This is a genomic window from Mycobacterium sp. (genome assembly GCF_035506235.1).
In the GTDB taxonomy this organism is placed as follows: domain Bacteria; phylum Actinomycetota; class Actinomycetes; order Mycobacteriales; family Mycobacteriaceae; genus Mycobacterium.
In genome coordinates, this window is sequence record NZ_DATJPU010000214.1 from 1 (window position 1) to 93,814 (window position 93,814).

General features: G+C 69.0%; 87 protein-coding genes and 6 pseudogenes. 54 read left to right on the forward strand and 39 right to left on the reverse strand.

Annotation, left to right across the window (positions count from 1 at the left end; all coding sequences use genetic code 11):
- Positions 1-74, forward strand: a pseudogene (locus VMD50_RS30020) (DUF2834 domain-containing protein); the annotation flags it as partial.
- Here VMD50_RS30020 and VMD50_RS19350 read toward each other — a convergent pair.
- The gene (locus VMD50_RS19350) at positions 71-646 is read right to left on the reverse strand and encodes a class I SAM-dependent methyltransferase (protein WP_325429710.1); all 576 of its coding nucleotides are present in this window, start codon (positions 644-646) and stop codon (positions 71-73) included. The pseudogene VMD50_RS30020 and the gene VMD50_RS19350 sit on opposite strands and share 4 nt — an antisense overlap.
- A 55-nt stretch (positions 647-701) precedes the next feature.
- On the opposite strand from VMD50_RS19350, the pseudogene VMD50_RS19355 reads away from it, so the two are divergent.
- Positions 702-938 (forward strand): annotated as a pseudogene (locus VMD50_RS19355) (cupin domain-containing protein); the annotation flags it as partial.
- A gap of 65 nt (positions 939-1,003) precedes the next feature.
- On the opposite strand, the gene serS reads toward VMD50_RS19355, so the two are convergent.
- Positions 1,004-2,263 (reverse strand): serine--tRNA ligase, encoded by a 1,260-nt coding sequence (serS, locus tag VMD50_RS19360; RefSeq protein WP_325429712.1) that lies wholly within the window; start codon positions 2,261-2,263, stop codon positions 1,004-1,006.
- 112 nt (positions 2,264-2,375) lie between these two features.
- Here serS and VMD50_RS19365 point away from each other — a divergent pair, with 112 nt between their 5' ends.
- The 3 genes and pseudogenes from VMD50_RS19365 (at position 2,376) to VMD50_RS19375 (ending at position 4,338) form a co-directional block, all read left to right on the forward strand.
- On the forward strand, positions 2,376-3,734 hold the full coding sequence (locus VMD50_RS19365) for a septum formation family protein (protein ID WP_325429714.1): 1,359 nt from the start codon (positions 2,376-2,378) through the stop codon (positions 3,732-3,734).
- Positions 3,735-3,738: 4 nt separating this feature from the next.
- Positions 3,739-4,141, forward strand: a pseudogene (locus tag VMD50_RS19370) (metallopeptidase family protein).
- Positions 4,138-4,338, forward strand: coding sequence for a hypothetical protein (locus VMD50_RS19375; protein WP_325429716.1), 201 nt, complete (start codon positions 4,138-4,140; stop codon positions 4,336-4,338). The pseudogene VMD50_RS19370 and the gene VMD50_RS19375 overlap by 4 nt, the downstream one beginning before the upstream one ends.
- Here VMD50_RS19375 and VMD50_RS19380 read toward each other — a convergent pair.
- Both VMD50_RS19380 and pheA read right to left on the reverse strand, forming a co-directional pair.
- Positions 4,315-5,001 (reverse strand): histidine phosphatase family protein, encoded by a 687-nt coding sequence (locus tag VMD50_RS19380; protein ID WP_325429717.1) that lies wholly within the window; start codon positions 4,999-5,001, stop codon positions 4,315-4,317. The genes VMD50_RS19375 and VMD50_RS19380 overlap by 24 nt on opposite strands.
- The gene (gene pheA / locus VMD50_RS19385) at positions 5,001-5,966 is read right to left on the reverse strand and encodes a prephenate dehydratase (RefSeq protein ID WP_325429718.1); all 966 of its coding nucleotides are present in this window, start codon (positions 5,964-5,966) and stop codon (positions 5,001-5,003) included. Before pheA ends, VMD50_RS19380 begins: the two co-directional genes overlap by 1 nt.
- A 93-nt stretch (positions 5,967-6,059) precedes the next feature.
- On the opposite strand from pheA, the gene VMD50_RS19390 reads away from it, so the two are divergent.
- Positions 6,060-6,836: a DUF2470 domain-containing protein gene (locus VMD50_RS19390; protein WP_325429720.1), complete on the forward strand. Its 777-nt coding sequence runs from the start codon at positions 6,060-6,062 to the stop codon at positions 6,834-6,836.
- A gap of 43 nt (positions 6,837-6,879) precedes the next feature.
- Entirely contained in the window at positions 6,880-7,995 is a 1,116-nt protein-coding gene (locus VMD50_RS19395) for an LCP family protein (RefSeq protein WP_325429722.1), read from the forward strand.
- A 5-nt stretch (positions 7,996-8,000) separates the two neighbouring features.
- Here VMD50_RS19395 and VMD50_RS19400 read toward each other — a convergent pair whose 3' ends face one another.
- Both VMD50_RS19400 and VMD50_RS19405 read right to left on the reverse strand, forming a co-directional pair.
- Positions 8,001-8,825, reverse strand: a complete 825-nt coding sequence (locus VMD50_RS19400; RefSeq protein WP_325429724.1) for a glycerophosphodiester phosphodiesterase — start codon at positions 8,823-8,825, stop codon at positions 8,001-8,003.
- 4 nt (positions 8,826-8,829) lie between these two features.
- Complete coding sequence (locus tag VMD50_RS19405; protein WP_325429726.1) at positions 8,830-9,882, reverse strand: DUF4328 domain-containing protein; 1,053 nt, start codon at positions 9,880-9,882, stop codon at positions 8,830-8,832.
- A 475-nt stretch (positions 9,883-10,357) separates the two neighbouring features.
- On the opposite strand from VMD50_RS19405, the gene VMD50_RS19410 reads away from it, so the two are divergent.
- The 10 genes from VMD50_RS19410 to rraA all read left to right on the forward strand — a co-directional run bounded on the left by VMD50_RS19410 (position 10,358) and on the right by rraA (position 16,775).
- Positions 10,358-10,513 carry a hypothetical protein gene (locus VMD50_RS19410; RefSeq protein ID WP_325429728.1) on the forward strand — a complete coding sequence of 52 codons (156 nt, stop codon included), beginning with the start codon at positions 10,358-10,360 and terminating at the stop codon, positions 10,511-10,513.
- Positions 10,514-10,664: 151 nt separating this feature from the next.
- The gene (locus VMD50_RS19415) at positions 10,665-11,288 is read left to right on the forward strand and encodes a superoxide dismutase (RefSeq protein WP_325429730.1); all 624 of its coding nucleotides are present in this window, start codon (positions 10,665-10,667) and stop codon (positions 11,286-11,288) included.
- 195 nt (positions 11,289-11,483) lie between these two features.
- On the forward strand, positions 11,484-12,017 hold the full coding sequence (locus VMD50_RS19420) for a peptidase (RefSeq protein WP_325429732.1): 534 nt from the start codon (positions 11,484-11,486) through the stop codon (positions 12,015-12,017).
- 267 nt (positions 12,018-12,284) lie between these two features.
- A complete protein-coding gene (locus VMD50_RS19425) occupies positions 12,285-12,980 on the forward strand; it encodes a TMEM165/GDT1 family protein (protein WP_325429734.1) in 696 nt (231 codons plus the stop codon).
- A gap of 454 nt (positions 12,981-13,434) precedes the next feature.
- The gene (locus VMD50_RS19430; RefSeq protein WP_325429736.1) at positions 13,435-13,833 is read left to right on the forward strand and encodes a transcriptional regulator; all 399 of its coding nucleotides are present in this window, start codon (positions 13,435-13,437) and stop codon (positions 13,831-13,833) included.
- Positions 13,834-13,956: 123 nt separating this feature from the next.
- A complete protein-coding gene (locus tag VMD50_RS19435) occupies positions 13,957-14,613 on the forward strand; it encodes a DUF6474 family protein (RefSeq protein WP_325429738.1) in 657 nt (218 codons plus the stop codon).
- Positions 14,604-15,242: a YcnI family copper-binding membrane protein gene (locus tag VMD50_RS19440; protein ID WP_414686127.1), complete on the forward strand. Its 639-nt coding sequence runs from the start codon at positions 14,604-14,606 to the stop codon at positions 15,240-15,242. The genes VMD50_RS19435 and VMD50_RS19440 overlap by 10 nt, the downstream gene beginning before the upstream one ends.
- A complete protein-coding gene (locus VMD50_RS19445) occupies positions 15,239-15,751 on the forward strand; it encodes a copper resistance CopC family protein (protein WP_325429742.1) in 513 nt (170 codons plus the stop codon). The genes VMD50_RS19440 and VMD50_RS19445 overlap by 4 nt, the downstream gene beginning before the upstream one ends.
- A gap of 102 nt (positions 15,752-15,853) precedes the next feature.
- On the forward strand, positions 15,854-16,300 hold the full coding sequence (locus VMD50_RS19450) for an Rv3852 family protein (protein ID WP_325429744.1): 447 nt from the start codon (positions 15,854-15,856) through the stop codon (positions 16,298-16,300).
- Position 16,301: 1 nt separating this feature from the next.
- Complete coding sequence (gene rraA, locus VMD50_RS19455) at positions 16,302-16,775, forward strand: ribonuclease E activity regulator RraA (protein ID WP_325429746.1); 474 nt, start codon at positions 16,302-16,304, stop codon at positions 16,773-16,775.
- Between the two features lie 17 nt (positions 16,776-16,792).
- Here the strand turns inward: rraA and VMD50_RS19460 are convergent, their stop codons facing one another.
- On the reverse strand, positions 16,793-18,262 hold the full coding sequence (locus VMD50_RS19460; protein ID WP_325429748.1) for a flavin-containing monooxygenase: 1,470 nt from the start codon (positions 18,260-18,262) through the stop codon (positions 16,793-16,795).
- Positions 18,263-18,339: 77 nt separating this feature from the next.
- Between VMD50_RS19460 and VMD50_RS19465 the strand changes: the two genes are divergently transcribed.
- Both VMD50_RS19465 and dinB read left to right on the forward strand, forming a co-directional pair.
- On the forward strand, positions 18,340-18,990 hold the full coding sequence (locus VMD50_RS19465; RefSeq protein ID WP_325429750.1) for a TetR/AcrR family transcriptional regulator: 651 nt from the start codon (positions 18,340-18,342) through the stop codon (positions 18,988-18,990).
- Between the two features lie 14 nt (positions 18,991-19,004).
- The gene (dinB, locus tag VMD50_RS19470) at positions 19,005-20,213 is read left to right on the forward strand and encodes a DNA polymerase IV (protein ID WP_325429752.1); all 1,209 of its coding nucleotides are present in this window, start codon (positions 19,005-19,007) and stop codon (positions 20,211-20,213) included.
- 36 nt (positions 20,214-20,249) lie between these two features.
- On the opposite strand, the gene VMD50_RS19475 is transcribed toward dinB, so the two are convergent.
- Both VMD50_RS19475 and VMD50_RS19480 read right to left on the reverse strand, forming a co-directional pair.
- Positions 20,250-22,103, reverse strand: coding sequence for a putative bifunctional diguanylate cyclase/phosphodiesterase (locus VMD50_RS19475; RefSeq protein ID WP_325429864.1), 1,854 nt, complete (start codon positions 22,101-22,103; stop codon positions 20,250-20,252).
- Positions 22,104-22,737: 634 nt separating this feature from the next.
- On the reverse strand, positions 22,738-23,748 hold the full coding sequence (locus VMD50_RS19480) for a PHP domain-containing protein (protein WP_325429754.1): 1,011 nt from the start codon (positions 23,746-23,748) through the stop codon (positions 22,738-22,740).
- 358 nt (positions 23,749-24,106) lie between these two features.
- Between VMD50_RS19480 and VMD50_RS19485 the strand changes: the two genes are divergently transcribed.
- Positions 24,107-26,119 carry a serine/threonine-protein kinase PknD gene (locus tag VMD50_RS19485; RefSeq protein WP_325429756.1) on the forward strand — a complete coding sequence of 671 codons (2,013 nt, stop codon included), beginning with the start codon at positions 24,107-24,109 and terminating at the stop codon, positions 26,117-26,119.
- A gap of 86 nt (positions 26,120-26,205) precedes the next feature.
- Here VMD50_RS19485 and VMD50_RS19490 read toward each other — a convergent pair.
- Positions 26,206-26,358, reverse strand: a pseudogene (locus VMD50_RS19490) (PHP domain-containing protein); the annotation flags it as partial.
- Positions 26,359-26,388: 30 nt separating this feature from the next.
- Positions 26,389-26,820 carry a hypothetical protein gene (locus tag VMD50_RS19495; protein WP_325429758.1) on the reverse strand — a complete coding sequence of 144 codons (432 nt, stop codon included), beginning with the start codon at positions 26,818-26,820 and terminating at the stop codon, positions 26,389-26,391.
- A gap of 50 nt (positions 26,821-26,870) precedes the next feature.
- On the opposite strand from VMD50_RS19495, the gene VMD50_RS19500 reads away from it, so the two are divergent.
- A complete protein-coding gene (locus VMD50_RS19500; RefSeq protein WP_325429760.1) occupies positions 26,871-27,722 on the forward strand; it encodes an LLM class F420-dependent oxidoreductase in 852 nt (283 codons plus the stop codon).
- A gap of 341 nt (positions 27,723-28,063) precedes the next feature.
- Here the strand turns inward: VMD50_RS19500 and VMD50_RS19505 are convergent, their stop codons facing one another.
- A complete protein-coding gene (locus VMD50_RS19505; RefSeq protein WP_325429762.1) occupies positions 28,064-29,530 on the reverse strand; it encodes a glutamate synthase subunit beta in 1,467 nt (488 codons plus the stop codon).
- Complete coding sequence (gene gltB, locus VMD50_RS19510; protein ID WP_325429763.1) at positions 29,523-34,100, reverse strand: glutamate synthase large subunit; 4,578 nt, start codon at positions 34,098-34,100, stop codon at positions 29,523-29,525. The genes VMD50_RS19505 and gltB overlap by 8 nt, the downstream gene beginning before the upstream one ends.
- A 561-nt stretch (positions 34,101-34,661) precedes the next feature.
- Here gltB and VMD50_RS19515 point away from each other — a divergent pair.
- Positions 34,662-35,861 carry a MinD/ParA family ATP-binding protein gene (locus tag VMD50_RS19515; protein WP_325429765.1) on the forward strand — a complete coding sequence of 400 codons (1,200 nt, stop codon included), beginning with the start codon at positions 34,662-34,664 and terminating at the stop codon, positions 35,859-35,861.
- Here VMD50_RS19515 and sigI read toward each other — a convergent pair.
- A complete protein-coding gene (sigI, locus tag VMD50_RS19520; protein ID WP_325429767.1) occupies positions 35,849-36,724 on the reverse strand; it encodes an RNA polymerase sigma factor SigI in 876 nt (291 codons plus the stop codon). The genes VMD50_RS19515 and sigI overlap by 13 nt on opposite strands.
- Before the next feature lie 111 nt (positions 36,725-36,835).
- Between sigI and VMD50_RS19525 the strand changes: the two genes are divergently transcribed.
- Together VMD50_RS19525 and VMD50_RS19530 are read left to right on the forward strand one after the other, a co-directional pair.
- Positions 36,836-37,672, forward strand: coding sequence for an NAD(P)H-binding protein (locus tag VMD50_RS19525; RefSeq protein ID WP_325429769.1), 837 nt, complete (start codon positions 36,836-36,838; stop codon positions 37,670-37,672).
- 15 nt (positions 37,673-37,687) lie between these two features.
- The gene (locus tag VMD50_RS19530) at positions 37,688-38,137 is read left to right on the forward strand and encodes a nitroreductase family deazaflavin-dependent oxidoreductase (RefSeq protein ID WP_325429771.1); all 450 of its coding nucleotides are present in this window, start codon (positions 37,688-37,690) and stop codon (positions 38,135-38,137) included.
- Between the two features lie 917 nt (positions 38,138-39,054).
- Here the strand turns inward: VMD50_RS19530 and VMD50_RS19535 are convergent.
- From VMD50_RS19535 to mhuD, 4 genes are all read right to left on the reverse strand, one after another.
- A complete protein-coding gene (locus VMD50_RS19535) occupies positions 39,055-39,402 on the reverse strand; it encodes a hypothetical protein (protein WP_325429773.1) in 348 nt (115 codons plus the stop codon).
- A gap of 442 nt (positions 39,403-39,844) precedes the next feature.
- Positions 39,845-40,249 (reverse strand): YkvA family protein, encoded by a 405-nt coding sequence (locus tag VMD50_RS19540; RefSeq protein WP_325429775.1) that lies wholly within the window; start codon positions 40,247-40,249, stop codon positions 39,845-39,847.
- A 660-nt stretch (positions 40,250-40,909) separates the two neighbouring features.
- Complete coding sequence (locus VMD50_RS19545; RefSeq protein ID WP_325429777.1) at positions 40,910-42,274, reverse strand: serine hydrolase; 1,365 nt, start codon at positions 42,272-42,274, stop codon at positions 40,910-40,912.
- On the reverse strand, positions 42,249-42,569 hold the full coding sequence (gene mhuD, locus VMD50_RS19550; RefSeq protein ID WP_325429779.1) for a mycobilin-forming heme oxygenase MhuD: 321 nt from the start codon (positions 42,567-42,569) through the stop codon (positions 42,249-42,251). Before mhuD ends, VMD50_RS19545 begins: the two co-directional genes overlap by 26 nt.
- Before the next feature lie 63 nt (positions 42,570-42,632).
- Here mhuD and VMD50_RS19555 point away from each other — a divergent pair, with 63 nt between their 5' ends.
- Complete coding sequence (locus tag VMD50_RS19555; RefSeq protein ID WP_325429781.1) at positions 42,633-43,400, forward strand: alpha/beta fold hydrolase; 768 nt, start codon at positions 42,633-42,635, stop codon at positions 43,398-43,400.
- Here VMD50_RS19555 and VMD50_RS19560 read toward each other — a convergent pair.
- Entirely contained in the window at positions 43,384-45,087 is a 1,704-nt protein-coding gene (locus tag VMD50_RS19560; RefSeq protein WP_325429783.1) for a GMC family oxidoreductase, read from the reverse strand. The genes VMD50_RS19555 and VMD50_RS19560 overlap by 17 nt on opposite strands.
- On the reverse strand, positions 45,074-45,868 hold the full coding sequence (locus VMD50_RS19565) for a gluconate 2-dehydrogenase subunit 3 family protein (protein WP_325429785.1): 795 nt from the start codon (positions 45,866-45,868) through the stop codon (positions 45,074-45,076). The genes VMD50_RS19560 and VMD50_RS19565 overlap by 14 nt, the downstream gene beginning before the upstream one ends.
- Positions 45,869-46,042: 174 nt before the next feature.
- On the opposite strand from VMD50_RS19565, the gene VMD50_RS19570 reads away from it, so the two are divergent.
- The 7 genes from VMD50_RS19570 to VMD50_RS19600 all read left to right on the forward strand — a co-directional run bounded on the left by VMD50_RS19570 (position 46,043) and on the right by VMD50_RS19600 (position 53,401).
- Positions 46,043-46,378, forward strand: coding sequence for a lsr2/espR transcriptional regulator (locus VMD50_RS19570; RefSeq protein ID WP_325429787.1), 336 nt, complete (start codon positions 46,043-46,045; stop codon positions 46,376-46,378).
- Positions 46,379-46,383: 5 nt separating this feature from the next.
- Positions 46,384-46,863, forward strand: coding sequence for an NADH-quinone oxidoreductase subunit B family protein (locus VMD50_RS19575; RefSeq protein WP_325429789.1), 480 nt, complete (start codon positions 46,384-46,386; stop codon positions 46,861-46,863).
- A gap of 80 nt (positions 46,864-46,943) precedes the next feature.
- Positions 46,944-48,845, forward strand: a complete 1,902-nt coding sequence (locus VMD50_RS19580) for a proton-conducting transporter transmembrane domain-containing protein (protein ID WP_325429866.1) — start codon at positions 46,944-46,946, stop codon at positions 48,843-48,845.
- A 5-nt stretch (positions 48,846-48,850) separates the two neighbouring features.
- On the forward strand, positions 48,851-49,801 hold the full coding sequence (locus VMD50_RS19585; protein ID WP_325429868.1) for a respiratory chain complex I subunit 1 family protein: 951 nt from the start codon (positions 48,851-48,853) through the stop codon (positions 49,799-49,801).
- A complete protein-coding gene (locus VMD50_RS19590; RefSeq protein ID WP_325429791.1) occupies positions 49,798-50,460 on the forward strand; it encodes a hypothetical protein in 663 nt (220 codons plus the stop codon). Before VMD50_RS19585 ends, VMD50_RS19590 begins: the two co-directional genes overlap by 4 nt.
- Positions 50,460-51,926, forward strand: coding sequence for a proton-conducting transporter transmembrane domain-containing protein (locus VMD50_RS19595; protein ID WP_325429793.1), 1,467 nt, complete (start codon positions 50,460-50,462; stop codon positions 51,924-51,926). The genes VMD50_RS19590 and VMD50_RS19595 overlap by 1 nt, the downstream gene beginning before the upstream one ends.
- Positions 51,923-53,401 (forward strand): hydrogenase large subunit, encoded by a 1,479-nt coding sequence (locus VMD50_RS19600; RefSeq protein WP_325429795.1) that lies wholly within the window; start codon positions 51,923-51,925, stop codon positions 53,399-53,401. Before VMD50_RS19595 ends, VMD50_RS19600 begins: the two co-directional genes overlap by 4 nt.
- A gap of 21 nt (positions 53,402-53,422) precedes the next feature.
- Here the strand turns inward: VMD50_RS19600 and VMD50_RS19605 are convergent, their stop codons facing one another.
- Entirely contained in the window at positions 53,423-54,322 is a 900-nt protein-coding gene (locus tag VMD50_RS19605; protein ID WP_325429797.1) for an HhH-GPD family protein, read from the reverse strand.
- Here VMD50_RS19605 and VMD50_RS19610 point away from each other — a divergent pair.
- Both VMD50_RS19610 and VMD50_RS19615 read left to right on the forward strand, forming a co-directional pair.
- Entirely contained in the window at positions 54,321-54,938 is a 618-nt protein-coding gene (locus VMD50_RS19610; RefSeq protein ID WP_325429799.1) for a carbonic anhydrase, read from the forward strand. The two genes, VMD50_RS19605 and VMD50_RS19610, sit on opposite strands and share 2 nt — an antisense overlap.
- Positions 54,939-55,064: 126 nt before the next feature.
- Entirely contained in the window at positions 55,065-55,874 is an 810-nt protein-coding gene (locus VMD50_RS19615; protein WP_325429801.1) for a hypothetical protein, read from the forward strand.
- A 6-nt stretch (positions 55,875-55,880) separates the two neighbouring features.
- Here VMD50_RS19615 and disA read toward each other — a convergent pair whose 3' ends face one another.
- The 3 genes from disA to VMD50_RS19630 are packed head-to-tail and all read right to left on the reverse strand — an operon-like array spanning position 55,881 to position 58,966.
- The gene (gene disA / locus VMD50_RS19620; RefSeq protein WP_325429803.1) at positions 55,881-56,954 is read right to left on the reverse strand and encodes a DNA integrity scanning diadenylate cyclase DisA; all 1,074 of its coding nucleotides are present in this window, start codon (positions 56,952-56,954) and stop codon (positions 55,881-55,883) included.
- Positions 56,951-58,387 (reverse strand): DNA repair protein RadA, encoded by a 1,437-nt coding sequence (radA, locus tag VMD50_RS19625; protein ID WP_325429805.1) that lies wholly within the window; start codon positions 58,385-58,387, stop codon positions 56,951-56,953. The genes disA and radA overlap by 4 nt, the downstream gene beginning before the upstream one ends.
- A 60-nt stretch (positions 58,388-58,447) precedes the next feature.
- A complete protein-coding gene (locus tag VMD50_RS19630; protein WP_325429807.1) occupies positions 58,448-58,966 on the reverse strand; it encodes a copper chaperone PCu(A)C domain-containing protein in 519 nt (172 codons plus the stop codon).
- A 301-nt stretch (positions 58,967-59,267) separates the two neighbouring features.
- Between VMD50_RS19630 and carD the strand changes: the two genes are divergently transcribed.
- From carD to VMD50_RS19675, 9 genes and pseudogenes are all read left to right on the forward strand, one after another.
- Positions 59,268-59,756: an RNA polymerase-binding transcription factor CarD gene (gene carD / locus VMD50_RS19635; protein WP_007166539.1), complete on the forward strand. Its 489-nt coding sequence runs from the start codon at positions 59,268-59,270 to the stop codon at positions 59,754-59,756.
- 16 nt (positions 59,757-59,772) lie between these two features.
- Positions 59,773-60,468: a 2-C-methyl-D-erythritol 4-phosphate cytidylyltransferase gene (ispD, locus tag VMD50_RS19640; protein WP_325429809.1), complete on the forward strand. Its 696-nt coding sequence runs from the start codon at positions 59,773-59,775 to the stop codon at positions 60,466-60,468.
- Positions 60,465-60,947, forward strand: a complete 483-nt coding sequence (ispF, locus tag VMD50_RS19645) for a 2-C-methyl-D-erythritol 2,4-cyclodiphosphate synthase (protein WP_325429811.1) — start codon at positions 60,465-60,467, stop codon at positions 60,945-60,947. The genes ispD and ispF overlap by 4 nt, the downstream gene beginning before the upstream one ends.
- Positions 60,948-61,056: 109 nt before the next feature.
- Complete coding sequence (gene cysS / locus VMD50_RS19650) at positions 61,057-62,463, forward strand: cysteine--tRNA ligase (protein ID WP_325429813.1); 1,407 nt, start codon at positions 61,057-61,059, stop codon at positions 62,461-62,463.
- Positions 62,464-63,393 (forward strand): 23S rRNA (guanosine(2251)-2'-O)-methyltransferase RlmB, encoded by a 930-nt coding sequence (gene rlmB / locus VMD50_RS19655; protein WP_325429815.1) that lies wholly within the window; start codon positions 62,464-62,466, stop codon positions 63,391-63,393. It abuts the gene before it with no gap.
- Between the two features lie 98 nt (positions 63,394-63,491).
- Positions 63,492-64,421, forward strand: coding sequence for a glycerophosphodiester phosphodiesterase (locus VMD50_RS19660; protein WP_325429870.1), 930 nt, complete (start codon positions 63,492-63,494; stop codon positions 64,419-64,421).
- A 285-nt stretch (positions 64,422-64,706) separates the two neighbouring features.
- Positions 64,707-65,027: pseudogene (locus VMD50_RS30025) on the forward strand (adenylate/guanylate cyclase domain-containing protein); the annotation flags it as partial.
- Between the two features lie 322 nt (positions 65,028-65,349).
- Positions 65,350-67,971, forward strand: coding sequence for a LuxR C-terminal-related transcriptional regulator (locus VMD50_RS19670; protein ID WP_325429817.1), 2,622 nt, complete (start codon positions 65,350-65,352; stop codon positions 67,969-67,971).
- 88 nt (positions 67,972-68,059) lie between these two features.
- Entirely contained in the window at positions 68,060-69,433 is a 1,374-nt protein-coding gene (locus VMD50_RS19675) for a cytochrome P450 (RefSeq protein ID WP_325429819.1), read from the forward strand.
- Here the strand turns inward: VMD50_RS19675 and VMD50_RS19680 are convergent.
- From VMD50_RS19680 to VMD50_RS19710, 7 genes are read right to left on the reverse strand one after another with little or no spacing between them, the layout of a single operon-like run.
- A complete protein-coding gene (locus tag VMD50_RS19680; protein WP_325429821.1) occupies positions 69,430-70,671 on the reverse strand; it encodes an SLC13 family permease in 1,242 nt (413 codons plus the stop codon). The two genes, VMD50_RS19675 and VMD50_RS19680, sit on opposite strands and share 4 nt — an antisense overlap.
- A 5-nt stretch (positions 70,672-70,676) precedes the next feature.
- Positions 70,677-71,597, reverse strand: coding sequence for an MBL fold metallo-hydrolase (locus VMD50_RS19685; RefSeq protein WP_325429823.1), 921 nt, complete (start codon positions 71,595-71,597; stop codon positions 70,677-70,679).
- A complete protein-coding gene (locus VMD50_RS19690; protein ID WP_325429825.1) occupies positions 71,597-72,355 on the reverse strand; it encodes a LamB/YcsF family protein in 759 nt (252 codons plus the stop codon). The genes VMD50_RS19685 and VMD50_RS19690 overlap by 1 nt, the downstream gene beginning before the upstream one ends.
- Before the next feature lie 52 nt (positions 72,356-72,407).
- The gene (locus tag VMD50_RS19695) at positions 72,408-73,118 is read right to left on the reverse strand and encodes a sensor domain-containing protein (protein WP_325429827.1); all 711 of its coding nucleotides are present in this window, start codon (positions 73,116-73,118) and stop codon (positions 72,408-72,410) included.
- 32 nt (positions 73,119-73,150) lie between these two features.
- The gene (locus VMD50_RS19700) at positions 73,151-74,011 is read right to left on the reverse strand and encodes a metal ABC transporter permease (RefSeq protein ID WP_325429829.1); all 861 of its coding nucleotides are present in this window, start codon (positions 74,009-74,011) and stop codon (positions 73,151-73,153) included.
- The gene (locus tag VMD50_RS19705; protein ID WP_325429831.1) at positions 74,008-74,832 is read right to left on the reverse strand and encodes a metal ABC transporter ATP-binding protein; all 825 of its coding nucleotides are present in this window, start codon (positions 74,830-74,832) and stop codon (positions 74,008-74,010) included. Before VMD50_RS19705 ends, VMD50_RS19700 begins: the two co-directional genes overlap by 4 nt.
- Entirely contained in the window at positions 74,829-75,677 is an 849-nt protein-coding gene (locus tag VMD50_RS19710) for a metal ABC transporter solute-binding protein, Zn/Mn family (RefSeq protein WP_325429874.1), read from the reverse strand. Before VMD50_RS19710 ends, VMD50_RS19705 begins: the two co-directional genes overlap by 4 nt.
- A 189-nt stretch (positions 75,678-75,866) precedes the next feature.
- Here VMD50_RS19710 and VMD50_RS19715 point away from each other — a divergent pair, with 189 nt between their 5' ends.
- Complete coding sequence (locus tag VMD50_RS19715; protein WP_325429832.1) at positions 75,867-76,946, forward strand: Rv3575c family transcriptional regulator; 1,080 nt, start codon at positions 75,867-75,869, stop codon at positions 76,944-76,946.
- A 19-nt stretch (positions 76,947-76,965) separates the two neighbouring features.
- Here the strand turns inward: VMD50_RS19715 and kstR are convergent, their stop codons facing one another.
- Positions 76,966-77,571 (reverse strand): cholesterol catabolism transcriptional regulator KstR, encoded by a 606-nt coding sequence (gene kstR, locus VMD50_RS19720; RefSeq protein ID WP_325429876.1) that lies wholly within the window; start codon positions 77,569-77,571, stop codon positions 76,966-76,968.
- Between the two features lie 280 nt (positions 77,572-77,851).
- Here kstR and VMD50_RS19725 point away from each other — a divergent pair, with 280 nt between their 5' ends.
- Entirely contained in the window at positions 77,852-79,984 is a 2,133-nt protein-coding gene (locus tag VMD50_RS19725; protein WP_325429834.1) for an acyl-CoA dehydrogenase family protein, read from the forward strand.
- Between the two features lie 113 nt (positions 79,985-80,097).
- Complete coding sequence (locus VMD50_RS19730) at positions 80,098-80,919, forward strand: slipin family protein (RefSeq protein ID WP_325429836.1); 822 nt, start codon at positions 80,098-80,100, stop codon at positions 80,917-80,919.
- A 60-nt stretch (positions 80,920-80,979) separates the two neighbouring features.
- Here the strand turns inward: VMD50_RS19730 and VMD50_RS19735 are convergent, their stop codons facing one another.
- A complete protein-coding gene (locus VMD50_RS19735; RefSeq protein WP_325429838.1) occupies positions 80,980-81,660 on the reverse strand; it encodes a DNA-3-methyladenine glycosylase family protein in 681 nt (226 codons plus the stop codon).
- Between the two features lie 51 nt (positions 81,661-81,711).
- On the opposite strand from VMD50_RS19735, the gene VMD50_RS19740 reads away from it, so the two are divergent.
- The gene (locus tag VMD50_RS19740) at positions 81,712-82,305 is read left to right on the forward strand and encodes a CPBP family intramembrane glutamic endopeptidase (RefSeq protein ID WP_325429840.1); all 594 of its coding nucleotides are present in this window, start codon (positions 81,712-81,714) and stop codon (positions 82,303-82,305) included.
- Between the two features lie 3 nt (positions 82,306-82,308).
- Here VMD50_RS19740 and VMD50_RS19745 read toward each other — a convergent pair whose 3' ends face one another.
- Both VMD50_RS19745 and VMD50_RS19750 read right to left on the reverse strand, forming a co-directional pair.
- Positions 82,309-82,842 (reverse strand): hypothetical protein, encoded by a 534-nt coding sequence (locus VMD50_RS19745; RefSeq protein WP_325429842.1) that lies wholly within the window; start codon positions 82,840-82,842, stop codon positions 82,309-82,311.
- A gap of 27 nt (positions 82,843-82,869) precedes the next feature.
- The gene (locus VMD50_RS19750; RefSeq protein ID WP_325429844.1) at positions 82,870-83,952 is read right to left on the reverse strand and encodes a ferredoxin--NADP reductase; all 1,083 of its coding nucleotides are present in this window, start codon (positions 83,950-83,952) and stop codon (positions 82,870-82,872) included.
- Positions 83,953-84,100: 148 nt separating this feature from the next.
- Here VMD50_RS19750 and hsaA point away from each other — a divergent pair, with 148 nt between their 5' ends.
- The 5 genes from hsaA (at position 84,101) to VMD50_RS19775 (ending at position 88,530) form a co-directional block, all read left to right on the forward strand.
- Positions 84,101-85,285 (forward strand): 3-hydroxy-9,10-secoandrosta-1,3,5(10)-triene-9,17-dione monooxygenase oxygenase subunit, encoded by a 1,185-nt coding sequence (gene hsaA, locus VMD50_RS19755; protein WP_325429846.1) that lies wholly within the window; start codon positions 84,101-84,103, stop codon positions 85,283-85,285.
- Positions 85,285-86,160 (forward strand): 4,5:9,10-diseco-3-hydroxy-5,9,17-trioxoandrosta-1(10),2-diene-4-oate hydrolase, encoded by an 876-nt coding sequence (hsaD, locus tag VMD50_RS19760; protein ID WP_325429848.1) that lies wholly within the window; start codon positions 85,285-85,287, stop codon positions 86,158-86,160. The genes hsaA and hsaD overlap by 1 nt, the downstream gene beginning before the upstream one ends.
- A complete protein-coding gene (hsaC, locus tag VMD50_RS19765; RefSeq protein WP_325429850.1) occupies positions 86,157-87,056 on the forward strand; it encodes an iron-dependent extradiol dioxygenase HsaC in 900 nt (299 codons plus the stop codon). The genes hsaD and hsaC overlap by 4 nt, the downstream gene beginning before the upstream one ends.
- Before the next feature lie 9 nt (positions 87,057-87,065).
- Positions 87,066-87,629 (forward strand): 3-hydroxy-9,10-secoandrosta-1,3,5(10)-triene-9,17-dione monooxygenase reductase subunit, encoded by a 564-nt coding sequence (hsaB, locus tag VMD50_RS19770; protein WP_325429852.1) that lies wholly within the window; start codon positions 87,066-87,068, stop codon positions 87,627-87,629.
- 61 nt (positions 87,630-87,690) lie between these two features.
- Positions 87,691-88,530, forward strand: a complete 840-nt coding sequence (locus VMD50_RS19775; protein ID WP_325429854.1) for a CHAD domain-containing protein — start codon at positions 87,691-87,693, stop codon at positions 88,528-88,530.
- A gap of 57 nt (positions 88,531-88,587) precedes the next feature.
- Here the strand turns inward: VMD50_RS19775 and VMD50_RS19780 are convergent, their stop codons facing one another.
- The gene (locus VMD50_RS19780; RefSeq protein ID WP_325429856.1) at positions 88,588-89,043 is read right to left on the reverse strand and encodes a hypothetical protein; all 456 of its coding nucleotides are present in this window, start codon (positions 89,041-89,043) and stop codon (positions 88,588-88,590) included.
- 103 nt (positions 89,044-89,146) lie between these two features.
- Entirely contained in the window at positions 89,147-89,308 is a 162-nt protein-coding gene (locus tag VMD50_RS19785) for a hypothetical protein (protein ID WP_325429858.1), read from the reverse strand.
- Between VMD50_RS19785 and VMD50_RS19790 the strand changes: the two are divergent.
- Positions 89,309-90,141: pseudogene (locus VMD50_RS19790) on the forward strand (arylamine N-acetyltransferase family protein).
- A 144-nt stretch (positions 90,142-90,285) separates the two neighbouring features.
- Positions 90,286-92,115, forward strand: coding sequence for a fatty acyl-AMP ligase (locus VMD50_RS19795; RefSeq protein ID WP_325429878.1), 1,830 nt, complete (start codon positions 90,286-90,288; stop codon positions 92,113-92,115).
- Here the strand turns inward: VMD50_RS19795 and VMD50_RS19800 are convergent.
- On the reverse strand, positions 92,102-93,274 hold the full coding sequence (locus VMD50_RS19800; protein ID WP_325429860.1) for a pyridoxal phosphate-dependent aminotransferase: 1,173 nt from the start codon (positions 93,272-93,274) through the stop codon (positions 92,102-92,104). The two genes, VMD50_RS19795 and VMD50_RS19800, sit on opposite strands and share 14 nt — an antisense overlap.
- Positions 93,271-93,814 (reverse strand): acyl-CoA dehydrogenase family protein (locus VMD50_RS19805; protein ID WP_325429862.1); only part of this gene is annotated, 544 nt, incomplete at its 5' end. The genes VMD50_RS19800 and VMD50_RS19805, both read right to left, overlap by 4 nt.

Consider the following 93,814-nt stretch of genomic DNA (forward strand, 5'->3'; position numbering starts at 1 on the left):
CGTTCGCCTTCTACTTCGCCACCATGGAGCGGCAGCGCCGGCACGAAAAGGCCCGTGATACTGTAAACGCCTAAGCGTCAATCGGTTTGGTGGCACGCCACCTCTGTCGGCCGCCCGTGACGTCGGTGCGGATGTCGGTGAATCCCGCGGCTAGCAGCCGCCCGGGGAGGTCCTTCGGTGCGATCGGGTTGTAGGTGTCGGCGATGTGGAGGAGCCGGAAGGACAGCGACGGCACGCCGTCGCTGCCGGCGAAGACGCCGCCGGGCCGCAGCACCCGGAAGGCCTCGCTGAACAGCCGATCCTGCAGCCGCCCGTCGGGGACGTGATGCAGCATCGTGAAGCACACCACCGAGCTGAAGTGGTCATCGGGCAAGCCGGTGTTGGTGCCATCGCCGTGAATGATGCGGGCGCGATCGCCGTAGTGACGATCCAGGCGATCGGCCATCGCGCGATCGACCTCGACGGCGGTGAGCGACTCGGCCCTGTCGAGCAAGGCGCGCGTCGTCGCCCCGTAGCCGGGGCCGATTTCCAGTGTCCGAGAACCTAATTCGACGTCGGCGAGCACCCAGGGCAGTAGCCGGTGCGCCACCGTCTCTTGCCAGCCCGTCGAACTGCACCGCCACCGGTGCAGCAGATTCATCGCCATCTCGCCAACATTAAGCGGCGCCCACGCTTGCGGGCTTCCGATAATCTGCCTTGATATGTCGGAAACAGGCCATCGCGGGCTGGTGACTTCAGCCCAGTCGCTGCCGCCGGGCGCGCGGATCCGGCGGCACCGGCATCTCTTGGACCAGATCGTCTACCCGTCCTCGGGTGCGGTCTCGGTGACCACCCCCGCGGGCACCTGGATCACCCCGGCAAACCGAGCCATCTGGATACCGGCGGGCGTTTGGCACGAGCACAGATTCCACGGCCACACCCAGTTCCACGGCTGGGCCACGCCCAGCGCCTTCATCGACACCTACCGGCGCGCCTTCGGCCGCACCCCGGGCGCCCGGCGTCCTTAACCGACCGGCTCCAGCAGCTCGGTACCCACGAACGGCACCAGCGCGGCGGGCACCCGCACGCTGCCGTCGGGTTGCTGGTGGTTCTCCAGGATCGCCACCAGCCACCGGGTCGTGCCCAACGTGCCGTTGAGCGTGGCGGCGACCTGGGGCTTGCCTGCCGTGTCCCGGTAGCGCGTGGCCAGCCGGCGCGCCTGAAAGGTGGTGCAGTTCGACGTCGACGTCAGCTCGCGGTAGGTGCCCTGCGTGGGAACCCATGCCTCGCAGTCGAATTTGCGCGCGGCCGACGAGCCGAGATCGCCCGCGGCCACGTCGATCACCCGATACGGCACCTCGATGCGGGCCAGCATCTCACGCTGCCAGCCCAGCAGCCGTTGGTGTTCGGCCTCGGCGTCGGCGGGCGCGCAGTAGACGAACCCCTCCACCTTGTCGAACTGGTGCACCCGGATGATGCCGCGCGTGTCCTTGCCGTAGCTGCCGGCCTCACGCCGGAAACACGACGACCAGCCCGCGTAGCGCAGCGGGCCGCCGGACAGGTCGAGGATCTCGTCGGCGTGGTAGCCGGCCAGCGGCACCTCGGACGTCCCCACCAGGTAGAGGTCGTCGGCCTCCACCCGGTACACCTCGTCGGCGTGGGCGCCCAGAAATCCGGTGCCGGCCATCACCTCCGGGCGCACCAGCACGGGCGGGATCATCGGGACGAAGCCGTTGTCGACGGCCAGCCGCAGCGCCAGCTGCAGCAGGCCCAGCTGCAACAGCGCGCCCCGGCCGGTCAAAAAGTAGAACCGCGAGCCCGACACCTTGGCGCCGCGCTGCATGTCGATGAGCCCCAGCGATTCGCCCAGTTCCAGGTGGTCCCTGGGGTTTTCGATCGCCGCGGGCTCGCCGACCACGTCGAGGACCCGGTAGTCGTCCTCCCCGCCGGCGGGCACCCCGTCGATGACGATGTTCGAGATCGCCATGTGCGCCGCGGTGAACGCCGCCTCGGCCTCCGACTGAGCGGCTTCCGCCGCCTTCACCTGCTCGGCGAGCTCCTTGGCGCGCGCCAGCCTTGCCGGGCGTTCCTCGGCCGACGCCGCGCCGACGCTCTTGCTGGCGGCCTTCTGTTCGGCGCGCAGATCGTCGGCGGTCGAAATTGCCGAGCGACGGTTGGCGTCGGCGGTCAACAACGCGTCCACCAGCCCCGGGTCTTCCCCACGGCTGACTTGGGAGCGGCGTACGGCGTCGGGGTCTTCCCGGAGCAGCTTCAGGTCGATCACGCGCCTGAGACTACTTTTGCGGCCGCGCCCGGCCGTCGGAGCACCCCTCCGGGTCGATCCCAAAAGTTCACATCCGCAACTTTTGTCACGCCACTTAGCCGGCCCTGTCAGAATGGAGCCGATGTCGCAAGCGCCCGAGAAGGAAGTTCCGGAAGCCGGTAACCCCGCCGGCTCCGCCGACGAGCCCGCGGAACGGCCGTCGGGCGGCTTCCAGTGGCCGCGCGGGTTGCAGGCGACGGCGACCAGGCGCGCGCTGTTGCTCACCGCGCTGGGCGGGCTGCTGATCGCGGGGCTGGTCACGGCGATCCCGGTCGGCAGCGGGCCGGGGCGGCTGGCGGGCTACATCAACAGTGAGCCGGTGCCCAGCACCGGTGCCAAGAGCGACGCCGCCTTCAACCGCGCCAAGAGCGGCGATTGCCTGACCTGGCCGGACGCCACCCCGGAGTCGGCCAGCATCGTCAACTGCGCCGACGATCACAAGTTCGAAGTCGCCGAGTCCGTCGACATGCGGACTTTCCCGGGCTCCGAGTACGGGCCCGGCGCGGCCCCCCCGTCGCCGGCGCGGATCCAGCAGATGACGCAGGAGCAGTGCGAGCCCGCGGTTCACAATTACCTGGGCCCCAAGTTCGACCCGGCCAGCAGGTTCATGGTCAGCCTGCTGTGGGCCGGTGACCGGGCCTGGCGCCAGTCGGGCGACCGCCGCATGCTGTGCGGCCTGCAGTTGCCCGGGGCCAACAATCAGCAGGAGGTCTTCAAGGGCAAGGTCGCCGACGTCGACCAGTCCAAGGTCTGGCCGGCCGGCACCTGCCTGGGCATCGACTCGGCGACCAACCAGCCGACCGACGTCCCCGTCGACTGCGCGGCACCGCACGCGATGGAGGTCACCGGCACGGTGAACCTGGGCGAGAAGTTTCCGGGTGCCGTGCCCGCCGAGCCCGACCAGGACGGGTTCATCAAGGACTCGTGCACGAAGATGACCGACGCCTACCTCGCGCCGACCAAGTTGCGCACCACCACCCTGACGCTGATCTACCCGACCGTGTCGTTGCCGAGCTGGTCGGCGGGCAGCCGCCAGGTCGCGTGCAGCATCGGCGCCACGCTGGGCAACGGTGGCTGGGCCACGCTGGTCAACAGCGCCAAGGGCCAGCTGCTCATCAACGGTCAGCCGCCGGTCGCCCCGCCCGACATTCCCGAGGAGCGGCTGACGATGCCGCCGATACCGGTCCAGGCGCCGAGCCAGCCGAGCCAGGCCAGCACCCCGCCGGACGCCATACCGCCGAACAATCAGCACCTGCCCGGGCAGCAGCCGGTCGCGACGCAACCGCAGGCGCCGGCCCCGCAGCAGGCTCCCGCGCCGCAAGCGCCCCAGGACGTCCCGCCACCGGCGGACGCCGGGGCGCCGCCGGCACCCCCGGCACCGGAAGCGCCGCCTCCGCCGCCCCCGCCGGCCGAGCCGGCCCCGGGAGGCTAGCCGGGTGGCCGTGCGGATGGACCCGCAGCGGTTCGACGAGCTGGTCTCCGATGCGCTCGACCTGATCCCGCCCGGGCTGGCGGCCGCGATGGACAACGTCGTCGTCCTCGTGGAGGACCGCCACCCGGAAGACGCCGAACTGCTCGGGCTCTACGAAGGGGTGGCGCTCACCGAACGCGACTCCGACTACGCCGGCTCGCTACCCGACGCGATCACCATCTATCGCGACGCGGTGCTCGACGCCTGCGACTGCGACGACGAGGTTGTCGAGGAGGTGGCGATCACGGTCATCCACGAAATCGCCCACCACTTCGGCATCGACGACGACCGGCTGGAACAACTGGGCTGGGCCTGACGGGCGCGGCATCCCGACATTGTCCGGACCGGGTGCTATGAACGGCTTATGAGCGCTGAATGCCGCGAGTGCCGGGCGGGCCTGGATCACTGCCACGGGACCATCATTCGCCATTCGTTGCGCCGGTGGGAATGCACCGAGCCGGACTGCGACAGCCCCGAGCTGTTGGTGCACACGTTCGTCGTCGACTGCGATGCGGTCGGCTGCGGGTGCGCCGACGAGTCGTCAGCCCATCGGATCGGTGCCTGAGCGCACCGCGTCGGCGACCGGCGTCGCGTCGGTCCGGGGATAGAACGGCGGCGTCAGGTTTCCCCAACGCAAGCAGCTCCACCTCCCGTCGGTGATCGGGGCCAACACCACCGATTCGGCATTGTCGAGATGGTTGTCGAGTGCGAAGTCGCCGTCGACCCCGGCCAGCACCGCCGAGGCCAGGCGGATCGCCGCGCCATGGCTGACGACGACGATGTCACCGTTCCACTCGTCGTCGTCCAGATAGCGCATCCGCAGTTCGGTCAGCGCCGGCACGTAGCGGTCCAAGACGTCGCTGCCGGTCTCCCCGCCGGGTAACGGCAGGTCGAGCTCACCGCGGTGCCAGCGCTCGTAGATGGCGTTGAATTCCGCGACCGCGTCGTCGTCGCTGCGGTTTTCCAGCCGCCCGACCTGCACCTCGTGGATGCCGGCAACTTCCAGCGCGCCCAGTTCGACTTCCACGCCGATCACCTCGGCCGTCTGCGATGCCCGGGTGGCCACCGAGTGCGCCAACATCGCCGGCCGTCCCGAACCGCGGGCGAACGCCCGGGCCTGGTCGCGGCCCAGCGGCGTCAACTCCGCGCCGGGCGGCCGGGTGTCCAGCCTGCGCTCGACGTTGCCGTAGGACTGCCCGTGCCGCAACAGCACCAAACGACCACCCATCACTCCCCACCCCCGGCCCCGAACGCCTGTTCCGGTTTGCCGTCCCGCAATCGCGCCAACCAGCGCGAGGCCTCGTCCGCCGGCGGGGGCGCCACCCCGAGGGTCGACCCCGTCGGCCAAGAACCCAGATACCTCACATCGGCACAACGACGGTGCAACGCCTTGAGTGCCTCGGCGACGGCGCCGTCGTCGATGTGGCCGACACAATCGGCGAAGAACAGGTAGGTTCCGAGTTCGGTTCGGGTCGGCCGGGATTCGATCCGGGTCAGGTCGATGCCGCGGATGCCGAATTCGGCCAGCGCCGACAACAGCGCACCCGGCTCGTTGTCGATGCGCAACACCACCGCCGTGCGGTCGGCTCCAGTGCGCGCCGGCGGCGGACCCGGCAGGCCGATCAGGACGAAGCGGGTGCGGGCGTTGGGCTCGTCGACGACGCCTTCGGCCAGGGCGGCCAGCCCCCAGTGGGCGGCCGCCAGCGGCGAGGTCACCGCGGCGTCGGCCTGGCCCTCGGCCACCTGCCGCGCCGCGTCGGCATTGGAATAGGCCGGTCGCAGCTCGACGCCCGGCAGCTCGGCGGCCAGCCACTGGCGCACCTGCGCCACCGCCACCGGGAAGGCCGCCAACGTGCGCACCTCGCCGGCGCTTGGGCCGGTTGCCGGGCCCGGTTTTACGACGATGCTGAACGCCACGTCCAGCGTGGTCTCGGCGAACACCTGCAGGGGCGAACCGATGGCCAGGCTGTCCAGCGTGGGGATCACCGAGCCGTCGATCGAGTTCTCGACCGGCACGCACGCGTAATCGGCGTCGCCGTCGCGAACCGCGTTGAGCGCCGCCGGCGTGCTTTCCAGTGGCATCCGCCGTACGGGCCCGGGCGCCTGCTCCGGAACCAGACCGGCGGCGATGATTTGTAGCAGCGCCGCCTCGGTGAAGGTCCCTTCGGGACCGAGGTAAGCGATGCGGACCACGCCCCAACCCTAACGGCGCTCCACGTCGAACGCGTCCTTGCGGCGCGCCTCGGTGGCGGGTTAAGTTAGGCTTGCCTAAGAAATCATGGGAGGGTGAGCGCATTGCTGAGCGGCCAGGCACCGACGACTCCCGAACGCATTCGCAGCGCCTGTGCGCAGGCCGGCGGCGCGCTGCTGGCCATCGAGCGACAGGACCCGGTCGCTTCGCCGGTACACCGCTTGCTGCCCGAGGGTTCCTTCGCGATAGCGATACCCGCCGGTGCCGCTGACCCGTCCGGGTCGCAGGCGCTGTTGGAGCTGACGGACTACGCACCACTGCCGGTGCGGGAACCGGTGCGTTCGCTGGTGTGGGTGCGCGGCCGCCTGCAGCGGGTCTTGCCCGACGATGTGGCCGACACGCTTGACCTGATCGCCGCCGAGCACCCGAACCCGGCGTTGCTTCAGGTCGAGACGCCGCGATCGGCGCCCCCGGACGGGGAGCCGCGGTACGCGCTGTGCCGGCTGGAGATCGCGTCCGTGGTCGTCACCGATGCCACCGGCGCCGAGCCCGTCGGCGTCGCGGACCTACTGGCCGCTCGGCCCGACCCGTTCTGCGAGGTCGAGGCCGGCCTGCTGTGGCACCTGGACACCGTCCACAACGACGTCGTGGCGCGGCTGGTGTCGAGGCTGCCGGCGCCGCTGCGACGGGGGCAGGTGCGCCCGCTCGGGCTCGACCGGTACGGCATGCGGTTCCGCGTCGAAGGCAACGGCGGCGACCACGACGTCCGGCTGCCGTTTCACCGACCAGTGGACGACATGGCCGGGCTGAGCCAGGCCATCCGGCTGCTGATGGGTTGCCCTTTCATCAACGGGCTGCGCGCCCGCCGGTAACCGCTGGCAACCCCGACCCCGAGCCGGCACGTACGTTATCCGGGTGAACGGCGACCGAGCACCGGAACGGCACGGGCCCCGGTGGCCGCGAAGGCCGGAGCCGCCACAGGCGATCCCCCGGGCCCGCGGCCCGGCGCCACCGCCCGGCCCTCCGCCGCGACCCGTCGGCCCGAGGGCGCGGCGCACCCGCGGCAAGCGCCGCTGGGTCCGGGCCGTTGCACTCACGGCGCTGATCGGCGCGCTGCTCGTGGGCGGCGGCATCGTGGGCGGGGCCGCGTGGTTCGACGCCCGGCTGCACCGCGCGCAGGCGCTGACCGACTATCCCGACCGGCCCGCGCCCGGCCGCGGCGCGAACTGGCTGATCGTCGGCTCCGACAGCCGCCAAGGCCTCACCCCCGAGCAGCAACAGGACCTGGCGACCGGCGGCGACGTCGGCAGCAGCCGCACCGACACCATGTTGCTGGTGCACGTGCCCGCGTTCGGCTCGAGCACCCCGCCGACGATGGTGTCGATCCCGCGCGACTCGTACGTACCGATCCCCGGTCACGGCAAGGACAAGATCAACGCCGCGTTCGCGATGGGCGGTGCGCCGCTGCTGACCCGGACGGCTGAGCAGGCCACCGGGCTGCGCCTCGACCACTACGTCGAGATCGGATTCGGCGGCTTCGCGGGTCTGGTCGACGCGCTGGGAGGGATCACCGTGTGCCCGACCGCGCCGATCAATGACCCGCTGGCCGGCATCGACCTGCCTGCCGGCTGCCAGAAAATCGCGGGCCGCGACGCCCTGGGATACGTCCGGACGCGCGACACACCGCGCGCGGACCTGGATCGGATGGCCAACCAGCGCCAGTTCCTGGCGGCGCTGCTGCACCGCGTCACCAGCCCGGCGGTCTGGCTCGACCCGCTGCGCTGGTATTCGGTGCCGCGCGCGGCCGCCGACGCCATCACCGTCGGCCGGGGCGACCACGTGTGGGACCTGGCCCGACTCGGCTGGGCGCTGCACGGGTCCCCGACCGCGATGACTGTCCCGATCGGTGAGTTCACCGACAGCGACGTCGGGTCGGTGGTGGTGTGGAATCACGAGGTCGCCGGCAAGCTGTTCGACGCGCTCGCCGCCGACGCGCCTGTGCCCGCCGCCGCCCTCGAGGGACAGCAATAGCGGGTCTAACCGCTGCCGTCGCCGGCGCGCGCTTTCTGCAACCACGCCTTGGTGCGACCCGGGTGGTGAGTGGCAAGCCAGGCCACGCCGACGTCCCGGCAGAAGTCGATGTCGTCGTACTCGTCGACGTTCCAGCAATAGACCGCCCTGCCCTGCGCGACGGCGCGGTCCACCAGCTGGGGATAGTCCTTCAACGTCGCCAGCGAGGGTCCGACGGCGGTGGCGCCGACGGCGGTGGCCGCGCTGCTGGCCAGATAGCGAGCGGTCTTGCCGAGCAGCACCGTCGGCAGCAGCGGCGCCGCTCGCCGGATCCGCCAGACCGCGGCCGCCGAGAATGACATCACCACAGCGCGGGACCGGTCGGCCGAGGCGGGCGCGGCGATCCCGAAGCGGTGCAACAGCGCCAGCAGCTTGCTTTCCACCAGCGAGCCGTACCGGACCGGGTGCTTGGTCTCGATGAAGAGCTTGACCGGGCGCTGCCAGTCCAGAACCAGCGACACAAGGGCGTCCAGCGTCAGCAGGCTGGTATCGCCGTGGGTGCCGTCGGCACGCCAGCTGTCGTGCCACGCACCGTATTCGAGCTCGCGCAATTCAGCGAGCGTCATGGTGCTGACCAACCCGGCGCCCGTCGAGGTCCGATCCAGACGGCGGTCGTGCACGCAGACCAGGTGGCCGTCGCGGGTCAGCCGCACGTCGCACTCCACGCCGTCGGCACCCTGTTTAAGCGCGAGATCGTAGGCAGCCAGCGTGTGTTCGGGCCGAGCTGCCGACGCCCCCCGATGGGCAACGACAAAGGGATGCCCGGCGAGCACCTCGTCGGCCCACGTCATATCCCTATGCTGCCGGTTCCTGCCCCGCCAGCTCAACCGGACCGCCGCGGGCGCGCCCGGCGCCACGGGTGGGGGGCTCCCGGTCGACCACGACCCATCTGTGCGCGGGCCGCTCCACGGGTTTGCGCTCGAAGCCCTCGAAGACCCGGGCGACCGCGGCCACCGTGACGGCCGCAAGCAGATAGGCGAAAATCATCAACACGGTGTTGTTGGCGATGCCCTGGGCGTCCGTGGCGAAGCTGGTGAAAATGGCGAAGCCGCAGACCAGGTAGCTGAGAACCCACGCGATCCACCATTCGAGGATCGGTCGCCGCAGCCGGGCATAGTGCTCCTCGACGGTCGCCAGCTCGATGACGTACACGGGGGCCCACAGCAGGTTCGCCAGCGGCACCACGCACCCGGCCCACAACGCGCGAACGGAACGCGACTCCGGCAGGCCGTGATGGGCGAACACGGCGGCCCTGCGCGCGATCAACCACCGGATCAACAGCACGCCCGAGGTGATCATCGCCGCGACCGCCGCGACGCTGGCCAGCATCCCGATCCAGTCCGCTGCGATGGCCACGATCGAATTCAGGAGTGTATTGCGGTTGACCACCAACAGCACGTAGCGCGCGACATACACCAGCGCGGCCATGCTGAGGACCAGGACGCTCAGGAACAGTGCGGTGCGCACGACCGGCGTGGAAGGCCCTGTCCGGGAAGGCTTTTCGGTCGCGGCCGGGGCCTGGTCAACGTGGTCCGCCAAACCCCAGCGCGGTATCACTGCGTAGCGCGGGGTGGGGCCGAGAGAACGTCGGCCATGTCGCGGAGGCGGCGCGGCGCCGGGGCGCACCGCGATCCACCGGAAGCCCGGCGGCAGCCGCGGCGGGGTGCGCTGCCATCCCGCGGCCGCGGGTCTGGCCGACGACGGGCCGGCCGGCGCGCTCCACCGCGGATCGGCCACCGGCACGTCGGCCAGAGGTGCCATCAGCGCCCCGCGGCAGCGGGGACACCAGTCGCGTCGCCGCTCGCGCACGTTCCACCGAGTGCCGCACCGGGAGCACACCTGGATCACCGGACCAGCGTAGCCCCGGCGACGAGGGGGCCGCCGTATGCGACGACGCGGGTCCGCGGAAGCCGCGGTTCGGCAACCCAACAGTTTCCTATAGGGCTATCCACAGTTTCCACAGGTTTATCCACAGTTGCTGAGCGGGTATTAACCGCACCATCACAGCCTTTTCGAGCTATCCGGGTCACAGCTGTGGATAACTGCCCGGTGGTACGGCTGTACCATAAACAGCCCGACTAGGTAATCCGAGCGAAATGCATTGCCTCGCTAAACACCCGCAGATGAGGCCACCGCGCCCGCTGACGCCCGCGAATCGGACATCGCCGGTGCGACTTGGGCGACATCTGGAAGTCGCCGTCCCGGCGCGCCCTTACCCTGTGCATTTCCCAACCTCGGTGCGAAGGGTTATGATCACCGTCACGAAAAATCGTTGTGACTCACCTCACTCAGGCGGGGTGGACTTGCAGGTGAAAGGCGCTTGATGGCCACGCATTCGTTCGGTCCGGGGTCACCGGCCGCGTCGAACTCGTATTCCGGCTCGCCCGCCTGTAACCACAGCTATAGCGTCGCCGCCCTGCGCGCCGCATTGGTTGCGCTGGCGTTGCTGGCGGTGCTCGCGATCATCATCTTGTACTGACACCCACACCCCCGCGGGGTATCTGTTCGCAACGGTCGTCCTTGCGGCGCGCGCGCGCATGGAGCAGGGTTGATTATGGCTGGCGCCGCGTGGCCGCCCCGCGCGATGAGCGTCCGATCATCACCGACGATGCACCGAAGAAAGGAAAGCTGTGGCTGTATACACCCTGCCCGACTTGGACTGGGACTTTGGAGCGCTGGAACCGCACATCTCCGGCCAGATCAACGAGCTGCACCACGACAAGCACCACGCCACTTACGTCAAGGGCGCCAACGACGCCCTGGAGAAGCTGGAGGAGGCACGCGCCAAGGAGGACCACTCGGCGGTCCTGCTGAACGAGAAGAACCTGGCGTTCAACCTGGCCGGCCACGTCAACCACAGCATCTGGTGGAAGAACCTGTCCCCCAACGGCGGCGACAAGCCGACCGGTGAGCTCGCCGCGGCCATCGACGACGCCTTCGGATCGTTCGACAAGTTCCGCGCTCAGTTCCACGCCGCCGCCACCACCGTGCAGGGCTCGGGCTGGGCGGCGCTCGGCTGGGACACCCTCGCCCGGAAGCTGCTGATTTTCCAGGTGTACGACCACCAGTCCAATTTCCCGCTCGGGATCGTCCCGCTGCTGCTGCTCGACATGTGGGAGCACGCGTTCTACCTGCAGTACAAGAACGTCAAGGTCGACTTCGCCAAGGCGTTCTGGAATGTCGTCAACTGGGCTGACGTGCAGGACCGCTACGCGGCCGCCACGTCGAAAACGCAGGGGCTGATTTTCGGCTGAAACAGCTTTCTCAGGCCGGGGCGTCACGCGAATCGCGTGGCGCCCCTGCCGTTTGCGCTGCCCTGAATCGGGGCATCTTGAGAACATGTGCGTCTGTGGCCGTGTCGGGTTGCACGGCGCCTAACCCGCAGGCATGCTTAGTCATTCGAGCTACCAGTGTGGTTAGGCGGAGCCAGGCGTCACACGGAGGTCGAGATGGAAGCCGGGTCTGAGCGTCCTATCGGGGTGTCCCCCTTCCATGCCCGTGGTGCCCTGAAGGGATTTGTGATCTCCGGGCGTTGGCCGGATTCGACGAAAGAGTGGGCCCAGCTGCTGATGGTCGCGGTCAGGGTCGCGTCATTGCCCGGATTGCTTTCCACCACAACGGTATTCGGTGCCCGCGAGGAGTTACCCGATGAGCCCGAGCCGGGCACCGTCGGCCTGGTGCTGGCCGAGGGCACGGTCTTCGGTGAATCGGCCATCCAGCCAGGATATTTCGCCGATCATCAGCCCCCCGCGCTGCTGATGCTGCATCCGCCCTCGGAAACCATGCCCTCCTTGCCGGAGTGCACCGGGGCCGCGTCCGGGTGCGTCCTGCTGCCGGGGTTGCCGTATCTGGGATTGGAGCACCGGGCCGCGTGGGTCGAGGCGGAGGCCGACGGGACCATCACCTCGATGGTGAGCCGCGTAGGCGTCGACCCGATCAGCCACCCCGACACGGCGATACTGGCGATGCTGCTTGCCGCATAAAGCAATTCAAAGCCATTGATTCGCGCGCCGAATCAGGAATTACGGGTGCCCGAACTTGCCCGTCTTTCTGGCGCCCGGCGCCGTTGCCCGTTAGCGTTGGCACCGTTAGCGAAGGGGAGTAGCCCCAAATCGTCGAGTCGACATACTGGCGCACAGCCCGGCCGGCGAACCGGCCCCGCGGGGACGGTGGGCGAGACCTTCGACCGGTGTTCGGCAACCGACTGGGTCCCAGACGGTCACGGACGACGCGTCGAAAGGTCGCCCCCCATGCTCGCCGCCACGTTGCTCACACTCGGGGTGGTTTTCCTCGCCGAACTCGGCGACAGGTCCCAGCTCGTCACCATGACCTATGCGCTGCGCTACCGATGGTGGGTGGTGTTGACCGGGGTGGCGATCGCCGCGTGCCTGGTGCACGGGGTCACGGTGTCGATTGGCCACTTCCTGGGCGCCACGCTGCCGTCGCGTCCGATGGCCTTCGCGTCGGCGATCGCTTTCCTGATCTTCGCGGTGTGGGCCTGGCGCGAGGGGGCCGACGGCGACGGGACGGTGGCGACCGGCCGGCAACCCCGGTTCGCGCTGCTGACCGTCGTGTCCACCTTCGCCCTCGCCGAGATGAGCGACAAGACGTCGCTCGCGACGGTCACGCTGGCCAGCGATCACGATTGGACCGGCGTGTGGATCGGCTCCACCGTGGGCATGGTGCTGGCCGACGGATTGGCGATCGGGGCGGGCACGCTGCTGCACCGGCGCCTCCCGCAGAAGCTGCTGCACGCGATGGCCGGCCTGCTTTTCCTGATCTTCGGGCTCTGGATGCTGCTCGACAGCGCGCTGGGGTTGCGCTCGGTTGCCATCGCCGTGACCGTGGCGGTGGTCCTGATCGCCGCGATCATGGTGGCCGTGCAAACTCGCCGCCGGCGACGGCAAGAAGCTCCGCCAGCCCCGCGGTTAACCGACATCGACTAGAGTGCCGTCGGCACCCCATCTTTTCGCGCCGCCTCGACCCGTCGTCGCCCCCGGGGTATCTCCGGGGGCGATTAGGTGTACTCCGAACCCGTTTTCTGGGCGTGTCACCGACCTGACAGCAAATGTTGTCGCGGACAGCCGTAGGTTGCCTGCCGGTTGCGGTGCGAGTGCCCAGCATCGTCGGTCGAATCGCCTCACGCCCTGTGATCCCGGCGGTCCGCCACCCTCGCGGAGGCGCACAATTCTGCGGATAACCTGTGAAGTTGGCTGATTCAGTGGACACCTCAGCGAATTAGTTAGACGCTCGTCGTGTGGGTATTTGGCAACCGCCAGCAACGTTGGCGTCGAACCACCGCCGGTTTGCACCTGGTTGCGGACCCGATCCGTCGCTACCATTGTCAGCAAATACACCTCGGCAATAATTCACTTCTACAGCCAAGTGGAGGTCATATCGATGAGCACGACGTTCGCCGCCCGCCTCAACCGCTTGTTCGACACGGTGTATCCACCGGGACGCGGGCCGCACACCTCCGCGGAGGTGATTGCGGCGCTCAAGGCGGAGGGCATCACGATGTCGGCTCCCTACCTGTCCCAGCTACGTTCGGGCAACCGCACCAACCCGTCGTCGGCGACCATGGCCGCCCTGGCCAATTTCTTCCGCATCAAGCCGGCGTACTTCACCGACGACGAGTACTATGAGACGCTCGACAGGGAGTTGTCATGGCTGGCCACGATGCGCGATGACGGCGTGCGCCGCATTGCCCTGGCCGCCGTCGGATTGTCGCCTCAGGCGCAGCAGGACGTCGTGGAGCGGGTCAACCAGCTGCGCCGCGTCGAACGCCTCGACGCATAGGTTGCACACCCCGACCTGACCGGCTGCCGTCGGCGTATTCCGATTAGGGTTGGCTCTCGGATCGCGCACGCACGAGAGCGATAGCCGACGATAGCCAGCGAGAGCACCGGGAGGCGGCCGGGAATGGGCCTGTTCCGCAAGCGAAAGAGTCGCGCGACCCGTCGCGCCGAGGCCCGAGCGATCAAGGCCCGCGCCAAGCTGGAGGCCAAGCTGGCCGCCAAGAACGATGCTCGCCGGCTCAAGGCCGACCTGCGCACTGCCGAAAAGGCCCTCAACGCGCAGATCAGGTCGCAGCGGGACAGCGACCGGACGGCCCTGAAGGTCGCCGAGGCCGAGCTCAAGGCGGCGAAGGAGGGCAAGTTGCTGTCGCCGACACGGATTCGCCGGGTGCTGACGGTGTCTCGGCTGCTGGCCCCGGTCCTGACGCCGCTGATCTACCGGGGCGCCATGGCGGCCCGCGCGGCGTTCGACCAGCGGCGCGCGGATCAGCTCGGCGTCCCGTTGGCTCAGATCGGCCAGTTCTCCGGGCACGGTGCCCAGCTGTCGGCCCGCATCGCCGGGTCGGAGAAGTCAGTGCGAATGGTGCTGGAAAAGAAGCCCAAGGACGCCGAGACCAGGCAGTTCGTCGCCGCCATCATCGAACGGCTCACCGATCTGTCGGCAGCCGTCACCGCCGCCGAGAACATGCCGGCTGTGCGCCGCCGGGCGGCACACGCGGCGATCACCTCGCAGCTCGACGGAATCGAAGCGGACCTGATGGCCCGCCTCGGATTGACGTGACCGCCGCACGCGTCCTGACCGCGGCCGTCGTGCTCTATCTTGGTTCGGCGCTGGGCATCCCGGCGGCATGGGCGCACGTCCACGCCAGCAGCGACGACGCGGTGCGCGGCGCCACGGCGATCGTCACCCTCCGGGTGCCCAACGAATCCAACACGGGCGCGGCGACCACCGCGCTCAGCGTCGGCCTGCCCAACGTCGCCGCGGCGAGCACCGAAGCCATGCCCGGGTGGACGGCCAGGCTCGACCGCGACGCGGCTTCCGGCAGCGTTCGCTCGGTGACCTGGACGGCCGGGCCCAACGGCGGGATCGGAGTGGATCAATTCGGGCTGTTCCGGATAGCGGTGCAGCTGCCCGACACCGACACCGTCAGCTTTCCAACCACGCAGACCTATTCTGACGGGGCCGTCGTGAAGTGGGACCAGCCGCCGCTGCCCGGTGGCGGCGAGCCGGAACACCCGGCGCCCGCGCTGACCCTCGCCGCGGGCCGGGCGCCGCACGAGCACCATCCGACCGGCGCCGCGCCCTCGCCGCCGAAAACGGAGGACAACACCGCCCGCCTTCTGGGCGGGGCGGCCCTGGCGGTGGCCGCCCTCGGCCTTGCGCTCGTGCTGATGCGCCGACGCGCATGAGGCGCGTGGCAGCCGCCGCGTGGGTGGGCCTGCTGCTGGCCGCGCTGATGTCGACCGCAACCCTGAACGCGCAACCGGCATGCGCGCACGCCGCGCGCGTGTCCACCGACCCCGCCGACAACGCGGCCCTCACCAGCGGTCCCGACCGTGTCGCGGCGACCTTCAACGAGAGGTTGCAGACCTCGTTCGCCGCCATGACGGTCGTCGGCCCCGACGCCAATGTGTGGTCCACCGGGGAGGCGACGGTGCAGGGCGCGGTCGTCGGCATCGCCCTGCGACCCCTCGGGCCGGCCGGCAACTACACGGTGAACTACCGCGTCACGTCGGCGGACGGCCACGTGGTGTCGGGGTCCTGGTCGTTTCGGCTGACGGTCCCGGGCACCGGAACCCCCGGACCGCCCGCCGCCGGCTCCGATGGTGCCGGCGGCGTCCCGGTCTGGCCGTTTGCGGTGGTGGCGGTGGCCCTGGTCGCCGCCGGCGGCTGGTGGGCGCTGCGGCGCAGGACCTGAGCGGCCCCGGTCGCCGGGAGCCCGCCGCGCGTCCTGGCATGATGGGACGCGAGGACACCGGCGCGCGACACATACCCGAGACAGCTGCAAAGGAGCGGCCGCATGGCAGACCCGCAGGACCAACCCAACAGCGAGCCCGACGGCCCACCGACCCCGCCGGAGAAACAACCTCCCGCCGAGGCCGTCAAGAAGGCTGCGAAAGCGCCCGCTAAGAAGGCACCTGCGAAGAAGGCACCCGCAAAAAAGGCCGCTGCGAAGAAGGCACCCGCCAAAAAGGCGCCCGCCAAGAAGGCTCCGGCCAAGAGCCCGCCACCCGCGCCCCCCGGGCAACCGCTGGCCGTGCAGCAGCGGATCGAAACGAACGGTGAGCTCGCGGCTGCCGCCAAAGATGCTGCGGCACAAGCTAAATCGACCGTCGAAGCTGCGCCCAACCCGGTCTCGCGGGAGGTTGCGCCGACCGCATCGGGCCAGTCGCCGGTGCCGCTGATCGTCGCGGTGGCGCTCAGCCTGTTGGCGATCCTGCTGATCCGGCAGCTGCGGCGCCGCTGAAGTGGCCGTGCCGTTCCGGTCGACGGCCGACCTCGTCGACGACATCGGGGCCGACGTACGCAGCTGCGACCTGCAATTCCGCCAGTTCGGCGGCCGCTCGGACTTCGCCGGCCCGATCAGTACCGTGCGCTGCTTCCAGGACAACGCGCTGCTGAAATCGGTGCTCTCGGGCCCGGGTGACGGCGGGGTCCTGGTGATCGACGGCGCCGGCTCGCTGCATACCGCGCTGGTCGGAGACGTCATCGCCGAATTGGCCCGGTCCAACGGCTGGGCGGGGCTGGTCATCAACGGTGCGGTGCGTGACGCGGCCACGCTGCGCGGCATCGACGTCGGCATCAAGGCGCTGGGCACCAACCCGCGCAAGAGCACCAAGACCGGCGCCGGGGAGCGCGACGTCGAAATCAGCCTGGGTGGTGTGAGTTTCGTGCCGGGTGCGATCGCCTACAGCGACGACGACGGCATCGTCGTCGTGTAGGTCGTCCTAGACCGCCGTCAAGCCGCCACTGCCGTGCGCTTTTTCGCGAATCGCAGGCCCTCGTCGGCGATCTTGCCACGCCGGATCAGCCGGATGTCGCGCAGGTAGTTCTGGTTCAGCCGCCACGGCTTGCGCGAGCCCTGCTTGGGCAGCTCGTCGAGCGAGCGCAGCACGTAGCCCGGGGTGAACTCCATGAACGGGCGCTCCTCGACGTCCGAGCCGGGGTGCTCGACCACGACCGTCTCAAAGCCGTTGTCGTCCATGTAGTTCAGCAGCCGACAGGCGAACTCCGACACCAAGTCGGCCTTCAGTGTCCACGACGCGTTGGTGTACCCCACCGTGTAGACCATGTTCGGTAGCCCGGACAACATCATGCCCTTGTAGGCCATCGTCTTGGTCAGATCCACCGGGTGCCCGCCGACGGTGACCGTCGCGCCGCCGAACAGCTGCAGGTTCAATCCCGTTGCGGTGATGATGATGTCGGCCGGAATTTCCCGGCCCGAGGCGAGCCGGATGCCGGTGGGCGTGAACCGCTCGATCGTGTCGGTGACGACGTCGGCCTTACCGTGCCGGATGGCGCGGAACAGGTCGCCGCTGGGCACCAGGCACAGCCGTTGGTCCCACGGATTGTAGTGCGGGCCAAAGTCTTTCTCGACATCGTAGCCCTCGGGAAGCTGGCGCTGAACAAAGCCGAGCAGGATCTTGCGCATCCGCCGCGGCCACTTCTGGCAGGCACCGTACAGCGCGGCCTGCCGCAGCACGTTCTTCCAGCGAACGGCGAAGTAGGCCATGTTGTCGGGCAGCCAGCGGTTGAGCCGCTCGGCCATCTTGTCCCGCTTCGGCTGAGAGACAATGTAGGTCGGCGAGCGCTGCAGCATCGTCACGTGCCCGGCGCCCGATTCCGCCATCGCCGGGATCAAAGTGACCGCCGTTGCGCCACTGCCGATCACGACGACGTTCTTGCCGGCGTAATCCAGGTCCTCGGGCCAGTGCTGCGGGTGGATGATCGGGCCCGCGAAGTCCTCCGCACCGGCGAACGCCGGGGCGTAGCCCTGCTCGTAGTTGTAGTAGCCGCTGCACAAGAACAGGAACGTGCACGTGATTGTGGTTGGCGCGCCGTCATTTTCGATCTGCAGGGTCCACCGGTTGTCCGCGTTCGACCAGTCGGCGCCGACGACCCGCTGGTTGAGCCGGATGTGCTTGTCGATGCCGTACATGGCCGCGGTGCCCTTGACGTAGTCGAGGATCGGCTCGCCGTCGGCGATGGCCTGGCGCTCGGTCCACGGGCGGAACCGGAAGCCCAGCGTGTACATGTCCGAGTCGGAACGGATGCCCGGGTAGCGGAACAAGTCCCAGGTGCCGCCCATCGCCGCCCGCTTCTCCAGGATGGCGTAGCTCTTGGCCGGGCAGCGGTCCTGCAGGTGCCAGGCCGCGCTCACGCCGGAGATGCCGGCGCCCACGATGACGACGTCGAGGTGCTCAGTCATGGGCCCACGCTATCAACGCACTGTCGAAGGAGTCAACGCCCTGTCGAAACTTTCAACTCCGTGTAAAGTAACGTGCCGTGACTACCGTCGGCCCGACTCGCGCCCTGCGCGGCCGCCGCGCTCCGCGCCCCTCCGGCGACGACCGCGAGCAGGCGATCCTCGCCACCGCCGAGCGACTGCTCGAAGAACGCGGGTTCGCCGGCATCTCGGTCGACGAGCTGGCCAAGGGCGCCGGCCTGTCGCGGCCGACGTTCTACTTCTATTTCAAGTCGAAGGAGGCGGTGCTGCTGTCGCTCCTGGAGCCCGTCATCGCGCGCGCCGACTCCGAATTCGACGGCGCGGTGCAGCGCCTGCCGGTGGACCCGCGGCGGGTGTGGCGCAACGGCATCAAGGCGTTCTTCACCGCATTCGGCACACACCGCACGCTGGCGCGGGCAGCGACGGAGGCGCTTGCCACCAGCCCGGAGCTCCGCGCGGTCTGGCTGGGTTTCATGCAGAAGTGGATCGACCAGACCACGGCCATGATCACCGCCGAACGCGCGCGCGGCGCGGCCCCGGAGACCATCCCGGCCGCCGACCTGGCGACGTCGCTGAACCAGATGAACGAGCGCACGATGATGGCCGCGCTCGCGGCCGAGGCGCCGGCGGTCGACGAGGACCGGGTCGTCGACACCCTCACCCACATCTGGGTCACCAGCATCTACGGCGAGTCTGGCTCGTCGTCGTAGCCGCATGCGAACATGTGTTCGTGCGGTGCGACGCGTCCATCCTGCACGCGGACCTGGATTCCTTCTATGCGTCCGTCGAACAGCGCGACGACCCGGCCTTGCGCGGCCGTCCGGTGATCGTCGGCGGCGGCGTCGTGCTGGCGGCCAGCTACGAGGCCAAGGCCTACGGCGTGCGCACCGCGATGGGCGGGGCTCAGGCACGCCGGCTGTGCCCGCCCGCCGTGGTGGTGCAGCCCCGGATGAGCGCCTATTCCCGCGCCAGCGACGCCGTGTTCGAGGTCTTCCGGGACTGCACGCCGATCGTGGAGGCGCTGTCGGTGGACGAGGCGTTCCTCGATGTCGGCGGCCTGCGCCGGGTCTCCGGCTCCCCGGTCCAGATCGCGGAACGCCTGCGCGCCGACGTGCGCGGCCGCGTCGGCCTGCCCATCACCGTCGGGATCGCCCGCACGAAATTCCTCGCCAAGGTGGCCAGCCAGGAAGCCAAGCCCGACGGGCTGCTGCTGGTGCCGCCCGATGAGGAGCTCGCTTTCCTGCGCCCGCTGCCGGTGCGCCGGTTGTGGGGCGTGGGCGCCAAGACCGCCGAGAGGCTGCACGCCCACGGCATCGCGACCGTCGCCGATGTCGCCGAGCTCAGCGAGTCGACCCTGGCCTCGATGGTGGGCGCGGCCATGGGGCGCCAGCTGTACGCGCTGTCCCGCAACATCGATTGCCGCCGGGTGACCACCGGCGTGCGCCGCCGCTCCGTGGGCGCACAGCGCGCGCTGGGCCGCGCGGGCAACCGCATGTCGGCCGCGGAGATCGACGCCGTGGTGGTGAACCTGATCGACCGCATCACCGCCCGGATGCGGGCCGCCGGGCGCACCGGTCGCACGGTGGTGCTGCGGCTGCGGTTCGACGACTTCAGCCGGGCGACCCGGTCGCGCACGCTGCCGTGGGCCACGTCATCGACGCAGCCCATCCTGGCCACCGCGCGGCAGCTGGTCGCGTCCGCGGCGCCCCTGATCGCGCAGCGCGGACTGACCTTGGTCGGCTTCGCGGTCTCGGGCATCGATCGCAGCGGCGCTCAGCAGCTGATGCTCCCGTTCGGCGAGGGCCGGCTCGCCTCTGAAGATATGGACGAGGCCATCGACGAGGTGCGTCGTCGCTACGGAAAATCCGCGCTCACGCCCGCGGTGCTGGTCGGCCGGGACCCGGGCTTCGAAATGCCGCATCTGCCGGACTGATTCAGCCACGCCGAGGTGCCGGCATCGTTGCCGACCCTAGATTGCCTTGACGCTCAGCGCCTCCTCGTTGCCGAAGCAGCTCATTTCCACCCGGCGCCGGGACAGCAGTGACTCCATGGCGCTGCCTGTCACGGGGCGCGAGAACAGGAAGCCCTGCGCCCGGTGACACCCGTGCTCCAACAAAGTCTGTACGGCAGCCGGAGTCTCAACGCCTTCAGCGACCAGTTGCAGGCCGAAGGCCTCAGCGAGTCCGATGATGGCGCGCACGATGGCCAGGTCGCTGGTGTTGGTGTCCAAGTCGCGGACGAACCCGGCGTCGATCTTGAGCATGTCGACCGGAAGCGATTTCAGGTGCGACAGCACCGCATAGCCGGTGCCGAAGTCGTCGATGGCGATCTGGACCCCGACCTCCTTCAACTCCGCGAGGGTTCGCCGGGTGGTTTCGAGGTCGCGAACCACGGCGCGCTCGGTGATCTCCAGGCACACCGATCCGCCGTCGATCCCGAACTCCTCGATGGTGTCGGCAACACTACGGACGAAACCGCGGGTGATCAGTTGAACGGGCGACACATTGATGCGCACTGTCGTGCCTTGTCCCACCCCGTTGGACTGCCACCGGCTGAATTCGGCGCAGGCGCTTCGCATGACCCACCGGCCCAACTCTGCGGCGATATTGGTCGATTCGGCTACGCCGATGAACGAATCCGGCAGCAGCAGCCCCCGCGTCGGGTGCCGCCAACGGACCAGCGCCTCGGCGCCCAGGATCTCGCGGGTCAGCAAGTCGACTTCGGGCAGATAGTGCAGCAGCAGCGCATCGCTTTCGATGCCCGCTTGCAGATGGAATTCGATGTCGTTGCGGAACACGACATTGCGAGAGATGTCGTTGGTGCACACCACGACCTGGTTGCCCCCCGCGCGCTTCGCCGTCAGGGCGGCCTCGTCGGCACGACGGAGCAGATCCGCGGTGTCGTCGTGTCCTGGCTTGCCCACCGCCATCCCGATGCTGACGGAGGGAGTGATCACGTCGTCGCCGATCTTCAGGGGACCGCGCAACGTCGTCTGAAGCCTGTGCGCGAGCGATTCCGCGCTCCCGGTCAGCATCGCCCGGTCCGAAAAGACCAGGAACTCGTCCCCGCCGATCCGGCCGATCGTGCCCATCTCCCCCATGCTCGTCTGAAGCCGTTCGGCGAACGCCTTGAGGTAAAAATCACCTGCGGGATGGCCGAAGTAATCGTTGATCGCCTTCATCCGGTCGAGGTCGAAATACAAGACCGCGACGGGTCCGGGGCGCCCCGCTGCGAGTCTGTCGGAAAGGCGCGCAACGACCGATCGACGATTGTGCAGGCCGGTCAAATCGTCATGCTCAGCCAAGTGCCGAAGGCCTTCTTCGGCGGCGATGCGGGCCTGGAGCTGTGCAAACAAAGTGGCGACCGCCCCGAGCGTGCCCACTTCTTCCTGCTTCCACTTCTTGCGCCGATAGCTGACGAAGCCGAGTACACCCGTGGTTGCCCCCCTCGAAACCAGCGGAGCAGCGGCCATCGAGGGCGTCGCGATGCGGCGCCTTCCCGTGATCTGGCGTCGAAAAGCCTTGTATGCATAGTTCGTCGAGGCCGGCGGCCGAATCACAACCGGTTCCGTGGGCTGGACCACAAGCGGTTCCTTGCCATGCGCGCAGGGGCCGAAGACGTCGTCGGGGTTGGTGAAGTCGACGATCGCCAGGAGTTGCGCGTGTGGACGGTGAGGTCGCGGTGGCCATTCCGCGATCAATTTCGAGGCCGCGATGGTCGGGTCGTTGTGGCGTAAGAAGCCGGTGTCCGCGTCGAACAAGTCGACGAGCCTCGCCAGTACCTGTCGGCTCACAGCGGTGGCGGTGTATGCATTCGCCTCCATCAATTGGGCAGCAACGGAGTTGACGAACCCTAGGCCGCGCGACACGGTGCCTCCATTGCCGGGGTCCGGACAGTCTCAACTCGCGCACGCACGGGTGTCTCGGTCATCGCTGGGCTCCCCGACACATCCAGGTGGTTGCCGCTGACCCGCCCGGCAATCGGATGGCCCCGCTGACCTGGCCACCCCGACCCGCCGCCTCTCGAGCGTCTTGCGGCCCGCGCCAAGTGCCCTTCACCGGTCCCATCGTGCTGGTGGCGCAAACCTGCCGCCGCACCCGAGCGTTCTCCAGCATCTTCTCGATCTGGTTCCACGCCACATTTCCGTTCTCGTCCGCTTCGCTGACGCTTTCTTGGCCGGCCGCACGCTTCTTGCCAGCCGGCTTCCCTGTCTGCTGTTGCGACGATGCCCGGCATGGAGTCTCCCAGCATGTTCGAGACCGGGGGTTGGGATGCCATACCCAATGTACAGTCCGGAGGGCAATTATGGTACGCCAAGTCTGCATCGTACCGACGCCAATGACGTGCCGTATGTCTCGCGCGGCTTTGCTGGTCACCCGGGCGAGTCATGGCCTACCTCCTCGGTAGTGCGGCTGCTGTGGTTGCAGCGCCGCGAGCCAGGGCACGGTTGGCCGCACCTACCCGACTGACCCCGTCCAGTCCAGCAGCTTGTCCGCCGGCCATGTGTTGACGATCCGGTCCACGGCCACGCCGGCATCGAGCGCGCGCTGGGCGCCGTACCCGAGGAAGTCCAGCTGGCCGGGCGCGTGCGCGTCGGTGTCGATGCTGAACACGCAGCCGATCTCGAGCGCCAGCTTCAGCAGCCGGGTCGGGGGGTCGCGGCGCTCGGGCCGGGAGTTGATCTCGACGGCCGTCCCATGGTCGCGGCAGGCGGTGAACACCGCCTCGGCGTCGAACTTCGATTCGGGCCGGATGCCGCGGTTGCCCGCGACCAACCGGCCGGTGCAGTGGCCCAGCACGTCGGCGTGTGGATTGGACACGGCGCGCACCATGCGCCGCGTCATCGCCGCCGAGTCCATCGACAGCTTCGAGTGGACGCTGGCCACGACGACGTCGAGGCGCTCGAGCAGCTCGGGTTCCTGGTCCAGGCTGCCGTCTTCGAGGATGTCGACCTCGATGCCGGTGAGGATGCGCATCGGCGCGAACTCTTCACGCAGCCGGTCGATGACATCGAGCTGTGCGCGCAGCCGCTCCGGCGACAACCCGTTGGCGATGGTCAGCCGCGGCGAGTGGTCGGTCAGCGCGCAGTACTCGTGGCCCAGCGCGGACGCCGTGGCCATCATCTCGTCGATCGGCGCCGACCCGTCCGACCAGTTCGAGTGCAGATGCAGGTCCCCGCGCAGCGCGGCACGCACGTCGCCGCCCCCGAGATCCTCGGCGGCGGAACGCAATTCGGCCAGCAGATCGGGTTCGCGCCCAGACCAGGCCTGGTCGATGACCTTCGCGGTTTTGGGACCGATGCCCGGTAGCGTCTGCCAGCTGTTCGCCTGACCGTGCCGCTCCCGCGCCGCCTCGTCCAGGCCTTCGATGATGTCGGCGGCGTTTCGATAGGCCATCACCCGCCTGGGGTCGTGGCGGCTGCGGTCCTTGTAATAGGCGATCTGCCGCAGAGCCGTTACCGGGTCCATCCCTCCAGTGTGCCCACGCGGTGACTGCAAGCGCGGCGAAGCCGGGCGCCGCAGGTCACCGCCAGATTCCCGGGCCACAACGGCTGCTCGACCATAATTCGGCACCGCTGACCCGCTTTGGCCCGTCGGGCGGCGGCAAGCTCGCCGTCGGTGACAGGATCGACCTCCTCGACCGCACAAGCCTCGATCGTGACCACGACACCGTTCAGGCCCTGTTTTGCAGTGGGTCGGCTTACCCAGGTTCTAGTGTGATAGCCGGCAAACGTCGGCGTAGGGATGAGATGTGGCGCCCTGGCCGGACTCGGTTATGGAGCGGTCGCGGTTGGTTCGCAGCGTGCGACTAGGTGAGGAGTCGGCGATGAGCGACGCCGCAGACACCGCAATGGGGTCGCGCGCGGGGTCAATGTTCGGGCATTATCGGCTGCTGCGACTGCTTGGCCCCGGTGGTTTCGGCGAGGTGTATGAGGCCGAAGACACCTTGCTGCACCGCCATGTGGCGCTGAAACTGATCGCCGCGCGCTACTCGCACGATCCGGTGTTTCGCGAGCGGCTGTTTCGCGAGGCCCAACACGCGGCGCGATTACATGATCCGCACGTGGTGCCCATTCACGGCTGCGGAGAGATCGACGGCCAACTCTATATCGACATGCGGCTGATCAAGGGCATCAACCTGCAGGCCCTGCTGGCCCGCGAGGGGCCGCTGGACCCGCCTCGTGCGGTGGCCATCGTGCGCCAGATCGCCTCGGCGTTGGATGCCGCTCATGCCGATCGGGTGACTCACCGCGACGTCAAACCCGGCAACATCCTGGTCAATCGCGACGACTTCGCCTGCCTGGTGGATTTCGGCTTGGCCAACGCGGCGGGCGAGGCGAAGTTGACCAGCACCGGCACCACCATCGGCACCTTTGCCTACATGGCCCCGGAGCGGTTCGGCAATGCCGAAGTGACCGCCCGGTCCGACATCTACGCACTGGCGTGTGTGCTCTATGAATGCCTGACCGGATCCCAGCCCTTTGCGCCGGGTGATCTGCCCGCGCTGATCACCGCACACCTCACGGCCCCCATCCCGCGTCCGAGCCGGTGCCGACCGGATATCCCCGCTGCGTTCGACGAAGTGATCACGCGTGGCATGGCCAAAGACCCCACGCACCGCTATGCGAGCGCCGGGAATCTCGCCCTGGCCGCCCAACACGCCCTGGGCGCACCCGATCGAGACGCCGACACCGTGCTTGTCAGTACCTGCACCACCCCGCCGCCCGACGAATCCGGGACTGTCGGCGAGCCCACGCCGACTTCCGAGACCATTGCGGCGCCAACGCCATTGGTGCCGGCCGAGACCCTGGTTGTCACCCCACTGCCGGCCGCCCAGACCGTGGTGGTCCCCCCGACCGCCACGCCGCCGGGGCCGACGACGCCGAACCGGGTGCCCTCAGTAGACCCGCACCGAGCTCAACGCCCCAGTCCTGCAAGGAAGTCCCGCAGCAAGCGGCGGCTGGCGGCCGCGGTTGGGGCCGTCGCGCTGACCGCCGTGGCCGTCGTCGGCATAGTGGTCATGGTCGGGCATAAGTCGGCGCCCCCAGCGCCGCCGCCCCCGGCGCCGCCGCCGCAAGCAGCCAAGCAGGCCCAGGCGGTGCTGTTCGGTGGCGTCGAGGATCCCAGGGGTGTGGCGGTGGACAGCAGCGGCAACGTCTACGTGGCCGAGAGCGGCAACGGCAAGGTGCTGACCCTGCCCGCGGGATCCACCACCCCGACGGTGCTGCGGTTCAGCGGGCAGCGCGACACGCTAGGGCTCGCAGTGGACAGCCGAGGCACCGTCTACGTCACTGACTCCATCGACAACGAGGTGGCGGCGCTGTCCGCAGGATCCACGATCCCAACGGTCCTGCCGTTCACCGGCCTCGACTTTCCGTCCGGTGTGGCGGTGGACGGCAACGGCACCGTCTACGTCGCCGACACAGGAAACCACAGGGTGCTGGCGCTGCCCGCGGGATCCACCACCCAGCGGGCGCTGCCCTTCACCGACCTGCCCGACACGTCCGGGGTGGCGGTGGACAGCAATGGCGCCGTCTATGTCACCGACACGCGCAACAGCCAGGTGCTGACGCTGGCCCCAGGCTCTTCCACCCCGACGGTGCTGCCGTTCACCGGGCTCCGCTATCCGTCCGATGTCGCGGTGGACGGCAACGGCGCTGTCTACGTTGTCGATTCGAACAACCATCGGGTGCTGAAGCTGCCCGCGGGATCCACCGACCCGATAGTGCTGCCGTTCACCGACCTCAAAAGCCCCTGGGGTGTGGCACTGGACGGCAGAGGCACCATCTACGTCACCGACTCGCAGAACAACCGGGTGGTGAAGCTGCCGGCGTCCTGATCCTCGCCGTGAGCGGACTGGCCGCCGACAGAACCCGAGAGTACGGGCAACACCGGCATTGGGAACACGGGTACCGGTAGGCTCCCGGGTGCCGACCCGTCCGACCAGTTCGAGTATAGGTGCAGGTCGCCGCGGCGCCCCTCCCCCGAGTCCTGTGCGCCAGAACGCAATTCGACCAGCAGGTCGGGTTCGCGACCCGACCAGGCCTGGTCGATGACGTTCGCCGTTTTCGGGCCGACGGGTCCATGGCTCCGGTGTGCCCGGCCGGGTCAGAAGAACTGGCCGGCGATGAACCCCGCGAGCAGCACGGCGAACCCCCCGATTTCGCCGCCGATGAGCAAGGCCATCGAGATCTCGATTCCCCGGTTGGGCTGCTCGAATTGGTTGACGGTGTCGCGCCGCGCCCCGTGGCTGATGTAGCTGAGGATGGCGCCGACGAAAAAGAAGACGACGACGCCCGCCGCCGTCAGGTTGACCCACGCCGGCCAGGCGCTGAGTTCGACGAAGACGGCCAGCAGCAGCGTCGCGAACGAGTAGAGCAACGCCGCCCGGTGCGCGATGTCGACGTACGGGTGGGCGCGGTGATCCTCGGCGGCCATGATCTGGCGGTATTTCCAGACACCGAGAACCAGGGCGAGCAAGAAGATCAGGCCGGCCGCCAGCAGGGTGATCCTGGTGTCCAGGCCCAGGGTGTAAGTCATCGTGCGACGAGTTTAGTTTCCCTTAATAAAGCCGGACTAACGTCGGGGTCATGCGATTCGCGTTCAAAACCTCACCCCAAAACACCACCTGGGCCGACATGCTCGCCGTCTGGCGGGCCGCCGACGACATCGAGGTCTTCGAGTCCGGGTGGACCTTCGACCACTTCTATCCGATCTTCTCCGACAGCGACGGGCCCTGCCTCGAGGGCTGGACGACGCTGACCGCGCTGGCCCAGGCCACCACGCGGCTGCGGCTGGGCACCCTCGTCACCGGCATCCACTACCGCCACCCCGCGGTGCTGGCGAATATGGCTGCGGCGCTGGACATCATCTCGAACGGACGCCTCGAACTCGGGATCGGCGCCGGCTGGAACGAGGAGGAGTCGGGTGCCTACGGCATCGAGTTGGGCTCCATCAGGGAGCGCTTCGACCGGTTCGAGGAAGCCTGCCAGGTGCTGATCAGCCTGCTGAGCGAGGAGACCACCGACTTCGCCGGCACGTACTACCAACTCAAGGGCGCCCGCAACGAGCCCAAGGGCGTGCAGCGCCCGCACCCGCCGATCTGCATCGGCGGCAGCGGCGAGAAGCGCACGCTGCCGATCACCGCGCGCTACGCCCAGCACTGGAACTTCGCCGGCGGGCCGCCCGAATTGTTCGCGCAGAAGCGCGACGTGCTGGCCGCGCGGTGCGCGGACATCGGGCGCGATCCCAAGGAGATCACCATGTCGGCTCATCTGCGCCTGGAGCCGGACCTGGACTACGGGAAGGTCATGGCGGACGCAGCCGCACTGGCCGTCGAGGGCCTGGACCTCGGCATCGTCTACCTGCCCCCGCCGCACGACGCGGCCGTCCTGGAACCACTGGCCGAGGCCATCCGGGATTCCGGGCTAGCAAACGGATAAGCGGGGATAAGCCGGAGCAAACCCGGCGGCGCGCTTGGATGGGGCGACTACACCCCGAACAGCATCAGCTCTTCGGCGGTGATCAGGCGCTCTTGCTTGGCGGGGAACTCGCGGCTCTTTACCGGGTGACGTAGCCATGACCAGGCGATTCGCCCCATCCGCGACCGAGGTACCGGGTTGACATGCACAGTGACCACTCCTGCGATCGGTCCGTTCTGGCGGGACTCCCCCGTGACTACTCTGTGACAGAGCCCACAACGAACCATTAGACAACAATCGTCTGGCAAACGTGGGCAGAAACGCCGAATTGAATTCTTCTGTTTCTGGTGTGACTGATGTGACTACGTAAGGGGGGCTGCCGTCGGCTTGATGGGCGCCGGCAGCGCCGTCGAACCCATCAAAAATCGGTCCACGCCCGCCGCGGCCGCCCTGCCCTCAGCTATCGCCCAAACGATCAATGACTGGCCACGACCCATGTCGCCGGCAACGAAAACACCTGGGACCGAGGTGTCGAAGTCGGCGCCGCGCGCGACGTTGCCACGGTCGGTCAGCTTCACTTCGAGGTCGGTGAGCAGGCCCGGCTTCTCGGGTCCGACGAACCCCATCGCCAGCAACACCAGATCGGCCTCGAGTTCGAAGTCGGAACCCTCGACTTTGACGAACTTGCCGTCCTGCATCGTCACCTCGTGCGCCCGGAGGCCGGTCACGCGCCCGTCCTTGCCGACGAACTCCTCGGTGTTCACCGAGAACACCCGCTCGCCGCCCTCTTCGTGGGCCGAGGACACCCGGTACATCAGGGGGTAGGTCGGCCACGGGGTGGATTCGGCGCGCGCGTCCGGCGGGCGCGGCATGATCTCGAACTGGTGCACCGCGATCGCACCCTGCCGGTGCACGGTGCCCAGGCAGTCGGCCCCGGTGTCACCGCCGCCGATGATGACCACCTTCTTGCCCTTGGCGGTGATCGGCGGCTCGCCATCCTCGCCCAGGACGTCGTCGCCCTCCTGGACCCGGTTGCCCCACGGCAGGAACTCCATCGCCTGGTGGATCCCGTCCAACTCGCGGCCGGGGATCGGCAGATCTCGCCAGGCGGTGGCCCCGCCGGCCAGCACCACCGCGTCGAAGTCGGCGCGCAGCTGTTCGGCCGTGATGTCGACCCCGACGTTGACGTTCGGCCGGAACTCGGTGCCCTCGGCGCGCATCTGGTCCAGCCGCCGGTCCAGGACGCGCTTTTCCATCTTGAATTCCGGGATGCCATAGCGCAGCAGGCCACCGATGCGGTCGTCGCGCTCGAACACGGTCACGCTGTGACCGGCGCGGGTCAGCTGCTGGGCCGCGGCCAAACCGGCGGGCCCCGAACCGACCACGGCGACCGTCTTCCCGGTCTGCTTGTCGGGGGGCAGCGGCACCACAAAGCCTTCCTCGAAGGCCCGGTCGATGATCTCCAGCTCGATCTGCTTGATCGTCACCGGATCCTGGTTGATGCCCAGTACGCACGCCGGCTCGCACGGGGCCGGGCACAGCCGCCCGGTGAAGTCCGGGAAGTTGTTGGTGGCGTGCAGCCGTTCGATCGCGTCGCGCCAACGGCCCCGACGCACCAGGTCGTTCCACTCCGGAATCAGGTTGCCCAGCGGACACCCGTTGTGGCAGAAGGGAATTCCGCAGTCCATGCAGCGGGTCGCCTGCTCGCGCAGGGTCTCTTCGTCGAAGTCCTCGTAGACCTCGTTCCAATCGCGCAGTCGCAGCGGGACAGGCCGGCGCTTCGGCAATTCCCGATGTGTGTATTTCAGGAAGCCGCTCGGATCAGCCATGCGCGGCCGCCATGATCGCCTTGTCGATGTCGACGCCGTCACGCTCGGCCTGCGCGATCGCCTGCAGCACGCGTTTGTAGTCCCGCGGCATCACCTTGACGAAGTGGCGGCACTGGCCGGGCCAGTCGGCCAGGATGCGCTGGCCGACAGCGGAATCGGTGGCATCGACGTGCGCCTGGATGGTGGCGTGCAGGTACTCGGCGTCGTCCTCGTCGAGCGTCTCGAGCTCGACCATTTCGGCGTTGAGGTTCTGCGGCAACTCGCCCTCCGGGTCGTACACATAGGCCACGCCGCCGGACATGCCGGCCGCGAAGTTGCGCCCGGTGCGGCCCAGGATGACGACCTTGCCTCCGGTCATGTATTCACAGCCGTGATCGCCGACGCCCTCGACCACGGCGTGGGCGCCGGAGTTACGCACCGCGAACCTCTCGCCGACGACGCCGCGCAAGTAGACCTCCCCGCTGGTGGCTCCGAACAGGATCACGTTTCCGCCGATGATGTTGTCCTCGGCGACGTAGTGCTGCGGCGCGTTGTCCGACGGGCGCACCACGATCCGGCCGCCGGACAGGCCCTTGCCGACGTAGTCGTTGGCGTCGCCGTAGACGCGCAACGTGATTCCCCGGGGCACGAACGCGCCGAAGCTGTTGCCCGCCGATCCGTCGAAGGTGATGTCGATGGTGCCGTCCGGCAAGCCCTGGCCGCCATAGGCTTTCGTCAGCTCGTGGCCGAGCATCGTGCCCACGGTGCGGTTGACGTTGCCGATCGTGGTGGAGAACCGGACGGGCTTGCCGGAGTCCAGCGCCTCGCGGCTCATCACGATCAACTGCTGATCGAGCGCCTTGTCCAGGCCGTGATCCTGTCGCGAGCTGCAGTACAGGTCCTGGTTCATGAACGCCGACTCCGGCTCGTGCAGCACCGGCGCCAGGTCCAGCTTGTGGGCCTTCCAGTGCGCCCGCGCCAGCGTCGTGTCCAGCGATCCCACCTGCCCCACGGCCTCGTTGAAGGTCCGGAAGCCCAACTGCGCCATGTACTCCCGGACCTCTTCGGCGATGAACATGAAGAAGTTCTCGACGAATTCGGGCTTGCCGGTGAACCGCTCCCGCAGCACCGGGTTCTGGGTGGCGACGCCGACCGGGCAGGTGTCCAGGTGGCATACCCGCATCATGATGCAGCCCGCCACCACCAGCGGGGCGGTGGCGAAGCCGAACTCCTCGGCGCCGAGCAGCGCGGCGATCATCACGTCGCGTCCGGTCTTGAGCTGCCCGTCCACCTGAACCACGATCCGGTCGCGTAATCCGTTGAGCAGCAAGGTCTGCTGCGTCTCGGCCAACCCCAGCTCCCACGGAGCGCCCGCGTGCTTCTGCGAGGTCAACGGGGTGGCCCCGGTGCCGCCGTCGTGTCCCGAGATGAGTACCACGTCGGCGTGCGCCTTGGAGACCCCGGCCGCAACCGTGCCCACCCCGTTCTCGGACACCAGCTTGACGTGCACACGCGCCGACGGGTTGGCGTTCTTCAGGTCGTGGATCAGCTGCGCCAGGTCCTCGATCGAGTAGATGTCGTGGTGCGGCGGCGGCGAGATCAGCCCGACGCCGGGCGTGGAGTGCCGGACCTCGGCGACCCACGGGTACACCTTGTGCCCCGGAAGCTGGCCGCCCTCACCGGGTTTGGCGCCCTGGGCCATCTTGATCTGGATGTCGGAGCAGTTGGTCAGGTAGTGCGAGGTGACCCCGAAGCGGGCGGAGGCGACCTGCTTGATCGCGCTGCGGCGCCAATCCCCGTTGGGGTCGCGCTCGAAACGCTTGACGTCCTCGCCGCCCTCGCCGCTGTTGGATCGCCCGCCGAGGCGGTTCATCGCGATGGCCAGGGTCTCGTGCGCCTCGGCGGAGATCGAGCCGTAGCTCATCGCGCCCGTGGAGAAGCGCTTGACGATTTCGCTGGCCGGCTCCACCTCCTCCAGCGGAACGGGCGGCCGGACGTTGCCGCGGAACTTCAGCAGCCCGCGCAGCGACGCCAGCCGCTCGCTCTGGTTGTCGACCAGACGGGTGTATTCCTTGAAGATCTTGTATTGCCCGGTGCGGGTCGCGTGCTGCAGCTTGAACACGGTCTCCGGGTTGAACAGGTGGTACTCGCCCTCCCGGCGCCACTGGTATTCGCCGCCCACCTCGAGTTCGCGGTGGGCGCGTTCGTCGGGCCGGTCCAGGTAGGCCAGCGTGTGGCGGGTCGCGACGTCGGCGGCGATGTCCTCCAGCGTGATCCCGCCGGTCGGGCAGCTCAGCCCGGTGAAGTACTCGTCGAGCACGTCCTCGGAGATGCCGACCGCCTGGAACAGCTGCGCGCCGGTGTAGGAGGCCACCGTCGAAATGCCCATCTTGGACATGACTTTCAGCACGCCCTTACCGGCGGCCTTGACGTAGTTGTTCAGGGCCGTGTTGCGGTCGAAACCGTCAAAGACACCGCGGTCGAGCATGTCCTCGATCGACTCGAACGCCAGATACGGGTTGATTGCCGCCGCGCCGAAGCCGACCAGCGCCGCCATGTGGTGCACTTCGCGGGCGTCACCGGTCTCGACCACCAGGCCGACGTGGGTGCGGGTCCGGTCGCGCACCAGGTGGTGGTGCACCGCCGCCACCGCGAGCAGCGACGGGATCGGGGCCAGCTGATCGTCGGACTCGCGGTCGGACAGGATGATGACCCGGGCGCCGTCGGCGATCGCCGCCGATGCCTGCGCGCGCACCTTCTCGAGCGCGGCGGCCAGTCCGGAGCCACCCTCGGCGACGGGGTACAGGCAGCGAATCACCTTGGACCGCATGCCGTGTGGGCGCCCGTTGACCTTGTCGTCGGGGTTGAGGTTGATCAGCTTGGCCAGCTCGTAGTTCCGCAGGATCGGCTGCTGCAGGCGGATCTGGTGACAGGAGTTCTCGTCGGGGTTCAGCAGGTCGCGCTCGCCGCCGGTGGTGCCCTGCAGGCTGGTGACCACCTCCTCGCGGATGGCGTCCAGCGGCGGGTTGGTCACCTGGGCGAACAGCTGCTGGAAGTAGTCGTAGAGCATCCGCGGACGCTGAGACAGCACGGCGACGGGGGTGTCGGTGCCCATCGAGCCGATCGGCTCGGCGCCGGAGCGGACCATCGGCGCCACCAACAGGTTGAGTTCCTCGTAGGTGTAGCCGAAAGTCAGCTGCCGCTTGACGAGTCGCTCGTGGGGCATCCGGGCGTACTTGCCCGCCGGCAGGTCGTCCAGCGGAACCAGGCCCTTGTCGAGCCACTCCTGATAGGGGTGCTCGGCGGCCAGTTCGGCTTTGATCTCCTCGTCGGAGACGATGCGGCCCTGAGCGGTGTCCACCAGGAACATCCGGCCGGGCTGCAGCCGCATCCGGCGCACCACCTTGGCCGGGTCGAGGTCGAGCACGCCGGCCTCGGAAGCCATCACCACCAGGCCGTCCTCGGTCACCCAGATTCGCGAGGGGCGCAAGCCATTTCGGTCCAGTACGGCGCCGATGACGGTGCCATCGGTAAACGTCATCGACGCCGGGCCGTCCCACGGCTCCATAAGGGACGCGTGATACTGGTAGAACGCGCGCCGTGCGGGGTCCATCGACTCGTGGCGCTCCCACGCCTCGGGAATCATCATCAGCACCGCGTGGGCCAGGCTGCGCCCGCCGAGATGGAGAAGTTCGAGCGCCTCGTCGAAGCGCGCGGTGTCCGAGGCGCCCGGGGTGCAGATAGGGAACAGTTTCTCGACGTCGTCGCCGAAGAGGTCGGTCTTGATCAGCGCCTCGCGGGCCCGCATCCAGTTCTCGTTGCCGGTGACGGTGTTGATCTCGCCGTTGTGGGCGATGCGGCGGAAGGGGTGCGCGAGCGGCCAGGACGGGAAGGTGTTCGTGGAGAAGCGGGAGTGCACGATGCCGAGCGCACTGGTCAGCCGATCGTCTTGCAGGTCAAGGTAAAACGCCTTCAGCTGCGGGGTGGTCAGCATGCCCTTGTAGATAAACGTCTGACCGGAAAGGCTTGGGAAGTAGACGGTTTCGCGACCCGGGCCGTCCTGGCCGGGGCCCTTCGTTCCCAGCTCGTGCTCGGCGCGCTTGCGGACCACGTAGGCGCGGCGCTCCAGCGCGATCCCGGAGGCGCCCGTCATGAACACCTGCCGGAAGGTGGGCATCGCGTCGCGCGACAGCGCACCCAGCGACGAGTCGTCGGTGGGCACGTTTCGCCAGCCGATGACCTGCAGGCCCTCGGCCTCGGCGATCTTTTCCACCGCGGCGCACGCGGCCGCGGCGTCCCTGGACGACTGCGGCAAGAACGCGATCCCGGTGGCGTAGCTGCCCGCAGGGGGCAGCTCGAAATCCACGACCGCGCGCAGGAACGCGTCCGGGACCTGAATCAGGATGCCGGCGCCGTCACCACTGCGCGGCTCGGCGCCCTGGGCGCCGCGGTGTTCGAGGTTGAGCAGCGCCGTGATCGCCTTATCGACGATGTCTCGGCTGCGACGGCCGTGCATATCGACGACCATGGCTACCCCGCACGAATCGTGCTCGAACGCGGGGTTATATAACCCGGCGCGCTTGGGCGTCATATGCACCTGCCCCTTCAACCAGAACGTTCTTCGCTGCCGTTACGAGCGGCTCCGCCGGGGCCGCAACCCCGTGGGGTTGCGGGCTTCGGACCCGTTAGGCCCCTTCGGTCTTGTCGATCGGCTGTCCCCCAGGCGGGGACGGTCCGTCAGGGATTCGTCCGTGCAGCGCTGAACGGTGGCCTGGAACTGGCTTCGACAAGTCGTAAAACGATATGACAATACCCGCCTGACATGCCAACTTCGTTAAGTCTAACCGCCAACTGGCAGCGGCGTAAATTCGCTGCAGCGGGCGATCGGCAACGTCGCGACATGGATGTTTTCGGTTTGATATTTCCCGGCCCCGGCGTCGATGCTACCGAACCGCTTGACGGATCTGCCAATCGCGCAAGTTTGCTGTGATCGCGCATACGCCCGGCGGCCCGCGTGCCCGGAGCCACTCACGCCGCGTGCTCAGCCTACGGCCGGGCGAGTCGCAGCCCGGCCGCCGCGGGCCCCGCCGAAGTTTGCGCGTTGGCGGGTGACCGATACTGGTTTGATACTGGTCCGGCACCCGAGGAGCCCATGAACGAGCGCGACCAATTCCTACGGGACCGTCTGCAGCCCGACCAGCCCGGGGTGCCCGCGATGCGCCCGCCCGGTCCCCCACCCGCGGGTCCCCGTCCGGTGGCGCCGGCCGCCCCGGCCGTCGCGGCCCCGCATGTCTCGAGACCCGCGCCGCCCCGTCCCCCGGCCCCGGCCCAACAGCCACCCCGTCCCGGCGCCCCGCCGGGCCCCGACCCGCAATCGCCCCGCCAGGCCCCGGCCCCGGTCCCGCCGCACCCCGAGGCGCCGTCCCGGCCGCAGACCCCACCCGCGGTGCAACTGCCGGACCTGCCGGACCGGGGTTGGCGACGCTTCGTGCGGCTGGCCACCTTTGGTCTGATCAACCCGGGGCCCTCGGCAGCCCAGCGTCAGGACGCCCAGTACGAGGCGGCCATCCGCGCCGCCCTTCATGGCACCTACAAGGTTGGCGTGCTGGGCAAGGGCGGCGTGGGAAAGACGTCGGTGGCCGCCAGCGTCGGGTCGCTGCTCGCCGAGCTGCGCCGCCACGACCACGTCGTGGCGATCGACGCCGATACCGCGTTCGGCCGGTTGAGCAGCCGGATCGACCCGCGCTCGAGCGGCTCGTTCTGGGAGTTGACCTCCGACAAGAACCTGCGGTCCTTCGCCGACGTGGTCGGGCGCCTCGGCCGCAACCCCGCCGGCCTGCACGTGCTCGGCGGCGAGCCGGCGGCCGGCCCGCGCCGCGTCCTCGATCCCGCGATCTACCGGGAGGCCGCGCGCCAGCTGGACCGCCACTTCACGATCTCGGTCATCGACTGCGGCTCCACGATGGATTCGCCGGTCACCCAGGAGGTCCTGCGCGATCTGGACGCGCTGCTCGTGGTGACCTCGCCGTGGGCGGACGGGGCCAACGCCGCCGCCAGGACCATCGAATGGCTGTCGGAGAGAGGCCAGACGGGCCTTCTGCGCCGCACCATCGTGGTGCTCAACGATTCCGACGGCCACGCCGACAAACGCACCCGGGAGTTGCTGGCCCGCGAGTTCGTGGATCACGGACAGCCGGTGATCGAGGTGCCCTACGATCCCCATCTGCGGCCCGGTGGCGTAATCGATGTGAACGGCGAAATGGCACCGGCGACGCGGCGCAAGTTCCTCCAGATCACCGCGACCATCGCGGGCCATTTCGCCGCACGGCCAGACTCGCGTCAAGGCCGCTGACCCGCACCCGCGCGCGCTGCGGGGTCGGCGACGGCCTCGATCTTGGTCACGAGGCGACCGCGCACCGTCAGCACGATCGCGGCGAAGAGCCGGCGGTCGGCGAAGGCCAGCACCGCCGGACCCCCCGCGGGACCGCTGACCAGGGTCACTCCCGGCCCCAGGTAGCGCATCAGGTTGGTGGCCACCGCGTGGGGACCATGGTTGATCTGTGGCGGCGGGGCCGGGTCGGCGACGACCGTGCCCACGCCCCAGACCGCCGGATCCAGCACTGCGGTCAATCCGGCGATGTCGCCGTTGGCGCACGCGGTGATGAACTTTTCGGTGACGAGCTGGTGCTCGGACGGGGCGACCTCGTTCAATTTCGGTTGTGCCGCAGTGAATTTGGTCCGGGCGCGCCGCGCCAGCTGACGGCACGTGCCGGCGGGGCGTCCCACGGTCTCGGCGATCGTGTCGAACGGGACCCCGAACACGTCGTGCAGCACGAAGGCGACCCTTTCACCGGGGCTGAGCCTGCGTAGGACTTCCAGCAATGCGGCACGGACCTCGTCGTCGAGGGTGACCCGATCGGCGGGGTCCGCGCGACGCGATTCCGGCTGCTGGTCGACCTCGCCCGGCCGCTCGTAGCGGGCGCGCGCCGAACGCACCTGATCGAGGCAGAGGCGGCTCGCCACCACCGTCAGCCAGCCGCGAACGTCGTCGATCTCATCGGAGTCTGTGCGCGAGAGCCGCAGAAAGGCTTCTTGCGCAACGTCTTCCGCGTCGCCGATGTCGCCGAGCATCTGGTAGGCGAGATTGACCAGATAGGGGCGGTGCAGGCGCCAGGCCTCAGCGACCTGGTCGCGGGGTGACGGCGACGTGTTCATGAACCTTCGACGATGCGGGGCGGCGAAAAGTTACGCGTTTCGGCTGTAACTTTCCCGGCTCCGGCACCGTCGTATGCGCAGTGGAGAAAACTCACGGAAGGACCCACCCCCATGACGATCGTCGTAACCGGAGCGACCGGCAACGTCGGGCGCCCGCTCGTCGCCGAACTCCTCGCCGCGGGCGCCCGAGTGCGCGCGGTCACCCGCACGCCCGCCGCCGGCTTTCCCCCCGAAGTCGAGGTGGCCGGCTCGGCGCTGGACGCGCTGCCGGGCGCCTCGACGGTATTCCTCAATTCGCGGGCCCTGGGCGAGCAGCTGGCCGCGGTGGTCGCCCGGTGCGGGCGCGCCGGGGTGACCAAGCTGGTTGCGCTGTCGGCGATCAACGCCGACGACGACTTCTCGCGGCAGCCCTCGCGCTTCCGCGGGGACCGCAATAAGGAGGCCGAGCAGCTCGTCGTGGAATCCGGTCTGGCCTGGGTGAGCCTGCGGCCGTCGGTGTTCGCGACCAACTTCGCCGGCATGTGGGGCGCGCAGCTCCGCGCCGGCGACGTGGTGGGCGGCCCGTACGCCGCGGCGTCGTCGGCGCCGATCGTCGAGAGCGACATCTCGGCGGTCGCAGCGCGCGCGTTGCTCACCGATGACCTTGTGGGGCAACGCATCCCGATGACCGGTCCACAGGCGTTCAGCAACGCGGAACTGGCCGGGGTCATCGGCGACGTCCTCGGCCGCCCGCTGCAATATCGGGAAGTGCCGGCGGAGCTGGTGCGGCAACGGTTCATCGGTTTGGGGTTCAACGCCGAGTTCGCCGATGCGTATATCGCCATGCTCGCCGAGACGCTCGACAAGCCCGCGCTGGTCACCCACGACGTGGAGAAGATCCTGGGCCGCCCGGCGACGCCGTTCGCGCAGTGGGTGTCCCAGCACCGCGACCTGTTCGCGAAGTCCTAGACATAAGGAGCTGACATGTCCGAACCACGTCCGCCGCGCTACCTCAGGCCGATGAACAAGGTGATGATGGCCGTCCAGCGGCTGGGGATACCGACCGGCCCGGCCATGGTGCTGACGGTGCCCGGCCGCAAGTCGGGCCGCCCGCGCAGCACGCCGATGACGCCGTTTGAATTTCAGGGCGGCCTCTACGTCGTCGCCGGCTACCCAGGCGCCGACTGGGCGGCGAATGCCCGCGCCGCCGGCACCGGCACGCTGAGCCGGGGCCGACGGTCGCGCGCCGTCCAGATCGTCGAGCTGGACCCCGAGGAGGCGCGGCCCGTGCTGCGAGCGTTCTCCACCGAGGTCCCGGTCGGCGTGGCGTTCGCGAAGCGCTCCGGGATGGTGCGCGACGGAACGGCCGACGAATTCGAGGCGCTGGCCGGCCGAGTCGCCGTGTTCCGGTTCGAGCCGAGCGTTGCGAGATGACGGGCATCCTTCAGCCCGGAGTGCCGTACCCCTCAGCGGGACGTGTTATCAGCCCCGATGCTGTCACGGCGTCTTGCCGGCGTACTTGAGGCCGAAGCGTTGGTCGAGCGTATCGACGACCAACCTGGCCGCGGGCCTTGTCTTTGAGGATCTCGGCCTCTACGTGCGGTCCTTTACGGTGGGGCGGGCGGGGCTCGAACCCGCGACCAACGGATTGAGTCCCTACCCGACCACTCCGTGACCAGGCGAAAAGGTTAGCCGATACTAGTGAAATTGCCTGTGAAGAAGCGTTTTTGGCCGTTGCCGGTACAGTTCCGGTACGTCGTGAGTACGGTTACAAATCGCCCCCGGGCCGCCGGGGTCAGATGGGTTCGGCGGCGTTAGCTTAGCTATAGCTGGCTACTGCCGGGACGCGCCGACACGTCGAGGAGGATGAGGTGTTGCGGCGCGTAGGTTCTCGGCGGTGGCCGACTCTTCACACACGCGGCTGCTCCGTGGTGGCTGGGACAACGACCTCGATGAGGCCTGAGGCTCAGCGCCTCCGACTTCGACGCTCAGGTGTTCATTTAGCATCCCGAGCCTGGGCATTGATTCGGCAAAAGCGCTCAGGGCACTCGCGGCTGCATAACGCTGCGGTTCCATCGCCGGGCAGTTGGTGCGTTGTCAGGGTTTCGAAGCGGCGGTTTGGCCACTGGTGATGCTGACCGGCTGTTCAGAGTGGCAGCGCGGGGCTCGAACCCGCGACCCAACGGATTACCAGACGGCTAATCCTGGCGGTTCCGGTTACGCCATATTAGCCGTTGTCGCGCAATAGCTTTCGTCCTCTCGCCACCCTGTTGGGTCCGGTGATCAACGCCCTGCCCAGCTCCCGCGCTTCGGCCGGCGTGATGGCCGGGTCGGGACAGTCAATGACATGGCTAGATCGTTTCCGCGATCCCGCGCGCGGCCTCCTGGTAGACGCGGATCACGCAGCTGCTGTCGTTGGGCTCGACCCACACGCCCTTCGGCAGCTCGGCCTCGGGGACTTCCCAGAGGGTCCCGCTCAACATGCCTCCGCACGGAAAGACCCACATCCATCCGTGCGGGCCTTCTTCCCACACGACCACGGTGCGCCCATACTCCCAGGTGTCCACCATCACGCGCGGCCGCTCCCAGTCGAACAGCGGCTGCTCGAACACCTTCAACAGCGCGTCGACCACCGCCCTGGCCTGCTGGGCCGTTGCCTGCTCTTTTTGGTGGAAGGGGGCAACTTTGTTCTCGGCCACCGCATTGCTCCTTCGATAGAGCGGAACCGGATGTTTCCAATGCTGTGGCAATGTCACGGAGTCGCCTAGCGTAATCGGCTACTCGAAAGCAGTCGGCCCGCTACCGAAGGGATGACGGGCCGGCCGTGCTTGACCGATGGAATCGGACCCGCCCCCACGAGGAGAGCAGGGGCGGCCCGATCAACTAGTCATACGCGGATTAAAGAAGACTTGGTTCCTAACGCCGCGCGGTCGGGTGGGAGCATGGCCCACCCCACGGCGCTCATCCAGCAGCGCATCCGCCACAGCTAGCGACGGCAGCGGGCAACCCCGCTCCCGAGCCGCACGGCGTAGAGCCGCCACCAACCGCAGCTCGGAGTCGATGACCTCCTCAATGCCCGGATCGACACGCAGGTTGCGTGCAACGGTTTTCGAGGCTGCGCGGCGGGTTGGCAAGCGTGATTCAGCCCTGTTGGGTCAGACCACAGACCCGGCGCACCGCCCACAGTCCTTGCGGTGTGCCAGGCCAATGTTTTTCCAACGCTTGGGGCCCGGCAGTACGCGCGACGATGCGCAGCATGATCGCGACGAGGACGGCGTCATCGACGAATCCGATGACTGGGATGAAATCCGGTATGAGTTGGATGGGCGAGAAGATATAGCCCAGCACCAGCACCAGCTCGACGCGGACCATCCGCGGCACCGCGCGGTCGGTGGCTACGCGCTTCAACAGCCGCACCAGATCGGGCAGCAACCGGATCATGTCGCCGACCCCGAGGTCGTCGGGTTTGGCCAGCCAGATCGCGGCAACCAGGATGAGCCAAGCCAGCGTGATGCCGCTGAGGACACCGACCAGAATCGACCACACCGCTGCATCCTCTCGCAGAACCGTCGCTGGGGCTAGTTCGCCGTTCACCTCAAGTTCAGACGTCGTTCGCCTTATCGCGCGACTGACGCGGGGTATCGCGCTGACACCTGTGAAGTCTGGTTCGAACGCGCCGGCCTGCTCATCGGCGCCGGGCCTTGGTCAGCAGCTATCGAGGCAACAGGTTGAGGCACAGCGAATTTCGTTTGCGCCACCCGCTGCCACCGCATCGTGATAATCACGCCCGACCACCACGCCCGCACCACCACCGACCCGACACCGCGCCCCCATCACGGTTCCCGCTGACATACGCACAAATTCGAGCCAAGTCGGGTCTAGAGTGCGTGGCGCATTTCCGCAACGGGCGCTGGGCGCGGCGCGTATAGCGGGACACCGGCTCCCCAGACCATGCGGCTTGCCCCAAAGTTGATAGCGCATACGCTACCGAATTCGTAAGTCACCTATGCCCCGAGTCATTCGGGGGCCTGGCGCCGGTGTGAATTCCAAATTCGCTGGTTCGCGCAGCCAGGCCAGCCGGCGACGGCCCAATTCACCGCCCGGATCAGGTCCTCGGGCACACCCAGGCCGCCGAGTGACCGCATGTGCTGGATGAACAGCCGCCCGGGAAAGGTGTCCAGCAGCGATTCGCCGGTGCTCAGCTGGCTATTGCGGCGCGATCAGCGCGAAGACCTGCTTGGCCACCTGCAACATCCAGCCTGTCACGGCGGGCCCATGATCGCGAGGCCAGTTCAGCTGGAAGCTGACCACCCATGGCTGCCGGCTCTTGTCGACGGCGTACCAGCTGAATGTCAGATCACCCGGCAGGCCACCGGCTTTCGCACCGATATACGGCCACACGTTACGGTCCAGCTGGATGCCGGCCACCGCGGAGAGGATCTGCCTGACGGGCGCGGCGGGGCCGACCGCGTCGGCCTGCAGCGCCGCATGCACCCGGCAGATGTCCTCGGCGGTGCCGTACCACTCTGCACCGTAGGTCGAGGCGGGCGTGTGGGCGCGGGTCGGATCTGGTTGGTACGGAGTGGAATTCGCCTGGGCCAGCAGCCTGGCGCGGACCTGCTGGGAGCCCTGCTTCCATTGGTCGCGCAGATCCGGTTGGCCCCAGCCGACGGAGAACAGCTCGTACATCGTCGGGAACGGTGTCATGCTTGCCGGGTCGTGATGGCCGGCAGTGGCGAGCGCTTCCTCGATGGCGTGCGTGCCCAGCCGCCCAATCAGCAGGTCGGTGGCCATGTTGTCGCTGGTGGCGATCATCTTCTCGGCGGCCGTGCGCACCGAAACATGCGCTCCGGCAGGCAATTCCAGGCCCGACGAGCCCACCGCGCGGCTCTTGTCGGTGACCGTGAGCTGATCGTCCCACGACGCCGTCCCGGCCCTGACGGCGCCGGCCACCGCGTGCAGCACGTATAACTTGAAAATCGATGCCAGCGGGAGCGATTCGCCGGTGTTGGTGCCCGCCACCGGGTTGCAGTGGCCGTTTTCGACCCTGGCGACCTGGTAGGAGTAGCGGGCGCCGGTCTTGCTCAGCACGGCGTCGACGTCGTGCCACGAGTTGACCTTCGGCGCCTGGGTGTCGACGTCGAACCGGTCGACCCGGCCCTCGTCGTCGGTGTGTATCCGGATGTCTTGGCGCGCGCCATAGGAGGTGACCAGGTGCAGGGTGGCCACGCTGGCGCTGATGTCGACGCCGTCGAGGGTGAACGGACGATCCCACCAGAGCCCCTCCATGGTGGTCTCGACCGGGTCGACCTTGTCGGGCGCGGCGAGGGTGCGAACCCCGACCGGGCCGATGGGCCAGTCCGAGTTCAGCATGTCCAGGGTCTGCTGGGCCCGGATGCCGGGCGGCGTCCGGGTGTCGATCTGCCGGCCCGGGTTGGCGGCATTGGCGTGCGGCGCAGGGGAGGGCGCGCAGCCCGGCGCCAGCGTCACGACCAGAGCTGCGGCGGCGCCCAACGCCGCCACGCGGCGCCGCGTCGATCGCCCGCTAACCACCCTGCTTGTTGCCGGCAACGTCCATCACGACCTCGAATTCCAGCAGCGACGCCCCGGTCGCCACCGGATTGGCCCGCTCGCCGGCATGGGCCTCGATGGCGGGTCCCTTCGCCCACGCCTGGAAGGCTTCTTCGGACTCCCACTGCGTCACCACGAAGTAGCGGTTCTCGCCCTTGATGGGGCGCAGCAGCTGGAAGCCGAGGAAGCCGGGTTGCCTATCGACCGCGTGCGCGCGGTGGGCGAACCGCTTCTCCAGTTCGGGGCCGGCGTCCGCGGGCACCTCGATTGCGTTGATCTTCACCACTTGCGCCATCCCGCCAGGCTACCGCGCGGCTCCCTCTGTCCAACCGTCGGGCGGGCCACGCAAGATGGTGGTGTGCCCAGCGATCTGTTGACCTGCCACGGCGGCCGGGGCGAACCGTTGGTGCTGGTGCACGGCCTGATGGGCCGCGGCTCCACCTGGTCGCGGCAGCTGCCGTGGCTGGCCCGGTTGGGCACCGTCTACACCTACGACGCCCCGTGGCACCGGGGACGAGACGTCGACGATCCACACCCGATCAGCACCGAACGCTTCGTGGCCGACCTGGCCGACGCGGTGGGCGCCTTGGGGGGGCCGGCCAGGCTGGTCGGGCACTCGATGGGAGCGCTGCACTCGTGGTGCCTGGCCGCCGAGCGCCCGGACCTGGTTTCGGCGCTGGTGCTCGAGGACATGGCTCCGGACTTCCGGGGCCGCACCACCGGGCCGTGGGAGCCGTGGCTGCACGCACTCCCGGTCGAGTTCGATTCAGCCGAGCAGGTTTTCGACGAATTCGGGCCCGTCGCCGGGCGGTATTTCCTGGAGGCGTTCGACCGCACCGAAGTCGGGTGGCGGTTGCACGGGCACACCTCGCGATGGATCGAGATCGCCGCCGAATGGGGCACCCGGGACTACTGGGCGCACTGGACGGCCGTGCGGGCCCCGGCGCTGCTCATCGAGGCGGGCAACTCCGTCACCCCGCCGGGCCAGATGCGTGCGATGACCGAAACTGATTCGCCCACAAACTATTTGGGCGTCCCGCAGGCAGGCCACCTCGTTCACGACGAAGCACCACAGGTCTACCGCGAGGCGGTGGAATCCTTCCTGGCGGCTACCGCCGCCCGGTGAGCCCGAACGCGGTGCGCAGCGCCACCGCCATCAGCGTGTTGGTCGGGTTCTGGCAGCCCGAGGTGACGAACACGCTGCCGTCGGCGACGTAGACGTTGTCCATCTGGTGCATCCGCCCGTTCGGGTCGACGACGCTCGTCGCCGGGGACGGGCCCATCTGCATCCCGCCCATCACGTGCTTGGTGTTCGGCGGGGTTCCGCCGCCCAGCTTCCGTTCCAGGCCGTCGGGTATCGCGGCGAACAGCGTCGCGCCGGCCGCCGCCATCATCGCGGTGATGGGCACCAGGTAGAACGTTTGCGCGACCGCCTCGTGCCTGCCGGGCGCCCAGGTCACGCGGGCCACGGGCTGGCCGTTGAGGTCGGTGACCGTCGGGTCGAGGGTGACGTTGTTGGTCAGGTAGGGCAGGTCGGTGCCGATGAAGTTGACGCCGGCGAGCCGGTCGCGCAGCAGCGAGGCGCGCATCAGGTCCTTGAACGGGCTGCCGAACAGCTGCACCCCCGGCAGGAATCCCAGGATCTCCTGGTAGAACTTGCCCTCCGTGATCGGGTCCTGGCTCCCGCCCAGCTCGCACAGCCCGCCCCGGATGTAGGGCAGCCCGGCCAGTTTCGCCGCGAGCCGGGCTCCCGGGAAGTTGGGGTCGCAGAAATCCTCCATGCACTGTGTGATCGAGCGGCCGCGGTAGGCGTGCACCCGCTGGTCGAGGTAGATGCCGAACCCGTCGACGAAGTTGTGGAACATCAGCCGGGCGCCGATCCGTCCGCTGGCATCGGGCAGGCCGGACAGCAGCGCCAGGCGTGACGTCTCGATCGCCGAGGCGGCCAGCACCACCAGGTCGGCGCTCTCCCCGCCGGGATTGCCCTGCGGGTCGAGATAGGAGACGCCGGTGGCGCGCCGGCCGGTGAAGTTGACTCTGGTGACGGTGGTTTCGGGGTGTAATTGCACCCGCCCGGTGCGCAGCGCCCGGCGCAGCGGCGCCAGCGCGCCCACCCGCGCCGAGATCGGGCAGCCGTAATTGCTGCAGAACCCGCAGTTGTTGCACGCCGGGCGGCCGTCGTAGTCGACCGAATTGATCGCGGTCGGGAACGGATACGGGTGCAGCCCAATGCGCTTGGCTCCCTTGGCGATGAGCGTGGACGAGCGCTGCTGCGGCCCCGGCGGCATCGCGTACTGCTGCGTGCGCGGCGCGTGCTTGACGGAGAGCGCGGGTATCGCCCGGACATCTCCCTGCGTGCCGAGCAGGGTTTCGATCGCGTCGTAGTACGGGGCGATCTCGCCATATTCGAACGGCCAATCCTGCACGTCCGCGCCGGGCTGCGGGCCAAGCATCGACAGCCCCTTGAAGTCGATGTCCCAGAACCGTGGGACCTTCGCGTCCCAGTGCGTCGTGCCGCCGCCGACGGTCACGGGCAGTTCGTTGACCGGGCCGACGTAGCTGGCGGCCTGGCCGGCGTTGGCGCGAAACGTGCGCGGGTAGGCCAGTGGGTCCGGCTGCTCGAAATAGCGGTACAGCGCCTTGAGTTCGTCGTTGGAGAACGTCGTTCCGAGCGGCCCCGTCCCGTCCAGGTTGGTGAAGTAGTTCGACCCCTTCTCGAAAATGACGACGTCCCAGCCGTTCTCGGCGAGCTCCATCGCCACCGTCGATCCGCCGGCGCCGGAGCCAACGATGATCGCCTTAGTGGGCGGCACTCACGCCGCCCCTTCCGCCCAGTTTGGAGACGACCCCTTCCCAGCCGTGGCGCAGGCGGTTGATGATGTCGGTGACGACGACCACGTCCCACTGGGTAGCTTCCACCTCGGCGGGGGTGTACCCGCGCGGCTGGGAGTCCCCGGGGTACTTGATGTCCTTCCAACCGACCAGGTTCGCGTTGCCGCCGTACTCGGGGACGCTGTACATCGCCTCGATGGTGTGACCGAACAGGATATTGGCGAAGGCCGCAGCCGGCCCGTGGGCCAGGATGAGGTCCTGCCGGACCGGCTGCACTGCGGTGAAGTCTCCGCCGGCCTGCTGGTCGAGCAGCGCGATGCCGCTGGTGTACTGGTTGCGAAGCTGCGTGAGCCGCTGTTGCCACCCATAGGCCTGGGCGCGGTTGAGCGGGACGAAGGTCGCCATGTAGTCCTGGGAGCCGCCGGCGCGGTTGCTCCACGGGCCGCCGGCGTGCACGTCGGCGGGCGTGACGTCGAACACCGACAGCATCCGGTCCAGGTAGTTGACCACGTTCGCCTCGTGGGCCCCGGGACTGCCGAGCTCGACAGGGCAGTCTTGCGGCCCCGGGACAAGCCGGCGGGTGGCGGCGTCGAGCACCGCGGCCTGGTGCGGCGACAGGAATCGGTAGCCGGTATCGGCGGAGGCGGCGGGTAGGGGGCCCCGCATGGCGGCGGCCAGCGGCAGCAGGCTCAGCCCGCCGAGCACCGCGCGCCGGGACACCGGCGGCAAGCGGGATCCGTCGGTGGCCTCCTCGCTGGGCACATCGGCAGGGTAAGACGCAGATATGTGTCTCACGTGGAGCGTTCGTCCGGCGGCGTGTCGGGTTTTGCGGGTGCGAGCTTTTGCGATAACGCCCCGCCGTGCGCATCGCTACACCATCTGATAAATTCTTCAACTGTTCAAACGTAGGAAGCATCGAATCTTCAGGAGATCCGGGTGTCGGAGCCGCTGTACAAGGTCAAGGCCGAGTTCTTCAAGACACTGGGGCATCCGGCGCGGATCAGGGTTCTCGAGCTTCTCGTCGCCGGCGACAAGTCGGTCGCCGAACTGTTGCCCGAGGTCGGTTTGGAATCTTCGAACCTGTCGCAGCAACTGGGCGTTTTGCGCCGGGCCGGGGTGGTGGACGCGCACCGGGACGGCAACACGATGATCTACTCGATCGCCTCACCGGACATCGCCGAACTGCTGATGGTCGCGCGCAAGGTGCTCACCGGGGTGCTCAGCGACCGGGTGGCCTTGTTGGAGGACCTGCGCGCGGGGAGCGCGCAGTAGCGCTGATGGGCTGGATTTCTAAGGCCTTCCGTGTCGGCCGGATCACCGAACGCGCGGAACCATTACCGCCGCGAACCATGAAACCGGTTGCGGGAGTGCGTGGTTCGCTTCAGATCCGGCACGTCGACGCGGGCTCCTGCAACGGGTGCGAAGTCGAGATCGCGGGCGCATTCGGGCCGGTGTATGACGCCGAGCGGTTCGGTGCGCGGCTGGTGGCCTCCCCGCGGCACGCGGACGCGCTGCTGGTCACCGGCGTCGTGACGCACAACATGGCGGGCCCGCTGCGCGCCACGATCGACGCCACGCCTCGGCCGCGTCGGGTGATCGCTTGTGGGGACTGCGCTATCAACCGGGGCGTCTTCGCCGACGCCTACGGGGTGGCCGGCGCCGTCGGTGAGCTGGTCCCGGTCGATCTGGAAATTCCGGGCTGCCCGCCGACGCCGGGCGACATCGTTGCGGCTCTCCGATCGGTGACCGGCAAGTGATCACACAATTGGCCACCCGGCCGGTCCTCGCTCCAAAAGCCCCGGGCCCCAAAGACTTCAGACCTGCGTTCGCGGGGACGCTGACGGCGCTGCTTGGCGCGGTCGGAGTATGGGTGGGCCTGCAGGCGATGTTCGGTTCGGTACCCGCGGTGGGCATCGGCTGGCTGCTTCCGCTGTCGGGGGTGCAGCTGAGCCTGGAGCCGCTGGGCGGATTCTTCATGGCGCTCACCGGCGCGGTGGCGCTCGTCGTCGGGCTGTACACGATCGGGTATGCCCGGCGGGGCCATCTGGGCAGGTTGACGCTCGCGGTGTTGCCCTTGTTCGTCGCGGCGATGCTCGTCGTAACCGCGGCGGGGTCGGTGACCACCTTTCTGTTGGCGTGGGAGCTGATGGCGGTCGCATCGCTGGTGCTGGTGCTGGCCGAACACACCCGCCCGCAGGTGCGCTCCGCCGCCCTGGTGTACGCGGTGATGACGCAGTTGGGGTTCGTCGCGATCCTGATCGGGTTGATGGTGCTTTCCGCTGCGGGGGGCGCCGACCGGCTCGCCGACCTGCACGGGATACCGGAGGGTGCGCGCACCGCGGTGTTTCTGTTGACGGTTGCGGGGTTCGGTTCCAAGGCCGGGCTCGTTCCGCTGCACGCCTGGTTGCCGCGCGCCCACCCGGAGGCGCCCAGCCCGGTGTCGGCCCTGATGAGCGCAGCGATGGTCAACCTCGGCGTCTACGGCATCTGCCGTTTCGATTTGCAGCTGCTGGGTCCGGGTCCCCGCTGGTGGGGCCTCGTCTTGATGGTGGTCGGCGGGGTTTCGGCGCTCTATGGCGTGGTGCAGGCTTCGGTGGCCACGGACCTCAAACGGCTGCTTGCCTATTCGACCACCGAGAACCTCGGGCTGATCACGTTGGCGTTGGGGGCCGCCACCCTCTTCGCCGCCGCCGGTGTGCACCGACCGGCGACGATCGCCGCGGCCGCGGCCATGCTGCACCTGATCGCGCATGCGGCGTTCAAGAGTCTCGGATTCCTGTCCGCGGGGTCGGTGCTGGCCGCTACCGGGCTGCGTGACCTCGACCGGCTGGGCGGTCTGGCTCGCCGGATGCCGGCGACCACCACCCTGTTCGGGGTCGCGGCGCTCGGCGCGTGCGGGTTGCCGCTTGGCGCCGGATTCGTCAGCGAATGGCTGCTCGTCCAGTCGCTGATCCACACCGCCTCCGAGCACGTCGCCGTTTTGGCGTTGACCACGCCGCTGGCGGTGGGCGCGGTCGCGCTCACCACCGGCCTGGGGGTCGCGGCGATGGTCAAGGCGTTCGGCATCGGATTTTTGGCGCGGCCGCGCTCCGAGCAGGCCGCCCGGGCTCTCGAGGCGCCGCGCATCATGCTGGCCGGCATGGCGCTGGCGGCGGCCGCCTGTGTGACACTGGCCGTGGCACCCTCGACCGTCGGACCCGCGCTGCGCCGGGCGGTCGCCGCGCTGCCCGCGGCCCGGGCGGTGGACTTCACCGACCTCGACCCCTCTACAGCACTCGTGCGACTGCCGGGGCTGCAGGGCTCGATCGCGCCCGGCGTGATCGCCGCCGGCCTCTGCGGGGCCGCGCTGGCCGCGGCCGCACTCGCGCGCTGGCGGCGGAGGCGGCGCCCCGAGCCCGTCACGTCGGCGCTATGGGCCTGCGGCGCAGACGATCTCACCGCACGCATGCAATATACGGCGACATCCTTCGCCGAGCCGCTGCAACGGGTCTTCGACGATGTGCTGCGTCCCGACACCGACATCGAAGTCACTCACAGCGCCGAGTCGCGCTATCTGGCCGACAAGGTCACCTACAGCACCAGAATCACCGACGCGATCGAGGAACGCTGCTACACGCCGGTGATCCGGGCGGTCTCGGCCGCGGCGGGGTTGGTCCGGCGCGCACATACCGGCAGCGTCCACCTGTATCTGGCCTACGGCGCCCTCGGTGTGCTGACCGTGCTGGTGGTCGCCCGATGAACGTCCTGTCCTACGTCGCGGGCGCGGCGCAGATCGGCGGCGTGATGGCCGGGGCGCCGCTGGTGGTCGGCCTGACCCGCCAGGTGCGCGCCCGCTGGGAGGGCCGAGTCGGTGGAGGCATCCTGCAGCCGTGGCGCGACATCGTCAAACAGCTTGGCAAGCAACAGATCACACCGCGTGGAACGACGGTGGTGTTCGCGGCCGCGCCCGCCGTCGTCGCCGGCTCGGCGTTGTCGATCGCCGCCATCGCGCCGCTGGTCGCGACCGGATCCCCTCTGGATGCCAGCGCCGACCTGTTCGCCGTGGTCGGCCTGCTGTTCGTCGGCACCGTCGCGTTGACCTTGGCGGGCATCGACACCGGCACCTCGTTCGGCGGCATGGGCGCCAGCCGGGAGATCACCATCGCCGCGCTCGTCGAACCGACGATTCTGCTGGCGGTCTTCGCCGTGTCGATGCCGGCGGGGTCGGCCAATCTCGGTGCCGTGGTGGCACACACTGTCAGTCATCCCGCACAGGTGGTGTCGTTGGCGGCGGTGCTGGCGTTCACCGCGCTGGTGATCGTCATCGTCGCCGAAACCGGGCGTCTGCCGGTGGATAACCCGGCCACCCATCTCGAGCTCACGATGGTGCACGAGGCGATGATCCTCGAATATGCCGGTCCGCGACTGGCACTGGCCGAATGGGCGGCCGGGATGCGGCTGACGGTGCTGTTGGCACTGCTGGCAAACCTGTTCGCGCCGTGGGGGATTGCCGGCGGCCACCCCGGCGCGGTGGACATTGTCGTCGGCCTCGCGGCGGTGGCGACCAAGGTTGCGATGCTCGCGGGACTGCTGGCGACCGTCGAGGTGTTCGTCGCCAAGCTGCGGCTCTTCCGCGTCCCCGAGCTGCTGGCCGGATCGTTTCTGCTGGCGCTGCTCGCGGTCGTCGCGGCCAACTTCTTTGCGGTTCCGGCATGACGTACAACGCCTTTTCGGTACTGGTCGACCTCGCCGCCGGCGGGCTGCTGCTGGCTGGGGTGCTGATCGTGTGGCGCCGCGACCTGGTCGCCATCGTCCGTCTGCTGGCCTGGCAGGGTGTCGCCCTGGCGGCCATACCGATTCTGCGCGGTGTCTATGACGGCGACGGCGCGCTCATCAGTGTCGGTGTCGCCGTGCTGGTGTTGCGGGTTTTGGTGCTGCCCCGGCTGCTAGCCCGCGCGGTCGGCGCCGAGCCGCAATGCCACCGCGAAGCCACCCCGCTGGTCAACACCGCCACGTCGCTGCTCATCACCGCCGCGCTGACGCTGGCCGCCTTCGCCACCACCGGCTCCCTGGTGAACCTGCAGCCCGGCGCCACGACGACCGCGGTCCCCGCCGCTACCGCGGTGGCGCTCGTCGCGTTGCTGGTGATGGTCACGCGGCGGCACGCGGTGTCGCAGGCCGCTGGGTTCCTGATGCTGGACAACGGAATTGCCGCCACCGCGTTCCTGCTCACGGCCGGGGTGCCGCTGATCGTCGAACTGGGTGCCTCGCTGGACGTGCTGTTCGCGGTTATCGTGATCGGCGTACTAACGGGACGGCTGTCGTCCGCCTTCGGCGGCGCCGACCTGGACGCGTTGCAGGAGTTGCACGACTGATGACCGGTTTGCTGCTCGCCGCGATCCTCACGCCCGTCGGTGCGTCGATCGCCACCCTGATCGCCGGATGGCGCAGGGCCACCGCAACACTGATCGTCTTCTCGGCGGTGGCGGTGCTCGGGTGTGGTGCGGCGCTCGGGCTGCGCGTCGGATCGGGAACGCGGTTCGCCCTCGGCGGGCTGCTGCGAGTCGACGCCCTCAACGTCACCATGCTGATCGTCATCGGAACCGTTGCCACACTGGCCACCTGGGCCAGCATCGGCTACCTCGACGCCGAACTCGTGCACGAGCACACCGACCTGCGCGGCGCGCGGGTATATGGGGCGCTGACCGCAGCCTTTCTGGCGGCGATGGTTGTGGCGGTGTGCGCCAACAACATCGGCGTCGTCTGGATCGCCATCGAAGCCACCACGGTGATCACCGCCTTCCTGGTCGGGCACCGCCGCACCCGCAGCGCGCTCGAGGCCACCTGGAAATACGTCGTGATCTGCTCGGTCGGCATCGCCATCGCCTTCCTGGGCACGGTGCTGCTGTACTACGCCGCCGAGCACGCCGGCGCGCCGGCCGCCGCCGCCCTGAACCTCGACGTGCTGACCGCGCGCGCCGGGGGGCTCAATCCCGACATCGCTCGACTTGCGGGTGGATTGCTGCTGATCGGCTACGGCGCGAAGGTCGGGTTGTTTCCATTCCACACCTGGCTGGCCGACGCCCACAGCCAGGCCCCCGCGCCGGTTTCGGCGCTGATGAGCGGGGTGCTCCTATCGGTAGCGTTCTCGGTGTTGATCCGCATCAAACCGCTCATCGACATGGCGGCCGGCCCCACGTTCATGCGGTCCGGCCTGCTGGTGATCGGGCTGGCGACGCTGTCGGTCGCGGCGCTGATGCTGACGGTGACACCGGACATCAAACGCATGCTCGCCTACTCCTCCATGGAGAACATGGGCGTGATCGCGATCGCCGCGGCCGCCGGAACCACGCTGGCGATCGCCGCGCTGCTGCTGCACGTCCTTGCTCACGGGATCGGCAAGACGGTCCTCTTCCTGGCGAGCGGCCAGCTGCAGGTCGCTCACGACTCCACCGCGATCGCCGACATCGGCGACGTGTTGCGGCGCTCCCGCCTCATCGGGGTGTCGCTGGCCGTCGGGGTGATCGTGCTGCTCGGCCTGCCCCCCTTCGCGATGTTCGCCAGCGAGCTGGCCATCGTCCGTTCCCTCGCCGACGTGCGGCTCACCTGGGTCCTCGGCGTCGGCATGCTTTTGGTCGCGGTGGCCTTCGCCGCGCTGGCGCGCAACTCGGGCCGCATCCTCCTCGGCGGCGCGGCCGGCGCACCCGAAATCACCGTCCCGCGAACGGTAGCGGCGGCCCTGCTCGTCGGCGTCGCCGCATCGATCGCCCTCGGCGTCACAGCCGGTCCGCTCACCGACTTGTTCACCGCCGCGGCAAGCGACGTCGGCATACCGCGATGAGGCGCGAGTGTCAGCGCCACAGGCTGTCCCAGTGTGGGCTGGCCGAGATGGCCGAAGACTTGCTGGACAAGGGGTTTCGTTTGGGCCTGGTGGCCGCCCACGACGACGACACCGCCTTCCGCGTTGTTTACCTGTTTCTCGCCGGCCGGCCGGATCGCCGCGTCCAGCTCGAATGCATGCTGCCCAAGGATGATCCGGCGGTTCGATCGCTGGCCTATCTGTCGTTTCCGGTTAGCCGGTTCGAGCGCGAAATGGCAGACCTGTACGGAATCCGGCCCGTCGGGCACCCGAAAGCACGCCGACTGGTGCGGCATGCCCACTGGCCCGAGGAGTGGTATCCGATGCGCGGCACGGCGTTGCCTCCACCCGAGTTCGATGGCAGCGGCCATTTCCCATTCGTCACCGTCGAGGGGCCCGGGGTGTACGAGATTCCGGTGGGCCCGGTACACGCCGGGCTGATCGAGCCCGGCCATTTTCGCTTCTCCGTCGCCGGCGAAAGCGTGTTGCGCCTCAAGGCCCGGCTGTGGTTCGTGCACCGGGGCGTGGAAAAGCTCTTCCAGGGTCAGCCGGCCGAAGGCGCCGTCGAACTGGCCGAACGCGTCAGCGGCGACACCTCCGCCGCGCACGCGCTCGCCCACTGCCTGGCCATCGAAGACGGGCTCGGGATCGACCTGCCCGACGAGGCACACCGCCTGCGGGCGCTGCTCGTCGAACTCGAACGGCTCTACAACCACGTCGCCGATCTGGGAGCGCTGGCCAACGACGTTGGGTTCGGCATGGCGCACGCACACACCCAACGCGTCCGCGAAAAACTGCTGCGACTCAACGCGAATGTCACCGGACATCGGCTGCTGCGTGGCGCCATCCGCCCCGGCGCGGTCGCGCTGCGGGCGCTGCCCGACATCACCGAACTGCGGTCCGTCGCGGCCGACGTCGCCGAGATCGCCGAACTGACCCTGCGCAACTCCCTGGTGTATGACAGATTCGCCGGGACGGCTGTCCTGCACCGGGAAGACGCGCAGGCCCTCGGCTGCCTGGGCTATGTTGCGCGCGCCAGCGGTATTCGCACCGACGCCCGACTCGAACACCCGACCACCGAACTGCCCGTGACCGAGGTCGGCGCGGCTGGGGGCGATGTGCTGGCCCGATACACGGTACGCCGCGACGAATTCGCGGCGTCCGCCGATTTGGCCTGCCATCTGATCGAATCGCACACCGGCGCAACACAATACGCCGGATACCCGACGTCGACCCCTGCGGCACGCAGCGGCATCGGCATCGTGGAAGGCTGGCGAGGCACCATCGTCCATCGCGTCGAAATCGACGCGGCCGATCGCATCACCCGCGCCAAAATCGTCGACCCGTCCTGGTTCAACTGGCCGGCGCTGCCGGTCGCGATGGCCGACACCATCGTGCCCGACTTCCCGTTGGCGAATAAGAGCTTCAACCAGTCCTACGCCGGCAATGATCTCTGAAGACGGTCCTCGACCGGCGCGTTATCCTTCGCCCAGTAGCGCGAACCGGCCATCGACCGTCCGCGTCACCAGGCCGTCGGCCAGCAACGAATCCAGCGCTCGGTCCCGCTGCGCGGTGTCGGTCAACCACGCCACGTCCAGCTCTGCCCGGGTGACCGGGGAGTCGTTGGCGCGCAAGACATCCAGCAACCGTCCGCGGACCTGACGGTCGGTGCCTGCATAGGTCTGTGCCCGGCGGCCCGGCCCCTGCGCGGGAGGGCAACCCGCTCGCCGCCACGCGCACCCGTCAAGCGGGCACAGCCCGCATCGCGGAGCCCGGGAGGTGCACACGATCGCGCCCAGTTCCATCAACGCCATCGAAAACTGCGGCGCCCATTCGTCTTCCGGCAGCAGAGCGGATACGTCGGCGTGGTCGCGCGCCGCCGAAGGTGTACCGGCGTCGGCCACACCGTGCACCGCGCGGGCCACCACCCGGCGCACGTTGGTGTCCACCACCGGTACCGCGCGGCGGTGCGCGAAGCAGGCGATCGCCCGTGCGGTGTAGCTGCCGACGCCCGGCAACGTCATGAGGACGTCGACATCGTCGGGAACCACGTCGTCGTGGTCGCGCGCGATCACCGTGGCGCACTCGTGCAATCGCTTTGCCCGTCTCGGATAGCCCAGCTTGCCCCAGGCGCGCAGCACATCGGCGGCACTGGCTGCGGCGGTGGCCGACGGGGTCGGCCAACGTCGGACCCAGTCCGGCCAGATCGGCAGCACTCGCGCCACCGGCGTCTGTTGCAACATGAACTCGCTGACCAGGATCTGCCACGGGCTGACATCCGGCCCTCGCCAGGGCAAGTCGCGGCGCGACCGGCCGTACCAGTCGATGAGTTCGTTCGGGGGGACGTTCATGTGCCTGTGCGGCATGATGTGTGCCATGCCAAACACCAGCCCGGTAACAGCGTGGAAAGCACTCAAAGAGGGTAACGAGCGATTCGTCGCGGGCCACCCCGAGCATCCGAGTCAGAGCGTCGACCATCGGGCCAGCCTTGCCGCGGGTCAAAAACCCACCGCGGTGGTGTTCGGCTGCGCGGACAGCCGGGTGGCCGCCGAACTGATCTTCGACCAGGGTTTGGGTGACATGTTCGTGGTTCGCACCGCTGGGCAGGTCATCGACTCGGCGGTGCTGGGCTCCATCGAGTTCGCGGTGACGGTGCTGGACGTGCCACTCGTCGTCGTCCTCGGCCACGACAGCTGCGGTGCCGTCAAGGCGGCGCTGGCGGCGATCCAGGACGGCGCGATACCGGGCGGTTTCGTGCGCGACGTGGTGGAGCGGGTCGCGCCGTCGATCCTGATGGGGCGCCGCGACGGCCTGAGCCGTGTCGACGAATTCGAGGAACGGCACGTGCGCGAGACGCTGGCGCAACTCATGGCGCGCTCGTCGGCCATCGCGGAGCGGGTGTCCGCGGGCACGCTGGCGATCGCGGGGGTCACCTATCACCTCGCCGACGGGCGCGCCGCACTGGTCGACCACTTCGGCGACATAGGAGAGTAGAGGGCCGAATTTCGGTGGATAGCCGCCGATTTTCCCCCGCCACTAACACGGCGGTCGGCCAGCAAACAGGGCGACACGCCGACGCGGATCGGACAAATCCGCGTGACCTGGGCCTACGGTGTGATCGTGCTGGATCTGGAACCGCGTGGCCCGCTACCCACCGAGATCTATTGGCGGCGCAGGGGCCTGGCCCTGGGCCTCGCGGTCGTCGTGGTCGGGGTCGTGGCGGCCATCGTCGTCGCGTTCATGGGCAACAAGGCGGGCGCCAAGCCCGCGAGCGCCGATAAGGCCAACTCCGCTCAAAGCAAGCCGGCCGCGCCCCCGAGCCAGGCGCCGCCTCCGGCGGGGCAGGAGGGCGGCACCCCGGTGGCGCCGCCGCAGGGGCAGAACCCCGAGTCGCCCACCCCCACCGCCGCGGTGCAGCCGCCGCCGGTGCTGAAGGAGGGCGATGACTGCCCCGATTCGACGCTGGGCGTCAAGGGCCTGACCAACGCGCCCCAGTACTTCATCGGCGACCAGCCGAAGTTCACCATGGTCGTCACCAACATCGGGCTGGTGTCCTGCAAACGCGACGTGGGGGCCGCGGTGCTCGCCGCCTACGTTTACTCGCTGGACAACAAGCGGCTGTGGTCCAACCTGGACTGCGCGCCGTCCAACGAGACCCTGATCAAGACCTTCACGCCCGGCGAGCAGGTGACGACGGCGGTGACCTGGACGGGCATGGGGTCCGCGCCGCACTGCCCGCTGCCGCGGCCGGCGATCGGGCCGGGCACCTACAACCTCGTCGTGCAGCTGGGCAACCTGCGCTCGCAGGCGGTCCCGTTCGTCATGAACCAGCCGCCCCCGCCGCCGGGGCCCGTACCGGGTCAGCCGGCGCTCGCGCCGCCGCCGGAGGCACCGCCGGGTGTCGCCCCGGCCCCCGTTCCAGCGGGCTGATCGCGTTCAGCTGAGCGGATCGGCGATCGTCGATTCCGCCAGTTGCGACAACCCCTCCCGCACGTGGCGGGCCCACATTCCCCCGATGCCATCCACCGACTCCAGGTCGTTGGCGCTGGCCGCCAGCAGGCCTTGCAGCGTTCCGAATGTCCGGACCAGCAGATCCACGTGCGCGAACTGCAGCCGGGGGATGCCGGCCATCGCCCGATAGCCGCGCGGGCTCAGCGCCGAGTCCTGCGCCTCCGCCGTCGTCGGGTATCCGAAAACCTTTGCCAGCGACGTGAAGTCGAGCAGTTCGGTGTCCGACAGGGCGTCCAGCTCGTTCAACGTTGCGGTCATTTGCGCTTCGGGCAACGGCTCGGGGCTGGCGTGATAGTCGCGCACGATCAGTTCGCGGGCGATATCGTTGCCGCCCAACAGCTCTTCGAGTTGCAGCCGCAACTGGCGCCCGTCGGTGCCGAGTTCGACGCAGTCGTAGTCGATCGCCAGCCCGATGCGCCGGACCAACTCGAGCCGCTGCACCACCGTCATCACGTCGCGCAGCGTGACGAAGTCCTCGATCTCGGCCCGGGACAGCTGCCTGCTGACCTCGTCGAGCCGCATTTTGTACCGCTCCAGGGTGGCGATGGCCTGGTTGGCCCGCGACAGGATTGTCGCGGAATCGGCCACCACGTGGCGCTCGCCGGCGACGTAGACGGTGACGATGTTCATCGAGTGGCTGACCGAGATCACCGGGTGGCCGGTTTGGATCGCGGCCCGCTCCGCCGATCGGTGGCGGGTGCCCGACTCGTCGGTGGGTATCGACGGATCCGGGACCAACTGGACGTTGGCGCGCACGATGCGGCTGCCGTCGGTGGACAGGATGACGGCGCCGTCCATCTTGGCCAGCTCGCGCAGCCGTGTCGGCGCGTACCGGACGTCGAGGGCGAAGCCGCCGTCGCAGATGGCCTCGACATTCTCGTCGTTGCCGAGCACGATCAACGCCCCGGTGCGGCCGCGCAGGATGCGCTCCAGGCCGTCCCGCAGCCCGGTGCCCGGCGCCAGGCGGGCGACGGTCTCACGCAGTGTCGGACGGGTCACAGCGTGTCATTGTGCGGCCCCGGTGCGTTGTGAGTCCAGCCATTGCGGTGGTCGGCGATGGCTTTCATGTGCTGCAGCGCCGCGCCGATGGTCGGTGCCCGCAGCGCCCGCATCCCGCTCGGCACTATCTCGCGCCGCGGGTCATCCCCGTCCGGGATGAGCGCGATGTTGAAGCCCTGGCGTGCGGCTTCGGCCAGCCGCCGTTCCATGCCGGCGACCCGGCGCAAATCGCCCGCCAACCCCACCTCGCCGATCATCACCGCGGTGGTGGGCAGCGGCAGGTCGGCGTACGCCGAGGCCAGCGCCGTGGCGACGGCGAGATCGGACGACGGGTCGGTCAACCGCATGCCGCCCACGGTCGACAGATAGATGTCGTTGCCGGCGATGTTCAGCCGGGCGTGCTTTTCCAGCACGGCGGTGATCATCGCGGCGCGGGCGTGGTCGATGCCGCTGACGGCCCGGCGCGGCGAGCCGCCGGACGTACTCGCCAGCAGCGCCTGCACCTCGCCGATCAGCGGCCGCTTCCCGTCCAGGGTCACCGTGATCGCGGTGCCGGCGACCGGCGCCGGCCGCTGATCCAGGAAGAGGTGCGACGCGTCGGCGACGCCCTCGATTCCGTTGTCGTGCAGCATGAAACAACCGACCTCGTCGGCCGCGCCGAACCGGTTTTTGATCCCGCGGACCATCCGCAGCGTGCCGTTGCGGTCGCCCTCGAAGTGCAGCACCACATCGACGAGGTGTTCCAGGGAGCGCGGCCCGGCGATGGCGCCGTCCTTGGTGACGTGGCCGACCAGGATCATCGCGACGCCGTTGGCCTTGGCGGCCGCGGTCAGCGCCGCGGTGACCGCGCGCACCTGCGTGACCCCACCTGGGACGCCGTCGACCTCGGTGGTGGACATGGTCTGCACCGAGTCCACGATCACCAGCGCGGGCCGGACCGTCGCGATGTGTTCGAGCACCGTGTGCACGTCGGAGTCGGCGGCCAGGTACACGTCGTCACCGCCGCAGCCGGTCCGGTCGGCGCGCAGCCGGATCTGGCCGGCGGACTCCTCACCGGAGATGTACAGCGCCCGCCGGCCCGACTGCGCCCAGCGGTGGGCGACCTTGAGCAACAACGTCGACTTGCCCACGCCGGGATCGCCGGCCAGCAGCGTGACCGAGCCCGGCACCACGCCGCCGCCCAGCACCCGGTCCAGTTCGCCGATGCCCGTCGAGCGATGCCGGCTGATGTTCGGCTCTATGGAACTGATCGGGACGGCCGGCGACGCCGGGGCCGACGGCGGGCCCGCGCGGCGCCCGGCGCCTCCGACGGCGGCCAGTACCGGCACCTCGTCGACGGTGCCCCAGGTGCCGCACTCCAGGCAGCGGCCAACCCACTTGGCCGTGACGTGTTGGCATTCCGAGCAGCGGTATTGCGAGCGCGCATGTGCCACGTCATGACGGTATCGGGCGGCTACGACAAGCCCGGTGTGACAGGCCGGGGCCGGCCCCCGCTAGACCTTCTGCGGGCCCAATCCGGCCGAAATCGGCACCATCACGCTGGCCTGCCCGGCCTTCTCGAAGTTGAACGTGAAGTTGTAGTCCAGGCCGTTGCTGATGGGCTTGGCCAAGGCGACGGTCGCGTTGACCGCGTTGTTGGGCTCGAGCGGACCGGGGGCCACGTTCTGGCCTTCGGGCTTGCCGATGAACAGCATCCCGCCGGCGGGCAGCCGGCCATCGCCGGTGATCGTGACCGCGCCGATGTCGCTGGTGATGCTCACCAGCCGGTCGGCGACATCCGGCGACTGGTTGACGGCAACCGCCACCAGGTCCACCGTCCGCCCCGGCTGGAGGTAGTCACCGGTCTGCACGGCCTGCATGCGGACGTCGCGCAGCGCGACGTTGTTGATGGTGACCCGGTTGCCGTTGACGGCGGGCTCCTGCGTGGCCATTTGCGAGATCTGACCGGCTCCGCAACCGCTGAGCAGGGCGGCGACCAGGGCGACCAGACCGACGACGGCGAAGCGGTTCACTCAATGCCTCCTGCTCGGCGCGCCCATGACGACGCACCATTTCGGCGGTTCGACTATGCAACTATGCACAGTAGTAGGAAGGTCTTGCCGGCGGTAGCGCAGGGCGCCAGACCTGCGCGGCAACGCCGCGGGTGGGGTGCTTGCTCGGGTCGAATCGGGACAAGCGTAATGTGACCCCTTGCACGTCTTGCTTCGCCTGTCAACCCCTAATCCGCGCGCGATGTGCCCCTGACCTGCACCGTTGTTCCGCAAGCCTTGGCCCGCCGTGTTAGACTGAAGTAACGAAAGGGGCTCGAATCAGATGATCTTCAAGGTCGGCGACACCGTTGTCTATCCACACCACGGTGCTGCGTTAGTCGAGGCGATCGAAACCCGCACCATCAAAGGGGAACAAAAAGAGTATCTCGTCTTGAAAGTGGCGCAGGGAGACCTGACCGTTCGAGTGCCCGCCGACAACGCCGAGTACGTCGGTGTCCGCGACGTCGTCGGGCAGGAGGGCCTTGACAAGGTGTTTCAGGTGCTGCGCGCCCCGCACACGGAAGAGCCGACGAACTGGTCCCGCCGCTACAAGGCCAACCTGGAAAAGCTCGCCTCCGGCGATGTCAACAAGGTGGCCGAGGTAGTGCGCGACCTGTGGCGCCGTGACCAGGAGCGAGGCCTGTCCGCCGGCGAGAAGCGGATGCTGGCCAAGGCCCGCCAGATCCTTGTCGGCGAGTTGGCGCTGGCCGAGAGCACCGACGACGCCAAGGCGGAGACCATTCTCGACGAGGTGCTGGCCGCCGCTTCCTGAAGGCCCTGAGGTTTCGGTGGTTGCGGAGACCGGCACCTCGGGCAAAGTCATTGCGGTCGTTCCGGCCGCGGGTTCGGGCGAGCGGCTGGCCGCAGGCGTCCCGAAAGCGTTCTGTGAACTCGACGACCGCACCCTGCTCGAATGTGCCGTCGCCGGGCTGCGGGAGTCCGGGGTCGTCGACCGCGTCGTGGTGGCGGTCCCCGGCGACCGCATCGAACAGGCCGAGCGACTCCTGGGTGACCAAGCCACCGTCGTCGCCGGCGGGGCCGACCGGGTGGAATCGGTGCGCCGGGCCCTGTCCGCGCTGCCCGGGTTGCCCGCGTCGGCGGATTTCGTGCTCGTCCATGACGCCGCCCGCGCGCTGACGCCGCCCGCGCTGATCGTGCGGGTGGTCGACGCGTTGCGGTCCGGGCACGCCGCCGTCGTGCCCGCGCTGCCCCTGTCTGACACCATCAAGGCCGTGGATGCCAACGGGGTGGTCCTGGGCACACCGGAGCGGGCCGGCCTGCGCGCGGTGCAGACGCCGCAGGGCTTCGCCAGCGACTTGCTGCTGCGCGCCTACGAACGGGCCGGCACCGCCCATTTCACCGACGATGCGTCCCTCGTCGAGCACGTCGGCGGCCGGGTGCAGGTGGTCGACGGCGACCCGCTGGCGTTCAAGATCACCACCCGGCTCGATCTGGTGCTGGCACAAGCGATCGTGCGCGGGTGAGCGAGCTACTTCCCAGGGTCGGACTGGGCACCGACGTGCACCCGATCCAATCGGGGCGTCCCTGCTGGCTGGTCGGCCTGCTGTTTCCCGGCGCCGACGGCTGCGCGGGGCACTCCGACGGCGACGTGGGGGCGCACGCGCTGTGCGACGCCCTGCTGTCTGCCGCCGGGCTGGGCGATATCGGCGCCATCTTCGGGGTCGACGACCCCCGGTGGGAGGGCGTCAGCGGCGCCGAGATGCTGCGCCACGTCGTCGACCTGATCTCGGGGCACGGCTACCGCGTCGGCAACGCCGCCGTCCAGGTGATCGGCAACCGGCCGAAGGTGGGTCCGCGCCGCGCTGAGGCGCAGGGGGTCCTGTCCGATCTGCTGGGGGCGCCGGTGTCTGTGTCGGCGACGACCACCGACGGCCTGGGCCTGACTGGGCGGGGCGAGGGATTGGCGGCTATCGCTACCGCGCTGGTGTTCCCCACCGGCTGAGCCGAGCGGCCCGAACGTCACGCTGGTGTGGCGCTCGGTGCCGACGGTCACTCCAACGTGACGCTCGCCGTCGCAGGTCGCGGCAATTGGGCAGGTAAGCTGGCACGTCGTGACCGATCGTGCCCACTTGCGGCTACACGACACGGCAGCCGGTGCCGTGCGTGATTTCGTTCCGCTGCGCGACGGGCACGTTTCCATCTACCTGTGCGGCGCCACGGTTCAGGGCCAGCCACACATCGGGCACGTCCGCAGCGGGGTGGCGTTCGACATCCTGCGCCGCTGGTTGATCGCGCGCGGCTACGACGTCGCGTTCATCCGCAACGTGACCGACATCGACGACAAGATCCTCAACAAGGCCGCCGCGGCGGGGCGCCCGTGGTGGGAGTGGGCGGCCACCTACGAGCGCGCCTTCTCCGCCGCCTACGACGCCCTGGACGTCATGCCGCCGTCGGCGGAGCCACGCGCCACCGGCCACATCACCCAGATGGTCGAATTGATGGACCGCCTGATCGAAACCGGCCACGCGTACGCCGCGGGCGGCGACGTGTACTTCGACGTGCTCAGCTATCCGGAGTACGGCCAGTTGTCCGGGCACAAGATCGACGACGTGCATCAGGGCGAGGGCGTGGCCACCTGCAAGCGCGATCAGCGCGACTTCACCCTGTGGAAAGCCGCCAAGCCCGGCGAGCCGTCGTGGCCCACGCCGTGGGGCCGCGGACGTCCGGGCTGGCATTTGGAATGCTCGGCGATGGCCCGCACCTACCTCGGCCCGGAATTCGACATCCACTGCGGTGGGATGGACCTGGTCTTTCCGCATCACGAGAACGAGATCGCGCAGAGCCGCGCCGCTGGGGACGGATTCGCCCGCTACTGGCTGCACAACGGCTGGGTGACCATGGGCGGCGAGAAGATGAGCAAATCGCTCGGCAACGTGCTGGCCATCCCGGCGATGCTGCAGCGGGTGCGCCCGGCCGAACTGCGCTACTACCTGGGCAGCGCCCATTACCGGTCGATGCTGGAATTCTCCGAGACGGCCCTGCAGGACGCCGTCAAAGCCTACGTGGGGGTGGAGGAATTCCTGCACCGCGTCCGCAGCCGGGTCGGGGCCGTCGAGCCCGGGGAGTGGACGCCGAAGTTCGCCGAGGCGCTCGACGACGACCTGGCCGTCCCGGCCGCGCTGGCCGAAATCCACCACGCCCGCGCCGAAGGTAACCGGGCGCTCGACGCCGGTGACCACGAGGGCGCGCTGAAGAACGCCGTCGCCATCCGCGCGATGATGGGCATCCTGGGCTGCGATCCCCTCGACGAACGCTGGGAGTCCCGAGACGAGACGTCGGCCGCGCTGGCCGCCGTCGACGTGCTGGTGCAGGCCGAAATCGAAAACCGGGAAAAGGCGCGCCAGCAACGCAATTGGGCGCTCGCCGACGAGATCCGGGATCGGCTCAAGAACGCCGGCATCGAGGTCACCGACACCGCCGACGGGCCGCAGTGGACGTTGGGCGGTGACGGCAAGTAGATGGCCGGTAACTCGCGGCGCCGCGGGGCGGTACGCAAATCCGGCACCAAGAAGGGCCCCACCGTCGGCTCAGGGGGCCAGCGCCGCCGCGGGCTGGAGGGCCGCGGCCCCACCCCGCCGGCACACCTGCGCCCCCACCACCCGGCCGCCAAGCGGGCCCAGTCGCAATCGCGGCGGCCCGCCAAGCGCACCGACGAGGCCGAAACGGTGCTGGGCCGCAATCCGGTGCTGGAGTGCCTGCGCGCCGGTGTCCCGGCGACCGCGCTGTATGTTGCACTCGGCACCGAAGCCGACGAGCGGCTCACCGAATCGGTCGCCCGCGCCGCCGATCTGGGCATCGCGATCCTGGAGGTACCGCGCACCGACCTGGACCGGATGACCGCCAATCACCTGCACCAGGGCATCGCGCTGCAGGTGCCGCCGTACCAGTACGCGCACCCCGACGACCTGCTCGCCGCGGCTCTTGACAGCCCGCCCGCGCTGCTGGCCGCGCTGGACAACATCTCCGATCCCCGCAACCTCGGCGCCATCGTGCGCTCGGTAGCCGCGTTCGGCGGCCACGGCGTGCTCATCCCGCAGCGGCGGTCGGCCTCGGTGACGGCGGTGGCGTGGCGCACCAGCGCCGGGGCCGCGGCGCGCGTCCCGGTGGCGCGGGCCCCCAATCTCACCAGGGCGCTGAAGAGTTGGGCCGATGCCGGGTTGCGCGTCGTCGGGTTGGACGCCGGCGGTGACACCACCCTCGACGACCTGGACGGTGCCGACCCACTGGTGGTTGTCGTCGGCTCGGAGGGCAAGGGCCTGTCGCGGTTGGTGCGGCAGACCTGCGACGAGGTGGTGTCGATTCCGATGGCGGGTCGCACCGAATCGCTGAACGCCTCGGTGGCCGCGGGGGTGGTGCTCGCCGAGATCGCCCGCCAGCGGCGGGGCTGACTTCTTTGGCCGAGCAGTCGCAAAAGCCCCCGACACGCCGAGGATTTGGGGGCTTTCGCGTCTGCTCGCGGTGTTTGGCCGCGCTGCTGGCGCTGGCGATGCTTCTCGCACCACCGGCTTCGGCGCAAGCGCCCGAGTTCGACCTGCAGGCCCACCGGGGGGGCCGCGGGGAAACCACCGAGGAATCCCTGCGGGCGTTCGCCAAGTCGATCGAATTGGGTGTCACCACACTCGAACTCGACATCGGCATCACAAAAGACGGGCAGCCGCTGGTGTGGCATGACCCGACGATCGACGCGGACAAGTGCACCGACACGGCGCCCGCGTTCGCGGGCGACCCGGCGTATCCCTACGTCGGCAAGCTTGTGCACGACCTCACGCTCGTCCAGATCCGCACACTCGACTGCGGCAAGCGCCTTGCCGAGTTTCCCAACGCTGAAGTGGTGCGCGGCAACAAGATAGCGACGCTGCCCGACGTGTTCGCGCTCGCCGACTCGTATCACGCCCTGGTGCGCTTCAACGTCGAGACGAAGGTTGAGGCCGACAAGCCGGGCGCATCGGCCGGGCCCCAGGAGTTCGTCGACGTGATACTGGCCGCCGTCAGGGCGGCGGGCAAGGTCGATCGGGTGGAAATTCAGAGCTTCGACTGGCGGACCCTGCCCATGGTTCGCCGGGCGGAGCCGTCAATCCCGTTGGTGGCGTTATACGACGAGCAGACGTGGGAGCCGGACTCGCCGTGGCTGGCCGGTGTCAACGCCGGCGTGGTGGGCGATCCGATGATCGGGGCGCTCCTGGTGGGTGCAAACAGCGTCTCGCCCAGTTACGCGCTGGTCACCGGACAACCCTACGTCGATCGCGCGCATGCATTGGGGCTCAAAGTCATCCCGTGGACCGTCGATGACGCTAACGCCATGCGCGAGCAGATCGGTTACGGCGTCGACGGGCTCATCACCGACTTCCCGACGCAGCTGCGTCGGGTGCTGGCCGAACTCGGCATGCCACTGCCGCCGGCCTACCACCGGGGTTAGTCGACTCATTCGCGAACGGCCATGGGCTGCCCAACCGATACAGCCACCAGTCGCCGGCGGAGTCGGCACCACCGGCGCCGCCACCAGAACTAGCTGGATTGCTACCGCCACCCGAACCGCCGGCGCCCGAACAACCAACCGCCGGCACCGCCGGCGCCGCAGGTGTGAGTGCGGTCCGGCCTGCGGATTCAGGCACCAGTGAAAACGGGTTTTGCGGATAAGTGCCGCCGGGCGGCGGCATGGGTGATTATGAGGGGAAATTTTGACGGCGCAGGAGATCGGTGGATGGTTAGCCCGGGCAGCGACGCCACCGGCCGGTGTGAGCTGTGCGGCAACGACCTGCGCGCCAAGGCTCGTTTCTGCGATGCCTGCGGCTCCCCCGTCACGCCCAGAACGGCCAGCGGCGAACACAAACAAGTGACGGTCCTGTTCGCTGACGTCGTCGGCTCGATGAAGCTGGCGGCGGCGCTCGACGCGGAACGGCTTCAAGAGATCATGAACGAGATGTTCAACCGTGCGGCCGCGGTGGTGCAGCGCTATCACGGGACCGTCGACAAGTTCACCGGTGACGGCTTGATGGCGCTGTTCGGTGCCCCGGTGGCTGTCCCATACGGGCGCGACCAGCTCGAGGTCGCCCGGCGCGTCGAGGTGGCCGGGTGCGGTACCCGCCTCCCTGTAAAAAAGCTGTCACCGGCGCGGCTGCGCACGAAAGTGCGGGAAGCGATGACGATGACCGACGGGGCGGAACGGGTGGCAGCCGGCTTCAAGGCCACCGGCGGTACGCGTCGCGGCGCGGACCTCTTCGAGCAGCGCCTGCTTGGCCTCGACGTCGGCCGATCGCAGCAAAGCGGGTAGCGGGTGCAGATCTGCGTACCGAAACGCCGATAAATCATTCCGCCGAATGCCGGCGTACCGTTATAGTCGCCGCGTGATCAGCGGCGAGCCGTTGACCGGGCGCGAGAGTGAGCTAGGGATCATTCACCGCGCCCTCAGCGGTGCTGGCAAGCACTCCGGCGTGGTGATCGCCGGAGCCGCAGGTGTGGGCAAGACCCGGCTGGCCCGCGAAGTCTTGCGCCGCGCCGAGGAGTCCGGCGAGCGAACAAAGTGGATCGTCGGCACCGAGTCGGCCTGTGCCCTGCCGCTGGGGGCGTTTATCGGCACGCTCGGCGAGGCGATGTCGGATCCGCTGGCCAACGTGCGCCGAGTGATCGATTCGTTCGTCGCGAAGCAGCGGCGGGCTCGCGTGGTGCTCGGGGTCGACGACGCGCACCTGCTGGACGGGTTGTCCGCCCTGGTCGTTCACCAGCTTGCGCAGTCAGGTGGGGTCCGCCTGGTGGTCACGGTGCGCACCGGCGGTGAGGAGCCCGACGCCGTGACGGCGTTGTGGAAGGACGGGTTGCTGGCCCGCCTGGATCTCGAACCGCTGTCGGCCGTGGCAACGCGCGAACTGATCGAAAGCACGCTCGGCGGCCCGGTCGATGCCCGCAGCGCGGCTCGGTTCCGAAAGCTGACCGGAGGGAACACACTGTTCCTGCGGCAGTTGCTGGGCGATCAGATCGCGGCCGGGCGGATGCGGAAATTGGCCGGGGTGTGGATGTGGGACGGCGACGTCGCGGTCTCGGCGAGCCTGTCCGACACGGTCGCACGCCAGATGGGTCGGCTCAGCCCGGGTGTGGCGTTGGTGGTCGACACGCTGTCGCAGTGTGAGCCGTTGGCCGTTGATGTGCTGAGTGACTTGGTGCGCCGCCGCGACCTGGCGGTCGCCGAGACCATGGGCCTGGTGAACGTCGAGCGCGCCGGCGGCGGCCTGATGGCGAGGCTGGCGCACCCGCTGTTCGGTGAGCTGCGCCGCGCGAGCGCCGGCGAGATGTACCTGTCGGGAATCCGGGGCAGGCTGGCGACGCGGCTGGCAGGAGACGGCGACGTCGACATGCAGGCCACCGTGCGCCGGGCGCTGCTGAGGCTCGAGTCGGACCTCGATCCCGAGCCCGAGCTGTATCTGGAGTCGGCGCGACACGCCATGACGCTGCTGGATCTGGATTTGGCCGACCGGTTCGCAGCGGCTGCCGCGCAGGCCGGGGCGCCCGGAGCCGCAGGGGTGCGGGCAATGAACCTGGTGCTGCTCGGACGCGGCGAGGAGGCCGAGACGGCGCTGCGCGACATGGCCGACACCGCCCTGCCTGACGGCCATCACTGGGCGACGGTGCGCGCGGCCAACCTGATTTGGATCCTCGGCAAGCCCAAAGACGCGTCGGTGATCCTCGACAACCTTGCCGCAGCTCCCGAGACCCCGACGCAGACGGCGGAGCGTCTCGCCGTGCAGGCCTGCCTGGACGCGGTATCGGCGCGCTGCGGGCTCGCCGCCGAAAGGGCCAGGGCGGCACTGGAGTTCGATGCTCTCCCCGGTTTTCACGCGATGATGGCGTCGCTTGCGCTGATCATGGCGATGGGGGCGTTGGGTGAGGCCGACGAGCTCGCGGGCGCGGCCGAGGAGGCGCTGCGGCGTGCGACGACGTCGTTCCAGGCGTCCCACATGCGGTTCTGGTTCGGGGCCGTGTACGGCCGTGCCTGCCGGCTGACCGGGCGTGTCGACGAATTCGTCGGCACGGCAAAGCAACTGGCCGATTCGGGCCGCGACATTCCCGGCCTCGCCTATGCGAACCTGGCCCTCCTGTTGGGCAACGCCGAGCTGGTTCGCGGCGCTGCTGCCGCCGCCGCCCGGTTGGTGCACGAGGCGCTTGCCGGGGCCGAAAGGCACGCCGTCACAACGGGTTTGCGGGCGGCGAGCTACTTCGCGCTGGCCGAGGCGCACGCCAAGCTCGGACACGTCGCCGAGGCGAACGACGCCGTCACCGGGGCGCGGTCGTGTGTGCCGCCCGACTTCCTGTTCATGCACACCGCGCTCTCGCTGGCCGGCGGGTGGGCGATGGCGGCAAGCGGTCGGTTGAGCGAGGCTGTGACGAGCGCCCGGCAGGCGGCGCAACTTGCCCGCGACCGCGGCCAGCCCACCCACGAGCTGGCCTGCATCCAGGCCGCGGCTCAATGGGGCGACGCCTCGCAGTCGGCGCGGGCACGAGAGCTCGCCGACGCGTTGTCCCTGCCGCTGGCCGACGCCGTCGCACTGCATGCGGAGAGCCTGCTCGCCGGGGACGGGGAGGGTCTGCTGGCCGCGTCGGCGGCGTACCGACGGATCGGCGACCGGGCCACGGCCGCGGACGCGGCGGCGCAGGCCTCCGTCGCGTTCGACGAAAGCCAGCGGCATCGGCGCGGACTGTATGCCGCGGCGTTGGCCAAGGAACTGGCCGATCAATGTGGCGGTTTATGCACTCCGGCGCTGCGGACTCCGGCGGGTATCAAGCTGGCCGGTCGCCAGCGCGATGTCGTTGAACTGGTCGTGGCCGGCTTGTCCAACCGCCAGATCGCCGAGAAGCTGGTGATGTCGGTGCGGACGGTGGAGGGCCACGTTTACCGGGCCTGCCAGCGGGTCGGGGCCCAGTCCCGCGAGGAACTGGCGTCGATCGTCAGATCCGGGCCGGGCGACGCGGGGTGAGCCCGAATACTCGCTAAGTCGAGTAGACGACTACGCGTGCGGATGCCCCGATTTCGGCCATACCGTGCCATGCGACAAAGGAGTTTGCATGGTCGAGATGCTGGAGAAATCCGAAGTTCGCTCACTGGCGCCGAAGAATCCGCTGCCGTATTGGCGACAGGTCAAGGCGGTGCGGTCCTACATCGACGGCATGCGGACGCTGGTGGATGCCGGCGGCCCCATCACCCGGCTCGTGCTCGGACCGAAGTGGCTGATACCGAACGTCGTGTTGATCGCCAGCCCGCAGGGCGCCCGTGATCTGTTGGGCCGCACCGACGAGGTCGCCGACCGCGGCCGTACCCGCACCATGGTCGAGATGCACGCGCTGATGGGCGGCAACCTGCTCGACCTTCCGCACGAGCGCTGGCTACCGCGGCGGCGCACGCTGCAACCGATGTTCACCAAGCGTCAGGTGGCCGACTATTCGGGGCACATGGCAGCGGCGGCGCAATCCGTCGCCGACGGTTGGGATGAGGGCACCGTCGTGGACCTCGACACCGAGTGCCGCAAGCTGACCCTGCGGGCACTGGGACGCTCGGTCCTCGGCCTGGACCTCGATGAGCGCGCCGACGAGGTCGGCCACGCCCTGCGAGCCGCATTGATCTGGGTGGCCGACCGCGCGGCACGGCCGGTGAACCCGCCGCGATGGCTGCCCACGCGCGGCCAGCGCGCCGCGCGCCGGGCCAACGACTCCCTGCACCGCCTGGCGGCCGAAATCCTGCACGCGGTCCGCGATGACCCCCACCGCGACGCCCCGTTGGTGCGCGCCCTCATGGAGGCGATCGATCCCGAGACCGACCGGCCGCTGACCGACGACGAAATCGGCCATGAGCTGGTGCTGTTCATGCTCGCCGGCCACGACACCACCTCGACCACGCTGACTTACGCCTTGTGGTCGTTGGGGCACCACCGCGACATCCAGGATCGGGTGCGGGCGGAGGTCGCCGCACTGGGTGAGCGGGCGCTGACCCCGGAGGACGTTCCCGGCCTCGGCCTCACCGTGCGGGTCCTGCACGAGGCGCTCCGGTTGTGCCCGCCCGCGGCCGGGACGATGCGCGCGCCCACGCGCGACATCGTGGTGGACGGCCACCGGGTCGAGGCCGGAACCATGGCCATGGTGAGTTTCTATGCGTTGCACCGTGACCCCGCACTCTGGGAAGACCCGCTGCGTTTCGATCCGGACCGCTTCCTACCGGAACGGTCGCAGGGTCGAAGCCGTTGGCAGTACCTGCCATTCGGCGGCGGACCGCGCTCCTGCATCGGCGATCACTTCGCGATGCTGGAGGCCACGCTCGCGCTGGCGACGATCGTGCGCGCGGCCGACATCGAATCACTGGAGTCGGACTTCCCGCTTGACACGCCGTTCACGGTGGTCGCCGCGCGACCCATCCGCGCCCGGGTGCGGGCCTGCCCTTCCGCCTAGACACCAAGCAGCCGCATCGACGCCCACAGCGCCAGCACGGCCACCACCAGCGCCACCGGCACGGTGCACAACCCGAGCCGGGTGTACTCGCCGACCCCGGCGTCGACGTCGTGGCGGCGCAGCACGCGCCGCCACAACAGGTTCGACAGCGAACCCACATAGGTCAGGTTGGGGCCGATGTTGACCCCGATCAGGACCGCCAGGATCGCCGCCGCACCGCCGGGCGCGACCAGCGGCAGCAGCACCAGGGTGGCCGGCAGGTTGTTGACGACATTCGCCAGGACGGCGGCGATCGCGGCGATCACGAGCAGCGCGGGCAGTGCCGAGCCGGACGGCAGCACGGACGACATCGCCCTGTCCATCCCGTTGACCATGACCGCGCGCACCACTACGCCCAGCGCCAGCACGAACACCAAAAACGACACGTGCGCCGAGCGCACGATGTCGGCCACCGAGGTGTGCCGACGGCTCAGGCTGCGCACCGCCAGCACCGACGCGCCGGCGAGCGCCGCCCAGGCCGGGGCCACCCCCACGGACTGGCCGACCGCGAACCCCGCGAGCGTCAGCCCGACGACCACCAGCACGAACAGCGGTGGCCGCGGCGCCGGCCCCAATTCCTCAGGGTCGGGCTGGACGCGCAGGTCGGTGGCGAAGAACCACCGGAAGACCACGTACAGGGTGGCCACCGCGCCCAGCCACGGCAGCGCCATCAGCGCGGTGAACTTGGTGAACGAGACGTTGGCGGTGTGAAACGCCAGCAGGTTGGTCAGGTTCGACACCGGCAGCAGCAGCGAGGCTCCGTTGGCCAGGTGGGCCGTGGCGTAGGCGTATGGCCGCACCGGGGTGCGCAGCCGGCGGACGGCGGCCAGCACCACCGGGGTCAACAACACCACCGCGGCGTCCAGGCTCAGCACGGCGGTGATCAACGAGGCGATGACGAACACGCGCCGCAGCAGGCCGGCCGAGTTCACCCGGCCCCGAGCTATCGCCGCGCCCGCCGCCTCGAACAGGCCCTCGTCGTCGCACAGCTTGGCCAGCACCAGCACCGCGCCCAAAAACGCGACCACCCCCGAGAGCCCGGCCACCTCCTCGGTCGCCTGATGCACCGAGACGGCGCCGACGGCCACCAGGATGAGCGCTGCCGGAACCGCCGCCACCGCCTCCGGCCAGCCTCGCGGGCGGGCGACGGCGAACACGAGCACGGCAGCCAGCAGCAACAGCGCAACGGCCAAGGGCATGCGCGCTACATCCAGGGGTTTTCGCGTCGCCACACCGTCGGCATGTGCAGCGCGACACCGTCGTGCGCAGCCAGCTCATCGAGGACACGGATGGACGCGTCCAGGTCGTCACCCGCATAGGGCAAGGCCCGCAAGGGCTTTGACAACGGGCTGAAGAAGTCGTCCCAGTGGATGAGGATCACTCGGCGCGCGCCCACCGCGCGCACGGTCTCGGCCCAGTAGTCGAGCAGGTAGGACCGCGGCCGCAGGCCCAGCTGGCCGACGCTGAGATAGACGGCGTCGGCGCGCCGGCCGGCCAGCGCGCCCTTGACGAAGCCGGCGCTGCCCTGGATCAGTAACCGCCGACCCGAAGGCAGGTGGTGCACCAGCGTCGACCACGCCTCACCGCAGCGGTACGCCGACGCCCGCACCGGCGGCCTCAGCGGTGCGTCGATCACGCCGGGGAAGCGGTCCGGCGGGCAATGATGCGACTCCACCAGCGTTACGTCGTAGGCGCCCAACCGAATTGGCTCGCCCGCGGTCGCGACGACGAGGCGGTCCTCGGGCAGCCCATACCCGCGCCCGACGTTGGCCGCCGACTCACCGCCGACCAGGCGCGCGCCGGTGCGGTCGGCGACCAGCGCGGAGTCCAGCGCGTGGTCGATGTGGGTGTGCACCGGGATGACGGCCTCCAGCCGGGACACCCCGGCGCGGGCCAGGCAGCCGTCCACGCGCGCGGGTGCCGGCGACACCTTGCCCGCGGCCACCCGCGCCAGGCTCGGTCGCGAGAAGTAGCCGTCGGTCAGCAGCGCCGACGCCCCGTCGTCGAGCAGCAGCGTCGCCACACCCATCCACGTCGCCGAAAGCGGCGAATCGGGTCCGGCGGCGGGCACGTCGAACCGGTCCGAATACCGCGCGAGGTCGGGCCGGGCGGGTTTCAGTCGCATCAGCAAAATGCCCTGATGTCGGCGCCGGCCGCGGCAAGCCGATCGCGCACCGCCGCCGCGATCTGCACGGCACCCGGCGAATCGCCATGCACGCAAACCGATTCCACGGTGACAGCGATCTGCGTGCCGTCGATCGCGGTGACCTGCCCGGAGGTCACCATCGTCACCACGCGGTCGGCTATCTCCGCCGGATCGTGCAGCACCGCGCCGGGTTCGCGACGGGATACCAGCTGGCCGCTCGGTCGGTAGGCGCGATCGGCGAACGCTTCGGCCACCGTGCGCAGGCCAAGGCGGGCGGCCTCGTCGAAAAACGCCGAGCCCGCCATGCCCAGCACGGGCAGGGCGGGATCCACCATGCGCACCGCCTCCGCGACGGCGGCGCCCTGTTCGCGATCGGTCACGATCGCGTTGTACAGCGCCCCATGGGGTTTGACGTAGCACACCGTCGAGCCGGACGCCTCCGCGATCGCCTGCAGGGCGCCCAGCTGGTACACGACATCGGCAACAAGTTCATCGGCGTCGACATCGATGTAGCGTCTGCCGAATCCGGCCAGATCGCGGTAGCTCACCTGCGCTCCGATGCGCACGCCGCGCTCGGCAGCCGACCGGCACACCCGCAGCAGACCCACCGGATCTCCGGCGTGGAACCCGCACGCCACGTTGGCGCTGGTGACGATCCCGAGCATGGCGTCGTCATCACCGAGGCGCCAGACGCCAAAGCCCTCACCCAAGTCGGCGTTGAGGTCGATACCGGCCACCCGCCTAGCTTATGGGCCGCGCGAAAGCCGCCGCTTACCCTATTGCCAAGCGCTATTGCCGGGCCACCTTGGCCGCGATCTGTTCGGCGATGTCGACCGCCGGCCCAGCGGCCAACGGGGCGGCGCACGCCAAGACGTCGATGGCGACGTTGTTGCGCACCGTCAAAGCCCGTTGGCAGGACCACCCGTCGCCGCCTTCCTGAACCTCGGACGTGCTGAGCGTGCCGCTGACTTTGTTGATGCCGGCCACCGTCCACACGACTGGAGGCTTGCCCTCGGGCAAATCCGAAAAGCGGCGATTGGCGCAGGCGGACCAGCTTTGCGCCGAGGAGTCGTAGAACGCGTTGGCGTCGCGCGCGGAGGGGTAGGCGACCACGGCCTGGATGGCGTAGTGGTTGCGGGTCTTCGAGTCGTCGACGCTGTCGTCGAGCCGCTGGCCCCGGATGGCCGTCCATCCGCTGCCGGCATAGACGTTGTCCTGTGCGGGCCCGTCGAGCGGCAGGCAGTCCTTGTCGCTGATGCTCGAGCTCCAGTCCCACATCCCCTTGGCGCTGAACCCCACCTTCATCGATGCCGCGTTCAGCGCGGTGTTGATCTGGCCCGCGTCGAGCAGCAGCCCGTCGAGGGCCGCCACCGCAACCGGATTCTGCGGCAGGGGGCCGGAATGGTCGGCGGGGACGGCCTTGCCGCCCACGACGGTGCTACAGCCGACGGCGAGCCCGGACACCCCTGCCAGCACAAGCACCGTGAGTCGCTGGCGCACTGCCGGCCCCCTCCCCACTCCGTGCGACCAGCTTAAGTGCCGACCTCGCGACGTCGCCCGACGAGCCAGCAAAACAGGTAGGTGGCAAACGAGATGGCCGCGACGAACACCGACACCGGAACGCCGGGCGCCAGCGACAACAGGATGCCGCCGACGGCGGCGACTTCCGCGAAGACCACCGAGGCCACGACCGCCGCCGCCGGTGAGGCGACCACCCGGGCCGCCGCGGCGGCCGGCGTGATCAGCAACGACATCACCAACAGCGCCCCGACGATCTGCACGGCCTGCGCGGCCACCACACCGACCAGCGCGGCGAACACGATGCCCAGGGCGCGAACCGGGACTCCGCGCGCGGCGGCGACGTCCGGGTCGACGGTGGCGAACAGCAGCGGCCGATAGCACGTCCCGAGCACGGCGATCACCAGCAGGCAGACCAGCGCCAGCATGGTCAGGCCCGTGTAGCCGACGCCGACGATCTGGCCCGTCAGCAGGGCGAAACTGGTCCCGGTTCGTCCCGGGTACAGGTGAATGAACAGCACCGCCAGGCCCAGCCCGAACGCCAGCACCACGCCGATCACCGAGTCGCGCTCCCGGGCCCGCTGACCGAGGATCCCGAACAGCGCCGCCGCCAGGGCGCTGCCGATCAACGCCCCCGCGCCCACCTCGAACCCGACCAGCAGCGCGAAAGCGGCTCCGGTCAGCGACAATTCGCTGGATCCGTGCACGGCGAACGACATCTGGCGCATCACGATGAACGGCCCGATCAGCCCGGCCACCAGTCCCAGCAGCGCGCCCGCGACCAGCGCCTGCTGGACGAAATCGTGGCGGAGCAAGTCGGCGGTGATGTCGAAGGAGAACAGGTGGCCCAGCATCTCGGCGAGCCGGTGATTCATCCGCCGCACCCGTCATCCGGCTCCCCCACCACCACGTAGCCGCCCCTGACCTTGACCACCTGAATGTCGGCCCGATACAACGACGACAGCGTCTGGCTGGTCATCACCTGTTCGACGGTGCCGATCTCGAATCTGCCGTCGACGAGGTACAGCAGCCGGTCCACGTACGGCAGGATCGTGTTGATCTCGTGCGTGACGACGATGACGGTGGTTCCGGCGTCGCGGCGGCGGCGGTCGATGAGCGCGGACACCAGCTTCGCGCTGGCCGGGTCGAGGGTCAGCAGCGGTTCGTCGCACAGCAGCAGCCTCGGGTCGCTGGCCAGGGCCTGGGCGATGCGCACCCGCTGCAGCTCGCCGCCCGACATCACGCCCACCCGGACGTCGGCCAGCTGCTCGCCGTTGACCTGGCGCAGCGCCTCGGACAGGGCCGCCCGCCGGCGGGCCCGGTCGGCCGATCGCAGTGGCCCGCCGCCCCAGCGCCGCCCGTCGATGCCCAGCCGAACCAGGTCGCGCCCGCGCAGCATCACGTCCCGGTCGAGCGGGCGGTGCTGCGGCACGTAGCCGATGCTTCCGCTGCCCGACGTGATCGGTTTTCCGTCCACCAGCGCGACACCGGCGCTCAGCGGCAACTGCCCCAGCAGGACCTTGAGCAACGACGTCTTCCCGCTGCCGTTGGGGCCGAGCACGGCGATGAACTCACCCGGCGACACCGACAGGTCGAGGTGGTCCCACAGCACCCGGTTGCCGAACGCCAGCCGGGCGCCGCGCAGCGAGACGGAGTGGGCGTGGCTGTCGACGGCCCGGACTGCTTCGACGCTCATGGCTTGGCGCCCGCGCGCAACGCGGCGAGCAGCTGGTTGACGGTGTTGCGCTGCCAGGTGAGGTAGTCGCTGCCGTCGGGCAGCGTCTCGGTCACCTCGGTGACCGGCACCCCGGCGCGCCGCGCCGCGTCCTCGAGGCCGCCCACCGCGGTGGTGGACGTCTGCGGGTTGACCAGCAGCGCCGAGACTTGCCGGTGGTCGATCATGTCGAGCACGGCGGCCATGTCGGATGGCGAGGGATCCGTTTCGTTCTCGCCGGCCGCGGCGAATGCGGCCGGGGTCCGGTTCACCAGGCCCGACGCGGCCAGCAGGTAGTAGGCGTCGGGCTCGGTCGCGATCACCCCGGCCTCGGGGTAGGCGCTGGCGATGGCGTGCTCGGAGAGGGCGATCGAGTCGGCGCCGCGGCAGAACGCCGCCGCGTTGGCCCGGTAATCGGCCGCGTTGGCCGGGTCGATGGCCGCCATCCGGTCGGCGATCGAGGAGGCCACCGACTCGGCGACGCCCAGGTCGTAGAAGACGTGCTCGTTGGGCGGCTGCCCGTCCGCGTGGACGAACGAGTAGGCATCGACCGATTTGATGCGCGGATGCCTGGCCAGCACCTGGTCCACCCAGGGGTCGTAACCACCGCCGTTGTAGACGACCAGGGCGGCGTCGGTGAGCGCGGCGGCGTCCGAGGGACTTGCCATGTACGAGTGCGGGTCGGTGTCGGCGCCGCTGAGGATGGACCTGACGGCGACGTGGCGGCCGGTGACGGCGGTGGCCACGCTGCCCCACACGTCGGTGGAGGCCACCACGGTGGCCGCACGCGGACGCGTCGCGCCACCGCACCTCGCGAGCGCCGCCATGCCGGCGCCGACGACCAAGACGGCCCCGACGACCAGGACGGCCGTGGGCCAACGCCCTGCATGCACCTTGTGATTCCTCCCGCCGGCCCGCCGGCCGACCCATAATACTAATGAAAATCGTTTCCATTAGAAAGTGGGGCCACGAAGCCTCGTGTGTGCCGACCGGGACCCGCGGTAGCGTCAGCGGACGTGAGTCCCACCCCGCGCCGGCGTGCGACTCTGGCGTCGTTGGCCGACGAACTGAAGGTTTCGCGCACGACGATCTCGAATGCCTTCAACCGGCCGGACCAGCTCTCGGCCGACCTACGCGAACGGGTGCTCGCGACGGCGAGGCGGCTGGGCTACCCGGGACCCGACCCGGTGGCGCGGTCGTTGCGGACCCGCAAGGCCGGCGCGGTGGGATTGGTGATGGCCGAGCCGCTCACCTACTTCTTCAACGACCCGGCGGCGCGGGACTTCGTCGCGGGGGTGGCGCAATCCTGCGAGGAGCTGGGGCAGGGACTGCTCCTGGTCGCCGTCGGGGCCAGCCGCAGCCTCGACGACGGAACGGCCGCCGTGCTCGGCGCGGGCGTGGACGGGTTCGTGGTGTATTCGGTCTGCGACGACGATCCCTACCTGCAGGTGGTGTTGCAGCGCCGCCTGCCGGTCGTGGTGGTCGACCAGCCCAAGGGCCTGGTGGGCGTGTCGCGGGTCGGGATCGACGACCGGGCGGCGATGCGGGCGCTGTCCGACTACGTGCTGGGTCTGGGGCACCGCCAGATCGGTTTGCTGACCATGCGGCTGGGCCGGGAACGCCGGCAGGGGCTGGTGGACGCCGACCGGCTGCGGTCGCCGGCGTTCGACGTCCAGCGCGAGCGCATCACCGGCGTGTGGGAGGCGATGACGGCCGCCGGTGTGGACCCGGATTCGCTGACCGTGGTGGAGAGCTACGAGCATCTGCCCGAGTCGGGTGGCACCGCCGCCAAGGCGGCGCTGGAGGCCAATCCGCGGATCACCGCGCTGATGTGCACCGCCGACATCTTGGCCCTGTCCACCATGGATTACCTTCGCGCACAAGGTATTTACGTGCCGGGTCAGATGAGCGTCACCGGGTTCGACGGCGTGCCCGAGGCGATCGGCCGCGGGTTGACCACGCTGGCGCAGCCGAACCTGCAGAAGGGCCGCCGCGCGGGTGAACTGCTGCTGAAGCCCCCGCGATCGGGCCTGCCGGTCGTCGAACTGCTGGAGACCGAGCTGATCCGGGGGCGCACCACCGGCCCGCCCGCCTAGTTGGATGGCGGCGACCCGCCTAGGTTCCGGCGGACTCCTGATCGCCGATCAGCAACCGCACGGCCAGGTCCAGCCGCTTGCTCACGTCGGTCGCCGAGGCCCGCCGGGTGAGCCAGGCGAGCAGGTTCGACAGCCACACGTCCGAGATCACCCGGGCGATGTGGTACTGGTCCTCGGTTGGTTCGCCGTCGGCCATCGCCCGCGCGAACATGCTGTCGATGAGCTTCTCGACCTGGTCGACCTCACTGGCCGCCGACGCGTCGGCGAAGACGTAGGCGCGCGTCATCGCCTCGGTGAGCAGCGGGTTGCGCTGCATCGCCCGGTTGAGCTTGCCGACCATGAAATTCAGCCGCTGAAACGGGGTGCCGCCGGCCACCGCGGAGCGGTCGGTCTTGGCGTCGATGCGGCTGAACTCCCGGCCGAGGGCCGACACCAGGAGATGCACCTTGGAGGGGAAATACCGGTACAGCGTCCCGACCGCCACATCGGCGCGATCGGCCACGGCCCGCATCTGCACCGCCTCGTAGCCGCCCTTGGACGCGATGGCCATGGTGGCGTCCAGGATGCGCTTGCGGCGCTCCCGCTGCGCCTCCGAGCCGAGCTCGGACTCCGCCAGTACCGCCACGTTCATGACCTCGCGCGGCTGCGCGTCACCGACGCGTGCCGAACTCGGGTTGTCTGACGACATCTGGGGAAGCGCTCCTTTTTCAGGTGGTCCGTTCGCAAACGATACGCATGCTGTGCGTGAATTTCCCACCTCCCCGCAGCAGGGACAACGACGTGTACTGCTGTAATGGCGTTCGACTTGACGCTCGATCGCTGGCACTATTAGAACACGTTCTAGTGGGCTTCGAGTAAGAACGAGCGCCCCTTCATCCCGAACCAGGCGCGTGGAGGACCAAAGGGTGGTAGTGACCGTCACCGACGAGCAGTTGGCCGCACGTGCGCTGGTGCGCGATTGGGCGCGCAATCCGACGTCGGGGCCGGGTGGGACCGCCGCGATCCGCGACGTCGAGCGGGGCAACCCCGACGCCTGGCGGCCGGTCTTCGCCGGCCTGGCCGACTTGGGGCTGTTCGGTGTGGCGATCCCCGAGGATCGCGGCGGGGCGGGCGGCAGCATCGAGGACCTGTGCGCGATGGTCGAGGAAGCGGCCAAGGCGCTGCTCGCGGGGCCGGTCGCGACCACGGCTCTGGCGACGCTCGTCGTCGATGACCCCGGATTGCTGGCCGCGCTGGCATCCGGGGAACGCTTCGCCGGGGTGGCGCTGGAAGGCCCCGACGTCTCGGTCGAGTTCGACGGCGAGACGGCACGAGCGTCGGGCACGCTGCCGTGGGTGCTGGGCGCGGCCGAGGGCGCCATAGTAATCCTGCCCGCCGGCGGGAAGTGGTTCTTCGTCGACACCGGCGGCGACGGCGTGCGGGTCGAGCCGCTACAGGCCGCCGATTTTTCGCGGCCGTTGGCCAAGGTGGTGCTGACGTCGGCGCCGGCCACCGTGATCGGGGAGTCGGGGCGTCGGGTCGAGGAACTGGCCGCGACCGTGCTGGCGGCCGAGGCCGCCGGCATCACCCGGTGGTCGCTGGAGACCGCCGTCGCCTACGCGAAGGTGCGCGAGCAGTTCGGCAAGCCGATCGGCAGCTTCCAGGCGGTCAAGCACCTGTGCGCGGAGATGTTGTGCCGCGCCGAGCAGGCCGAGGTGGCCGCCGCCGACGCCGCCCGCGCCGCCGCGGATCGCGACGCCGACCAGTTTTCGATCGCGGCGGCCCTGGCCGCGAGCATCGGCATCGTCGCCGCCAAGGCCAACGTCAAGGACTGCATTCAGGTGCTCGGCGGCACCGGCTGCACCTGGGAGCACGACGCGCACCTCTACCTGCGCCGGGCCCACGCCATCGGCCGCTTTCTCGGCGGGGCCGAACGCTGGTTGCGCCGCATCACCGCCCTGACTCAGGCGGGAGTGCGGCGCCGCCTGAGTATCGACCTCTCGGAGGTGGAGGGCCTGCGACCCGAGATCGCCGCGTCCGTCGCCGGCGTCGCCGCGCTGCCCGAGGCCCAGCGCCAGGCTGCCCTGGCCGAGGCCGGGCTGCAGGCGCCGCACTGGCCGCCGCCGTACGGGCGCGGCGCGTCGGCGGCCGAGCAGTTGCTGATCGATCAGGAGATGGCGGCGGCCGGCGTCGTGCGGCCGGACCTGGTGATCGGCTGGTGGGCGGCGCCGACCATCCTCGAGCACGGCACGCCGGAACAGATCGAACAGTTCGTGCCGGCCACGCTCCGCGGCGAATTCCTTTGGTGCCAACTGTTTTCCGAGCCCGGCGCCGGATCCGACCTGGCGTCGCTGCGCACCAAGGCGGTGCGGGGTGACGGCGGCTGGCTGCTCACCGGCCAGAAGGTGTGGACGTCCGCCGCGCACAAGGCGCGGTGGGGCGTGTGCCTCGCGCGCACCGACCCCGACGCGCCGAAACACAAGGGCATCACCTACTTCCTGGTGGACATGAAGTCACCGGGCATCGAGATCCGGCCGCTGCGCGAGATCACTGGCGACTCGCTGTTCAACGAGGTCTTCCTGGACAACGTGTTCGTCCCCGACGAGATGGTGGTCGGCACGGTGAACGACGGCTGGCGGCTGGCCCGGACCACGCTGGCCAACGAGCGCGTCGCGATGGCCACCGGCACCGCGCTGGGCAACCCGATGGAGGAGCTGCTGCGGGTGCTGGCGGAGATGGACCTCGACGCCTCGCAGCAAGACCGGCTGGGACGGCTGATCGCCATCGCCCAGACGGGCGCGCTGCTGGATCAGCGCATCGCCCAACTCGCCGTGGGCGGCCAGGACCCCGGCGCGCAGTCCAGCGTGCGCAAGCTGATCGGAGTCCGCTACCGGCAGGCGCTGGCCGAGTACATGATGGACGTCTCCGAGGGCGGCGGGCTCGTCCACAACAAGGCGGTCTTCGACTTTCTCAACACCCGCTGCCTCACCATCGCCGGCGGCACCGAGCAGATCCTGCTCACGGTGGCCGCGGAGCGGCTGCTCGGCCTGCCGCGTTAGCGCGGTCAACGGCAATTTCGGCGACGGCGCCCACGCGGGAAGTGTCTTTGGCCGTGCAGGCCGTGACTTCTGGCTGCTGACCGAGCCCCGGCGGTGCTCGTAGCGTTGGCCAGGTGAGTTCAAACGCCGTCATTGCGCTCGTCGTCGCCGCCTTCGTGGCCGCGCTGTTTTTGGCCGCCTCGATACGGATAGTCCAGCAGTATCAGCGCGGAGTGCACTTCCGCCTGGGCCGGGTGATCGGTGTCCGCGAACCCGGGCTCCGGTTCATCATTCCGATCATCGATCGGCTGTGGCGGGTATCGATGCGCATCGTGACCATGCCCATCCAGTCGCAGGGGATCATCACCCGCGACAACGTCAGCGTCGACATCGCCGCGGTCGCCTACTTCCGCGTGATCGACGCCCGCAAGTCCGTCGTCGTCATCGAGAACGTCAACGCCGCCATCAACCAGATCGCCCAGACCACCCTGCGCAACGTCGTCGGACAACATTCCCTCGACGAGGTGCTGGCCCAGACGGAGAAGATCAACGGCAGCATCCGCCAGATCCTCGACACCACCACCGTGGAATGGGGCGTGGAGGTCACCCTGGTCGAGCTCAAGGACATCCAGCTGCCCGACAGCATGAAGCGCGCGATGGCGCGCGAGGCCGAGGCCGAGCGGGAGAAGCGCGCCAAAATCATTGCCGCGGAAGGGGAAGCGCGCGCCGCCGCCGCGCTGGGTGAGGCATCAGACACCATGATGCGCCACCCGCTGGCCCTGCAACTGCGAAACCTGCAGACCCTGCTGGAGCTCGGGGTGGAGAAGAACACCACCATCGTGTTCCCCGCCCCGCTGATGAACGCGATCGGGGAGCTCACCAGCTTCCTGACCCGGGAGGCGCAGGCCTCAAAGACGCCCGCGCCAAACGGGGCCTCACAGGCCGCCGCCGTCTGACCCCGAACCGGCGATCTGCCGCGTCCCGGTGAGCCCGACCTTTATCTTGTTGTCCATGAACTATTTTCGGCTGCCGTCGAACGCGGCCTGGAAAAGATATGCGGCGGCCAAGCTACGCCACGGGCGCCAGCGCTCCGCCAGCGCAACGACTTCCGTCTCGGAGGGCAGGTGATCGATGGCGTAGATGCGTTGGATCGCCTTGCGCAGGGCGAGGTCGCCCGGCAGCATGACGTCCTCTCGATCGAAGGCGATGATCAAGATGCCGTGTACGGTCCACGGGCCGATTCCCGGGACCGTCGTGAGGAGATCTTCGATTTCGCGGTCAGACAGGCGCCGAAGTTCATCGTCACGCCATCGGCCATCGGCGAAGCGCCGAGCGGCCTCATGCAAGGTCGCGACCTTGCGCCGCGACAGTCCCACCTCGGCCAGTGCTTCGGGCGCCATGGCCAAAATGGCTTCCGGGGTGGGTAGTGCGCCACCGGAGCGTTCTATCAGCCGATCGAGAATGCGCCTGGTCGCGCGGACCGAGAGTTGCTGACCGATCACCTGAAATATCAAGGCGCCAAAGGCATCCATCGGCGGCAGCTCCGCCAGCCAGGCCCGCGGGTCGAAATCGGGATCGGCGTCGATCAGGCGTGCCAGAATCGGGTCCGCCCGGCGCAGATCGGCCCGCGCTTGATCAAGCCGTGTTCTCACAGATGCATTCTGGTCGTTGTCGTCAAACGAGGACAGGATTCGCACATGTCCGGATCGAACACAGCGGCTCGTCGTGCGGTGGTGGCGTGTGTTCCGGTGGCCGTACCGGTGAGCATGTCCGTCGCCTTTTTGGCGCTTCGCCGGCGCTCGGCGGGTCCTACCGCCTACAACGCGGGCTTCGCCGTCTACTGGGCCGACTGGTGCGGTGCGCTACCGCTCTGGGTCATGGGACCGCGCACGGCGGCGCGGTTACTGACCACGGGTCGGCGGCCGTCCGTGGGTGACGCAGCGTTGCTGGCCCTGCCGGTTATGGGCGCCGTTGGCACGCAACTCATTCCGCATCGTCGCGAGATCGATGCGGCCACGGCCGCCGTGATGGTGGCGAGCGCGGCAGTCAACGCCGTCGGGGAGGAACTGCTCTGGCGAGGACTGTTCATCAGAGAATTCGCGGGGCGAAGCCGGCCGGCGATGCTCTGGTCGCTCGTCGGCTTTTCCGTCTGGCATCTGGCGCCGCAGCTGATCCTGCCGTCGGCCGCGGGCAGGTGTCGATTTGTGGCGGGTGCTGCGGTGGTCGGTACAGCCTCCACCATTGTGGCCCGGCGGTCGCGCGGGCTGCGTTCCGTCGTGGTGGCTCATTTTCTCACCGACGCATGCGGGGTTACTGCGGCGCGATTTCGGCTCGGCCGGTAGCGGTCAGGAAAAAGTCGTCTGCGCGCAGGTGCTGGGCGAGGTGATGTTGACCCCGCCGTAGACCACCTGGATGTGGGTGCAGGTGACGACGTTGATGTCGGTCTTGGGCTGGCCAGTCTGCCAGTCGGTCGAGTCGATGCGGCCGCTCGTCTGGTACTTGTCCGGTGGGCCGCCGCCGAAGTACACGGTGGTGACCTCGTCGTTGCCCATCGCCTTGTGCACCCGCTCGTACTGGCCGTTGGCGTGCGCGTCCAGGTAGGCCAGCCGGTTCGACGACCGGATCTCGGTGGTCTGCCGGGCCCACAGGTCGTTCGGGAATCCGGTGACCCCGTCGGGGGTCTGCATGTCGGCGCCGGCGGTGAAGTTGCAGAAGCCGCCGGACTTGAAGCATTCGAGGGTCATGTGCGTCTCGAGCTGGTTGGGGCCGTCCAGCGGGAACAGGGTCGTGGCGGTGTTGCTCGCCGCGCCAGCGATTGGGCTCGGCAGGACCGCCAGCATCGCTCCGACGACCGCAAACCCCGGCAACAGCCGCTTCATCGGGGCCCCTTCCGGTTCGCTACGCCACTACTCGTCGTAGGTGACTTCTACCGAATCAGATTCCGGGCGAGATTGACAGGCCAAAATCAGGCCGTCGTCCAGGTCCTGCTGCTCCAGGACGTCGTTGACCTCCATGTTCACCTTGCCGCTGCGCAGGGTGCAGGCGCAGGCGCCGCAGTGGCCCTCCCGGCACGAGAAGGGCGCATCCAGACCTTTCGCGAGCAGCACGTCGAGCAGCTTGGCGTTGCGCGGCCACGACACGGTGTGCGTCTCGCCGTCCAGTTCCACCACCGCGGTGGCCGGCGGCTCGTCCCCCTCGGCGGTGTCCTGGACCTTCACCGCCGCGAACGGGTCGGACTCCAGCGACTTGAACACCTCGATATGCACTTGTGCGGCAGGCACTTTCAGCCCTTCCAGCGCCACCCGCGCCGCCTCCATGAACGGCCCCGGGCCGCAGATGAACACGGGCCGATCGGTGAACGGGGCGGCAAGCTTCGCCAGCGCGGTCGGGCTGGGCAACCCCTGCAGCGATTCCAGCCAGTGCAGCACCGTGAGCCGGTCGGGATGCTTCGCCGACAGCTCGCGCAGCGCGTCGGCGAAGATCACCGAGCGGTCGTCGCGGTTGGCGTAGAGCAGCGTCACCTGCCCGCCGCCCTCGGCGAGCGCCGACTTGCAGATCGACATGATCGGGGTGATCCCGCTGCCGGCCGCCATCAGCAGAAAGTCGTCGTCGAGCGTCTTGGGCACGAAGTTGCCCGATGGCGCCAGCACGTGGATGCGCATGCCTTTGTGGGCGTGCTCGCACAGCCAGTTGGACGCGTAGCCGTCCGCGGTGCGCTTGACCGTGACCGTCAGCGCGTCGTCGGTGAACGGCGAGCTGCACAGCGAGTAGCAGCGCGCCACCGAGCCGGTGCGCTCGCTGGGAACGCGCAACGTGAGGAACTGTCCGGGGGCGTACCGGAGTCGTTCCGGCGGGATTTCCGGATCACAGGGCGCATCGGGCACGGCGAACACCAGCGACCGCGCCTCGTCGGTTTCGGCGACGACTTCGGCGATCTGCAGTTCAAGGACGTGGTCGCCGAGCGGCTCGTCGGGAATCGCTTCCGTCAAGACCCGTCCTTCCCTTTCCGTCAACTAGAACATGTTATAGAAAACCGGATTGGTATCGCTACCAGCCGCAGGAATACCCTGCTCGACACAAATCGGAACGTGTTCTAGTCTTCTGGGTAAGTCCGCACTCCCGGGGAGGCCAACTTACGTGACGTCCATTCAACAGCGTGATGCGCAGTCGGTGTTGGCTGGGATCGACGATCTGCTGCCGCAGATCCGGGAGCGCGCCCAGGCGACGGAGGATCTGCGCAGGCTGCCCGACCAGACCGTTCAGGAGCTCGAGGACATCGGGTTCTTCACCCTTTTGCAGCCCGAGCAGTGGGGCGGGCTGCAGTGCGACCCCGCGCTGTTCTACGAGGCCGTCCGCCGGCTGGCCAGCGCCTGCGGCTCCACGGGGTGGGTGAGCTCGATCATCGGCGTGCACAACTGGCATCTGGCGCTGTTCGACCAGCAGGCCCAGGAGGACGTCTGGAGCGAGGACCCCAAGACCCGCATCTCCTCGTCCTACGCCCCGATGGGCGCCGGCGTCGTGACCGACGGCGGCTACCTGGTCAACGGCTCGTGGAACTGGTCGTCGGGCTGCGACCACGCCACGTGGACCTTCGTGGGCGGCCCGGTCATCAAGGACGGCCGCCCGGTGGACTTCGGCAGCTTCCTCATCCCGCGCAGCGAGTACCGCATCGACGACGTGTGGCACGTCGTCGGCCTGCGCGGCACCGGCAGCAACACGCTGGTCGTCAAAGACGTCTTCGTGCCCCGGCACCGGTTCCTGTCCTACAAGGCGATGAACGACGGCACCGCCGGCGGATACCGGACCAACACCGCCCCGGTGTACAAAATGCCCTGGGGCACCATGCATCCCACCACCATCTCGGCGCCCATCGTCGGCATGGCCTACGGCGCGTACGACGCGCACGTGGAGCATCAGGGCAAGCGGGTGCGGGCGGCGTTCGCCGGTGAGAAGGCCAAGGACGACCCGTTCGCCAAGGTTCGCATCGCCGAGGCGGCCAGCGACATCGACGCCGCCTGGCGGCAACTGAGCGGCAACGTCGCCGACGAGTACGCGCTGCTGTCCGCCGGCAAGGAGATCCCGTTCGAGCTGCGCGCCCGGGCCCGCCGCGACCAGGTGCGCGCCACCGGCCGGTCGATTTCTGCGATCGACCGGTTGTTCGAGGCGTCCGGCGCCACCGCGTTGGCCAACGACCAACCGGTGCAACGGTTCTGGCGTGACGCGCACGCCGGCCGTGTGCACGCCGCCAACGACCCCGAGCGCGCCTACGTGATCTTCGGGAACAACGAATTCGGGTTGCCGCCCGGCGACACCATGGTGTGATGACGGCGATCGAGGAACTCACGTTCGAGTCCACTTCGCGCCTCGTCGAAGTGGACGTGGACGGCCCGCTGAAGCTGCACTACCACGAGGCCGGCGCGGGCAACGATCGGACCGTCGTGCTGCTGCACGGCGGCGGTCCGGGCGCATCGAGCTGGACCAACTTCTCGCGAAACATCGCGGTGCTGGCCGAGCACTTTCACGTGCTGGCCGTCGATCAGCCCGGGTACGGGCATTCCGACAAACGGGCGGAGCACGGGCAGTTCAATCGCTACGCCGCCCGGGCCCTCAACGGGCTTTTCGACCAACTGGGCCTGGGACGCGTTCCGCTGGTGGGCAATTCGCTGGGCGGCGGCACTGCCGTCCGGTTCGCTTTGGACTACCCCGACCGGGCCGGGCGCCTGGTGTTGATGGGGCCTGGCGGGCTGAGCGTCAACCTGTTCTCGCCCGATCCGACAGAGGGGGTCAAACGGCTGGGGAAGTTCTCCGTCGAGCCGACCCGGGAGAACCTCGAGGCGTTCCTGCGGATGATGGTCTACGACAAGGACCTGATCACCCCCGAATTGGTGGATCAGCGTTTCGCGTTGGCCGGCACGCCGGAATCGCTGACGGCGACGCGGGCGATGGGAATGTCGTTCGCGGGGGCCGACTTTGAGCTTGGCATGATGTGGCGCGAGGTGTATCGGCTGCGCCAGCCGGTGCTGTTGATCTGGGGCCGAGAAGACCGGGTCAACCCGCTGGACGGCGCGCTGGTGGCGCTGAAGACCATTCCGCGTGCGCAGCTGCACGTTTTCGGGCAATGTGGGCACTGGGCGCAGGTGGAGAAGTTCGACGAATTCAACAAGCTGACCATCGATTTCCTGGGAGGCGCGCGATGAGTATCCGCTCTCTGGGCTACCTGCGCATCGAGGCCACCGACATGGCGGCCTGGCGCGAGTACGGCCTGAAGGTGCTCGGCATGGTCGAGGGTAAGGGCAGCACCGAGGGTGCGCTCTATTTGCGGATGGACGACTTCCCGGCCCGGCTGGTCATCGTGCCCGGCGAGCGCGACCAGCTGAGTGAGGCCGGCTGGGAATGCGCGAATGCCGAAGGCCTGCAAGAGATCCGAAACCGGCTCGACGTGGAGGGCACGCCCTACAAGGAGGCCACCGCGGCCGAGCTGGCGGACCGCCGGGTGGACGAGATGATCCGCTTCTCCGACCCGTCGGGCAACTGCCTGGAGGTCTTCCACGGCGCCGCCCTGGAACACCGAAGGGTGGTCAGCCCGTACGGGCACAAGTTCGTCACCGGTGAGCAGGGCCTGGGGCACGTGGTCCTGACCACCCGCGACGACGAAGAGACGCTGCACTTCTACCGGGACGTGCTGGGCTTCAGGCTGCGCGACTCGATGCGGCTGCCGCCGCAGGTGGTGGGCCGGCCCGCCGACGGGGCGCCGGTCTGGCTGCGGTTCTTGGGCTGCAACCCGCGCCATCACAGCCTCGCCTTCATGCCCGGGCAGACCCCCAGCGGCATCGTGCACCTGATGGTCGAGGTCGAAGAAGCCGACGACGTCGGCCTGTGCCTGGACCGGGCGTTGCGCCGCAAGGTGCCGATGTCGGCCACGCTGGGCCGCCACGTCAACGACCTGATGCTGTCGTTCTACATGAAGACGCCCGGCGGCTTCGACGTCGAGTTCGGTTGCGAGGGCAGGAAAGTCGATGACCACGACTGGATCGCCCGGGAGAGCACCGCGGTGAGCCTGTGGGGTCACGACTTCACGGTCGGCTTCGCCTAACCTGAAGTCATGTCAGGGCAGATCGATCCGCGGGCCTTCCGGCAGGTGCTGGGTCAGTTCTGCACCGGGATCACCGTCATCACCACCGTTCACGACGAGGTGCCGATCGGCTTCGCCTGCCAGTCGTTTGCGGCGCTGTCGCTGGACCCGCCGCTGGTGCTGTTCTGCCCCACCAAGGTGTCGCGGTCCTGGAAGGCCATCGAGGCCACCGGCCGGTTCTGCGTCAATGTGCTGAGAGAGAAGCAGAAGGACGTGTCTGCGCGGTTCGGGTCGAAGGAACCCGACAAGTTCGCCGGTATCGACTGGCACCCTTCGGAATTGGGTTCGCCGATCATCGACGGGTCGCTGGCCTACATTGACTGCACGGTCGCCTCGGTGCACGAGGGGGGCGATCACTTCGTGGTGTTCGGCGCGGTCCGATCGCTGTCGGAGGCCCCCAAGATCAAGCCGCGGCCGCTGCTGTTCTATCGCGGTGACTACACCGGGATCGAACCGGACAAGACCACGCCGGCCCGGTGGCGCGATGACCTGGAGGCGTTTCTCACCACGACCACCCAGGACACCTGGCTCTAGGGTCTCGCGCGGCGACGCGCCCGGCGTCCGGCCCATGTTTGACGGCCACAGGCTTTCGGGAATGCGTGATCTCATGCCCTCACCAGCCAACCGCGCGTTGGTCGACTACCTCAACGCTCAGATCGAGCAGATCGAAAGCGGCGACGCGGAGCTGCGCGACGGGGAAACCCCGGAGACCATTCACGACACCCGCGTCGCCACCCGGCGATTCCGCAGCACCCTGCGCGTCTTCGCCCAGGTCCTCGACGGGGCGGTCGGCGACCTGGACGGCGAACTGAAGTGGTTCGCCGCGCTGCTCGGCGATGTCCGCGATTGCCAGGTTCAGCAGCGCCGGTTCAGCGAGGCGCTGGACGCGATGCCCGACGAGCTGATCCTGGGCCCCGTCCGCTCACGTATCCGCAATGATCTCCAAGCCGTCGAGCTTCCCGCCCGTGCGCGGCTGGGCGAGGCGATGGGCTCCGACCGCTATCACGCGTTGATGGCGGCGTTGCGCCGCTGGCGCGACGAACCACCCGTCGATCAACAGATCTCCGCCGAGGCGCTGCGCAAGCGGGCCCGGCGGGCGCAACGCAAGGCGGACCGGAGGCTGGTCGCGGCGCTGGAGTCCGGCGAAGACGTGATGCTGCACAAGGCGCGTAAGGCCGCCAAGCGCGCCCGCTACGCCGCCGAGCTACACCAACCCCTGCACAAGCGGGCCAAGCGAACCATCAAGCACTACAAGCGGATTCAAAGTCTGCTCGGGGACCATCAGGACACCGTCGTCGCCACGGAAGCGCTTCGGCAGATGGCGGTGACCGCGGGAACAACGGTCGGGGAGAACGGCTTCAGCTACGGCATGTTGTATGCCCGCGAGCAACAGATCGCCCGCCAATGCCGGGACGGCGCCTTACAGCTCCTGTGAGGGGCACACCCGATGGCCCGCTTGAGGGGGGCGGGCCATCGGGTGTGCGCGGGCCGATCAGCCTGACGACGGCCGGCGATGCCGGATGGGCTCCGCGTCGGCCACCGGCTGTTGCGGCGTCCCGCGGGCCGCGTCGCCGCGACCGTTGGCGGGCTCCTCGCCCGTTTCCGCGACGTTCGGGTCGAGGCTGTCGGCGCGCTTCCAGTGGTCCTCGAGTTGCTGACGCGATGCCGCCAAGTCGCTTTGATGGCTCGCCGCCCGTTCCTGCAGCCGGGCGGCCTCGGCGGCCTTGGCTTCGGCCTCGGCCTGCGCGGCGCGTGCCCTGGCGGCCGTTTCGTCGGCGAGCGCTTGCCGCCGTTCGACCCGGGACGACTCCACCTTGGCCTGTTCGCGAATCTCCTCGGCCTGCCGTTGGCGGCGTCGGCGCGCCGCTTTGTTCGCCGCGAAGATCACGGCGGCTATCACGAGGACCGCCGCGATCACGGCGATCACAATCCAAACAGTGCTGCTCATAGGGGGCTCCGTACGTGTCGTGGGTGGTGTGCTGCAGCCCGTCCGTAGCGGTTTCCCCATATTCGACAGATATAAAACAGCGAAGATCCAACCCGCTGCGCCGCTACCTGAAATCGAGCGCCTCGGCCTGCGCGACGAGCTGCTTGTCGGGCTGCCCGGCGACGACGAGCCTGTCACCGGCCACGGCCGCCCCCGGCGCCGCCCGGGCGTGCGTGAGGCTTGGCTGGCGCAAGCGGTCGGGGCGGACTCGGGCCAGAATGGCCATATGACCCTGGACCTGAACGGGTACCTCGACCGGATCGGCTTCCGCGGCGCCGCCGAGCCGAGCCTTGACGCCCTGCAGGGTCTGGTGACCGCTCACACGCAAGCGATTCCGTTCGAGAACCTCGATCCGCTGACCGGAGTGCCGGTCGACGACCTGAGCCCAGAGGCCTTGACCGACAAGCTGGTTCACCGGCGCCGGGGCGGCTATTGCTACGAACAGAACGGGTTGATGGGTTACGTGCTCGCTGAATTTGGCTTTCGGGTGCGGCGATTGGCCGGCAGGGTGATCTGGATGCTCCCGCCCGACGCGCCGTTCCCCGCACAGACGCACACGGTGTTGGCGGTGACATTTCCCGGGTCGCAGGGGTGTATCTCGTCGACGTCGGCTTCGGCGGCCAGACACCGACCTCTCCGCTCCGCATCCAAACCGGCAGCGTCCAACAGACCACCCACGGGCCGTACGGGCTCGAGGACCGCCGCGACGGGCTGGTTGTGCAGGCACTCATCCGCGACCAGTGGGTGCCGCTCTGCGAGTTCACGACGCGCACCCAGCCGGACATCGATCTGAAGGTGGGCAGCTGGTTCGTCTCGACCCACCCCTCGTCGCACTTTGTGACCGGCGGCCTGATGGCCGCACGTGTCGCCGAGGACGTCCGGTTGAACCTGGCCGGGCGCGACCTGACCATCCACCGCGCGGACGGCAGCGAGAAAATCCGCCTGGCGGACGCGGCCGCCGTCGTGGATACCCTTGCCGAACGGTTCGGGGTCAACGTGGCCGATGTCGGCGAGCGTGGTGCGCTGGAAGCCCGCCTCGACAAGGTCCTCGGGGCTTGATCCCGCACGTCATCCGATCCTCGTGTGATCCTCCTCAGCCCACCGCCACAATGGTGATGACCGCCATACCGGGGTAAATGCGGCGAATTATAAGGACGTCTATTAATCTGTCCCGACGTGAGTCGGGATCACGGGTCAACCAATATTGTCGGGGCCGCCTCGCGGAGCGTAGGCGCCGACGCCGCCCCTGCAGCCAGGATCGTGGTGCCCAAGGGCGTGACGTTGACCTCGAATTTCGACCGCAACCGCGCTCAGCTCGGTGACAGCCCGGCGTACCGCTTCCTTGATTACTCGCAGGAACAAGACGGCCGGGTCATCGAGCTCAGCTGGAACGAGCTGTGGTCGCGGGTCTGCGCGATCGGCGCCCGGCTGCAGCAGGTCACCCAGCCCGGCGACCGGGTAGCCATCCTGGCGCCGCAGGGCCTCGACTATGTGGCGGGTTTCTTCGCCGCCGTCCACGCGGGCAACGTCGCGATCCCGCTCTTTGCGCCGACTCTGTCGGGGCACGGCGAGCGGTTGGCGGCGGTGCTTGCCGACGGCCGGCCCGCGGCGGTCTTGACCACGACCGCGGCGGCCGAGTCGGTTCGGGCGTTCATCAGGACCTTGCCCGCGCACGAGCGGCCGCGGATGATCGCGGTGGACGCGGTACCCGCGTCGCTCGGCGCGACCTTTGCCGAACCCGTCCGCGCTACCGACGATCTCGCCTATCTGCAGTACACGTCGGGCTCGACGCGCACGCCGGCCGGGGTCGAGATCACCCATCGCGCCGTCTACACCAACGCGATGCAGATGATCCTGCACGGCGGGCTGAACACCGACGTCCAATGCGTGAGCTGGCTGCCGCTATATCACGACATGGGATTGATGATGATCGTGTTCACGGCCTTTTTCGGCGCGCACGTCACGCTGATGGATCCCATGGCTTTCCTTCGCCGGCCCTATCGATGGATCAAACAGTTGGGTATCGCGGCGACCCGGGGCCGGACAATGGCGGCGGCCCCGAACTTCGCCTTCGAGTTGACGGCCCAGCGGGGGCTCCCTCCGGCCGGCGAGAATCTCGACCTCAGCAACGTGGTATGCCTGCTCAACGGGTCGGAGCCGGTGAGCATGTCGGCGATCGAGCAGTTCACGAAGGCGTTCGCCCCGTATGGTCTGCCGGCGACGGTGGTCAAGCCGTCCTACGGGATGGCGGAGGCGACGCTGTCGGTCGCCAGCATCGCCTCGGACGCGGCGGCCAGCGCGATCTTCCTCGACCGGGAGCAGCTCGGCGCCGGCCGCGCGGTGGTCGTCGACCCGACGTCGCCGGGTGCGGTCTCCCTTGTCTCGTGCGGCCAGCCGATCCTCGAGCAGTGGGCGGTGATCGCCGACCCGGACGGCACGGAGGTGCCCGACGGCACCGTGGGGGAAATCTGGTTGCACGGCAACAACGTCGGCCGTGGGTATTTCGGCCGTGAGGACGAGACGCGACGGGTGTTCGGCAACAAGCTGCAGTCCCGGCTGGAGGTCGGTAGCCACGCCGAGGGCGCTCCCGACAACGGGTCCTGGCTGGCGACCGGCGATCTCGGTGTCTACGTCGACGGCGAGCTGTACCTGACGGGCCGGATCAAGGACCTCATCATCATCGACGGCCGCAACCACTACCCGCACGACATCGAAACCACCGTCAGCGAAGCTTCGCCAGCGATCCGCACCGGCTACGTCGCCGCGTTTTCCGTTCCGGCCGAGGCGATTTCGTCCGGCAGCGGCTCTGGCGAGCAGGTGGTCGTCGTCGCCGAGCGCGCCGCCGGCGCGGGCCGTGCAGAACTGGGACCGATCGCAGAGACCGTGCGGGCGGCGATCTCGCGGCACCACCAGATCCGCGTCGCCGACGTGCGGCTGGTGGCCGCCGGGACCATCCCCCGCACGACGAGCGGCAAACTCGCGCGCAGCGCCTGCCGGGCCGAGTACCTCGCCGGGCGGTTCAACAACCGCTGACGGGCAGCCAGGGCCCGATCCGGCGCAGGGCCTCCTCGATGTCGCCGGTCGGCCCGGCGAACGACAGCCGGACGAACGAATGGCCGCGCGCGGTGTCGAAGTCGATGCCGGGCGCGATGGCAACGCCGGTGTCGGACAGCAACTTTGAGCAGAACCCAAGCGAGTCGCCGGTGAAGTCCGAGACGTCGGCGTACACGTAGAACGCGCCGTCGGTGGGCGCCAGGCGGTCGATGCCGATCGCGCGCAGCCCGTCGAGCAGCAGCGAGCGGTTGATGCTGTAGTGCCGCAGGTTGCCGTCCGCCTCCGCGGTGGCCTCCGGGGTGAAGGCCGCCACCGCGGCGAGCTGCGACAGCACCGGCGGGCAGATGGTGAAGTTGCCGGTCAGGCAATCCACCGCCCGGCGCAGCTCGCTCGGCACGAGCAGCCAGCCCAGCCGCCAGCCCGTCATCGCGTAATACTTCGAGAAGCTGTTGACCACCACGGCATCTCGTGACGTCTGCCAGGCGCAGCTGGTCTGCGGCGCGCCTTCGTAGACCAGTCCGTGGTAGACCTCGTCGCTGATCAGCCGCACTCCGGAGGTCTCGCACCACGAGGCGATTGCGGCCAGCTCGGCCGGCGGGATGACCGTCCCGGTGGGATTCGCAGGGCTGGCGACGATCACGCCCCGCACCGGCGGGTCCAGCTCGGCGAGCATCCGGGCGGTGGGCTGGAACCGGGTCTCCGGCCCGCAGGCGATGTCGACCACCTCACATCCCAGCGCCGACAGGATGTTTCGGTAGCACGGGTAGCCTGGGCTGGCCAGCGCCACGCGGTCGCCCACGTCGAAGGACGCCAGAAAGGCGAGCAGGAACCCGCCCGATGATCCCGTCGTCACGACGACCGCGTCGGGCTCCAAGTCGATCCCGTGCTTGCGCCGGTAATCCGCCGCTATCGCCGCGCGTAGCTCAGGAATGCCCAGCGCTACCGTGTAACCCAGCTGGTTGAGGTGCAGCGCGGACGCCGCGGCCGCGCGCACCGGCTCGGGCGCACCGACGCTGGGCTGGCCCGCCGACAGGTTCACCAGGTCGCCGTGGGTGCGCTGGCGCTCCGCGGCGGCCAGCCACACATCCATCACATAGAACGGCGGGATGCCGGCGCGCGCTGCGACATGCTCGGTCACGGCGCCAGAAGCACCTGTGATTCGAGTTGCCGCAACAACTCTCGCGGCGAGCCGAGCAGTTGCGCGCTGCCGTGCGCGCGTTTGAAATACAGGTGCATGTCGTGCTCCCAGGTGATCGCGATGCCGCCGTGCAGCTGAATCCCCTCGGCCGCCACGGCTTTCAGGGCCTCGGTCGCGGCCAGGCGGGCGGTGGCGGCTTTGGTGGGAGTGGGGTCGTCGCACGCGTCGGACACCACGGCCTTCGCCGCGGCGACGGCGACATACAGATCGGCCATCCGGTGCTTGAGCGCCTGAAAGCTGCCGATCGGCCGGCCGAATTGCACCCGGTTCTTGGTGTATTCGACGGTCAGCTCCAGGCAGCGTTCGGCCGCGCCGATCTGCTCGGCCGCCAGCAGGATGGCCGCGATGTCCGCGATGCCCGGGTCGGGCCCGAGCGCCGTGATCTCGGCGCCCTCTTCGGGCCGCAGCCGGGCCAGGCGCCGGGTGGGGTCCATCGTCGCCACCGGCTGTGCGGTGAAGCGTGTCCACCTGCTGAGCTCG

Excerpts from the sequence above, each read along its gene's own strand:
- VMD50_RS19350 (WP_325429710.1), bottom strand. The coding sequence starts at position 646 with ATGGCGATGAATCTGCTGCACCGGTGGCGGTGCAGTTCGACGGGCTGG.
- VMD50_RS19365 (WP_325429714.1), top strand. The coding sequence starts at position 2,376 with ATGGAGCCGATGTCGCAAGCGCCCGAGAAGGAAGTTCCGGAAGCCGGT.
- VMD50_RS19375 (WP_325429716.1), top strand. The coding sequence starts at position 4,138 with ATGAGCGCTGAATGCCGCGAGTGCCGGGCGGGCCTGGATCACTGCCAC.
- VMD50_RS19380 (WP_325429717.1), bottom strand. The coding sequence starts at position 5,001 with ATGGGTGGTCGTTTGGTGCTGTTGCGGCACGGGCAGTCCTACGGCAAC.
- VMD50_RS19400 (WP_325429724.1), bottom strand. The coding sequence starts at position 8,825 with ATGACGTGGGCCGACGAGGTGCTCGCCGGGCATCCCTTTGTCGTTGCC.
- VMD50_RS19410 (WP_325429728.1), top strand. The coding sequence starts at position 10,358 with ATGGCCACGCATTCGTTCGGTCCGGGGTCACCGGCCGCGTCGAACTCG.
- VMD50_RS19420 (WP_325429732.1), top strand. The coding sequence starts at position 11,484 with ATGGAAGCCGGGTCTGAGCGTCCTATCGGGGTGTCCCCCTTCCATGCC.
- VMD50_RS19425 (WP_325429734.1), top strand. The coding sequence starts at position 12,285 with ATGCTCGCCGCCACGTTGCTCACACTCGGGGTGGTTTTCCTCGCCGAA.
- VMD50_RS19430 (WP_325429736.1), top strand. The coding sequence starts at position 13,435 with ATGAGCACGACGTTCGCCGCCCGCCTCAACCGCTTGTTCGACACGGTG.
- VMD50_RS19435 (WP_325429738.1), top strand. The coding sequence starts at position 13,957 with ATGGGCCTGTTCCGCAAGCGAAAGAGTCGCGCGACCCGTCGCGCCGAG.
- VMD50_RS19445 (WP_325429742.1), top strand. The coding sequence starts at position 15,239 with ATGAGGCGCGTGGCAGCCGCCGCGTGGGTGGGCCTGCTGCTGGCCGCG.
- VMD50_RS19450 (WP_325429744.1), top strand. The coding sequence starts at position 15,854 with ATGGCAGACCCGCAGGACCAACCCAACAGCGAGCCCGACGGCCCACCG.
- VMD50_RS19460 (WP_325429748.1), bottom strand. The coding sequence starts at position 18,262 with ATGACTGAGCACCTCGACGTCGTCATCGTGGGCGCCGGCATCTCCGGC.
- VMD50_RS19475 (WP_325429864.1), bottom strand. The coding sequence starts at position 22,103 with ATGGAGGCGAATGCATACACCGCCACCGCTGTGAGCCGACAGGTACTG.
- VMD50_RS19480 (WP_325429754.1), bottom strand. The coding sequence starts at position 23,748 with ATGGACCCGGTAACGGCTCTGCGGCAGATCGCCTATTACAAGGACCGC.
- VMD50_RS19485 (WP_325429756.1), top strand. The coding sequence starts at position 24,107 with ATGAGCGACGCCGCAGACACCGCAATGGGGTCGCGCGCGGGGTCAATG.
- VMD50_RS19495 (WP_325429758.1), bottom strand. The coding sequence starts at position 26,820 with ATGACTTACACCCTGGGCCTGGACACCAGGATCACCCTGCTGGCGGCC.
- VMD50_RS19500 (WP_325429760.1), top strand. The coding sequence starts at position 26,871 with ATGCGATTCGCGTTCAAAACCTCACCCCAAAACACCACCTGGGCCGAC.
- VMD50_RS19505 (WP_325429762.1), bottom strand. The coding sequence starts at position 29,530 with ATGGCTGATCCGAGCGGCTTCCTGAAATACACACATCGGGAATTGCCG.
- gltB (WP_325429763.1), bottom strand. The coding sequence starts at position 34,100 with ATGACGCCCAAGCGCGCCGGGTTATATAACCCCGCGTTCGAGCACGAT.
- VMD50_RS19515 (WP_325429765.1), top strand. The coding sequence starts at position 34,662 with ATGAACGAGCGCGACCAATTCCTACGGGACCGTCTGCAGCCCGACCAG.
- sigI (WP_325429767.1), bottom strand. The coding sequence starts at position 36,724 with ATGAACACGTCGCCGTCACCCCGCGACCAGGTCGCTGAGGCCTGGCGC.
- VMD50_RS19525 (WP_325429769.1), top strand. The coding sequence starts at position 36,836 with ATGACGATCGTCGTAACCGGAGCGACCGGCAACGTCGGGCGCCCGCTC.
- VMD50_RS19530 (WP_325429771.1), top strand. The coding sequence starts at position 37,688 with ATGTCCGAACCACGTCCGCCGCGCTACCTCAGGCCGATGAACAAGGTG.
- mhuD (WP_325429779.1), bottom strand. The coding sequence starts at position 42,569 with ATGGCGCAAGTGGTGAAGATCAACGCAATCGAGGTGCCCGCGGACGCC.
- VMD50_RS19575 (WP_325429789.1), top strand. The coding sequence starts at position 46,384 with ATGGGCTGGATTTCTAAGGCCTTCCGTGTCGGCCGGATCACCGAACGC.
- VMD50_RS19590 (WP_325429791.1), top strand. The coding sequence starts at position 49,798 with ATGACGTACAACGCCTTTTCGGTACTGGTCGACCTCGCCGCCGGCGGG.
- VMD50_RS19595 (WP_325429793.1), top strand. The coding sequence starts at position 50,460 with ATGACCGGTTTGCTGCTCGCCGCGATCCTCACGCCCGTCGGTGCGTCG.
- VMD50_RS19600 (WP_325429795.1), top strand. The coding sequence starts at position 51,923 with ATGAGGCGCGAGTGTCAGCGCCACAGGCTGTCCCAGTGTGGGCTGGCC.
- VMD50_RS19610 (WP_325429799.1), top strand. The coding sequence starts at position 54,321 with ATGCCAAACACCAGCCCGGTAACAGCGTGGAAAGCACTCAAAGAGGGT.
- VMD50_RS19605 (WP_325429797.1), bottom strand. The coding sequence starts at position 54,322 with ATGGCACACATCATGCCGCACAGGCACATGAACGTCCCCCCGAACGAA.
- carD (WP_007166539.1), top strand. The coding sequence starts at position 59,268 with ATGATCTTCAAGGTCGGCGACACCGTTGTCTATCCACACCACGGTGCT.
- rlmB (WP_325429815.1), top strand. The coding sequence starts at position 62,464 with ATGGCCGGTAACTCGCGGCGCCGCGGGGCGGTACGCAAATCCGGCACC.
- VMD50_RS19660 (WP_325429870.1), top strand. The coding sequence starts at position 63,492 with ATGCTTCTCGCACCACCGGCTTCGGCGCAAGCGCCCGAGTTCGACCTG.
- VMD50_RS19675 (WP_325429819.1), top strand. The coding sequence starts at position 68,060 with ATGGTCGAGATGCTGGAGAAATCCGAAGTTCGCTCACTGGCGCCGAAG.
- VMD50_RS19680 (WP_325429821.1), bottom strand. The coding sequence starts at position 70,671 with ATGCCCTTGGCCGTTGCGCTGTTGCTGCTGGCTGCCGTGCTCGTGTTC.
- VMD50_RS19685 (WP_325429823.1), bottom strand. The coding sequence starts at position 71,597 with ATGCGACTGAAACCCGCCCGGCCCGACCTCGCGCGGTATTCGGACCGG.
- VMD50_RS19700 (WP_325429829.1), bottom strand. The coding sequence starts at position 74,011 with ATGAATCACCGGCTCGCCGAGATGCTGGGCCACCTGTTCTCCTTCGAC.
- VMD50_RS19705 (WP_325429831.1), bottom strand. The coding sequence starts at position 74,832 with ATGAGCGTCGAAGCAGTCCGGGCCGTCGACAGCCACGCCCACTCCGTC.
- VMD50_RS19710 (WP_325429874.1), bottom strand. The coding sequence starts at position 75,677 with ATGGCGGCGCTCGCGAGGTGCGGTGGCGCGACGCGTCCGCGTGCGGCC.
- VMD50_RS19745 (WP_325429842.1), bottom strand. The coding sequence starts at position 82,842 with ATGAAGCGGCTGTTGCCGGGGTTTGCGGTCGTCGGAGCGATGCTGGCG.
- hsaD (WP_325429848.1), top strand. The coding sequence starts at position 85,285 with ATGACGGCGATCGAGGAACTCACGTTCGAGTCCACTTCGCGCCTCGTC.
- hsaC (WP_325429850.1), top strand. The coding sequence starts at position 86,157 with ATGAGTATCCGCTCTCTGGGCTACCTGCGCATCGAGGCCACCGACATG.
- hsaB (WP_325429852.1), top strand. The coding sequence starts at position 87,066 with ATGTCAGGGCAGATCGATCCGCGGGCCTTCCGGCAGGTGCTGGGTCAG.
- VMD50_RS19775 (WP_325429854.1), top strand. The coding sequence starts at position 87,691 with ATGCGTGATCTCATGCCCTCACCAGCCAACCGCGCGTTGGTCGACTAC.
- VMD50_RS19780 (WP_325429856.1), bottom strand. The coding sequence starts at position 89,043 with ATGAGCAGCACTGTTTGGATTGTGATCGCCGTGATCGCGGCGGTCCTC.
- VMD50_RS19785 (WP_325429858.1), bottom strand. The coding sequence starts at position 89,308 with ATGGCCATTCTGGCCCGAGTCCGCCCCGACCGCTTGCGCCAGCCAAGC.